This is a genomic window from Streptomyces brasiliensis, from assembly GCF_014647875.1.
GTDB lineage: Bacteria > Actinomycetota > Actinomycetes > Streptomycetales > Streptomycetaceae > Streptomyces > Streptomyces brasiliensis.
This window is the reverse complement of sequence record NZ_BMQA01000001.1, coordinates 283,910-398,073: the sequence shown is the minus strand read 5'-3', so window position 1 is coordinate 398,073 and position 114,164 is coordinate 283,910. Positions and strand designations below refer to the sequence as shown.

Genomic DNA, 114,164 nt, shown 5'->3' with positions numbered 1-114,164 from the left:
CGAAGCGGTCCTCCGGGTCCGCCCTCATCTCCAGGCGCGGTACGGCTCGTCGAGGAGCTGGAAGACCGGCTCGCCGCGCACCGGATCCTTCGCCGTGGACAGCCGCACGCGGTCTCCGCTGTGTATGCCGACGAGCGGACCCATCACCCGCCCCCGAACGACGAAGCCCTCCGCCATCTCCACCATCGAGACGTTGCGCGCGGCGGGGGTGTTGCGGTGGGCGATGGCCGAGTGGCGGACCGTACCCGTGCCCTCGCTGCGTTCGGTACGCAGGTCGCTGCCCTGGCACACCGGACACAGCAGCCGGTGGTACATGGCGGTGCCGCACCAGGTGCAGCGCTGGTACAGGAGAGCGTCCCTGAGCTCCGCGGACCCGGGGTCGAGGACGCCCGTCGCGGTGCCGGCCGCCTGATGCGCGGCGCTTCCTGAGTGGTACACGCTGGTCAACTCCCTGCGCTCGGCCGGAATCCCGTGTGCCCGGGCGAGCCGGGCACACCTGTGCCCGGTTCACCCGTGCCACCGTGCACAGCGACAGAGTATGGCACTCAGTGCCAAGCGTAAAGGCACTCCGTACCGCAAATCTGCGGCGAGGACGGGACCGCTCAGCCGCGCCCGAGCGCCGACTCGAGTTCCTGCACCACCCGCCACAGGGGTGCGTCGCGCCGGGACACGAGGACGACGACCTCGTCGGGCCGCGCGGACGGCCCGGGTCGCCCGTCCGGCCGCTTCTTCTGTTCCTCCGGGGCCGTCGGCGCCACCCCGTGGCCGTAGGTGGCCTGGACATACCCCAGGGCGTGGTCCACCGCGGCGCCGGCGTCGTCCTCGCAGTCCGAACGCAGCCAGGAGCGCAGGGCGTTGTTGTGCGCGGCGACCACCGCGGCCGCGATCACGTCGGCCCGCAGGGTTCCGTCGGGGCGGCCCGTGAAGCGCTCGCGCAGATACTCGGCGAGGGCGTGCTCGTACCGCCACACCACCGACAACTCGTAGGCGCGTAGCCCGGGGACCCTCTTGGTGAGCCGGTAGCGCTGGACGGAGAAGGCGGGGTTCTCGGCGTACATGCGCAGCACCAGACGCGCCGCGTCGCAGACCCGCCGCACCGGTTCGTGTTCGGCGCCGCCGGCCAGGAAGGCGGTCATGTCGGCCAGGCAGCGCTCGTGGTCGGGGAAGACCACGTCCTCCTTCGAGGGAAAGTAGCGGAAGAACGAACGCCGCCCGACGCCGGCGAGGGTCACGATGTCGTCGACCGTGGTCTGCTCGTACCCGCGTTCCAGGAACAACCGGAAGGCCGCCGCGACCAGGGCGTCCCGCATCGGGGGCTTCGCGACGGGTGCCGCGCTGCTGGAGCTCATGAACGCGAACGTAGCATTCGGCCAAGACGTATGGCACTCAGTGCAACGCGCCCAGGGACTGAGTTCCCCCGGGCGCGGTGATCCGTGACGGCCGTAGCCGGACCGGGTCAGGCCAGGGTCACCTCGACGGGCAGCCGCTTGATCCCGTTCACGAAGTTGGAGCGGACGCGCGGGACGTCGCCGGTGAGCCGGATGTCCGCGAGCCGCGGGATCAGCTCCTCGAACATGATGCGGATCTCGGTGCGGGCGAGCAGGTTGCCCAGGCACAGGTGCGGGCTGCCCTTGCCGAAGGTCACGTGGTCGTTGTCCTGCCGGGCCACGTCGAAGTCGTACGGATTACCGAAGACCTCCTCGTCGTGGTTGCCGGAGGCGTACCACATGACGACCTTGTCGCCCTCCTTGATCCGCTTGCCGCCGAGTTCGACGTCCCGCGTCGCGGTGCGCCGGAAGTGGTAGACGGGGGAGGCCCAGCGCAGGAACTCCTCCACGGCCGTGGGGATCAGGGACGGGTCCTCCTGGAGGCGGGCGAGCTGCTCGGGGTGCTGCAGGAGGGCCAGCATGGAGTGGCTGATGGTGTGCCGGGTGGTCTCGTTGCCGGCCACCACCAGCAGCAGGAAGTAGTTGTCGAAGTCCTGCCCGGACAGCGGGACTCCGTCGCGCGGAGTGGTGTTGACGAGCCTCGAGACCAGGTCCGTGCCGTCGCCGCCGCGCCGCTGCCGGGCCAGTTCGCGTCCGTAGGCGAAGACCTCGAGCGAGGCGGGGGAGCGGAACGGCAGGTCGCGGTACTGCTCGCTCTCCGCGCTGTGCAGCAGGACGTCGGCGTAGTCGGGGTCGGTGTTGCCGATGATGCGGTTGCCCCAGTCGATGAGCTGCTGGTTGTCCTCCGGTGGCACGTCCAGCAGCCGGGCCAGGACGTTGATGGGGAAGTCGGCGGAGACCTCCTTGACGAAGTCGAAGCTGCCCTTGGCGAGCGCCGCGTCCAGGGTGGTCGCGGTCAGGCCGCGCAGGAAGTCGGCGTAGCTGTTGATCACGCTCGCGCCGAACTGCCGCTGGATCAGGCTGCGCAGCGCGCGGTGCCGTACGCCGTCGAGTTCCAGGATGGACGCCCGCTTCTTGATCTGGTCGTCGTCGACCTCCTCGAGGTTGACGAACCGCGACGAGGTGAACGTCTCGGCGTCCCGGTCGACCCGGGCGATGTCGGCGTGCCGGGTCAGCGCCCAGAAACCGGAGTTGGGCGCCTCCTCCGGCTGCCAGTGCACCGGGTCCTCGTGGCGCAGGGTGTGGAACATCCGCCAGGGCGTCACCCCGTCGGTGAAGTTGTCGAGGTCGGCGAGGTCGACGTCCGCCAGGGGCAGCGGCTCGGCGGCGGCGGGGGTGAGGGTCTCGGTCATCGGTGGCTCCTCGGGGTCACAGGTGGTAGGCGTACTCGGTGAACTCCCAGTCGGTGACGTGCCGTTGGAAGCGTTCGACCTCGTTGCGCTTGTAGGTGAGGAAGGACGTGGTGAAGCCCTTGCCGAGGAGGCCGGCCAGGGCGGTGTCCGCCTCCAGCGCGTCCAGGGCCTCGGGCAGGGTCGCCGGCAGCCGGGCCGACTTCGTGGTGTCGTAGCCGTAGCCCTCCAGCGGGGCCGGCGGCTCCTCGCCGGCCAGCACACCCAGCAGGGCGGCGGCGGCCGTGGCGGCGATCGCGAGGTACGGGTTGGCGCTCGCGTCGCCCAGCCGCAGTTCGAGCCGGGCGCCCGATCCGCGCTCGGGCGGGATGCGGACCATGGCGCTGCGGTTGTCCAGGCCCCAGTCGATGAGCCAGGGGGCGAGGGTGTCCGGGCCGAAGCGCTTGTACGAGTTGACGGTCGGGTTGAGCAGCGCGGCGAGGGCCGGGGCGTGGGCGAGGACGCCGGCGACCGTGTGGCGCGCGGTGCCGGAGAGCCCGTACGCACCCGCCGGGTCGTCGAAGGCGTTGCGGCCCTCGGCGTCGTCGCAGGACAGATGGAGGTGGAAGCCCGAGCCGCCGGCGTCGTTGAACGGCTTCGCCATGAAGGTGGCGAGCCTGCCCTCCCGGCGGGCCAGCTCCTTGACCGCCGCCTTGAAGCGGAAGGAGCAGTCGGCGGCCGAGAGCGCCTCGGAGTGCGTCAGGTTGATCTCGAACTGCCCGCCGTCGAACTCGTGGTTCCCGCTGAGCACGCCTATGTCCAGACCGCGTACGGGGCGCAAGGTGCGCAGCAGGTGGTTGTCGGGGTCGGCGCGCAGTCCGGCGGTGTAGACGACGCCGGGGTCCCGCGCGTACCGCTGCCAGCCGCCGGCGGGATCCGGGGAGCACAGGTAGTACTCCAGCTCCGGCCCGACGACCGGCCGCAGTCCGTGTGCGTGGCAGCTGTCGAGCACCGTGCGCAGCAGGTCGCGGGGCGACTCGGGCGCGGGCGATCCGGTGGCCGGGTCGACCACTTCCGCGAGACAGCCGGCCACCCCCGGTTCCCAGGGCAGCGCGACGAGCGTGTCCAGGTCCGGCCGTACGACGACGTCGGGCAGCCCCGCGTCCAGGCCGCCGTCGACCGGGACCACATCACCCTGCGGGGTGGTGTGATAGACGGCCCGGCAGAAGGCGAGGCCGTGCTCCACGGCCCTGGGCAGCTCCTCGACCAGCACGTCACGTGCCCGGTCGGTGCCGATCAGATCGGGATAGGTCACCCGGACCACGTCGATGCCGTCGGCGGCGAGCCGGTCCATGTGGCGGCGGCGCCGTCATCAGCACGTTCCGCTGGTACGGGCAGCTCGCCGACAAGCTCACCGACGAGTCCCCCCACACCGCTCCCGACGCCCTCGCCCTCGTCACCCGCGAGCCCACCGGAGTCGTCGGAGCCGTCGTCCCCTGGAACTTTCCCCTCACCCTTGCGAGTTGGAAGGTCGCCCCGGCACTCGCCGCGGGCTGCACCGTCGTCCTGAAGCCGTCGGAGCTGTCCCCGCTGTCCGCCCTGCTGCTCGGCCGCATCGGGACCGAGGCCGGGCTGCCGCCGGGCGTGCTCAACGTCGTCGCCGGCGACGGCCCCACCGCCGGCCGCGCGCTCGGCCTGCACCCGGACGTCGACGTCCTCGCCTTCACCGGATCCACCGCCGTCGGCCGGCACTTCCTGCGCTACGCGGCCGACTCCAACCTCAAGCGGGTCTGGCTCGAACTCGGCGGCAAATCACCCAACCTCGTCCTGCCCGACGCCCCGGACCTCGACCGCGCCGCGGCCACCGCCGCCTGGGGGATCTTCTTCAACCAGGGGGAGATGTGCACCGCGCCCTCCCGGCTCCTCGTGCACTCCTCGATCGCCGAGCGCGTCACCGAGGCCGTCGTGCGCCGCGCCGAGGAACTGCGCGTCGGCGATCCGCTCGACCCGGCCACCGAGATGGGCGCGCTCGTCGGCGAGAACCATCTGAGCCGCGTCCTGGACCACGTCACCACCGCCCGCGACGAGGGCGCCCGGCTGCGCACCGGCGGCGCCCGCACCCTGACCGGGACCGGGGGCAGCTATCTGAGCCCCACCGTCCTCGACCGGGTGGCGCCCGGCATGCGGCTGGCCCGCGAGGAGGTCTTCGGCCCGGTGCTCTCCGTCCTCGCCTTCGACGACCTCGACGAGGCGGTCCGGCTCGCCAACGCCACCGAGTACGGCCTCGCCGCCGGACTGTGGACCTCCGACCTGTCCACAGCCCACCGCGTCTCCCGCGCGCTGAAGGCGGGCACGGTCTGGGTCAACTGCTACGAGGAGGGCGATCTGACCGTCCCCTTCGGCGGCATGAAGCAGTCCGGGAACGGCCGCGACAAGTCCGCCCACGCCCTCGAGAAGTACACCGAACTCAAGACGACCTGGATCCAGTTGTGACCCGCCCCCTGATCGCGATCCCCGCCCGGTTCTCCGCCACCGCCTCCGCCCTGCGGTACGCCGCCGAGGTCACCGCCCGCACGGTGACCGAGGCCGTGTGGCGGGCCGGCGGCGAACCCGTGAGCCTCCACCCCGCCGACACCGGGACGGCCGCCCGGCTCGACCGCTTCGACGGCGTCCTGCTCCCCGGCGGCGGCGACCTCGCCCCGCACCGCTACGGCGCCACGAGCACCCACTCCAGCGTCTACGACGTCGACGACCTGCAGGACACCTTCGACCTCGAGCTCGCCCGCCACGCCCTGGAGTCGGGCCTGCCCCTGCTGGCCGTGTGCCGTGGTCTCCAGACCGTCAACGTGGCCCTCGGAGGCAGCCTGGAGCAGGACATGGGCGGCCCCGAGCGGGAACACCGTCACCTGGTGCACCCGGTGCGGATCCGGCCGGGCACCCTGCTGGAGGAGGCCACCGGCGCCGAGAAGGCGGACGCCTCCTGCTACCACCACCAGCGCGTCGACCGCCTCGGCACCGGCCTGACCGTCACGGCCACCGCCGCCGACGGCACCGTGGAGGGAGTCGAACTCCCGGGAGCGCCCGGCTGGTTCACCGCCGTGCAGTGGCACCCCGAGGACACCGCCCACGAGGACCCCGCCCAACAGGGCCTGTTCGACGCCCTGGTGGCCGCCGCACGGACCCGCGCCGGCCGCCGTACCTGACCCGGGCCGCCGGGGTCAGCCCTTGGGCCGCCGCCCGCTGCGGCGCGGCGCGGGCGCGGCACCGTCCAGCAGACCCCGGCGGCGCTCCTCGCCGTGCTCCTCCACCTGGAGGACGACCCGCCGCAGCCTCTCCGCGAGGCTGCGGCACTCGGCGTCGCTGAGCCGTGCGGTCACGAACGCCTCCTCCTCGTTGAACTCAGGGAACACCCGCCGCATCAGCTCCTCGCCCTTGTCGGTGAGGCTCAGCAGGACCAGCCGGCCGTCGTCCGGATGCCCGGTCCGGCTCAGCAGCCCGCGCGACTCCAGCGTGCGCGCCACACCGGTGAGCGTGCCCTTGGAGATCCCGGCCTCCTCCGCCACGTGCCGGGTCTCCGACTCGCCCCACACCCACACCACCCACAGCACGACGAACGCCGTCCAGGTCAGGTCCGAGCCGCGCAGCACGGAGTTCTCCAGGTGCTGCCGGACCGCCGAGGCCGCCCGGTAGATGTTGGCCACGGCCGCCATCTGGTCCCGGCGGATCGGCACGCCGCCGAGCTTCGCCGAGACGAGCCGTTCGGCTTCGGTGATGGATCGCTGGCCGGGCACGGGCGCTCCTGGGGGTCGGTGAGCGGGACTCCTCGCCCGGGCTCGGGCCGAGGAGATCGTTCGGCCTCAAATTGTACGGAGGCCAGGGCCGGGGGCGGGAGTGACCGCTGCCGGACGTAACCTTTCCGCACCCCAGTCGCCAGAGGAGATCCGCATGCCCGCCGCCCGCCCCCGCGTCCTCTACGTCACCGACCTGGCGTACCCGGCTCGCGGGCGCCGGTACGGCGACGAGGACGTCTTCCTGACCTCCCGGCTGCGCGAGCACTTCGACCTCGCCCTGTGCCATCCGCTGGACGCGGCCGCGCTCATGGACGGCTTCGACGCCGTGGTCGTCCGCAACAGCGGACCCGTTCTCGGCTACCAGCAGGAGTACGAGGCCTTCCGCGCGCGTGCGATCGAGCGCGGGACCCGGGTGTACAACCCGCTCACCGGCAAGGCGGACATGGCCGGCAAGCAGTATCTGATCGATCTGAGCGCCGCCGGGTTCCCGGTCATACCCACCGTCGACCGGACAGAGGACCTGCACCTGCTCCCCGCGGCCGAACGCTACGTGGTCAAGCCCAAGCTGGGCGCGGACTCCCTCGGCCTGCGGATCCTGCCCGCGGACCGGCTCACCGGCCTGGCCGACGGCACCGTCCTCGTCCAGCCGCACATCGACTTCGCCTACGAGGTGTCCTTCTACTTCGTGGACGACGACTTCCAGTACGCCCTCAACACCCCCGACCCCGACCGGCGCTGGGAACTTCAGCCGTACGCGGCCACCGCCGCCGACCTGGAGTTCGCCCGCGCCTTCGTCGACTGGAACGGCCTCGGCCACGGCATCCAGCGCGTCGACGCCTGCCGCGCCCCCGACGGCCGGCTCCTGCTGGTCGAGTTGGAGGACCTCAACCCGTATCTCTCCCTGGACGCGCTGACCGACGGGGCACGGGACGCCTTCGTCGCAGCCCTGACCGGGTCCCTCGGCCGCTTCCTCGCAGCGGACCGGGACGGAGTGCGGGCGGGCTGAACCGACGGCCCCGTGCGGCCGTACCCCTTCCCGGGGAACGCGGAAGGGAGAGCAGCGTGTCGACACCGCCGGACCCGGAGCAGCCGCAGAGCGGTCCCGTCCTCGAACCCGTACGCGTCCTGCGCCCCCGCCGCTTCGACGCCCTCGCGGAACTGATGCGCGAGGTGCGGCAGGACGAGGAGGGCTACGAGACCTTCACGACCGCAGGGGATCCGGGTGACACCCCCGACGCCGAGGAACGGACGCGGGAGTTGCCGCGCGTGCCCGCCACCGGTGACGCGAGGTCCGACCCGCGCCGGGCCGCCGCTCCGGTGGCCGTGATCGCGGCCGCACTCGTCGGTTTCGGCTGCGCCCTGCTGCTGCCCGGCGGAGGCGACGCGGCCACCCCGGCCCGGCCGACGCCGTCCGCCACGGCCACCGCGGACCCCGACGGCCCCGGCACCCTCCGCGAGGGCGACACCGGCCCCGGGGTCGACGAACTTCAGCAGCGACTCCTGCGCATCCCGGACGTCTACCGGGACGGTCAGGTCGACGGGCGCTACGACACCGTCCTCACCGAGGCCGTCGCACGCTTCCAGCTCTGGTACGGCATCAGGGGCGACGAGGCCGGCGTCTACGGCAACGACACGCGCCGGGAGCTGGAGTCCCCCACGAGCCTCGGCACCGGCTGACCGGCGGGCGGATTCGAACGCCGGGCGCCTCCCGCGTCCCCGGACCGGTGCTGTCCGCCGTCTTCCTGCCGGCCCTCGTCCTCAGCGCGTGCTCGTACTGGTTCCACCGCCACGGCGACCGACCGGGCCGGCCCGGTTCAGCGGCCGGTGCCGTGTCCGGCCAGGGCCTCGGTGACGACGCGGACGCTGCGGGCGATGTGCTGGAGCTGCGTCAGCTCGGCCGCGTACAGCTTGATCGTGTGCTCGATGACCGACTCGGGCAGCCCCAGCACCGGCAGTTCGGCCCGCGCCGTGTGCAGGGCCGTCCGTGCCACCCGGACCTCGTGCTGGACCTGGATCTGCGCGTGCCGGGCGAGCAGCACCGGGTGGCGGATCAGCGCGGGGTAGCTGGCGTAGCGGGCCGGCACCAGTTCGCGCAGCCACCGGGTCGCCGAACGTTCCCAGTCGTAGCTGCCGGGCGTCTTGACCTGGCGGGGCCAGTCCGGGCTGAGGCGCGTGGTCGTCACTTGCATACTCATCGCTTCCGGTCGTGCGGCGTCGTGCGGGGTGGTCCGACGGGTGGAGGCGGCCCCGGCCTAGGGGATGACCGGGGCCGCGACGGGCGAATCGCGCAGGCGATGCCCGATCGAACACCCCCGGCGCCGACGCGGGTAGGAGACGGCGGCTGCGGGTGTCCGTTCAGGTGCCCCGGGCGTCGGGCGGCGCGGCGAGTGGGGCGTCGTGCGCATGGGCGGGCCGTCGGCCTTTCGGGGGCGGGTGCGAGGGGTGAGTCGGTGGATGCGGAACGTGCCCGGAGCAGGCCGGGTGTATCCGTGAGCAGTATTTATATATGCCGTCCGCTTGGCAAGATGTATGAAAAAATTCATGCGCGGTCTGTCATGAATGGACCCATGATCCCGGTCCGCACGAGGTGCGTCGGCCCTTCCCGGAGAACGTCAGTCCTTCAGGAAGAAGTGGTGCTGCTCGGCGACCTGCTCGTACTCCTCGAGCCGCGCCTGGGTGCGCTCGGGGTCGGCGTCGGTCATGGCCTGGAGCAGTGCCGCCGACATCAGACCGGGAGCGGCGTACGAGTCGAAGACCAGCCGGGAGCCGGTGCCGGTGGCGAACGTCTCGTCGGCCTCGTCGGCGAGCGGGCCGAGCGCCAGGTCGGTCACCAGCGCGACCCGCAGCCCCGCGCCGCGCGCGACCCGGATCGCGGTGAGCGTCTCCTGTGCGTGCCGCGGCATCCCGAACGCCAGCACCCAGGTGCCGCCGGCCTCGCGGGACTGCAGCAACGCGTCGTAGGCCACGGTGCCGCCCCGGGTCACCAGCCGGACGTCGGGGTGGATACGGCGGGCGGCGTAGGCGAAGTACTCGGCCAGCGACACGGAGATGCGCAGTCCGAGCACCGTCAGCGGGGCCGACAGGGACAACTCGCGGCCGATCCGGATGACCCGGTCGGGGTCGGCGAAGTCCCGGCGCAGGTTCTCGAGGTTCTGGATCTCGGCGTCGACGGCCGCCTGGAGTTCGTTCGCGCGGTTCACCTCGGCCGCCCCAGGGCCCCCGGCCAGAGTGCTGAGCGCGATCGCCTGGAGCCTCTCGCGCAGCGCGGGATAACCGCTGAAGCCGACGGCGGCGGCGAAACGGGTCACCGACGGCTGGCTCACGCCCACCCGCTCGGCGAGATCGGTGATCGACAGGAACGCCGCCTCGGTGATGTGCTCGATGAGGTACTGGGCGATCCGGCGCTGCCCGGGGGACAGACCGCGTCCGTCGAAGAGTTCTCTGAGCTGGGAGGTCGGCGCGGCCTCGGCTTCCGGCACGGTCTTGCCCGAGGTGATCGCGGATGCCTGAGCGCGTGCCTGCTGGGGCGATGGAACCGGTGCGCGTCCTTTGTCTCCCACGAAGACTCAACATAGCTCACGGACCGTGGTGACCAGGGGGTGTGTCAGCACCCCGGACCGCCTCCCTGACCGCGGTGACCAGCAGGTTCAGCGGCGGTAGAGGGTGATCGAACGGCCGACCTCGTCGATCGGACGGCTGCTGTCGATCAGTTCGGCCAGTCTGCCGCGCGCCTTGGCCACAGACGTGTCCGACACGACGAGCAGCCCGTGCACCTCGCTCACGGGCACCGTGCGTGGATCGCGCGCGTCGATGCCGTAGTACGACGGCACACCGCTGCCCTTGTAGACGAGCCAGATCCGCTCGCCCCGGTACCGGGACTTCAGCCGGTCGGCGAGGCGCCCCAGGTCCTGGCCCCAGTCCACGTTGGAGTCGTGCAGCCGCAGATGCGTCTTCGCCGGTCCGCCGAACGCCTCGTTGGAGTAGGGGAGATAGAAGGGGAACGTCCGCACCGAGCTGACGGCGACGAACAGCACCAGCGCCGCCGTCGCCACGGATGCCCACCGCCACCGCAGGGCCACGACACCGGCCGCTGCGACCGTCAGGAACATCGGCACGAACACGGCGTACCGCGTGCCGAAGTCCCGCGCGCCCTCCATCGCCACCGCCAGCAGCACGGCGGGCGGGAGCAGCACGTACGGCGCCGCCGGCCGCAGCCGCCGTACCGCCACGGCCGCGACCGCCCCCACCGCCCACAGCGCGAGCATGCCCAGCGGCGTCTTCACCAGCAGGGCCGCCGGGAGGTAGTACCAGCGCGAGCCGGTGTAGAGACGTCCGAACAGATAGCCCTGCCACGGGTGGTCCTCCAGTCCGAACTGGACGCGCATGCCGTCCCGGTACGCGTGCGGGAACGGCAGCAGCTCCACCAGACGCCCGCGCAGCCCCTGGACGACGGGCACGGCCTCGGCGGGCGTGAAGCGCAGCCGGGGATCGACCACGAGATACGACGCCCAGACGACGGCGACGGCGGCCACCGCCACCACGGCCGTCCCCGCGAGGCACAGAGCCAGGGTCCTGCGGCGATCACCCCGTCCCCGGGGACCGAGCGCGTGCCACGCGGACACCACGGCGAGCAGCATCAGCACCGGGAGCGCGGGCAGCGCGCTCATTTTGGTCGCCACCGCCGCTCCGACCGCCATACCGGCGAGCGGCAGGCACCGCCGGGGCCGGCGCCGCGCGCGCCACACCAGCCACACCGACGTGAGCACGAAACCGGCCGCCGGCACGTCCAGCGTGGCCAGCGAACCGTGCGCGACGACGTCGGGGGAGAAGGCGTACAGTGCGAGCGCCACCGCCCCGCCCACCGTACCGGCGATCTCGCGCGCGAACGCGAACACCACCAGCCCGAACAGCAGCGTCAGCACGATCACCGGCAGCCGGGCCCAGAGCATCAGCCGCCACGGGTCGTTGCCCGACTCGTACAGCAGATGCCGCCCCACCTCGCCCTGGTCACCGGCGTACGACGCGTCGTAGCGCGGGTCGGCCAGCGCCACCCCGGCCGCGACGACGAGCTTGCCGAGGGGTGGGTGCTCGGGGTTGTAGCGCAGCCGGTGCTCGTGCAGATAGTCGGTGGCCGTGGCCACGTAGACCGGTTCGTCGATGGTCGGGGTCTGCTCCACCGCCGTGGTCACCATGGCCACAGCCATCTGGGTCAGCAGCAGCGCCACGAGGACCGGTGCCGGCCACCGCCGCCGTCGCAGGACGGCGTACACGCGCGGACCGCCGGCCCCACGTGCCGCGGCCGTGTCGTCGTCGTGGACCTCGGGTTCGAGGACCGAGTGCAGTTCGCGCGCCATCATCCGCCCCGCGGCGCCGTCACCGCTTCACGAGTCGCACCGGCAGACCCTCCGCCGTACCCACGGATACGCAACGCGGCCCGTTCGAGTTCACCTCGGCACGGTCGAACCGGCCACGCACCTCGGTCACCCTGACCATGGACCGCGACCACCGGATTGAAGGGGCTGACCTCCCGTGTATCTTCCCTACCAGCGAGGCCCGTTGCACGACCTCCCGGACACGCCGGAGGCGTACGACGCCGTCCTCGCCGACGTCACGGAGCAGGCCCTGGCCCGGCTGACGCCCGAGGGCTGCCTCGAACACCCCGACGCCCGCCTCGACGTCGGCGACACCTCTCTCGGCGTGACCTCCCTGCTGGCGCTCGCCTGGCAGCGCGGCAAGGACCCGCGCCTGCCGGAGGCCGTGCGCCGCAGCCTCGCCTTCCATCTGCGCGAGCGTGTGTACACCGAGGACAACCCCGGCTACCCCAACCTCCGGATCCGCGACTCCGGCCTGCCGTACGCCCGTTACGTCCTGGAGGCGGGCGTGCACCCGGTCGGCGACTGGCCCAGCACGGTGTGGGCGCTGCTCCAGGCGGTCGATCTCCTCGACATGGCCGACGGGCTCCTCGACGGCGAACAGCGCGCCGAACTCGGCGTGCTGGCGCACGGCTACTGGCGCTGGCTGACCGAGGCCACCTTCTTCAATCCGCAGGACGCGGGCAACCAGGCCATCGGCTGTGTCGTCGGCGGCCTGATGCTGGCCCCTCATCTGCCCCCGGAGGAAGGCGACTCGGTGCGCGCACGGGCCCTCGCTCTGTACGCCGACGAGATCCGCGCCCGCCGGGCCCGGGACCGGGGCGCGCTGCTGCCGCCGGAGCACGGCGGGGCGTACGACAACAACTACGGCCCGATCTCCCTCTCCTTCCTCGCGCAGGCCCACCGCGTCAGCGGCGAGGAGGTCTTCGCCGAGGACGGCGACGCGCTGGCCCGCTACATCGACGCCCGGCTGACCGGCGGCGGCTTCGACCTCGGCGGCCCGCGCTACAGCGAGCAGCACTCCGGATTCGAGTCGGTCCTCGGGCTGCGCTGCTTCAGCGGCCGCATCGGCTCCGACCTGGGCCGCTACCGGGGCGACACCCGCTGGGCCCGGCACGCGGCCCGGGCGGACGGCGGCCTCGACGGGCACTTCGCCTGGATGCTGGTCTGGCAGATCCAGGACACCTCGCGCTGGCACCGCACCCCGTCACGGCCTCCCACCCGGCACCAACTCCGGTCCGCAACCGTGTCGGTGGCCTTCGACGACAGGATGACCCCGTCGCTCGTCGAGGCGGGCGGCACGTACCTCCTGCCGGCCGCCGTCAACCGACAGCACGGCTTCGGCCCGGTCCTCGACGGCTTCCTGTACTGCCGCCCGACGGGCCGAGTCCGGGTACGCGACCTGAACACCGCCGGCCTGTCGGCCAAGTTGGTCACGACACCGGTGGTCGGACGCGATCAAGTGCTGTGGCACGTACGGTCGTTGTACGTCACGGACGGCACGTGGCTGTGGCTGACGGTGGCCCTGGAACGGCTCGGCGGGGCGCCGTACCTGCTGGCCGGGCTGCCGTACGCCGAGGACGACGGCGACCGCGTGCGCAGGACGGCACGGGCCGAGGTGGTGTCCGCTGGCGGCCTGCGGCTGACGCATCCCGCCGTCGAAGACGCGGAACACTTCGACGCGCGTGCCGAAATCACACAGGAGCAGGCGGCGTTCGCGCTCGCCGCCGACCCGCGCGTCTTCGGCAACCCGGACGAGGGCTGGCGCCACCTCGTCAGCTCCACCGCCGTCGAGGCGGATCCGGTCCCGGAGGCCCCGGACGGGCTGCATGTGTTCGCCGTGCGGTACGGCCCCGGCGGCCCCTTCGCCCCGGCCTTCGACGAAAGTGAGGGAGGCCTGACCGTCTGTACCGAGGCGTTCACGGCCGTGATCGGAGAGGCTTCGGGTGACCGGTACGGCGAGCCCGAACTGACGCTGTCCGTCTGAGAATCACGAAGCCTTCGTCGTCTGCGTCCCCATCGGCTCGTACGGGGTGGGCAGCGCCGAGTCCGGGACGATCAGGCCGGCCCGGTCCCGGGTGGCCGCGATCAGGTCGGCGTTGCGCTGGTCGGTGCCCAGCACCCAGGCCACCGCCGACTCGTGGTCCTTGCCGAACTCCTCGTGCCGGGCCACGAGCCGGCGGATCCGCTCCGGCTCGTCGGTCTCGCAGAACCACACCTCGTCGAGCCGCGGCCGTACCCGCGCCCAGGAACCCGTCTGCAGCAGCAGGTAGTTGCCCTCGGTCACCACGAGCCGGATCTCCGGCGGCACCGGGATCGCCCCGGCGATCGGCTGTTCCAGCACCCGCTCGAAGCCGGGGGCGTACACCACCTCGTCGGTCTCCTCGCGCAGCCGGCCCAGCAGCGCCGCGTAGCCCGCCGCGTCGAAGGTGTCCGGGGCGCCCTTGCGGTCGCGGCGGCCGAGCCGGTCCAGTTCGACGTCGGCGAGATGGAAGCCGTCCATGGGGACGTGCGCGACCCACGGCGTACCGGAGCGGTTCAGCTCGCGCACCAGATGCGCGGCCAGTGTCGTCTTGCCCGCGCCGGGGCTGCCGGCGATCCCGAGGATCGCGCGCCGCCCGCCCTCGGTGAGGGAACGGGCGCGCAGGAGGAGGTCGTCGAAGGTCAGCGGCACACAGGAAAGTGTGACACCCAGCGACGACGGGTGTGATTTCGTCGAGAAATACGCCCGATGTGGCCCGCGCCACCCTCTGAAGCCCCGCCCGGTGGGGAACAGTGCGGGGTATGACAGAGCTCGGTCTGCCCGACGAAATCCTGGCCTGCCTCTTCGACCTGGACGGGGTCGTCACCAAGACGGCCGTCGTGCACGCCGCCGCGTGGAAGGACACGTTCGACGCGTTCCTGCGCGAACGGGACGGCGAGGACTATCGCCCGTTCGACGCCGCGCGCGACTACGACGAGTACGTCGACGGCCGCCCCCGCGCCGACGGCGTGCGCACCTTCCTCGCCTCCCGCGGCATCGAACTGCCCGAGGGGCAGCCCGACGACCCGCCGGACGCCGCGACCGTCCACGGCCTCGGCAACCGTAAGAACAACCTTCTCCTGGAGAAGATCCGCACCGGGGGCGTCGCACCGTACGAGGGCACGCTGCGTTACATCGAGGCCGTCCGCGCGCACGGTCTGCGGACCGCGATCGTCTCCTCCAGCGCCAACACCCGTGACGTGCTGCGCGCGATCGGAGCCGAGCACCTCTTCGACGTCAGGATCGACGGCGTGGTCGCCGCCGAACGCGGGCTGCCGGGCAAGCCGCACCCGGACACCTTCCTGGCCGCCGCCCGCGATCTCGGCGTACGGCCGGAGCAGGCCGCCGTGTTCGAGGACGCGCTGGCGGGAATGGACGCCGGGCGCTCCGGCGCTTTCGGATACGTCGTCGGCGTCGACCGCGCCGGACAGGGCGACGCCCTGTACGCGCACGGCGCCGACGTGGTCGTACGGGATCTCGCCGAACTGGGAGGCAAGGAGTGATCACCGACCGGTCGTACGCCGTGGAGCCGTGGGCCGTGCGGGAGACGGCACTCGACCTGGACGTCCTGGCCCAGAGCGAGTCCGTGTTCGCCCTGTCCAACGGGCACATCGGCTGGCGGGGCAACCTCGACGAGGGCGAACCCCACGGACTGCCCGGCAGTTACCTCAACGGCGTGCACGAACTGCACCCGCTGCCGTACGCCGAGGCGGGCTACGGCTATCCGGAGTCGGGCCAGACCGTCATCAACGTCACCAACGGCAAGATCCTGCGGCTGCTGGTCGACGACGAGCCGTTCGACCTGCGCTACGGCCGTCTCGTCTCCCATGAGCGGATCCTGGATCTGCGTCGCGGCGTCCTGGAACGGACGTGCGAATGGACCTCTCCGGCCGGCTCCACGGTCCGGGTGCGCTCGACCCGCCTCGTCTCGCTCACCCAGCGGGCCGTGGCAGCTGTGGCTTACGAGGTGGAGGCCGTCGGCCGGCGCACCCGGGTGGTGATCCAGTCGGAGCTGGTCGCCAACGAGCAGCTGCCGGAGCCGAACGGCGACCCGCGCGCGGCCGTGGCGCTCCAGTCACCGCTGGAGGCGGAGGAGCACTTCGCGTCCGGGCACCGGCTCCGGCTCGTGCACCGCACCCGGCGCAGCGGACTGCGCGTGGCCGTGGCCGCCGACCACGTGGTGGACGGGCCCGGGCGGACCACGACCCGCAGCGAGAGTTCCGCCGACGTGGCCCGGCTCACGGTCACCTCCGTCCTGGAGCCCGGACAGCGGCTGCGGGTGGAGAAGCTGGTCGCGCACGGCTGGTCCGGCACGCGCTCGCTGCCCGCGATGAGCGACCAGGTCGACGCGGCCCTCGCGGCCGCCGCGCACGACGGCTGGCAGGGCCTCCTCGACGAGCAGGGCGACTGTCTGGACGACTTCTGGACCCGCGCCGACGTCGAGGTGGACGGCGACGAGGAGATTCAGCAGGCGGTGCGCTTCGCTCTCTTCCACGTCCTGCAGGCCGGCGCCCGCGCCGAACGGCGGGCCATACCCGCCAAGGGCCTGACCGGCTCCGGCTACGACGGACACGCCTTCTGGGACACGGAGATGTTCGTGCTGCCCGTCCTGACCTACACCGCGCCCGAGGCCGTCGCCGAGGCACTGCGCTGGCGGCACAGCACCCTGCCGGCGGCCCAGGAGCGCGCGACCCAGCTCGGCCTGGGCGGCGCCGCGTTCCCCTGGCGGACCATCGAGGGCTCGGAGGGCTCGGCGTACTGGCCCGCGGGCACCGCCGCCTTCCATGTGAACGCCGACATAGCCGACGCCGTCGTGCGCTACGTCGCCGCCACCGGGGACGGGCACTTCGAGCGCGACACCGGTGTCGAACTGCTCGTGGAGACCGCCCGACTGTGGCGCTCGCTGGGCCATCACGACCAGCACGGCGCGTTCCACATCGACGGTGTCACCGGCCCGGACGAGTACAGCGCGGTCGCCGACGACAACACGTACACGAACCTGATGGCCCGCGCGAACCTGCTCGCCGCCGCCGGTGCCGTCGAACGCCACCCCGGCCAGGCAGCCCGGCTCGGTGTGGACGCGGAGGAGAGCGCCGCCTGGCGGGACGCGGCCGAGGCGATGCACCTGCCGTACAACCGCGAGCTCGGGGTGCACGAACAGCACGCCGGGTTCACCCGCTACCAGCCCTGGGACTTCGCGGGCACCCGCCCCGACCAGTACCCGCTGCTGCTGCACTTCCCCTACTTCGACCTCTACCGCAAGCAGGTCGTCAAACAGGCCGACCTCGTGCTGGCCATGTACACGTGCGGCGCGTTCTTCGACGAGGAGCACGTCGCCCGCAACTTCGCCTACTACGAGCCACTGACGGTGCGGGACTCCTCGCTGTCGGCGTGCTGCCAGGCGGTGATCGCCGCCCAGGCGGGCCATCTGCGGCTGGCCTACGCGTATGCGGCCGAGGCCGCCCTGATGGACCTTCAGGACCTGGAGCACAACACCCGCGACGGACTGCACATCGCGTCCCTCGCGGGTACCTGGATGGCGCTGGTGGCGGGCTTCGGCGGGATGCGCCGGCACGACGACGGCCTGCGGTTCGCGCCGCGGCTGCCGGAGCGCTTCAGCCGTCTCGCCTTCAGCCTGCAGCTCCTGGGCCGCCGGCTGCGCGTGGAGATCCACGCCGACAAGGCGGCGTACACGCTCCTGGACGGCCCGCCGCTCACGCTCCACCACCACGGGGAGCCGGTGACCGTGAGCACGGACGGCCCGGTCATCCGCACGGTGCCACCGCCGAAGCCGCGCCCCACCCCCGATCAGCCCCTGCACCGGGCACCGAACGGGGGCTGACGAGCGGTTGGGCCGCTACGTGTCCGAGCAGGCCCTGCACCGGGCACGTACCGGCGGTTACGCCGGCACGCCCCGGAACAGTTCTGCGCCGAGCACCGAACGGAGGCTGATCCGCGATTACGCCAGCACGCTTCCGAGAAGGCCGAACAGGTCGCCGGTGGCATCGACGGCGAGCAGGGCCGGGAGCGTGCCCAGGGCGAGGACGGCCGCGGCGGCGGACCACAGGCGCGGCGGCGGCGGCGTCTGCAGGGCCGCGATCCGGCGGGTGACTGCGCGGTCCGTGAAGTTCAGGGCACAGGCCGGCCGGGCGCGGCCCGCGGTGAGCGCGGCCCGGGCCAGGGCGCGGGCGGTGGTCCCGCGGTCGCCGACCGAGTCCGCGGCCTGCTCGTCGGCCCAGCGCTCCACCAGGAACGTCACGGCGGCGCGGACCGGACCGAGCAGCGGATTGGCCGCGGCCGCCAGAGTCGCCGCGGTCACCAGGATGCCGTGCCGGTGGGTCAGATGGGCCCGCTCGTGGGCGAACAGCACCCGGCGTTCCGGCGGTTCCAGCGCGGACAGCATCGCCGAGGTGACCAGGATCCGGCCCGGGCTGCCGGGGATCGCGAACGCCTGCGGCACCGGGGAGGCGGCGACGATCAGCTCGGTGTCCGCCGGATGCCCCGCGCACAGCCGGCGCAGCGCCCGCCGGGTGCCGCGCTCGGCGCGTACGGCCCGGTGCACGCGCCACATCACGACGGCCAGGGCCACGCCCGCCGCGATCCCGATGACCTCCGGTACCGGATCGGCCAACGGCCGTCCGTTCTCCCGCGCCTCGCGGACCACGGGCGGCGCGTCGCCGAGCAGGGCGGTGGCCAGCAGCACCAGTGACCACGTGGTGGCCGCCGCTGTGAGTACGGCGGCGGAGGTCAGCACGCGCGCGGCCAGCGCCGGTGCGACCCTCCTGCCGATCGCCGGACTGATCACCGGAAGCAGCAGCGACAGCAGCAGCGGCGTGTAGACGTCGAACCTCATAGGCCGCCCCTGCCCAGCAGATCGCGCAGCGCCCGCTCCTCCTCCGGACTGAGCCCGGAGACGAACTGCTGGAGGGCGGCGATCGGATCGGGGCCGCGGTCCAGCGCTTCGTGCATGGCCTCGGCGGTCAGCTCGGCCGCGTTCTTCGCGGGCCGGTACGCGCCGCGGCGCCCGTCCGCGTCGCGCAGCACAAGTCCCTTGTCGTACAGGCGCTTCAGGATGGTGTGCACCGTGTTGTAGGCGAGACCGCCGCCGATCTCCGCCTGGATCTCGGCCGGCGTCAGCGGACGCTCGGTCGCCCACAGCGAGGCCAGCACCTCGCTCTCCAGCTCCCCGGCGCTGCGCCGCTCCACCCTGCCGCGGGAATCCGTGCCAGCCATGAGGCAACCTTACAGCGCGTAGGGCCGTACGACGCGCGGAGGTGTCGGCACGGCAAATCTGGGCGAAATAGGCTAGTTTGACCGTGTTTTTTCCCGACTCCCACCCTCGGTACTACAGGCTGTAGGGTGTCCGAGACCCTACATGATGTAGGAGTGTGAGGGGGGTGCCGATGACGTCCCCGGCGCAGCTCGCCGTCGCCGTGGGCCGCAGACGGGCCTACTGGCACAGCGCGTTCTGCCTCGCCGTCCTGGTGTGCGCCGTGTATCTGGCCCTGCGGCACTGGCCCGCTGTGCACACCGGGGTCGTGCGGCTGGCCGTCGCCGACCAGGGCTGGCTCCTGGTGGCCGCCACGGCTGCCGTCGCGACCTGGATGTCCTCGGCGCTCGCCCAGCAGGGCGCGGTCGCCCGGCGGCTGCCCGGTACGCGTCTGGTGGCCGCCCAGTTCGCCGCCTCCGCCGCCAACCATCTGCTGCCCGCGGGAGTCGGCGCGGGCGCCGTCAACCTGCGGTTCCTGATGCGGTGCGGGCTGCCCGCCGGACGCTCCGCGAGCGCGCTCGCCGTCAAGGCCACGGCCGGCGCGCTCACGCGGTGCATGCTGATCGCCGCGCTCGCCCCGGCCTGCCCAGGACTGCTGCGTGTTCCGCACGTCCCGCCGGCCGCTCCCGTCGTCGTCCTCGCCGCAGCCGCGATGGTGGCCGTCGTGCTCAACAGCCGCCTGGGCCCCAGGTGCAGGCAGGCCGTGACCGCCGTGCTCGCCGACATCCGGGCCGTGCACACGAGCCCGCCGCGCACCGCGGCCCTGTGGGGCGGCTCGCTGGCCTTCGCCGCGCTGCACTCCCTGGTGCTGATCGCCGTCGCCCAGGCCGTCGAACTGCCCCTGCCCCCGGCCGAGGTGGCCCTGCTGTACCTCGCCGCCAGCAGCGCCGCCGCCCTGCTGCCCACCCCGGGCGGACTCGGCTCGCTCGACGCCGTCCTCGCCCTGGCCCTCACCGCCTCCGGGGCACCTGCCGCCCTGGCCGCCTCAGCCGTGCTCGGTTACCGGCTGCTGACCGTGTGGCTGCCGCTCGTCCCGGGACTGCTGGTGCTCGGAGTGCTGGTGCGGCGCAAGGCGGTGTGAGGCGGAGAGCGTCGCAAGGTCGTGGTCCCGTGCGTCGGAGAGCGTTTCCCGCGCGCCCGCTTCTGGTAGGAGTCGCTTCAGTGAAGGCTCGGACCGGAGCCGACAGCCCACCGACGCACGAGGGGGAGCGCCATGGCGGACAGCGACACCGGCGACGGCCGGCTCGGGGAGGAGTTCTTCACCCCGGGCTCATCGTCCTTCACCGACTTCCTGGCCGCGCACCGGCCCGGCCTGCTGCCGACCCGAAGCCCCTTGCCGCACGGCGTACCGGCCGACCCGGACCAGGTCCCGCACGGCACCACGGTCCTCGCCCTCGCCTACCGCGACGGCGTGCTGATCGCCGGCGACCGCCGGGCCACCATGGGCAATCTCATCGCCCAGCGCGACCTGGAGAAGGTGCACCCCGCGGACGACTACACAGCGGTGGCCTTCGCCGGTTCCGTGGGGCTCGCGATCGACATGGTGAAGCTCTACCAGGTCGAGCTGAAGCACTTCGAGAAGATCGAGGGCATCCCCATGACCCTCAACGCCAAGGCGACCCGGCTCGCCACGATGATCCGGCAGAACCTGGGCCAGGCCATGCAGGGCCTCGCCGTGGTCCCCCTGCTCGCGGGCTACGACCCCGCCGCGCCCGAAGGGGAGCGCGGCCGCATCTTCAGCTTCGACGTGGTCGGCGGGCTGTACGAGAAGGCGGAGTTCCACGCGGAGGGCTCCGGCTCCCCGTACGCCCGGGGCGCCCTGAAGAAGCTGTTCCGGCCCGGCATGTCCCGGCGCGAGGCCGCCCTGGCCGCGCTCCAGGCGCTGTACGACGCGGCCGACGACGACTCGGCCACCGGCGGCCCCGACGTGGGCCGCCGGATCTTCCCGATCGTCTCGGTCATCACCGGCGACGGCTTCGAACGCCTCCCCGAGACGGAGACGGCGGAGCTGAGCGGGGAGATGGTCGAGCAACGCCGGAGCCGCCCGGACGGGCCCCACGCCGCTCCGTGAGCCGGTGGGTCAGGCGTGATCCCGTCCGCCACGTGCTTCTTCGTCCACCGGAGCCCCGCCGGTGAGCAGCCGCGAGGGCAGCCACCACGCCGCCGCACACAGGCAGACGCCGAGCCAGCCGACGGCGAACAGCCAGCCGCCGATCACGTCGGTGAACCAGTGCACGCCGAGATAGACCCGGGTCAGTCCGACGAGCGCGCCCCAGCAGCCGACGGCGAGGCACAGCAGCCGTCCGCCGCGCGGGGCGCGCACGGTGATCGCGAGGATCACCAGGCCGGCCGTCAGTGCGGCCGTGGTGCTGTGGCCGGAGGGGAAGGACCAGCCCGAGGCATGCGTCTGCCAGCCGGACTCGGGCGGGCGGGCCCGTGCGACCAGTTCCATCACGCCGTACCGCACCCCCTGGCCCGCGCCGAGGCAGACGCCGCCCAGCAGCACGGCTGCCGCCCGCTCGCGCGGGGTCCGTCCCGCGACCAGGCCGGCGAGGACAACCAGCGCGTAGGGAACGATCCCCGTCCCGGTGGCGGTCAGGCCGCGGGCCACGGCCACCGCCAGGCTCGGGCGGTGGCCGGCCGACCAGGTCAACAGGCCGTCGTCCAGGTACAGCGGGGAGCCGTGCCCGCCGGCGACGACCAGGGCCAGCACCCCGAACGCCGTCCACGCGCCGAGGCCGACGCTGCCCGCCAGTTCGGCGACGCCCTTGCGGTTCATGACACCAGCAGCGGGCGCAGCCGGGTCGCGGCCAGTCGCCCGGCCAGGTCCCGCGGCCACCGGCGCAGCACCCGCATCGAGAGGAGGGCGACGAGGGCCCCGACGACGACGCCCGCCACGACGTCGTGCGGATAGTGGACGCCGATCCAGACGCGGGAGACCGACATCGCCGAGGCCGCCACGACGGCGACGGCGCCGAGCCGGCGGGAGACGAAGAACAGGGCCACCGCCGCCGCGGCCGCGACCGCCGCGTGATTGCTCGGGAAGGACCAGTCGCCCGGCGCCGGGCACGCCGCCAGCGTGCTCGCCCCGAGGCCGCGGCACGGCCGGTCCTCACGGACCAGCAGTTTCAGCCCGGCGTCGACGGCGAACGCCGCCACCACGGACAGCGGAACGGCCAGCGCCGTCAGGGCCGCCACCGGGCTCACCCGGCGCGCCCGCCACCAGCCCACGGTCATGAGCAGTGCGAACACGGCGAGTCCGTACGCCGACCAGACCGTCACCGAGTCGTCCAGCCAGTCGGGGGAGGAGTGCGCCAGTCGCACCACGTCCGTGTAGGCGGGTCCGTCGAGCGCCGCGGCCCGGAAGGCGAGGATCATCCGCGGGCCTCCTTGGCGGCCCGGCGGGAGCGCAGCACCTCGACGACCAGCGGCAGCAGCGACACGACCACGATGAGGACGATCACCGGCAGGAGGTACTTGTCGACGTTCGGGATCGACGCGCCCAGCGCGTACCCGGCGAGGGTCAGTCCGACGCTCCACACCAGGCCGCCGACCGCCTGCCACAGGGTGAACGTCCGCGCGGGTACGCCCAGCGCGCCGGCCATCGGGTTGAGCACCGTGCGGACCACCGGGACGAAGCGGGCCAGCACGATCGCCTTGGCGTACCCGTACCGCTCCAGCAGCACTTCGGCACGCTCGGCGCCCTCGTGCAGCCGGGCCGAGCGACTGCGGTTGAGCAGCGCGCCGCCCGCCTTGCGGCCCAGCAGATACCCGCACTGCGAGCCGGCGAGCGCGCCGACCGCGGCCGCGATCAGCAGCGGTGCCAGCGACAGACGCACACCCCCGGTGGCCGTGCCGGTGCACAGCAGTCCCGCCGTGAACAGCAGGGAGTCGCCGGGCAGGAAGAAACCGATCAGCAGCCCCGTCTCGGCGAACATCACCACACCGACGCCCAGCACGCCGAAGGCGGCCAGCAGCGAGTGGGCGTCCAGCACATTGACGGCGAGCTGCGACGCCAGGTGCAGGGGGGTGGTCATCGTCGCGCGCGCCCTTTCGTCCGGGTGTGCCGGGCCCACGGAACGGCACCCGACCCTCGACTACATAGGTGTAGACGGTCTACTGAACTGTAGACGATCGAGAGGGGTGCCGGGTTCCCCGTGTGAAACTGCCGCACCCCGGCTCGGGTTGCGCCGTCGTCGCCGTTTTTCCCGCCCATGGGCAAGGTCTGCACCCGCCTTTACCCGCCATTACTGCGATCGACTTGCAAGTGCGGAAAGATGGCGCGAGGCTGCCCGGTGCAGCCGCGCACGCGCCACCGCACGAGCGAAAGACCCTCACCATGACGGCCGCCCCTGACCCCACTCCGCCCCTCCCCGCCCGGGCCGAGGCCAAGCCCTCGGCCTGGCGCCGCGTCCGCGGCTCCATGACGCGGCAGGAGTGGGTCAGGGTCGGCGGCATGACCGCCTTCGTGCTGGCCCTGCACGTCATCGGCTGGTTCACCCTCGTGGCGATCGTCGCGCCGGAGCACTACAGCATCGGCACGAAGTCCTTCGGTGTCGGCATCGGCGTGACCGCCTACACGCTGGGCATGCGGCACGCCTTCGACGCGGACCACATCGCGGCCATCGACAACACCACGCGCAAACTGATGAGCGAGGGACGGCGGCCGCTCTCGGTCGGCTTCTGGTTCTCGCTCGGCCACTCCAGCATCGTCTTCGGGCTGGCGCTGCTGCTCTCCCTCGGCATGAGGACACTGGCCGGCCCGGTCCGCGACGACAACTCCCGGCTCCACGACGTCACCGGCGTCATCGGTACGACCGTCTCCGGGGCCTTCCTCTACGTCATCGCCGCGCTCAACCTGGTCATCCTGGCCGGCATCTGGAAGGTGTTCCGCCGGATGCGCGCCGGCCACTTCGACGAGGCCGCCCTCGAGGAGCAGCTCGACAACCGGGGCTTCATGAACCGCCTCCTCGGCCGCGTCATGAAGTCCATCACCAAGCCGTGGCAGATGTACCCGCTGGGCCTGCTCTTCGGCCTCGGTTTCGACACGGCGACGGAGATCGCCCTGCTGGTGCTCGCCGGCTCCGGTGCCGCCTCCGGCCTGCCCTGGTACGCGATCCTCTGCCTGCCCGTGCTGTTCGCCGCCGGCATGTCCCTCCTGGACACGATCGACGGCTCGTTCATGAACTTCGCCTACGGCTGGGCGTTCTCCAAGCCGGTCCGCAAGGTCTACTACAACCTCACGATCACCGGCCTGTCCGTCGCCGTCGCCCTGATCATCGGCACTGTCGAACTGCTCGGCCTCCTCGCCGACAAGCTCCGGCTGCACGGTCCTTTCTGGGACCGGGTGAGCGGTCTCGACCTCAACGTCGTCGGATTCGTCATCGTGGGTCTCTTCTTCGCCACCTGGATCGTGGCCCTGCTGGTGTGGAAGGTCGGCCGCATCGAGGAGAAGTGGACGGCGGGCCTCGCCGAGCCCGCCGAACAGCCGGCGGAGTGACCGGCCTCCTCACCCCCGCAGCCCCAGCTCCTTGCGCCACTTGACCATCTGCTTCTCCGGGTCCCCGGTGTACGACCACGGAGTCCGCGTCGCCCGGCGCCCCATCATCCGCAGCAGCGACGCCGCGATGTCCGCCGTACCCGCCAGACAGGCCGCGTGCGCGAGGTGGTTGAGGTCCCGCAGCTCACCGGGGGCCACGACCGCGTCGTCGCGGGCCGTGATCCAGCGGTGCCAGGTACGGCGTACGTCGCCCACGGCGCCGTCGTTGTCCCAGTGCTGGCCCAGCCCCATCGCGGAGTGCTGACCCTTCGCGCTGTCCAGGGCGTAGCGGTACTCCTCGACCCGGGCGTACTGCACGAGCACCGGAAGCCCACAGCCGGGCGGCGCGACACCGGCCGCGTCGCGCGCGAAGTCGTACATCAGGCCGTGGGTGCCGTGCCAGCGTGCGGAGTAGTAGTGCAGCACCTGGAGGTGGCCCTCCACGCTGTAGGCGTCGCGCCGGTGCAACTCGTCCCACCAGCGCGCCAGTTCCTGCCGCCGTACGCCCGACGGGTACAGCCGCGCCACCGAGATCAGGGAGATCCACGGTGTCGGGTCGTCCGGCCAGGCCTCCGTGGCCTGGAGGCAGGCGAGGACGGCGGCGTCGATACGGTCCCGGTCGATCGGCATGCCCCGGCCCGCGGCGATGGCCAGCGTGAAGGCCCGGGCCGTCTCGGTCGCCGCCCACAGCGCCAGGGCGTCGGCGCTGCGCGGCTCGGCGGCCAGCCAGGACTCCACCGTCGTACTGCGCGCGCAGGCCTGGGCCAGCGTCCGTACCCGGTGCCCCCGTGAGAGCCAGTCGGCACCGGTGGCCCGCAGCAGGTCCCGAAGGCCCTGCCAGCGGCCGATCACGATGTCGTGCCGGGCCGAGGTCAGGAGCGCGTCCCCGCAGTCGGGATCGAAGTCGGGGGCGAAGCGGTCTCGCGCCATCGGGGGGTCCCCTCGGATCAGAAGTCGGTGGGGAGGCCCTCGTGGACACGGGACTGCGCGGTTGCCAGGTCGTCGGGGACGTACGCCGTCTCGATCGTCCGGCTGGCGTCCAGTTTCGCCGGCCGGTAGTAGTCGCTGCCCTGCCGCCAGTACCAGAGCATCGGGACCAGTCCGACGGCCAGGCCGCCGATGCCGATCGTGACGGCGGCGGCGCTCAGCTCGCCCAGCGACTCGACGAAGGTCCAGAACATGAACGCGGCGCCGAACAGCGGCCAGACGCCGCCGAACAGGAAGTTCGCCGCCGACTTCAGCAGCATCTTGCGGTAGGCGACGACCACGGCCAGGCCCGCGAGGCCGTAGTAGACGGCGATCTGCAGCCCGATCGCGGAGATGGCGTCGGACAGGATGTCGCCCACCGTGCCCAGCGCGTTGGAGGCGATGAACATCACCAGCGCTACCGCGCCCACCACGGCGATGGCCACCCACGGAGTGTTCCAGGTGCGGTGCACCCGGCCCAGGGCGGACGGCATCGTACGGTCCCGGCCCATCGCGAACAGCGAGCGCGTGACCTGGATGAGCGTCGTCTCCAGAGTGGCGATGGTGGACAGCATCACGGCGACGATCAGCAGCTTGCCACCCCAGCCCGGCCAGACCTCCTCGCCCAGCACGGCCAGCATGTTGGCCTCGTTCGAGGAGATCTGCGACGACGTGAGGATGATGTTCACCGCGATCGTGAACGCCTCGAACAGCAGGAAGACGACGCCGATGCCGATCAGGCCCGCCAGCCCGGTCGTACGGCGGCTGTTGCGGGTCTCCTCACTGAGGTTGCTGGTGACGTCCCAACCCCAGTAGTAGAACGCGGCGATGAGCGCGCCCGAGGCGAATCCGGGCAGTCCGTCGAACTGGCCGAAGCCCAGCCACGACCAGTCGAACGCGTGGGCCCCTCCGCCGTGGACGACGGCCAGCGCCGCGAACAGCGCGAGTATCGCCAGCTCCACGCCGGACATCAGCAACTGCGCGCGCACCGTGAGCCGGGCGCCGCCGAGCACGACGCCCACCATGAGCAGGAACCACGCGGCTCCGACCACCGTCGACAGGGCGGTGTCGTCGGCGAGTTGCTCGTCGAACAGCGCGAGGGTCATCGACCCTGCGGGCAGGGAGCCCGCCACCATGAAGATGGTCGCCGACACCACCAGCGCCCAGCCGCTGATGAAGCCGAGGAACGGGTGCAGGGTGCGGCCCACCCATGAGTAGCTCGCGCCCGCGTTCACGTCGATCCGGCTCAGATAGCTGAACGCCAGCGCGATGCCCAGCATCGGAACCGCGCAGTACAACAGGGCCGCGGGACTGGCCAGTCCGACCGCGCCGACCAGGACCGCCGTGGCCGTGGCCAGCGAGTACGCCGGAGCGCTGCCCGCGACGGCCATGACCACGGTGTCGAACGTTCCCAGGGCATTGGCCTGCAGCCCTCGGCCCCTGCTGTTGCTCATGCGCGCGCTGCTTTCCGGTGGGGGGTTGTCGAACCGTCCCAACCCGGAGAGGGGTGGCCTTGGGTCAGGGGCCGGTGAGGAGAACAAAAGGGGTGGCAGACACCGTTCAGCCCTGTGTCGGCGGACGGTTACACCGAGTGTGGGTGTGATGATAGCGCCAGCCGTGACCTTGCAATGATGAACAACCGCTTATCCGAGGCGGTCTATCTGACGCAGTTTGTTGGTGGCGTCGAGGGCCGCGACCTTGTACGACTCGGCCAGCGTCGGGTAGTTGAAGACGGCGTCGACCAGATAGTCGACCGTGCCTCCGCAGCCCATCACCGACTGGCCGATGTGGATCAGCTCGGTCGCGCCGGTGCCGAAGCAGTGCACGCCGAGGAGTGTGCGGTCCTCGGGGGAGACCAGCAGCTTGAGCATGCCGTGGGAGTCGCCGATGATCTGACCCCGGGCCAGCTCCCGGTACCGGGCGATGCCGACCTCGAACGGCACACGGTCCTCAGTGAGTTGGTCCTCGGTCCGGCCGACGAAGCTGATCTCCGGAATGGTGTAGATGCCGATCGGCTGGAGGTTGTGCATCTGCCCGACGGGCTCCCCGCAGGCGTGGTACGCCGCCGCCCGGCCCTGTTCCATCGAGGTCGCGGCCAGCGCCGGGAAGCCGATGACGTCGCCGACGGCGTAGATGTGCGGGACCTCGGTCCGGTAGTGCTCGTCCACGGTGATCCGGCCGCGTCGGTCGGCGGTCAACCCGGCCTTGCCCAGGTCGAGTTCGTCGGTGAGGCCCTGCCGGCCGGCGGAGTACATCACCGTGTCCGCCGGTATCTTCTTGCCGCTCTCCAGGACGGTGAGCGTGCCGTTCTGATGGCGTTCGACGGCGGCGACGGTCTCCCCGAAGCGGAAGGTCACCGCGAGGTCGCGCAGGTGGTACTTGAGCGACTCGATGACCTCGACGTCGCACATGTCCAGCATCCCCGGACGCTTCTCGACGACCGTCACCTTGCTGCCCAGTGCGGCGAACATGGAGGCGTACTCCATGCCGATGACCCCGGCGCCGACGATCACCATGGAACGCGGCACGCGCTCCAGCGAGAGCACGTTGTCCGAGTCCATGATGGTCCGCCCGTCGAACTCCACGCTGTCCGGGCGGGCCGGTCGGGTGCCGGTGGCGATGACGATGTGCTCCGCGCTCAGCAGCCGTTCGTGGCCGGTGACTTCGCGCAGGGCGACGGTGTGCGGGTCGACGAAGCGGCCCGTACCGGCGTACAGGGACACGTGGTTGCGGGAGAGCTGGCTGCGGATGACGTCGACCTCGCGGCCGACCACGTGCTGGGTGCGCGCGGTCAGGTCGGCGACGGTGATGTCGTCCTTCAGGCGGTAGCTCTGCCCGTACAGGTCCCGCTGCGTGAGACCGGTGAGATAGAGCACCGCCTCGCGCAGCGTCTTGGACGGGATGGTGCCGGTGTGGATGGAGACCCCGCCGACCATGTCGGGGCGGTCGACGACGGCGACCCTGCGGCCGAGTTTGGCCGCGGCGATGGCGGCCTTCTGGCCGCCGGGTCCGGATCCGATGACAAGGATGTCGAAGTCGAAGTCAGGCATCCGCCGGAGTCTGTCAGGTCGTGCACGTCCTGGGAAAGGGCGACGTCGAAACCATCACAGGTGGTGCGCCACGGTGCGTGAGAATGCGTACGCGGACTGTGATCTCCGACGCGGACACCCGCCCCTCACCGGACGGCCGTCCGCGTCCCGGGACGGCTTACGGCAGCAGCCTCTCCACCGCCGAGGGGCCTTCCGACTCCAGCTTGCGGCGGGCCCACTCGAGGTTTGCCGGGGTGATGTCCCGGCCCGTGGCCATGACCAGGTCCTCCGGCGTGACGTCCTTGCCGGGGGCGGTGTGCAGCAGGGCGTCCGGAGTGAACTGGTCCTCGTCCCTCCCCGTCGACCGGGACGTTTCGGGTTGTGACGTCGACATGGTGTCTCCTCCTCGGGTCCGCGAGATCGCATCGGTACCCGTGCCGCGAGACCGGGGCACTCTCTCACCATTGCCCGCCGGAGCCCGCCCTGCATCCGGAGAGAGCTCCGGCCGTGCCGCAGCCCCGGCCCGCTCCTAAGCTGGAGGCAGCTCGCACGCCCGTACCGGGGAGGCTGCCAGGATGGCCGAGACACCGTTCCCTCAGGACATGCCCGGGCGTCCCCGGTACCTGCCGATCGCCGAGCACGGGCTGATCGGCGACCTGCGCAGTGTGGCCCTCGTCGGCAGCGACGGCACCATCGACTGGTACTGCTGCCCGTCCTTCGACGACCCCAGCGTCTTCGCCGCGATCCTGGACGCCGAGCGTGGCGGCCGCTTCGAGCTGTGCGCCGCCGTACCGGCCCGGACCAAGCAGTTCTACTTCCCCGACACCAACGTCCTGATCACCCGCTTCTTCACCGAGGACGGTGTCGGTGAGGTCCAGGACTTCATGCCCGTCTCCGGGGATCCCACGTCCCCGGAGGCCGGCCGCCACCGCCTGATCCGCCGCGTCCTGTGCGTCCGCGGAACCGTCCCGTTCCGCATCCTGGTCGCCCCGCGCTTCAACTACGGCGCCGACCCGCACATGCTCCGGCAGCTGGACGACATGATCGTCTTCGAGTCCGAGGAGCGCTCCCTCGCGCTCACCTCGACCGTGGCGCTGGAGTGCGACGGCCGGGACGCGTGCGCCGACTTCAAACTCACGGAGGGCGAGTCCGCGGTGTTCGCCCTCGACCAGCTGGACGAGACCGTGCTCCCGCGCGGCTGCCCGCACGCCGAGGCCGAGGCCGAGTTCGCCGCCACGGTCGGCTACTGGCGCCGCTGGCTGCGCCAGTCCCGCTACCGCGGCCGCTGGCGGGAGATGGTGCACCGCTCCGCGCTCACCCTCAAGCTGCTCACCTACGCACCGACCGGCGCCATCGTGGCCGCCCCGACCACCAGCCTCCCCGAACAGGTCGGTGGTGAACGCAACTGGGACTACCGCTATGTATGGGTCCGCGACGCCGCCTTCTGCGTCTATGCCCTGCTGCGCCTGGGCTTCACCCGCGAGGCCGCGGACTTCATGAAGTTCCTGAGCACCTACATCAGCCACGGCGACGGCTGCGGCACGGGCCCGCTGCAGATCATGTACGGCATCGACGGCCGCACCGACCTGCCCGAGCGCGAACTCGGCCACCTCGAGGGCCATCGCGGCTCGGCACCGGTCCGGGTCGGCAACGGCGCCGCCGGCCAGCTCCAGCTGGACATCTACGGCGCGCTCATCGACTCGATCTACCTCTATGACAAATGGGCCGAGCCGATCTCCAGCGACGAGTGGGACGATGTCTGCCACCTCGTCGAGTGGGTCATCTCGCACTGGGACCAGCCCGACGAGGGCGTCTGGGAGACCCGCGGCGGCCGCAAGCCCTTCCTCTACTCGCGTCTGATGTGCTGGGTGGCCATCGAGCGGGCCATCCGCCTCGCCAACCGCCGCGGCCTGCCCGCGGACCTGGGCTGCTGGCGCAGGACCCGCGACACCATCTACCGGCAGATCATGGAGCGCGGCTGGTCGCCCGCACGGGGCGCCTTCACCCAGTACGAGGGCAGCGACGTCCTCGACGCCGCCGTCCTGATGATGCCGCTGGCCAAGTTCATCGCGCCGACCGACCCCAAGTGGCTGTCCACGCTGGACGCCCTCACCGAGGACCTGGTCTCCGACTCGCTGGTCTACCGCTACGACCCGCAGGCCAGCCCCGACGGACTGCGCGGCGACGAGGGCACGTTCTCGATCTGCTCCTTCTGGTACGTCGAGGCGCTGGTGCGCGCCGGACGCGTGGAAGAGGCCCGGCTGGCCTTCGAGAAGATGCTCACCTACGCCAACCATCTCGGGCTGTACGCCGAGGAGATCAGCCGGACCGGTGAGCAACAGGGCAACTTCCCGCAGGCGTTCACTCACCTGTCCCTGATCAGCGCCGCCTACAACCTGGACCGCGCCCTCGGCTGACCGTCAGGCGAACCGGGAACTGGGCACCGGACCCGAGGAGTTGAGGCGCGCCCGGTCGCCGCGCAGCCAGCTGCCGCGCACGGCGCCCGCGAAGGCGGCGAACGTCTCGTCGGGGTCCGCCGGACCCTCCCCGTCGCCCTCGTCCGCGGCCGGGTCCGCCGCCGTGATCTCAGCGGCCAGTTCGGCCTCCGGGCGGTCGTCGGCCGGTGTCCGCTCGACACCGCCGTCGGCTCCCTGGCGCAGTCGCTCGCCCCACGGCGCCACCACCGACTGGTGGAGCAGGGCCACGCTGTCGGCGGTGACGACCGGGGTGTCGGTCCAGGAACTCGCGTGCTCGTGGAGCACCTGCCCCGGCACGCGTTCGAAGAGCTGCCCGAGGATCTCGGGGCCGCCGTCCTCACCGGCGACCTCGTTCAGGTCGTACGCCACTACGACGGTGTCCTCGCGTCCGGCCTCGAACGGCCCCGCCGGGACACCGAGCACGTCGGCCGCGGCCAGGCCTAGGATCCGGGAGCCGCGGTCGGGCAGCAGCGACACGGACCGCGGGCGCACCCCGGTGACCTCGAGGAGGGTGCGCAGCCGCAGCAGGCCGCGCAGGCACTGGTCGGGGGTGTCCTGCAGCCAGGCGTACCGGCCGGTCATCCCCGCGGCGAAGCCGTACGGGGACAGCGTGCCGAGGACCGTCCCGCCGATCACGAACTGCCAGCCGCGCAGATCGGTCAGGTCCAGCGCGGTCGCCCGCTGCACCGCGGCGGCGCGCTCCAGCGTCCGGGTCTGCCGGTCCCGGGCGTCCAGCCACACCGAGTCGTCCGGGTCCGGCAGCAGCGCGTGCTGGCGGCGGGCCAGCCCGAGGTCGCCCGCCATGATCGCGTTGAACACCAGGAGATATCGGTCCGGCCAGTCGGCGAAGCCGGCCTCGTGGCGGGCCAGTTCCTCGACCGCCTCGCGGTGACGGCCCGCACGCTCGTACGCCGAGACCAGCTCGCGCAGCACACGGAGGGAGTCGGGGTTGTGGCGCAGCACTTGGCGCAGCGGCGGGATCGCCAGATGGGGCAGTCCGCGCTCCACGCACGCGTACCCGAAGCCGAAGAGCGCCTGCGCCTGGTCGGGCCGCGCGGCCAGGGCCGCTGCGGCCTGTTCGAGGTCGTCGAAGCCCGCGGCCGCGGCGGCCCGGCCCACGACGAGGGCCACCTCGCCGGCCGGCGCGTCCTCCCCGGCCGCGCGGACCTGCCGCAGTGCCCCGGGCAGGTCACCGGAGTCCAGGCACTCCCAGGCCTTGAGCAGCTGGTGGGATTCGGGACGGGCGGGGCGGCGATTCCTGCGCGAGAACATGCCGTAAAGGATCAGCGATCCCGCGCGGCGCCCTCAACTCATTTCCGGCAGCGTCTGTTCAGCCCAGATGATCTTTCCGGCGGGGGTGTAACGGGTGCCCCAGCGGTCGGCGAGCTGTGCGACGAGGAACAGACCGCGCCCGCCCTCGTCCGTGCTCGCCGCGTGGCGCAGATGAGGGGAGGTGGTGCTGGCGTCGGAGACCTCGCAGATGAGGGCGCGGTCGAGCAGCAGCCGTACGCCGACCGGTGGACGGCCGTACCGGATGGCGTTGGTGACCAGCTCGCTCAGGATCAACTCCGTGGTGAACGTGAGCTCTTCCAGCCCCCATGCGGCCAACTGCCCTGTCACGGCTGCCCGTACGTCCGACACGGCCGCCGGATCGGAAGGCACCCGCCAGTCGGCGACCCGGTCGGCTCGGAGCGCGCGGGTGCGCGCGACGATCAGGGCCACGTCGTCGCTGGGGCGTGTGGGCAGCCGGTCGAGCACGGTCCGGCAGGTGTCCTCGGGCGAGTCGCCGGCCAGTTCCAGGGCGGAGCGCAGCAGTTCGAGCCCGACGTCGATGTCCCGCTCCCGGTCCTCCACGAGACCGTCCGTGTACAGGACGAGCCGGCCGCCCTCCGGCAGCTCGAGATCGGCCGTCTCGAAGGGCAGCCCGCCGAGGCCCAGCGGAGGCCCTGCGGGCACGTCGAGGAAGTCGACGGTGCCGTCCGGCCGGGCCAGCGCCGGCGGCGGATGGCCGGCCCGGGCCAGGGTGCAGCGGCGCGAGACCGGATCGTAGATCGCGTACAGACAGGTCGCGCCGGTGACCGCGGCTGCGCCGTCCGCGGGTGTCTCGTCCTGGTCGATCCGGGCCACCAACTCGTCGAGAAGACCGAGAAGTTCGTCGGGCGGCAGGTCCAGCGAGGAGAAGTTGTGCACAGCGGTGCGCAGTCGGCCCATCGTCGCAGCGGCGTGCAGGCCATGACCCACGACGTCCCCGACGACGAGGGCCACCCGTGCGCCGGACAGCGGCAGTACGTCGAACCAGTCGCCGCCCACCCCGGCCTGTGCGGGCAGATACCGGTAGGCGATCTCCAGGGCGCCCTGCGCGGGCAGCGTGCGCGGCAGGAGGCTGCGCTGGAGCGTCACCGCCATCCCGTGCTCGCGGGTGTAGCGGCGGGCGTTGTCGATGGAGACCGCGGCGCGCGCGACCAGCTCCTCGGCGAGGGCCAGTTCCTCCCGGTCGAACGGCTCGGGCTTCTGCGACCGCCAGAAGGTGGCCACGCCGAGGACCAGGCTGCCCGCCCGCAGCGGGACGGTGATCAAGGAGTGGATGCCGTACTCCACGACCTGCCCGGCGCGGTCCACATCATGCGCCGGCCGGCCCGGCGCCTCGCCCAGCCGCGGTTCGACGACCGCCCGGCCCGACAGAAGGCTCTGCGCCTGCGGCGAGGTGGCGACGAACGTGAGGCGCTCGCCCACCGGATGGAGCGGGGCGTCCTTGCGGATGCCGCTGAGGGCGGCCCGGCGCAGCGCGTCCCCCGGCCGCGGCTCCTCCCCGAGCAGCACGGCGTCGTACAGGTCCACGGTTGCGTAGTCCGCGAACCGCGGCACGGCCAGCTCCGCCAACTCCTCGGCGGTACGGGTCACGTCCAGGCTGGTGCCGATGCCGACTCCGGCGTCGTACAACATGTCGAGCCGTTCGCGGGCCACCTCCGCCCGGCCCGACAGAGCGCGCAGTTCCGTGGAGTCGCGCAGGGTGGTGACGCTGCCGGGCGGGCCGCCGCGCAGGTCGGTCGGCCGCTGGTTGATCGCCAGGAGGCGATCCTTGACCAGGTGCACCTCGTCCGTCGCGATGCGTCCCGAGGCCAGCAGCCCGGCGGTGTCGGCGTCGAGGCCGAGGTCGAGGACGGTCCGCCGTTCCGCGTCCTCGGGCAGGTCGAGCAGGCGGCGCGCCTCGTCGTTGGCGAGCAGCAGCCGGCCCTCGCCGCCGACGATGAGCACGCCCTCGCGGACGGAGTGCAGCACCGCGTCATGGTGCTCGTACATGCGCGTCATCTCGTGCGGGCCCAGACCGTGCGTCTGCCGCAGCAGGCGCCTGCTCACCAGTGCCGTGCCGCCGGTGGCCAGCGCGAGGGCCGCCGCGGCGGAGGCGAGCAGGAGCGGCAACTGCTGGTCGGCGGCGCCGCCCACGTGCTCGGTCGTGATGCCCGCCGACACCAGGCCCACCACGGACCCGTCGGGAGCCTTGACGGGCACGACCACCTGCACAAGCCGTCCGATGGTCCCGTTGATCTCCTCGGTGACGGTCCCTCCGGCCAGCGCGGGCGCGATGGTGCCGACGAAGTGCTTGCCGATGCGGTCCGGTTCGGGGTGGGTGTAGCGGATTCCGTCGGTGTTCATCACCACGATGAAGTCCACCCCGGTGGCCTTGCGGGCGGCCTCGGCCTTCGGCTGGAGGACCGCCGTCGGATCGGGGCTGCGCAGCGCGGCGACGGTGCCGGGCGCGTCGGCGAAGGAACCGGCGACGGCGAGGGAACGGTTGCGGGCTTCCAGACTGCTGTCGTGCCGGACCTGGAGCAGCTGCGCCACCACGGCCGACACCACGAGGAGCAGCACGATCGCGACCTGCAGCACGAACACCTGTCCGGCGACGCTGCGTCCGCTCAGTGCCGACCGCAGCCTGCCGGTCCGTGTGCGGTGCGGCCCGGATCCGTCGTGCGGCCGCGGGTCGAGCGGGGCGAACGGAATCCTGGGTCGACGAGGCGGCCGTGTCTCGAAACGGCCGGACAGTCGGACCATGTGCCATGTCTACACTGCCTGGCTCCGCGAGGCGAGAGGCGTCACGAGAGGCATCGGACGACGGCCCCCGAGCCGGTGTGCGGGGGTGGGGGCGGTAGTTCAGACGCCGGGTTCGTCCGTCGGCAGCGGACGTGCGGCACGCAGCGAACGCAGGGCGAGGAGCAGGACGCCGATGTCGTCCAGGTACACCGGATCGGGCAGCAGGTCGGCCGGCAGCACCAGATAGAGGACGGCGCCCCAGAACACCCAGCGCGGCCCGGTGGGCAGCCCCGCGCGCCGCAGGTGCTGCCGGGTGCGCACCAGCCGGACCAGCACGACGACGGCCACGGCGAGCAGAGCCGCCGCGAGCACAGCGGCGACGATCAGCACGGTCGTGGTGGTGTCCATCCGGTCTCCTCTCCTCTGCTCTGTCTCTTCCCGTCTCCTGCCGTTGCTATGGCCGGTCGGCCTCGTCGCCGGAGTCGTCCCCGTCCCGGGACGCATCATTACCGCTCGCCGGGCGGAGCCCTTTGGCGGTGCCCCTCAGCCGTCCGAAACCACGGGTCAGCTGCTGGAACGGCGAGCCGGCCCTGGTGCCGGGGCGCTCCCGGGGCCCGGGTACCGCGGCCGGTAGGTCACGGTAGGCGGCCAGCGCCTCCTGCGCCCGCTCGGCGGCCTCCCGGTACAGGTCGCGGGACCTGGTCATCGCCTCGAGCGCCTCGGAGTACATGGCCACCAGCCGGCGCGCGTGGGCCAGCTCTTCCTCGGGCGTCATCAGGGTCCAGTTCTCGCGCAGATCGGTCAGCGCCTCGGCCGCGCCCTGCGGCTGCGGCTTCGGCAGGGCGGTGAAGCGCCGTAGTACGTCGACGAGTTCGGCGGGCTCCGAGCCGTCGAGGAAGACGCTGCGCACGGCGAAATCACCGGCGTCGTAGCCCGGCGGTGCCGGGTCCGGAGGCAGCAGCACCGCCCCGCCGCGCGGCACCTCCACGCCGAGGTCGCGCAGCGCCCAGTTCACGGCGCGCAGTTGCTGCGGCGATGCCCGGTGCTCCACCACGCGGTGCCGCAGTCCCGGGGGCAGCAGACGCGCCAACGGCAGCCTGCCGCACTCGTCGGGGGTCATGGCCTCGTGCACGACCAACTGGACGGCCCACGACTCGCGGGCGGCGCTCTTGAGGACGCGACGCATCGCCTTGTCGTCGGTGGACAGCGCATTGACGTCCCTCAGGTGCAGGCCCGCGACGGCGTGATGGTGGTCCCATTCGGTGCCGTCGTCGGGCCAGAACATCGTGGCGGGCGAGGGCCAGCGCTCGTCCCAGGGGCGCTCCGCCTCCGCCACGAGCCGCCACTCCTGCCAGTGCTCCCGCTCCGGCGGCGGTACGAGCGTCAGCCGGGCCCGCACCGTCACCTCACCGACGGCGCGCCACCGTGCCTCGAAGACCAGCTCGGGGGAGTCCTCGGGCAGGGGTGGTTCGGTGAAGTCCGCCAGGACCCCGCTCGCCTTGAGCCTGCTGAGGTTCCGGCGGAGGACGTCCGCGGCGTCGGAACCGGTGTGGCGGCCGCGGGCCTGCCACACGGTGCCGGGAATCGTGGGGCGTTCTGAGGCGGAGTTCGACATGGGCCAATCTGCGGACGGAGGCGTGGTGCGCCTCCCAGTATCACCGCCCGCGCCGACTGCACGTCGTCCGGGGCGCGACGAACCCCCCGTACGGCCCGGCGCACACGGCGCACACGGGGTGTGTACTGCGCACTCCACGCGACCCCGCTTCACACATGCCGGTGATCTGTCGGGGCCACGACAATGGAGCGTCGAACGGGGCCCGCCCGCCATCCGCTTCGGGGCGGGCCCCGTTCACTCGTCGTACTGTGCCGCCGCGGCCAAGGGGGAGTCGCGGCCGGGAGGGACTTACGCCCCGCTCTCCCGCAGCATGTCCTCACGCTCGACGATCTTCACGCGCTCACGGCCCTGCGGCTCGCCCAGGGCCTTCTCGGCGGCGTCCAGGCGGTACCAGCCGTCCCACGTGGTGAAGCGGACGTCGCGCCCGGCGAGGAACGCGTCCACCGCCTCCGGCGCGGGCGAGTCCGGCGTGTGCAGCCGGCCGTTCGCGTGGTCGTCCAGGAGGTTGGCGACCGCCTCGTTGGCGTCGCCCTTCGTGTGACCGATCAGACCGACCGGGCCGCGCCGGATCCAGCCGGTGACGTACGTGGACTGCAGATGCGTGCCGCTCTCCTCGATGACGCGGCCGCCCTCGTCCGGGACGGTGCCGGAGTCGAGGTCCCACGGCAGCTTCGGCAGCTTCTCGGAGAGGTAGCCCACGGCCCGGTAGACCGCGGTGACGTCCCAGTCCTTGAAGGTCCCGGTGCCCTTGACGTTGCCGGTGCCGTCGAGTGCGGTGCGCTCGGTGCGCAGGCCCACCACCTTGCCGTCCTCGCCGAGGATCTCGGCGGGCGACTCGAAGAAGTGCAGGAACAGCTTGTGCGGCCGGTCGCCGACGTCGCGGATCGCCCAGTTCTCCAGAGTCTTGGCGACCATGTCGGCCTGCTTGTTGCCGCGCCGCGTCTCGATCGAGCCCTCGTCGTAGTCGATGTCCTCAGGGTCGACGACGACCTCGATGTTCGGGGAGTGGTCCAGCTCACGCAGCTCCATCGGGGAGAACTTCGCCTGCGCCGGGCCACGGCGGCCGAACACATGGACCTCGAGCGCCTTGTTCGCCTTCAGGCCGTCGTGGACGTTCGGCGGGATCTCCGTCGGCAGCAGCTCGTCCGCCGTCTTGGCCAGGACGCGGGCCACGTCGAGCGCGACGTTGCCGACGCCGAGCACGGCGACCTTCTCGGCCTCCAGCGGCCAGGTGCGCGGCACGTCCGGGTGACCGTCGTACCAGGACACGAAGTCGGCGGCGCCGTACGAGCCGTCCAGCTCGATGCCCGGTATGGACAGGTCCCGGTCGGCCATCGCACCGGTCGAGAAGATCACGGCGTCGTAGAAGGCGCGCAGGTCGTCGAGGCGGATGTCCTTCGGGTACTCGACGTTGCCGAACAGCCGGATCTGCGGCTTGTCGAGCACCTGGTGCAGCGCGTTGACGATGCCCTTGATGCGCGGGTGGTCGGGGGCGACGCCGTACCGGATCAGGCCGAAGGGGGCGGGCATCCGCTCGAAGAGGTCGATGGACACGCCGGGTTTGACGGCCGCATCGGACTTGAGCAGGGCGTCGGCGGCGTAGATCCCGGCGGGGCCGGCTCCGACGATGGCTACCCGCAGGGGGCGCGGCATGATCAGGTTCCCTTCGAGCGATGAAAGCGACTCGATCGGGAAGCCTAAGCTAAGGCAGCCCTAAGTAAGTACCAGGGTTCGGTCTATGAGCTCATAAAGCGATCTTATGGGCGGCTGGTGGCCAGGGCGGACCGGCTTCGCCCCCGGGTCCGGCGCCGGCTGCGACTGCGGCTTCGGGGAAGGCCGGCGGGGTCCGCCGGTCCTCCCCGCGCGTCTCATGCGGGCCGGATCACCCGGTGGATCGCCGACTCCCCTGCGCCGAAGATCGACTCTTCGCGGATGTACGACCCCGGGCCCGGCGCGTGGACCATCATGCCGTTGCCGACGTACAGGCCGACGTGGCTGTCGTTGTCGAAGAAGAAGACCAGGTCTCCGTGCCGGATGCCGGTGAGTGCGACCGGGGTGCCCGCGAACGCCTGCTCCCGCGCGGAACGTGGCAGGGCGACGCCGGCGGCCCTCCAGGCGGCCTGCGTGAGACTCGCGTAGTCGTACGCGTCGGGCCCGGTCGCACCCCACAGACACGGCCGGCCGATCTGGGCCCGCGCGAAGGCGACGGCTTTCCCGGCCTTGTCGGCGTGGACCGGCTCGGGGGTACTGCCGGTTCCGAGTGGCACGAAGCGTCCCGGGTCGATCGAGTGGTTGGGGTGGACGGGTGCGGGTGCGGGTGCGGTGACGGGAGCCACGTCGGGCGGGCCGGGTGCCACGAGCGGGATAACGGTGTCGAGTGGGTCGGCAGCCTCGAGCGGGATGGTCACGTCGAGCGGGTCGGGCGGGTCGGGCGGGCCGAGTGGGTCGGGTGCGGGCGGAGGCGTGGGGTCCGTCGAGGGTGCCGCGACTCCGAGTCCCACGGCCCAGGACGGGGGGCGCCACTCCTCCTGGGCCCCCTGCCGTGCCACGGTCTCCGTGGTGGACCGGGTGCCCGGCGCCGGCGCGGCCTCGATCGCCGTGATCGGCGCGGTCCGCTGTACGCCGTACCGGGACAGCAGCTCGCGGGCCGCCGTGAGTTTGCGCAGGTTCCGCTCCTTGGACGTGCCCGGCGAGGGGCGGCGTGGCGCGGTGGCGGGCGCTCGCCGCGCCCTGGGCGCCTCCGACTCCCGCCGCGGCGCGGGTACGGCGGGCAGCGCGGCGGCGGACCCCCCGGCCGGCTGCGTCGAAGGCCCCGCGGTCAGCTCGGCGATGGGACGGCGCGTCGGCTCCGGAAGGGAACCGCGCGTGAGCTCTCCGAGGGCGCGACCGGCCGGGGCACCGGTCGATCCGGCCGGAAGTTCGGGCAGCCGACGCCCGGTCGACTCCCGCCCGTCGCCCAGCACTTCTCGCTCGGCCGGAGCCTTGGGGCGCCTCTCGGCAGGCCGTTGCGGTTTGCGATCGGTGGGCAGTACGGCCGGCACCGTCGGGCCGAGCTTCGCCCGTGCCGCGTCGAACCACTGCCGGGTGACGTTGTCCAGGTCGGGATCGGTGTCCGCGGCGGGCCTCTTGCGCAATGGGACGCCGCGCCCCCGGGTGCCCGTCGTCATCGCGCGCGTCGCGTTGTAGTTCCCGGTGGCGTTCTCCGCCAGGTCGTAGAGGGCGTCGATCCGTTGTCGAACCTCGTCGCGGCTCTCCGGCGCCATGGGAGACGTACTCCTTCCGTACTCCGCCTACCGAGTTAGCTGTCGGGTTCGGGCGGTCGAATCCGGAAGGCGTGCCCTACGGCCCTTGCCCCGAAGGGAAGTCGGGCCGATTCACCCCATTGTCGGTTGGGTCCCCGGCTCCGGCCCCACGAAGGGCGCCGGACTCGGCGGAGGCCACGCGGCCCGGCGGGATTCGCCGGGGGGAGCCGTGCGGCCCGGGCGTCAACCTAGCCAACTTGTGTGCCCTGCGTGAAGGTTGAAGAGCGAAATGTCCGATACGTATTTATGATGTTCGCGTTGGAGTTCGGGAACGGACAGCACTTGGTGTCACTCACCGGGGCAATTCCCTTGAGAAGAAGGGAAGTTCACAGACGTACGGCGATCAGGGCCGTGTCGTCGGTCGCGCCCTCCGCCGGCAGGAGTTCCCGCAGGACCGTGTCGGCGAGCATGTCCAGGTCGGCGCGGCGGTGGCGGGCGAGGGAGGTGCCGAGGCGGGTGAGGCCGGTGTCGATGTCCTCACGGCGGCGCTCGATCAGGCCGTCCGTGTACAGAACCAGGGTCGCGCCGGACTCGAAGCCGGTCCGTGCCTGCGGTCGGGGCCCGGGTTCCGGGTGGGCGTCGAGCGGGGGATCGGTGGCGCGGTCGAGGAACTCCACATGGCCGTCGGCGTGCACGAGCGCCGGCGGGGGGTGCCCGGCGCTGCTGTAGGTGATGGTGTGGTCGTCGAAGTCGATGAAGGTCAGCACCGCCGTCGCCGACTCGGCGCCGTCGACGACGTGTGCGTACCGTCCCAGGGCGTCGAGCGCCTGGGCGGGCCCCGTGGCGACCCGGGACGCGGCGGTGAGCGCGCTGCGCAACTGCCCCATGACGCAGGCCGCTTCCAGGCCGTGCCCGACCACGTCGCCGACCGACACGCCGATGCGGTCGCCGCCGACGAGGTCCACGACGTCGTACCAGTCGCCGCACACGTGCAGCGAGCCGACCGCCGGCCGGTACCGCACCACGGCCCGGTGCTTCCCCGTCGGCCGGGGCGCGGGCAGCATCGCGTCCTGGAGCGCGAGCGCCACCTCCCGCTCGCGCGCATGGGCTCGCCGCAGCCGGTCGTTGATCTCCTGGAGTTCCTGCGCGCGCCGGTACAGTTCGGCTTCGAGCACCTGGGCCCGGTCCTCGTCGGTTCTCTCGCGGGCCCGGATGAGTTCGGTGACCTCCTCGACCCGGTGCACCAGCAGCACGACGCTGCCGTCCGGGCCCAGCACCGGCGCGTTGACCGGGCTCCAGTAGCGCTCCTCCCACTGCCCCGGCCGGCCGGGGATCAGCACGTCGTAGCGCTGCAGGGCCATCGTGTCCCGTTCGCCGGTGGCGAGCACCCGCCGAAGTGAGGCCTCCAGGTTGCGCATGCCGTTCGCGGTGGACTCGTTCGGGTTGTCCGGGAACATGTCGAACCAGTGCCGGCCGAGCATGTCCTCACGCTTGCGGCCCGACAGCCGCAGGAAGTCCTCGTTGGCGTCCGCGTACACCAGATCGGGCGTCAGCAGCGCCACCATGCCGGGCAGGGCCTGGAACACCGCCGCGTAGTCGATCTCCGGATCCGTCATGCCTCGCCGCCCAGTCGACCGCCGATCTCACACCAGTTTCCCACGAAATGACATATATGCAGGCGTTACAGAGTGAATTCGACCGACCGCATGTCGCAGTCAGGTCATGTTGGGCATGAGGCGGCCATGGATCCATGAGGCGGTTGAACACCCGGGTGTCCGGCTCCGTATGGGTGCGGGGGATTTCCATGCCGAGACGGCCTCGAGATGCAGGGGTGCTTCCGTGGGACGCAACAGACGCAGACGCCCGACAGGCGCACGACGCGCGACCTTCGCAGCGGTCGCCCTGATGCTGGGCGGAGGTGGTCTGATCGTGGCGAACGTCTACGCGTCCGCCACCGAAGGCGGTGGGGGTCAGGAGCCGGAGCAGAGCGCCGACGCCCAGGTCCTGGCCGCGGGGGCGGCCACGATCGACTGCCCGGACGTCGGTAGCGGCCTGACGGCGGTGCCGGACGGCGCGAAAGCGGACGTCGACCGTGAACTCGCCCTGCTGGACCAGCAGATCGCGGCGGCCTACCAGCAACTCCAGGACTCCACACGGGCCCAGCGGCAGGACCTCGGGTTCGCCGACAACTGCATCGTTGGTCCAGGGCGGGCTCGCACGTCGCTGACGGACGGGCACAGCCCAGCAGTCCGAGCCGGTCGCAGGCCTCGCGCAGCCGGCCGACGTCGGGGGAGAGTCCGGCGAGGACGGCTCGCGACCGGACGGGCACGAGCCACCGCCACCGCCCCGTGGACGCCGCCCGAATACCGGGCCCGAGCGCGTCCGAGGGGATGCCGAGCGCGGGGAGCACGAGAGCGGTCTCGGCCGCCGTGGGCTCCCGCAGACGCACCGGGCCGGGGTCGAAGACCGCCTCGGCCCGCTCGCCGCGACGGGTGCAGCGCCCGATGAACGCCCGCCCGCCGGCCCGCAGTTCGGCCTCGAACCGCTCGGTTCCGGCCCGCTCGGCGAGCACGGCCAGCGCGGCGACCGTGCCGTGGCCGCAGGCCGGCAGCTCACCGGCCGACGTGAAGAACCGCAGCGTCGCCCGCGTACGACCGCTGCCCGTCCCGTCGGCTCCGGCGAAGACGGCGTGCGAGGTGCCGAGCCGCGCAGGCAGGGCGCGCCGTTCGGCCTCGGTGAGCGGGACGTCGTCGAGCACCGCCGTGGGACTGCCGCCGCCGCCGTCGCGCAGACAGGCGTGGACGATCGTGACGGGGAGGGACCGGCCGGGCATCGGAGGCGGCGTCAGCCGAGGCGCGGGGCGCGCCGGGCCGGATCGTGTGCGCAGAGCGGCAGAGACATCGTCAGCCCCCCGTCGGTCCAGGCGGCCAATGTAACCGAGGGCGCCGACAACTCCGTACGAGACCGCCGTTTGCGGCCGGACGCCCCGTCACGGCAGGGTGCGTGCTGTGCCTACCTTGCTGATCGTCCACCACACGCCCTCTCCCAACTGCCAGGCGATGTTCGAGGCCGTCGTGTCCGGCGCCACCGCACCGGAGATCGAGGGCGTCCGGGTCGTACGGAGGGCGGCGCTGGCCGCGACCGCGCCGGACGTGCTCGACGCCGACGGCTATCTGCTCGGCGCCCCGGCGAACCTCGGCTACATGGCGGGTGCCCTCAAGCATTTCTTCGACCAGGTCTACTACCCCTGCCTGGACGAGACCCGGGGCAGGCCCTTCGGCTACTTCGTGCACGGCGGCAACGACGTCACCGGAGCGGTGCGGGGCATCGAGGCGATCACCACCGGCCTCGGCTGGCGCCGCGCGGCCGACGCCGTGACCGTGACGGGCGAGCCCGGCAAGGCCGACATCGAGGCGTGCTGGGAACTGGGCGCGACCCTCGCCGCGGGACTGATGGCCTGAGCGTCACGCACCGGCCGGTGCGTCGGGCAGCCGGTCGCCCTTGTCCGGATGGAGCCGGGTGAGAGGGGAGCGGCGCTGCTCTCCGCCGGCCAGGACGGGCACCGGGCGGGGCGATCCCGACGAACACCGCGCGGCGCTCCTCGGCGGGTGTCGGTGGGCCACCCGGGTGGTGCCCCGCGGCCGTCGCACCGCCCCGCCCCGGAGCCCGGGAATGGGGCCGCCCGGGGTGCGTTGGTAACCCGGCTGGGCGGCCCGGATGGTGAGAGCGGAGTGGCTCGTTGACGGTGGTTCATGTCGGGGCCGGGTGATCTCAGCTGATGGAGCGTTGGCTGCCCGGACCACGGCGGAAGGGCTTCCAGATGCGTTCTGCCCGCATTTTTCTGGCTTCGGCGGCCGTCACCGCCGCCCTCGCGTTCGCTGTTCCCTGGGCGTATGCCTCCGGAAGCGACGAAGGAGACCGCGGCGACGACTCCTCGTACAGCCGGGACGACTCCTCGTACAACAAGGATGATTCGTACAGCAGCGACCGCGGGGACAGCGGCGGCAACAGCAAGTACGACCCCGAGACGTACAAGGGCTCGGGCACGGGCCAGGGCTTCGGCTTCGGCAGCGGCCAGGGCTCGGGCACGGGCCAGGGCTTCGGCTTCGGCAGCGGCCAGGGCTCGGGCACGGGCCAGGGCTTCGGCTTCGGCAGCGGCCAGGGCTTCGGCAGCGGCCAGGGCTTCGGCTTCGGCAGCGGCCAGAGCTCCGGCGGCAGCGGTCAGGACTCGTGGGGCGGCGACGGCCGGGACGAGCCCAGCGGCGGCATCCACACGGGTGGCGGAGCGCTCGCCACGCCGGGTGTCAGCGCGGGCGGGCTCGCCATGCTGGCCTTCCTGGGCACCGGCGTCTACGCGCTGCGCCGCAAGAACGCCGCCGGGCCGGCCTCCTGACCGCCGGCCGACGCCCCGCAGGCACGGCCGCCGCCGCGCGCCGGGTCGGCGCCCGGCCTGCCGCACCCCGAAACCGCTGCGCTGCCCGCGACCGAGTGAGGTGGTGTTCCGATGGCAGCCCCTCCGTCGTCCCCGACCCCCGCCGCACCGGGCCAGCGCTCCGGCGGTCGCATGGTGATGTGGGGCATCGCCTTCCTGCTCGTGGCCGTCGGCATGATGGGTGGCAAGTCGCACGGCACCGCCGACACCACACGCGACGGGGGCTCCGCGGCCGTCGCGCACCCGGCCGGGAAGCATCTGGCCCGATCCAGCCCGACGCGCCTGCTCATCCCGAAGATCGACGTCGACGCCCCGTTCTCCGCCCTGCCCATCGAACAGAGCGGGCAGCTCCAGGCACCGCCCATGGACAACGTGAACCTCGTCGGCTGGTACGCGGAGGGCGCCTCCCCCGGAGAGGCCGGCACCGCGATCATCGCCGGGCACGTCGACACGACCACCTCTGCCGCCGTCTTCGCCAGGCTCGAGGAGCTGAAGCCGGGGGACCACTTCACCGTCGATCGGGCCGACGGCAAGAACGCCGAGTTCGTGGTGGACAGTTCCGAGACGTTCGAGAAGGACGACTTCCCCAGCCGCCGCGTGTACGCCGACACCCCTCGCGCCGAGGCACGCCTCATCACCTGCGCCGGTAACTACGACCACGAGGCCAAGGACTACACCGAGAACCTGGTGGTCTTCGCCCACCTGGTCTAGGACCCGGAACGGCGGAGTTGTCGGCAGTAGATTGTGGGCATGTATGCCATGCGAGTCTCCAGGCATGTACAGGCACCCGCCGCGACGGTCTACCGGGCGCTCGTCGACCCGGACGCCATCGCCGACTGGCGGGCGCCGGACGGGATGAGCGCGCACGTCCATGAATTCGACGCGCGCGAAGGCGGAGTGTTCCGGGTGTCCCTCGTCTACGACACGGCGGAAAGGGAGGGAAAGTCCGGCGGACACACGGACACCTACCGGGGGCGCTTCATCCGGCTGGTGCCGAACGAACTGGTCGTCGAGGAAATCGAGTTCGAGACGGACGACGACGCGTTGCGCGGCGCGATGACGATGACGACCACGCTCACCGAGACCGACGACGGCACCGACGTGCAGATGCTCCACGAGGGCGTTCCCGACGACGTCCCGCGCGCCGACAACGAACTGGGCACCCGGATGGCCCTCGACAACCTCGCCCGGCTGACCGAAAGGCGCACAGCGTCCGGCTGAAATCCGGCGCAACCATTTCCCAGTTTCTACGGCGGGTAAATTCCTGGAATTCCGTGCAACCGGCGTGCGGGGAAAGCGGTCTTCGATTCCGTGGACGCCTGGGAAAAGCCCGGCCGCCAGGGAAACGGGGAATGCACGACATGACCATGCGTCTGCACAGCCGCACGCTCCTGCTCACCGCCGCCGCCCTCACGGCGGCGCTCTCCCTCACCGCCGTCACCCCGGCCCTCGCCGGAACCGGCGCGGCCCGCGCCGCGGCGGCCCCCGCCGCCCAGGGCGACCCGCGCAGCGCCAACCAGCGCGTGGCCGACTTCTACGGCGCCTACATCGACTCCGTCTGGGGCAGCGAGGACCCGGCCGCGAGCGCCGACGCCAAGGCGCTGCGCTCCTTCTATCTCTCCGCCGCAGCGCAGAAGAAGGTCGCCGCGTACGAGGCGGCACAGCACGCCGACGGGATTCTCTTCGCGCAGAACGTGCCGGTGAAATGGTCGGTCGTCTACACCGGTTCGGGCGCCGGCCACGCCACCAACCGGGTCACGCTCACCTGGTCCGACGGCCCGGGTGCGCAGGTCACGCACATCGACGTCCAGTCCGACCTGAAGACCCTGAAGATCACGGATCTGAAGCAGGCCGACTGACCCCCGTGCGCCGACGCAGCCCGCCCGGCCGGGCCGGGCGGGCTGCGTCACTCAGGCGCGCCAGGCATCGGAGCACCGCCTGTCCGAGCGATCGGCGCGAGTCGTACGCCTTCGGCAGGCGCAAGCCGCGGGCGTGCGCCTCGGAGACCATCTTCTCGTCGGGGTGGAGGTGGAAGTTCGGGTCGCCCCGACCCGCTTGTCCGTACGGCGGACCTCCCGGGCGGCGGCAGTCCGGACGGGGACAGAGGTGTCCTCCCCCCGCCCGGCCGACCGCTACCCACGTGGCGGACCTCAGGCGTTGGGGTCGAAGGGGATGCCGGCGGGCTTCGACTGTGCCAGGTGGTACTGGAAGTCGCCGTCCTTGATCTTGATGGTCGCCGCTCCGAAGTCCGCGCCGAGCAGCTTGTCGCGGTACCCGGCCGGATAGCCGTTCCAGCCGACCAGACGCGGGTAGAACCAGCCGCCGGTCGCGTTCTCCGGCGGCTCGTCATTGGAGTTGGCGAAGCGGAAGCAGTGCGTCGAGACGCCGTCCTTGTGGTAGACGACCTTCGGATGGGTCCCGTCGAAGCGGATGCCCGAACGCCCGGCCACCTGGTAACCGCTGTGCTGCGACACCGAGACGTACCGGACCTCGTTGTTGTTGATCCACACCACGACGTGCTCCCAGTCGTGGGTGTGCCCGATGGCGGCGGGGCCGAGGGTCGCCTGGTCCTTCTCGAAGTAGCTGGCGTACATGACCGCGCACCAGCCGTTGTTGCACTTCTCGCGCGAGTACGTGTTGGCGTTGGCCAGCTGGGCGTAGTCGTGGCAGTGCCCGTTGACGTCGCCGCCGAGCTTCAGACCCGGGTTGATGGTGCCGTCGGAGCCGATCGCGGCCGTGGCGTAGCAGCCGTCGCCGTCGTAGTCGTAGGCCGGGGAGAAGCTCTGTTCCAGACCGTCGGCGTTCTGCGGCAACAGCTGCAGGACGTCGGCACTGGCGCTGGTCGGCAACGCGATCACGAGGGCGAATGCGCCGAGCGCGGCGGCCACGGCGGTCCGCAGGCGCCGTGAACGAGCGGGGCGGGAGAGGGAGTTCGGGGAGTGGGGTGTGGGGGGCACGGGAATGCGCACGGGGAGTCCTCACTGCCTTCTGGTGAGATAGGTCCAGACCATGGCAGGGGAGGAATGCTGTCGTCAACTGCCTTGAGATGACGAGTGGTTCAACACACCGATGCCGTCGACCCGGTGTCGGGCCGACGGCATCGAAAGGCCTGTGGCGGGATCAGACCGCCGGTGCCGGGTAGGTCGGGTACTCCACGCCCGAGACATGCTGGACGACGCGGACCACCTGGCAGGAGTAGCCGAACTCGTTGTCGTACCACAGGTAGAGGATCGCGTTGTCGCCCTCGACCTTGGTGGCGCCGGCGTCGACGATCGAGGCGTGGCGCGAGCCGATGAAGTCGTTGGAGACCGCGTCGGGCGCGCTGGTGAAGTCGATCTGGCGGCGCAGCGGCGAGGTCAGGGAGACCTCGCGGAGGTGTTCGAGGACGTCCTCGCGGGTGGTCTCGCGGGCGAGCTGGAGGTTCAGGATCGCGATCGAGACGTCCGGCACCGGGACCCGGATCGAGCTGCCGGTGATCCTCGCCTTGAGGTCGGGCAGCGCCTTGGCGACCGCGGAGGCGGCACCGGTCTCGGTGATGACCATGTTCAGCGGCGCCGAACGGCCACGGCGGTCGGACTTGTGGTAATTGTCCAGCAGGTTCTGGTCGTTGGTGAACGAGTGCACGGTCTCCACATGGCCGCGCAGCACGCCGTACTCGTCGTCCATCGCCTTCAGCGGTGGCACGATCGCGTTGGTCGTGCAGGACGCGCAGGACAGGATCCGCTCGTCCGGCTTCACCGTGTCGTGGTTCACGCCGTGCACGATGTTCGGCACGTCGCCCTTGCCCGGCGCGGTCAGGACGACCTTGTCGATACCGGGACGCAGATGCTTCGACAGGCCCTCGCGGTCACGCCACTTGCCCGTGTTGTCGATGAGGATGGCGTCCTTGATGCCGTACGCCGTGTAGTCCACCGACGTCGGGTCGTCGGCGTGGATCACCTTGATCTCGTTGCCGTTGGCGGTGATCGTGCTGTTCGCCTCGTCGACGGTGATCGTGCCCTGGAAGGGGCCGTGGATCGAGTCGCGGCGCAGCAGCGAGGCGCGCTTGACGAGATCCTCGGAGGCGCGCCCGCCGCCCCCGCGTACGACGATGGCCCGCAGTCGCAGCCCGTTGCCGGAGCCGGACTTCTCGATGAGCAGCCGGGCGACCAGGCGGCCGATGCGGCCGAAGCCGTACAGCACGACATCGCGGCCCTCGCCGTGTTCGATCTTGCCCGCGCCGGTTGCGCCGGCGACGGCCTCGGCGGTGAAGGCCTCGACCGTCAGACCGCGGTCGTCGGACTGGTACGTCGCGGCGAGCATGCCGATGTCGATCTGCGAGGGGCCCAGGTCCAGCGTGGTGAGCGCCCGCAGGAACGGCATCGTCTCGGTGACCGACAGCTCCTCACCGGCGATCTGCCGGGCGAAGCGATGGGTCTTGAGGATGCTGACCACCGACTTGTTCACCAAGGAGCGGCTGTGCAGCAGGACGGTAACGTCCCGCTCGCGATGCAGCTTCCCGATGATCGGGATCATCGACTCCGCGATCTCCTCGCGGTTCTTCCAGTTGGTGAACGAGTCCTCGTTGACAGTCACAGATCTATCTTTCGAGCTAGGCGGCGCTCATATGCTAACCCCACCGCACTTTGATCTTGCACGGGGTGCCAGGCAGCATGAGAGCGCCGGTCCGGAGCCATGGCTCCGGACCGGCGCACACACCGTCAGGCGATCAGATGTTGACGGACCGCATCCCGGCCTCGTCGTAGCGCTCCCCGGCGACCGGCGGGAGTTCGGCCTCGATGCGGGCCAGATCCTCCTTGGTCAGCTCGACGTCGACCGCGGCCGCGTTCTGCTCCAGGTAGGTGCGGCGCTTGGTGCCCGGGATCGGGACCAGGTCGTCGCCCTGGGCCAGCACCCACGCGATCGCCAGCTGGGCCGGGGTCACGCCCTTCTCGGCGGCGATCTCCTTGACCTTCGCCGCGAGCCGGAGGTTCACGTCGAGATTGTCGCCGGTGAACCGGGGGCCGCTGCGGCGGAAGTCGCCCTCGTCGAGATCCTCGGGCGAGGAGAACCGGCCGGCGAGGAAGCCGCGGCCGAGCGGTGAGTAGGGGACGAAACCGATGCCGAGCTCCCGGCACGTGGGCAGGACCCCGTTCTCCGGGTCCCGCGTCCACAGCGAGTACTCGGTCTGCACGGCCGTGACCGGGTGCACTGCGTCGGCACGGCGGATCGTCTCCGGCGCCGCCTCGCTCAGCCCGATGTGCCGCACCTTGCCCTCGGCGACCAGTTCCGCGAGCGCGCCCACCGTCTCCTCGATCGGCACCTTGGGGTCGACGCGGTGCTGGTAGTACAGGTCGATGTAATCGGTGCCGAGCCGCTCCAGCGAGCCGTGGACGGAGCTGCGTACGTGCTCGGCCGAGCCGTCCTGCGGGCCGATCGTGCTCATGTCGCCGGGCACGGCGTGGTCCATCCGGTAGTTGAACTTCGTCGCGATCACGTACTCGTCCCGGTGTCCCCGGATCGCCCGCCCGACGAGCGACTCATTGGTGAGCGGCCCGTACATCTGCGCGGTGTCCAGGAAGTTGATGCCCAGTTCGAGGGCGCGCTGGATCGTCGCGATGCTCTCGCCCTCGTCGGTGGAGCCGTAGAACGCGGACATGCCCATGCAGCCGAGGCCGAGGGCCGATACCCGCAGATCCCGCAGACTGCGCTGTTCCATGATGAGTTCCAGCCTTTCGTCGCCGCTGACCTCGCACGGCCTCCCTCCGTCCAGCCGCCGAATCCGCGCATCGGCATCCCGGGGGCTCGTGGGGCATGCCGAAGGACGCGGGCCGAACGGTCCGTACGACGGGTGGTGCCGCGTTCTGGACGCTAGGCGTTGAAGTGCTCTCGAAGTCAAGGCCGGCCGGCCCCGCGAGCTGCTCTGTCGCCCGTCCGGACGCTTCCGGGGTGCCCGGGGGCCGGGGTGCTGACGCAATGGGGAGACCAGCTGTGCACCCGGCCGGAGGACCCATGAGCGATCCGCACGAGCCCGGACCACCCGGCCCGGGCCCGCAGGGCGCGCCGGGGCCCGGCGGACCAGCGGAGCGTGCGACGTCCGGGCACGGCTCCATGGCGGTCCGGATCGCCCGCAGGACCGCCTCGGCCGTGCTCATCGTGCTCACCTGCGTCCTGGTGCCCGTCGCCCTGCTGGCGACCTGGGTGCACGACATCGCCCTCGACACGGACCGGTACGTCGCCACGGTCGCGCCGCTCGCCACCGAACCGGCGGTCCAGGACGCGGCGGTGCACCGGATCGCCGAGGCCGTCGACGTCCATGTGAACGGACAGCAGGCCGCCGCGGACATCGCCGCATGGCTGCAGAAGGAGGGGCTGCCGCCGCGCGCGGCCAACGCGCTGAAGAGTCTCGGCCCGCAGCTGGACGCCGCGGCCGACCAGGCCGTCACCAGGATCGCCACCCGGGTCGTGGACAGCGGCGTCTTCGACACGGTGTGGAAGGACGCCAACCGTCTCGCCCACAACGCCGTCGTGCACGCCCTCACCGGCAAGGGGCGCGGCGCCGTCGGGGTCTCCGACGGCACGGTCACCCTCGACCTGGGCACCGCCGTGGACCGGGTGAAACAGGAACTGGTCGACGCCGGGCTGACGCCGGCGGAGAAGATCCCGCAGGTCGACAAGCAGTTCGTGCTGTTCCAGTCCGACCAGCTCGCCAAGGCCCGCAAAGGCGCGCATCTGCTCGACGTCATCGGCAACTGGCTCCCCGCCGTCGTCGTGCTGATCGGCGCCGGCGGCGTGCTGCTGGCCCGGGGGCGACGGCGGGCCCTCGCGCGCACCGCCCTCGGAGCGGCCTTCGCCTGTCTGGTCGTGGCGATCGGGCTGGTCGTCGCCCGCCGCTACTACCTGGACCATCTCCCGCCCGAGGTGCAGTCGAAGGCGGCCGCGGCAGCGGTGTTCGACACACTGCTGCGGTTCCTGCGGGTCAGTCTGCGCACGGCGATCGTGCTCGGCGTGGTCGTCGCGCTCGGCGCCTACTTCATCGGTCCGGGGCGTCTGCCCGTGGCCGTCCGCGGCACCTCCGAACGCACGGCCGACGCCGCGGCCCGCTGGGCGGCCGGCCACCAGGTCCGCACCGGCCGGGTCGGCACCTGGGCGCAGACCTACCGCCGCGCGATCACCCTCGTCGTACTGCTGGTGGTGGCCCTGGTCTTCGCGCTGTGGAACCACCCGACGGTGCTGACGGTCCTGCTCCTCGTGCTGGTCCTGCTGGCCGTCCTCGCGGTGCTCGCCCTGCTCGCCGCCGGCGGCCGGGTCGGCCTCGGCGAGCGGCACACGCACGCCGCGGGCGAGGGCCGGCACTGATCAGCAGCAGCTGACCGCGACCCCCGCGTTCAGTGGCTGCTCGGTCCAGATCGTCTTCCCCTCCGGCGAGTACCGGGTACCCCAGGCCCGGGCCAGCTGCGCGGCGATGAACAGACCGCGTCCGCCCTCGTCGGCCGCGCGCGTGACGCAGATGCGGCGCGGCCGAGCCGCCGTCGAGCACCTCGCAGGTCAGGCTGCGGTCGAAGATGAGACGCAGCCGCAAGGGCGGGCAGCCGTACCGGATGGCGTTGGTCACCAGCTCGCTGACGATCAGTTCGGTGCTGAACGCGGTCTCCTCGTCCACCTGCCACGTGGTGAGCTGGTCGCGGGTACGGCGCCGGGCCTGAGCCACCGAGGTGGGGTCGGGAGTGAAGTACCACTCGACGCACCGGTTGTCGGGGAAGGAGTGCACCCGGGCGACGATCACCGCGGCGTCCCCGGCGGCCAGGCCGGGCGGCAGCGCGTACACGATGGCATCGCAGAGGTCCTGCAGCGGCCGGTCGGCGTACTCCGGTGACATCCGCAGCGGGCCGGGGACCTCGGCGAGATAGGCGGTCAGCAGCGGGTCGCTGGTGAAGACCAGCACGCTGCCGCCCGGCACCTGGAAGGAGACCGAGGCGAACGGCGCGTCCTCGTCCCCGCCCAGGCGCGGCCCGGACGGCGGTTCGGGGATGCCGACGGACCTGTCGGGCCGTATGACGAGGGGCGCCAGCTGCCCGGCTCCGGCCATCGAGCAGGTGCCGGTCAGCGGGTCGTGGACGGCGTACACGCAGTCCGCGGTGAGGAGTTGGCGGTGCAGTGGATCGCCCGCCGGCAGGGACGCCCGCTCGGTGGCGAGCTGGGCCGTCGTGTCGTGGAGCCGGGCGAGGAGTTCGTCGGGGGCGAGGTCGAACGCGGACAGCGAGCGGATGACCGTGCGCAACTGGCCCATGGTGGTCGCCGCATCGAGGCCCCGCCCGGACACGCTGCCCACGACCAGGGCGCTACGGGCGCTGGACAGCGCGATGGTGTCGTACCACGCCCCGGGATCGGCGCCGGTGACGGACAGGAAGGCGGTCTCCAGGGACGTGTGCGTCTCGGGCTTCCGGGGCAGCAACTGGCGCTGCACCGTGGATGCCACGGTGTGCTCACGGGTGAAACGCCGGGCGTTGTCCACGCACAGGGCCGTGTGGGCGGCCAGCTCGACGGCCAGCTCGAGGTCTCCCTCGTCGAAGGGCGGGGTGTCGCCCGTGCGGTAGAGGCTGACGAGCCCCACGACCGTGTCGCGCAGGGTGAGCGGCGCGGAGAGCAGGGTGTGGGCGTGTGCGTCGCGGATGGCGTGCGCGCGCGGCGGATCCACGTCGAACCAGGGGGCGTCCGGCTCCAGGTGCACGACCCGCGGGCACAGGTCGGCCATGGCCTGGGTGAAGGGCGTCGGCGCCGGCAGCCGGCGCACGTCACCCACCGGGTGCGCCCCCGGCGGCTGCCCACTCATGCTGCGGAACGCGGTGCGCATGAGCGGGGTGTCCGGGGGCAGCGGGGCGAGCGGCGGGTCGTCGCCGCGGAGGACGCCGTCCACCACTTCGACGACGGCGATGTCGGCGAACGCGGGGACCACGGCCGCGACGAGTTCCTCGCCGGTGACCGACGCGTCCAGCGAACGCCCCACCGTGCGCCGTACCGCGTCGAGGACCCGCACACGGCACCGGTTGCGCTCGCGCTCGGTGACATCGATGCCGGTGACAGCGACGCCCAGCGCCTCGCCGCGCGGGTTCTCCAGCCGCAGCGCCGTGATCTCGACGTGACGCAGATCGTCCACATCACCCTTCGCGTGGACCCGCAGGATGTGATCGCGCAGGGGCACGCCGGTGGTCAGCACCTCACGCAGGGTGGCCTCGATGTCCTCCCCGACGACGTCGTACACGTCCCTGATCGGCCGTCCGACCACCTCGTCCGGGGTGACGCCCCGCATGGCGGGCGTGGCGATGTTGGCCCGGACCACGTGCAGTTCCGTGTCGAGCAGATGCAGGCCGACCGGTGACTGGGTGAACAGCGCCTCCAGCATCGAGGCCGACCTCTCGTTCACCTGCCGCCCGGCTTCACCGTGCGCCACGGGAGCACCTCCGGGGCTTGTCTCCGGCCATGGACCGGCCGGTGCGCACAAGAATCGACTACCAGCGTGCCCCGGCCGGTGGAGCACCGCATTCCCACCGGGTCGGCGGGGATGCCGACGGTGAGGGGGGGCTCACGGCTCCGGCGAGGTGCCGGTGTCGCGCCCACCTGCCCGCCCGAGGCGGCCGGCGGGAAACCGGCTCACAGCTTCGGCGGGGTGGCAGCCGTGGCGGGGCTCTCCGGCCTCGCCGGGTCGGCCGGCCGCGGACGCGGTCACCCGGCCGCACCAGGGGGCCGGTGGGAGTGGTGGCCCCGCCCTCGCGGAAGCGCTCGGTGGAGGACGCGCTCAGCTGCCCCGCCGAGGGGGCCGACGGCAGTCGTGCCCACCTCGCTTCCGCCGACTCCCCTGGCGGGAGTCGCCGACCTTGGCGCGGAGGCCGCAGGTCGAGGCGCCCGCCCATCGCCTCGAACGAGCGTATGACGCGTCGGCGCGCACATGGCGGGAGGGGCTGCCAAACTGATCGAGGAGAGCGCCAGCCATGATCTGACGGACGGTGGCGATGAGCGCCATGGCCAATCAGCCCGGGGACGGCGCCGGGGCGGATTCCCGCGTCGATCCCCGTGGAGATCCGTTTCTCGGGACCCGGTTCGTCGCGCCCGTACGGCCCGCCACCTTTCTGCGGCGCGAACGCCTCGTCGAGCGACTGGACCAGGGCCTCACCACACCACTGACCTTGGTGGACGGACCGGCCGGAGCCGGTAAGACCCTCCTGGTCGCCGACTGGGCCGAGCGGCTCGGCCGGCCGGTCGCCTGGCTCACCGCGGAGGCCGCGGACCAGGCACCCGGCGTCTTCTGGGCTTACCTCCTCCAGGCCCTGCGCGCCGCAGGGACCCGGCTGTCACCCGGCATCGGCAGCCCCGCGCACGCCGGCAGCGTCGACCAGACCCTGCTGGCCCGGCTCGCCGCCGACCTCGGTGACATGGCCGCGCCCGCGATCCTCGTCCTCGACGAGTTCGAGCGGGTTCCCGCCCTGGAGGTCGCCGAACAGCTCGAGTTCGTCCTGCACCACGCCGGCCGCGGCATGCGCCTGATCCTCGTCACGCGCAGCGAACCCCTGCTGCCCCTGCACCGCTACCGCGCCGCCGGCACCGTCACCGAGATCCGCGGCGCGGAGCTGGCCTTCACCCCCGCCGAGGCGGCCGGTCTGCTCGACGTCCACGGCATGCGGCTCAGCGAGGACGCCGTGAGCGCGCTGGTACACCGTACCCAGGGCTGGGCCGCCGGCCTCAGGCTGTGCGCCCTGGCCGCGCAGCGCAGCGCGGACCCCGAGCGCTGTCTGAAGGAGTTCGAGGCCGGACAGAGCACCGTCGCCGACTATCTCCTCGCCGAGGTGCTGAAACGCCAGCCGGCCGAGACACAGGACCTGCTGTTGCGCGTGAGCGTCGTCGAACGCTTCCGGCCCGCCCTCGCCGACGCTCTGACCGGACGCACCGACGCCGAGGCCGTCCTGGCCCGGCTGCACCACGAGAACGCGTTCGTCGAACCCCTCGGCCACGACTGGTACCGGCTGCACCCCCTGTTCGCGGAGATCCTCCGGGCTCATCTGCGGGTGCGCCACCCCCGTTCGGAGACCGAGCTGCACCGGCGGGCCGCACGCTGGCTCGCCCACGGCGGATCGCTCGCCGAGACCCTCGCCCACGGATCCGCCGCGGGTGACTGGGAGTTCACCTCCCGCGCCCTGGTCGACGACCTGGCTATCGGCAGGCTCTTCACCGCCCTGCGCTCCGACTGCCCGGCCGAGCTGTTCGCCCGGATGACGCCCGAGGCCGACGGCCCGGCCGCGAGCATCGTCCGTGCGGCCCGCGCGCTCGCCGACGACGACCTCGAGCACGGCATCCTTCATCTGCGGCGGGCCCAGCAACTGCTGAGCGAGGACACCGCCGACCCGGTCGCCCGGCTGAGCTGTGCCCTCCTGGAGGCGCTCGTCGCCCGCCGCACCGGCTCCCCGGGCCGCGCCGAATGGGCCGCCTCGGTCGCCCGCGACCTGCAGGACGCCGTACCCGCCGAACGCCTCGACCGGCACCCCGAACTCCTCGCGCTCCTGCTCACCCACCTGGGCTCGACCCGCCTGTGGAGCGGGCACTCCGACGCGGCGCGCGCCGCGCTCACCGAGGCGGCCGGGTCCGCGGGCGGCGCCGCAACCGCCGTACCCCGCCAGGACGCCCTCGGCCACCTGGCCCTGCTCGACTATCTCGACGGCTGGATCGCCCGGGCGGAGCGCAGGGCGCACGCCGCGCTGCGCGAGGCCGAGCGGTACGGCGTGCCCGCGCACGCCCGCTCCGGGATCGGGCGGCTGGTGCTGGCGACCGTCGCCGTCGACCGCGACGAACTCGACGCCGCCCAGGCCCTGATCGACGAGGCCGACGCCGCCCGCAAGGGGGCCGACGACCCGGTGACGGCGGCGGGCCGCGCTCTCGCCGCCTCCCGGCTGCTGCTCGCCCGCGGCAGCACGCAGGCCGCCGTGGCCGCCGCCGAGCCACACGCCACCGCCGTCGTCGCCTCGCCCTGGGCCGAGGACCGGACGGTGCTGGTCACGGCCGCGGCCAGGCTGGCCGAAGGCGACGCGGAAGCCGCGGTGAAACTGCTGGAGCCCGCCATGGACCACCGCCCCGCCTGGACCGTCGAGGCCGCCCGCGCCCGACTTGCGGCCGGTGACGTCGACGAGGCGCACAACATCCTCGACGGCCTCCCGGCCACCGTTCCCGGGGGGCCCGCGCTGACCGTTCCGGTCACCCTGGTGCGCGCCGAGGTGGCCGACCGCGCGGGCGACCCCGCCACCGCCCGGCGGCTCGTCGCCCGGGCCCTGGCCGACGCGCGGCGGGACCGGCTGCGCCGGCCGTTCCTCGACGCGGGCCCGTGGATCCGCCCCCTGCTCGCCGCCGCCCCGGCCGACGAACCGGTCCGCGACTGGCTCGACACCCGCCCCCGTACGCCCGTACGCCGTGTCCGTGAGGACGACGGCGAGCTGCCTCCGGTCGTCGAGGAGGTGAGCCCGCGCGAACGCGACGTCCTGCGCCGCCTGGCCCTCCTGATGTCGACCGAGGAGATCGCGGCCGACCTGTACGTCTCCGTCAACACCGTGAAGACCCACCTCAAGAGCATCTACCGCAAGCTCTCGGTCAACCGGCGAGGCGACGCCGTGCGCCGGGCACGAGAACTCCGGCTGCTGTGACACGCCCCTCGGATCACCTGTGCCGGGTGAGGCCGGCCGGTCCCGTACGGCGGAGGATCACAGAGGAAGGGCGCGTTTCGCCCGCGCTCACGCCACCCGCGGGGAGAGCAGCTCATGCGGTACGAGATCCGCATCGACGGACATCTGTCCAAGACGCTCGCCGAGGCCTTTCCCGAACTCGACCACGTCGTCGTGTGCGACCAGACGCTCCTGTACGGCCCGGTCGTGGACGAGGCGCACCTGTACGGACTGCTGGCCAGGGTCCAGTCACTGGGCCTGCGGCTCCTGGAGATGCGCCGCGTGCCGGAGTGACCGACGGCGGTGCCGCTGACCGAGCTCCGCCTCCGGCGCGCTCCTCCGGCTCCGCCGCGCGCTCACGGGGACACCGCGGTGACCCGGCCCGTCCGTACGGCCTCCTGGAAGGCCGCGTGGTCCCGCTCGTTCCGGTCGGCGTACGCGTGCGCGAAGGTCACGAGCGCCCGGTCGAAACCGTCGCCACCCCCGAGATAGGCGCCGATGGCCACCGGGTCGCCGGATCGAGCGTGCGCCCTGGCAAGCCCGGCCCCGCACAGCTGGGCGAAGACGTTCAGCAGCCCCGGGCCCCAGGTCTCGGGACGCGCGATGTCCTTCCAGTCGTGCAGCTGGCGCACATAGAAGTCCCGGCCCCGGCCGTCCAGGCCCAGGACGTGCGTCCAGCCCAGGAAGATGTCGCCGGCGCTCTGGATCAGCCGCTGCCCCGCCACCACCCGACGCCCCTGGTTGTCGTAGCGGCCGCCGCCCGCGAACGGCGCAAGCACCGACTCCTGGGCCTCCTTGGCCTGCAGGATCAGGGGATCGTCGTCGTCCCGGCCCAGCAGCAGCACGATCCAGCAGCGGGTGCCCACGCTGCCCACGCCCACCACCTTGCGGGCCATGTCCACCAGCCGGAACTTCCCCAGCAGATGCCGCCGCTCCGACGACAGGCTGCGGGCGTAGCTCTCCAGGATCGACTGCAGTTCCTTCTCCGGCACGTCCCCCGCCAGATCGCGCAGCGGAGTGATCAGCGGCGGGTCCGGGGCGAACTGCCGCCCCTCGGGGGTGACGCGGGTGAGCTTCTCGAACGCCGGCATATGGGTGCGGGTGACGGCACGCACGCGTGCCTCCGCGGCCCGCCGCACCGCCTTCCTGCTCGGCGGCGAGTCGAGCAGGGTCTGGATCCGGTCCGCGTCGTCGCGCGCGTACCAGATGTCCAGGGTGCGCATGCCGGCGAACTCGCGGATGCGCTGCCGGTAGGCCCGTACACACTCCCGTACGGCCGTGTCCTGCTCCTGCACCGAGAAGCCGTTGGCGCGGCCCGCGATGACGAGACTGGCCGCCAGCCGCTTCACGTCCCACTCGAAGGGGCCGGGCAGGGTTTCGTCGAAGTCGTTGATGTCGAAGACGAGATGACGTTCCGGCGAGGCCAGGAGCCGGAAGTTCAGCAGATGCGCGTCCCCGCACAGCTGGACTCTCAGACCGGTGTCCGGCAGCGCCCCCAGGTCCCAGGCCATGACGGCTGCGGCGCCCCGGTAGAACCGGAACGGCGACTCCAGCATGCGGCCGTAGCGGATCGGCACCAGCTCGCGCACGCGGCGTGCCGACTGGGCCTGGACGACGTCGACCGGGTCGGGCCGTGACGTGTCCGGCGTGAACTCGGCGTGGGCCGAGCGCGGCAGCCGGGCACGGACCCGTCGGCCGGACTCCGCCCGTGCCGTGGGCGTCAGCGGCGGGGGACTCGTCGTGAGGCTGGTCATGGCCCGAACTCCTCCAACCGGGGCGTCGGTACGGCTCCGTAGCCCACATCACCTCCACCACGCCCGGGACGGCTCACCCGCGGCGGGTGAGCCACGCGCGGCCGAGGCGAGGGACGCTGAGGTCGGAGCGGTCCCTCCACACCGTGCTGTCGGGAGGCCGCACCCGACCCACCGTCGACCGGGCGAGGAGGAGCCATGACCGAATCGCCTCGTTCGAGTGTGGGTGCCGGGCCGGCACAGACCCCCGACGGCACGGTCCACCATGCGGAGCCCGACCCCGCGGAGCTGCTGGCCGCCGTCGGTGCCTCCTGGCTCTGGGCCCTGGGCTCCGCCCTCATCACGCTGGTCCCCGGCATCCTGATCCTGGTCTGGCCGCACGAGACCCTGCACGTCCTGGCCGTGATCATCGGCCTCTACCTGCTGCTGACCGGGGTGTTCCGGTTCGTCGCGGCCTTCGGCCGGCGTACGCACGGGGAGCGGTTCACCCGTGTTCTGCTCGCGCTGCTGTTCGTCCTCGCCGGTGTGCTGTGCCTGCGCAATCCGCTGCAGACCATCGCCGCCCTGTCGCTCATCGTCGGCGTGACCTGGCTCGTGTCCGGCATCCTCACCCTCTACACGGCCCTCTCCTTCGAGGACCTGCCGCACCGCGGTGTGGTCTTCGGCGCGGGCGCGCTCGGGGTCGTCGCCGGGATCGTCGTACTCGCCCTGCCGTCCGCGTCGGCCGTGGTCCTGACCCGGCTGCTCGGTCTGTGGCTGATCCTGCTCGCACTGATGGAACTGGTGCTGGCGCTGGCCCTGCGCGTCGCGATCCGCCGGGCCGGACAGCGGGACGGGGCGCTCACCCGCCCGGGGTGAGGCGGCCGGCCTCGCCGGCGCGGACCCTGAAGTGGGCATGGGCAGCCACCAGGGTGTCCACCCGGCACGGAGGAGGAGACAAGTGGCCGCGAACACGTACCTCGCGTACGACTATCCGCTGCTGAGCGCTTTCTGGACCATGCTGATCTTCTTCCTGTGGATCATGTGGTTCATCCTGCTCTTCCGGGTCGTCTTCGACATCTTCCGCGACGACTCACTCAGCGGCTGGGCCAAGGCGGCCTGGCTGCTCTTCGTGATCGTGGTGCCCTTCGTGGGCGTCCTCGCCTACGTCATCGCGCGCGGCCGGAGCATGGGGAGCCGTGAACTCGCCCGGGCACAGGCGCAGAGGGAGGAGTTCGACAAATACATCCGCGACACCGCCGCGCAGCAGGCCCCGCCCAGCAGCGTCGACCAGCTCGCCAAGCTCTCCGAGATCCGCGCCCGGGGTGACATCACCGAGGAGGAGTTCCAGCGGGCCAAGGAGAAGGTCCTGAGCTGAGGGACGGCGAGCACGGCCGCACAAGAGGAAGCGAGGCAGAGCCATGACCGTGTCACACCACCCGTACACCGGGACGAGGCCCGCCTGGGCCGAGGGCGTAACCGTCTTCGGTGCCGTCATGCTGCTGATCGCCGGGGTGCTCAGCATCTTCCGCGGCATCATGGCCATCGCCCACGACCAGGTCTTCGTCAACACCCCCAACTACGTCTTCAGGTTCGACCTGACCGGTTGGGGCTGGATCCACCTCGTCCTCGGCGTGATCGCCGTCGTGGTCAGCATCGGTCTGTTCCAGACGGCGACCTGGGCACGGCTCGCCGGCGTGGCTATCGCTGCGCTCGTCGTCATCGCGAACTTCCTGTCCCTTCCGTACTACCCGGTCTGGTCGATCGTGATGATCGCCTTCTCGGCCCTCGTGATCTGGGCCCTGTGCGTGATCAAGCGCGAGGACCTGATGGACGAGCACGTGCGCGCGGGCTGAACCGGGCAACGGCCTCCCCGGAACGGTCCTGGTGCTGTGACCGCGAAGGTTCACCGGCTCGCGACGCCCGGCACGGCACCTCGCGGCGTTGTCGCCTCACCCGAGTACATCCAGTACGCGGGTGACGCTTCGGCTTGCGATGCACCGCACCGGACCCCGCGAGCTTCCCGGCCACAGCACTAGAGGCGGCCGAGCCCGTCCCGGACCTTGCGGAGCAGGCCGAGGTCCGGTGCGGTGGGCGAGACCGGGTGCGGCGGACGGGCGGTGATCCGCCCGTCCTCCAGCAGGTCGCAGAGCAGTATGACGACCACGCTCATCGGCAGGTCGAGATGGGCCGCCAGCTCCGCGACCGCGATCGGGCGCGCGCACAGCTTCAGGATGCGGGCGTGCTCGGGCTGCGGCTGACCCGCGCGGGCGGGCGGCGGATCGACCGCGGTCACCGTCGTGATGAGGGTGAAGTCGGCGCGGCTGGGCCGGGTCCGTCCGCCGGTCAGCGTGAACGGCCGTACCAGACGGCCTGCCGCGTCGCCTCCGTCCACCTCACTCGCCGCGATCGGACGCGGCGGCGGCCGCACGCGGAGCCGCGCTCAGATGCTCGCCGATCTTCTTCACCAGCATGTTCATCTGGTACGCCACCACACCGACGTCCGCGCCCTGGCTCGTGAGGACGACGAGATGGGCGCCGGGCCCGGCCGACGTAAGGATCAGAAAGCCGTGGGCCATCTCGATCAGCGCCTGGCGCACCGGCCCGCCGCGGAAGTCCATGCTGACGCCCTTGCTCAGGCTCATCAGCCCGGAGGCGGTCGCCGCGAGACGTTCGGCGTCGTCGCGCAGGAAACCGGTGGACTTGCTGACGACGAGTCCGTCCTCCGACAGGACGACGGCGTGGTTCACCTCGGCGACCCGGTCGACGAGTCCGGTCAGCAGCTGGTCGAGCTGGGTGTGGGTGGCGGGCGTGGGGCGGGTCATGTCAGCGTCCTTCGTGAGCGGTCGGCGGGCGGAGTCGACTGGGTGGGGTCCCGCTCCTCGGGCGGGTTCCCGGAGCCGGGGCCGGACGGTGCCGTCGCGCCCGGCTCCTCGGGTGCGGTGGCCTCCTCCTGCTCGTACAGCGGAGCGGCGCCCTCGGCACGCGCCTTGAGCGTGCCGCGCTGGAAACCGGCCAGGGAGGAGGCGGCGTGTTCCGCCGTGAACGCGTCGAGCCGGTCCTCGTCGTCCGCGACGGGCGGGGCCTCCTCGCGCGGTTCGAGGACCAGGCTCGTCTGCCGTACCCGGCGCGGCAGGGGCGCGAGCCCGTCGGCCCCCCGGTCACCGTCCGGGTGCCGAGAGCCTGTGATCCGGGCCGGTGTGGCCGGCCGGGGCCGCGCTGCGACGGGCGGCTCGGTCTCGGCTCCGGCCTGCCGAGCCGGGCGGTCACCGGCGGGCTCGTCGGGAGCCGCTGCCGCCTCCGGCACGACGACCTCGTCCGGGATCAGCACGATCGCCGTGGTGCCGCCGTACGGCGACGGGCGCAGCGTGACGGTGATCCCGTGCCGGGTGGCGAGCCGGGCGATGACGAACATGCCGAGTCGCAGGTCGTCCGCGAGCCCCACCACGTCGAACTGCGGCGCTACCGCCAACTGGGCGTTGAGCGAGGCGTAGTCCCCCTCGGACATGCCGAGGCCGCGGTCCTCCACCTCGATGGCGAGCCCCTTGGCGACCAGCGCGGCCCGCACCCCGACCGGACTCGGCGCGGGGGAGTACGCGGTCGCGTTGTCGATCAGTTCCGCCAGCAGATGGATCACGTCGGCGACTGCGGGCGGGGCGAGGCTCACCTCCTCGTCCGTGTGCACGTCCACCCGCTGGTACTCGGCCACCTCGCCGACGGCGCTGCGCAGGATGTCGATCAGCGCGACCGGCTCGCTCCAGCTGCGCCCGGGCCGCTCCCCGCTGATGATCACGAGGTTCTCCTCGTAGCGACGCAACTGGCTTGCTGTGGAGTCGAGTTCGTACAGGCCCTGGAGTATCTCCGGGGCGTCGTGCTGCCGCTCCAGCGCGTCGAGCTTGCTGAGCTGGAGGTTGACCAGGTTCTGGCTCTGCCGGGCGATGCCCAGGATGACCTTCTGGAAACCGCGCCGGGTGTCGGCGAGTTCGACGGCGGTGTGCACGGCCGTGCGCTGCGCCGTGTTGAACGCCTGGGCCACCTGGCCGAGTTCGTCACTGCCGTAGTCCAGCGGCGGCGTCGCCAGCTCCACGTCGACCCGCTCGCCGCGGTCCAGGCGCGCGACCACGTCCGGCAGCCGCTCCTCGGCCAGCCCGAGTGTCGCCACCCTGAGCCCGCGCAGCCGCCGGGACAGGGAGCGGGTGATGCGCCAGGACATGCCCACGCACAGCAGCAGGGCGACGAATCCGCCGACGCTCAGGAACGCGGCCGTCGTCAGCAGCCCGTCGGCCTTGTCGGCGCTGCGGTCGAGGAGGCCGGCCGTCTGCTGCCGGATCAGATCGGAGTACCGGCCGCCGGCCTCGGCCAGCGCGGCGCCCCACTGCCGGCGTGCGTCCGGCAGCGCGATCGTGCCGCCCCCGTCGGCGCTCGCGCGGGCGGCCAGGATCCGGTCCTCGACGCTCTCCAGGGTCCGCCAGTCGCCGCTCTGCAGGATCCGTTCGGCCTCGGTCTTCGCGCTGCCGTTCAGTGAGGGGACGATCTGGTCCTCGACGAGCCACCGGCGCGCGTGGACCAGCTGCGAGAACGCGGTCCACTGCTTCTCGTCGAGGTGCCCGGACGACCAGGACAGGGTGAGCAGCGCATCCTCCTGCGAGACCTGCTCGGCCGCGTGCTCCAGGGCGACGAGCGGCCCGGCCTGGGAGGTCAGGTCGCCGTCGTCGACCTGGGACAGCTCCTGGAAGGCGTGGATCTGGTCGTCGATGATCGCCGTGTACTGGTCGACGACCTGCTGGGCGGTGATGTCGGTCGGATCGTCGACCTGGCCGCGGTAGTACTCCAGGCTGCTCACGGACGCCACGACCGAGTACATGCGGTCCTTGATGCGGTCGTGGGCGTTCTGGATGTCCTTCGTCCGCCCGACCAGTTTCGCGACCGCCTCGTCCGTTTTCCTGCGCTGCGCGTCCAGCGCCGCCCGGGAGCCGTGCGGGGAGGCCAGCCACGCGGCCGACAGACTGCGCTCCTGCTGCAGGGCGAGGGTGGCCTCGGTGCCCATGGCGCCGGTGGACCGGCTCAACTCGGTCTGCGGGCGCAGCCGCAGCCCCTCCGAGAACATCTGGGTCGTCGTCACGCCCCACATGGCGGCGAGCGTGACGCTCGGCACGAGAGCCAGCAGGATCAGGGAGAGACGTATGGAGCCGAGACGGCGCCGGGCACCTGTCCGTTCAGACATCGTCGTCCTTGGGGCGGTCAACGGGGGCGGGGTGGGGGAAGGGGGACGTGCGCGGCGGGTGACTGCGTGTCCGGTACGGCACCAGGCGTGCGCAGGATGCTATCCGTACAAGTGAGCCCATGTGGCGTCAGTGGTCGAATCTTCGGCGACAGGGTGACGCGAAGTGTCCGGTCACCGTGTGCCGTTGGCCGCGAAACGGGCGACGGCCGCCACGTTCGCCCTGGTCACGAACGCCGGACCGGTGAGCACCGGTGCCACACCGCCGCCGCCGGTGTTGCCGTTGGTCTTGTAGAGCCACGGCGCGTCCACGGCCAGATAGCCCTGCAGATACGGCTGTTGGTCGACGGCGAACTGGACGGCACCGCCCTGGACGGCCTTGACCAGGTCCTTGTTGAGGTCGAAGGTCGCGACCCGCGCCTCGGCGCCAGTGGTCTTGACCGCTTTCACCGCGGCGAGCGCGAACTGGGCGCCGTTCGTGACCACTTCGTCGACGCTCGGGTCCTGGCGAAGTTCGGTCGTGAGCGCCTGGTCCACGGCGTTCATGTCGGCGCCGTCCACGTAGAGCATGTCGGTCTTCCCGGCGAACGTCTTCTTCACCCCGGCGCAGCGCGCCTCGAGGGACACGTTGCCGCGTTCGTGGATGACGCACAGGGCGTGTCTGGCCTTCAGGTCGTCGAGCTTGTCGCCGACGGCGCGGCCCGCGACGCTCTCGTCCTGGCCGAAGTACTCGAGCGCTCCCTCCGACTGCCAGGCGTCCATACCGGAGTTGAGGGCGACCACCGGAATCCCCGCCGCCCGCGCCCGGCCCACCGGCCCGCGCATCGCGTCCGGCTTGGCCAGCGTCACCGCGATGCCGTCCGTCCTGGTGCGTATCGCGCTCCGCACCAACTCCGCCTGCCCGGCGGCGTCGGAGTCGCTCGCGTACGTCAACTCGACGCCGTCCTTGGCCGCGGCGGCCTCCGCGCCCCTGCGCACCAGGTCCCAGAAGGCGTCACCGCTGTTTCCGTGGCTGATCAGGGCTATTTTCAGACGCCCGGCGCCCGCCCGGTCCGCGTCCGGCTCGTCCTTGCCCGAGCCGGAACAGCCGGCCACGAGCAGACAGCCGGCGGCCGCCGCGGCGGTCAGGGCGGTGCCGCGCGCCGTTCTGGAGGAGACCGGACGTGGGGGAGTGTTCATGGGGGTGCGGCACCTCGCTGTGCGGCCGAGCATGAGAGGAAGGGAGGCCGGCTCGAGGTGCGTGCGCGCCGGCCGAGTGACTCTCCCGGCGGGAGCCAATCGTGTGTGACCGCGGGTAGTCAAGTGCGCAATGAGGGTAAGAGAGGTCTCGGAGCCGCATCGTGACGATCAGGAGTGCGGTCGGCATATGCGAACTCGGCTGCACCGTCATGGAGTTCTGCCGCACCGAGAACATCATTGCCACTGGATCCGCCGCCATGGGCGCCATCGCGTCACGCGTCTCACCGGCCAATGGCGCGACACTGAGTGACACCGATGCCGCCGCTTCGCCGCCGCGCGCGATCGACCGGCGACCTCCGTGGGTGCGACGTCGGGGGCGAGACGGTGAAACGAGACGGTGAAAGGCGTCGGCGACAACGCGCTGCGCGCGCTGCTCGATGCCCAGAGCCTAGAGCCCTGGGCCTGTCGGCCTTCATCGCTGTCAGGATCTGCGGCGGGCCTTCAGGTACGCCACCGGCGCGGGGGCGTCCGGCGCGGCCTCTCCGCCGCCGGACTCCGGCTGACAGGTGGGGCACAGTTCGTGTCGGTCGTCGAGGGTGACGACGGTTCCCCAGCCGAGGCAGTGCTCGCAGTCGCGGGCCAGACCGAGGTCGGGGTGGGGAGGCAGGAGGGGGCTGTGGTGGGCTCCGTGCGCCATAACGGGCTGCGGCTCCTCGAGGTGGCTGTCTGCGGTACCCCTATATTGTCCGATTTCTTTGCATTTATCAGTAACGGAGGTGGCTGGGTGCCGACCGAGCCCCCGCCCGTGCCCTCCGGACGATCAGCCGAGGTTGCCGAGACGGGCGTCCCGCCACAGGTCGACGCCGCCCTCGGTCGCGTACTTGTCGATCTCGGCCAGCTCCTCGTCGCTGAAGTCGGGATTCTCCAACGCCGCGACGTTCTGCTCCAGTTGCTCGACGCGCGACGCACCGATCACCAGCGAGGTGATCCGCCTGTCGCGCAGCGCCCACGCCAGCGCCATCTGGGCCAGGCCCTGCCCGCGCCGGGCCGCGATGTCGTTCAGGGCGCGCAGCCGCCGGATCATCTCGTCCGTCAGCCACGCGGTGTCGAGGCTGGTGCCCTTCGCCGCCCGCGAGTCCTGCGGCACGCCGTCGAGATAGCGGCCGGTGAGCATCCCCTGGGCGAGCGCCGTGAAGCCGATGATGCCGAAGCCCTCCTCCTGGGCGACGTCCAGCAGGCCCTCCGTCTCGATCCAGCGGTTGAGCATGTTGTACGACGGCTGGTGGATCAGCAGCGGCGTGCCCAGGTCCCGCAGGATGGCCACCGCCTCCCGGGTGCGCTCGGCGTCGTACGACGAGATCCCCACGTACAGCGCCTTGCCCTGGCGGACCGCCGTGTCGAGCGCGCCCATCGTCTCCTCCAGCGGCGTGCTCGCGTCGAGCCGGTGGGAGTAGAAGATGTCCACGTAGTCCAGGCCCATGCGGGACAGCGACTGGTCCAGCGAGGCGAGCACGTACTTGCGGGAGCCGCCGCCCTGCCCGTAGGGGCCGGGCCACATGTCCCAGCCGGCCTTGGTCGAGATCACCATCTCGTCCCGGTGGGGCGCCAGGTCCTGCTTCATCAGACGCCCGAAGTTGATCTCGGCCGAGCCGTAGGGCGGCCCGTAGTTGTTCGCCAGGTCGTGGTGGGTGATCCCGAGGTCGAAGGCGCGCAGCGCGATCTCCCGCTGCGTCTCGAACGGCCGGTCGTCGCCGAAGTTGTGCCAGTAGCCCAGGGACAGGACCGGGAGGTCGAGGCCTGATCGCCCGGTGCGCCGGTACCGCATGGTGCCGTCGTAACGCTCGGGGTCGGCGACATGGTTCATCGGGTCTACTCCGGGTGGGTGCAGCCAGGGAATGCCCCGTCGAATCCGGGCAACGCCCCTACCCTGCTCCTGAGTGATCCCGAAGTCCAACTGATCCTTTCCATGGGATTCAGCGGCGTCGTTTCTGAATGGCCGGGCGGCAGCCCGGGAGACCGGAGTAGCTGAACCTCCGCCCGCTGCGCCCTGGCCAGTACGCGCGCCTACTCCCGCCGTCAGACGCCACCGCGGCTCCCGCCCGGCACCGTGAGGAAGGTGAAACTCAGCCGCCCCGCACGCCGGGCCTCCCTCGTCGTCCACGTAGCCGCCTCCGCCTGCTGGCTCGGGCTCACGCTCGGGCTGCTCGCACTCGGGATCACCGCGACCACCACGGGCTCGGCGGTGACCGTGGAGGCATCGGTCCGGGCCATGAAGCTCTTCGCCGACTGGCTCCTGCTCCCCGTCGCGTTCCTCACGCTCGTCAGCGGTCTGGTGCTGTCCCTGGGTACCCACTGGGGGCTGGCGAGGCACCGGTGGGTCTGCGTCAAGTTCTGGCTGACGTCGGCCACGGCCGCGGCCACGGTTCTCGCGCTGCGTCCCGGCGTGAACTCCGCGGTCGCGGCCGTCGCCGCGGGCGGCCCCCTGCCGGACGCCGGCGACGTCCTGTTCGGGCCCGTGGTCTCCCTGTCCGCCTATGTCTTCATGACCGCGATCTCGGTCCTGAAGCCCTGGGGAACGACCCGGCGCGGCAGGCGACTGCGCGCGCCGGCCCGTGGCTCGCTGCCCGCGCAGCGCGTCCGTCAGGACGCCTGACCGGCTCGGTCGCGCAAGGGGGCGAACGCTCCGCCGGTGCCGAAGGCCAGCCCGGCGAAGCGTTCGCCGATACGGCGGTGGGTGGCCGCGTCCGGATGCAGCTCGTCGGGCAGCGGCAGCGCGGCGTAGTCGTCGGGGCCGTAGAGGTCGAGGCCGTCGAGCAGGTGCAGGTTCGGGTCCGCCGCCGCCCGCTGCTCCACGATCCGCGCCAGCTCCTGCCGGACGACACCGAGGGTCAGTTTGCCGCTCGCGCGCTCGGCGGGATCTCCCATGGCGCGGAACCGAAGCTGTCCGGAGCCCAGAGCGGCGGGGTCGAATGCGCTGGGGCCGGGGGTGTCCTCGTGGATCGGGCACAAGATCGGCGAGACCACCAGCAGCGGAGCGCTGGGGTGGCCCTCGCGGACGGTGTCGAGGAAGCCGTGGACGGCGGGACCGAAGGCGCGCAGCCGCATCAGGTCAGTGTTCACCAGATTGATGCCGATCTTGACGCTGATCAGGTCGGCGGGCGTGTCCCGCATCGCGCGGGCCGTGAAGGGGTCCAGCAGGGCGCTGCCGCCCAGGCCCAGATTGATCAGCTCCGCACCGCCGAGGGAGGCGGCGAGCGCGGGCCAGGTGGCCGTGGGGCTCGCGGCGTCGGAGCCGTGGCTGATCGAACTGCCGTGGTGCAGCCACACCGGACGGCCCTGCTCCGGTACGGGTTCGACGGGCGCGTCGGTGCGCAGGGCGACGACTTCGGTCGTCTCGTTGTGCGGCAGCCAGATCTCGACGTCCTTGACCGCGTCGGGCAGGCCCCCGAAGCGGACCGTGCCGGTCGGGCCGGGCCGGAACTCGCTGATTCCGGTGGTCATGTCGAGTGTCACGGTGTTGCCGCCGGTCACGGACGCCTGCCGGCTCAGGCGCCCGTCGACGAGCAGGTCGTACACGCCGTCGGGGCGCGGCGGCGCGCCCACGTAGGCCCGCTTGGTGGGCCGTGTCTCCAGTTCCACGACCGTGGCGCGGGTGCGGAACGCCAGCCGGACGCCGGAGGGCTGGGACTCGGCCATGGCGAGCTGGGCGTCGGCGCACTGGGCGCGGGCGCCTGCGGGCAGCCGGTGCGGCAGGACGCCGTCGGCAGTGCGCTCCAGGTCGAGCGCGCCGCGCAGCAGGCGTGCGGTGACGGGCGTGGTGATCAAGTCGTGGTCGGTGCTGTTCATGTCCTCAACCGGTCTATGGTTTGGGGGTGTTGGGGCAGCGGTCTGGGGGTGTTGGGGTCAGCGCTCGGGCCAGTTGCGCAGCAGGGCGTCGAGGGCGTCCAGGATCCGCGTCCAGGTCTCCTGGGTGTCGGGGGCGCTGTGGCTGAAGCCGCCGCCCAGCTCGAGGCTCACGTAGCCGTGGAAGACACTGCCGAGGAGACGGACCGCGTGGGTCTGGTCCGGCTCGGTCAGGTCGTAGCCGCGCAGGATCGCGCGGGTCATCTGCGCGTGCCGGCCGCCGGCGCTCGCCGCCGCCGCTGCCGGGTCCAGCCTGAACTGGGCCGCGGCGTAACGGCCGGGGTGCTCGCGCGCGTAGTCGCGGTACACGTCGGCCAGGGCGGTCAGCGCGTCCTTGCCGGCCCGTCCGGCCAGGGCCTCGGCGGCCCGGTCGGCGAGTTCCTCCAGGGCGAGCAGGGCGATCCGGGTCTTGAGATCGTGCGAGTTCCGCACGTGCGAGTAGAGACTCGCCACCTTGACGTCGAACCGCCTGGCCAGCGCCGAGACGGTCACCTGCTCGAAGCCGACCTCGTCGGCCAGCTCCGCTCCCGCCCTGGTCAGGCGATCCGCGGTCAGTCCTGCGCGTGCCATGGGCCTCCTCTCGTTCGGCAGAACAGATTATGCATTTGCCTAAAAGCTTTAGGCAAATTAGCGTGCACGTTATGAAGCCGCTGACCGAGCAAGAGATCCGTGCCGCGTTCGTGAACTGCACCAAGGGCGAGGCGAAGCGCCTGTTCGTCCCCCGTGACCTGGCCGACCGGCCCTGGGACGACCTGGACTTCCTGGGCTGGCGCGATCCCCAGGCTCCGGACCGTGCCTACCTCGTCACGGCGGGGGACGCCGGCGCACGAGGCGTCGTGCTGCGCTCCTCCGGTGCCGCCTCCTGGCAGACGCGCCGGAGCATGTGCTCGATGTGCCTGACCGTCCACACCGGCGGCGTCTCGCTGATGGTCGCGCCGAAGGCGGGCCGGGCCGGGCAGCAGGGCAACTCCGTGGGCGCCTACATGTGCAGCGACCTCGCCTGCTCACTGTATGTGCGCGGGAAGAAGGACGCGGATGTCGGTGCCCGGCTCCCCGAGTCGCTCACGCCGGCGGAGAAGATCCTGCGCACCGTGGCGAACGTCGACGCGTTCCTCGCCAAGGTCACAGCATGACCCGGGACCGCCCACCGCACCTCGGAGGGCCGGGCGGATACGGGGGTCGGAGCGTCGGGGACGGCAAGAACCCCAGCCCGCCGGAACGGGCTGGGGCCGAGCTGCGGGCGTCCCGAGGGGTCAGTCCCACAGCGAGTACGTCATCACCTGCTTGAACCCTTCCGGCCTGGCGCCGTGGAAGGTCAGGCTCATCCGCGTGAAGTGGTCCATCTGCGGGTTCTTCTCCCACGGCTTCGGGCCGTCGAGCCGCACGGTCACGTTGTACGGGTGGAACTTGCCTGCCGCGCAGTACGGCTTGCAGTCGTTCACCACGTTCACGCCCTCGGCGATCGCGGAGTTCTTACCCCACTGCGACCACTGCAGGCCGGTAAGGCGGCTGTTGCCGTCCGCGCAGGCGAGGATGAAGTCGTCCGGACGTACGGTCGAATGCCAGAAACAGTCGACCAGTACCGGTGTGGTCGACACCCTCTCCCGCGCGTCCGGAACCGACGCCGACGGGCCCGCGGAGGCCGTGGTCGTGACTCCCGCGAACAGCACGCCCGCCCAGATCATGATCGCCGTACACCGCACTGGTCTGCGCATATCCGCTCCCGCCGGCCTGACTGCACCCTGACGGCCTCGCGCCCTGAACGCGACGGCCTCTTTATCGACGCTACGACCGTCGCGGAAGAACCACCACTCGCACGGAGCAACGTGGGCGAACGTGGTGAAGGTCTTCCGGGGGGCCGCAGCGGGCGCGCCCGACGGGTCCGGTGCACAGGGCCGGACAGTACCGTGCACCCTTCGTCTCAGACGCGGCCAACACCCTTTTCGCGATGGGTAGTTCACGTTAGGTCCGGTAGCCGAGGATCGTCATCATGCCCGACTCCGAGTGGTACTGGTTGTGGCAGTGGAGCATCCACAGCCCGGGGTTGTCCGCGTCGAACTGAAGGTCGAGCTTGCGGTGGGGGTGCACGATGGTGGTGTCCTTGCGTGCACCCAGGCCGTCGAGGCCCAGAACGGCGAACGTGTGGCCGTGCAGATGCATGGGGTGCCACATGTCGGTGGCGTTGATGAGGGTGAGCCGGACGCGTTCGCCCGCGCGGATGGGGTGGCGCTGGGTCACCGAGTAGGCCTTGTGGTCGAAGCCCCAGTTGTAGTCCTTCATGTTCCCGGTGAGCTTGATGCGGATCTCACGGTCGGGTTTGCGCTCCGGCAGGGCCACGGACTCGTGCGGGCTCATGCGCCGGGCGGGTACGACCTCGCGGTCGAGTTCGGCCGGATACGCATCGGGTCGGATCACGGTCGGCTGGTTGCTGGTCCGCAGCACGGCAAGGGCCTTGGCCTGCTTGCCCTCGGCGAGTGCGACGAAGGGGAAGACGCCGTCCTTGGCGGTGACGAGGACGTCGTAGCGCTCCACCATGCCCAGCAGGAGCCCGTCGGTCTCCTTGTGCTCGACGGGATAGCCGTCGGTGTGCGTGACGGTCATGGTGTGGCCGCCCAGGGCGACCCGGAAGGCGGTATCGGAGCCCGCGTTGATGATGCGCAGCCGGATGCGGTCGCCTGGGCGGGCGCGGAAGACGGACGGACTGGCCGGTGGGCGTCCGTTGATGAGGTAGTACGGATAGTTCACGCTGCCGGCCTCGCTGCGCAGCATGCGGCTGCGCGAGCCGTGGAGGATGCGCGACGGACCGGCCCGCCGCGCGGAGGCGGAGGCCCGCGCGGACGCCGACGCATGCGCGTGCGGGCTCGCGGACCCGCCGTGGCCGGCGCCGGCGCCCCCGGGCCCCATGCCCATGCCGTCCATGGCCATGCCCTTGCCGTCCATGAGTTCTTCCAGGACATGGTCCGGCGTGGAGCCGTCCACGCCGTCGAGCCAGTCGTCGAGGACGATGACCCATTCCTTGTCGTAGGAGAGGGGCTCCTTGGGGTCGTCGACGATGAGGGGGGCGTACAGGCCGCGGTCGAACTGCATGCCCGAGTGGGAGTGCAGCAGATAGGTGCCGGGGTGACTGACGGTGAAGCGGTACCTGAAGTCCGTACCGGGCTGGATCGCCTCCTGGGTCAGTCCGGGCACGCCGTCCATGTCGCAGCGCATGCGGACGCCGTGGGAGTGCAGCGTGGTCTCGGCGTGCAGACGGTTGGCGAGGGTGAGACTCAGCACGTCGCCCGCGGTGACCCGGACCTGTGGGCCCGGCACGTTCTCGCCGTAGGCCCAGGTCCGTACTCTGCGTCCGTTCAGGTCCACGGTCGTCTCGGTGGCGGTCAGCTCGAACACGCGGACCGGGCCGGAGCCCCGTTTGCGCTCGGCGGCGTGAACCTCCGGACCGGATGGGGCCACATACCCCTTGGGACCCGGCGGGACGAAGCCGTGGGTGTCGGTGATGACCCCCGACCCTGGGCGGGGGCCCTGTTGTTGGTGGGAACCGGTTCCGGTGCAGGACGCCACGAGTCCCGAGCCGAGGGCCACGACCGAGGCGGAGAGCAAAGTACGCCGCGAAGGATTGTGCATGAATGAATAACACACGTTTTAAGCTGATATGTGCGGTATCTGAAGCGGCGCGTCTCGGGGTGTCGGGCCTGTGATGTCGCCCACCAGGGCGTGGCGGATCAGCCGTGCGACACGGTCAGCCCGTAGAAGGCCACACGGGCGCCCTTCGTCGTGCTGTCCGAGGCCGACTGGTTGTACGAGCCCGCCTTGAAGTACTGCTTGTAGGGGAAGAAGGACGACGGAATGGCGTAGTGCGTGGTGGTGCCGTTGACCGTGAGGTCGATGGTGTTCCCGCCCGAGATGGCGATGGTGTAGCTCCAGGTCCTGCCGACCGGGACGTGTCCCACCGGGTGCGTCGTCTGTCCGCCGGACGGGGAGTTCTCGGTGCCCAGGACGATGTCGCCGTTCGAGTGGTAGTACAGCTCGAGCAGTGGCTTGGTCGACGAGCCGCCGGAGCCGAGGTGGACCTGTCCGACGCAGACGTTCTTGGTCACGGAGACCACCCGCAGCGTCGCGCTCAACCGGTGCCGGCCGCTCAGTGACCAGTCCGCGGCGCCGCCATTGCGGTTCATCTCCCGCAGTTCGGAACGGGCGTAGCTGGAGTTCGGCGTGGTGACGCCCTTCTCGGGCGCCCAGAAGGTCATCGCGCCGTCGCGGGTGTCGGTGTAGAAGTACGAGTCCTGGTAGCCGTTCGCGCCCTGCAGCCGGGACGACGGGATGGTGGTCGGGGAGCCGGGCGATCCGACCGGTTCCTGGAGCTGCCAGACCGACAGGTCGAAGTTGCCGCCGGGCGCGACGTCCGGGTCCGCCGCGCCGGCACTGCCCGTACCGAGGGCGGTCACGCAGCCGACGAGGCCCGCGACGGTGGCGATCGCGAGAAGCCTGAAGCGAGTCATGCGGGGGGCCTTCCGCGGTTCGGGGGCGGTCAGGGCGTCTCGGTGAGCTGGAAGCTCTGGGCCGGGGAGCCGTCGCAGGTGCGCTGGGTCAGCTGGACGCTGTCGGCCGACGAGGCGCCCGCGGTGAGGCACTTGGCGCTGTGCCGGGCGACGAAGTGGTACCGCCCGCCCGTCTCGGCCACCGGCTGCCACTGCTGGTTCGTCCCGCCGCCGTACGCCCACAGCTGCAGCGGCGCGCCGTCGGCCGTGGAGCGGTCGGTGACGTCGACGACCTGCTGCGGGTTGTTCCGGGCGGCGATCCGGACGTAACCGCTGTCGGTGGAGCGGAACTGGAACTGCTGCGCGCCCGTGTTGTTGCACGTGTACTGCTGTACGGCGGTGCCGTTGGCCGTGGCGGCGGCGCGGGCGTCGGCGCAGGTGCCGTTCCCGGCGTTCCGGACCGCGTACCAAGCGGTCTCGGAGATGGGCCCGCCGGACGGCGGCTGGGTGCCGGTCGTGCCCCCGAGCCACTTGAGGCCGTCGAGGAGGAAGCGGTTCTGCGTGGCACTGGCGAAGGTGGACGACAGTGTGGTGCCGGTCGCGTAGTCCATCGCGTTGTGCCCGAAGTTCGCGTACAGCATGCGGTACTTGGTGTTCGTCCACAGGATCGGGTAGTAGCCGCTGTACCAGCTCTGATTCGGGTCGGTGCCCAGCGGGAAGCTGCCCGGGTCGACCGAGGCGAGGATCCTGATGTCGGGGTTCGTGCGCAGGTCGTTGGACCAGCTGTACCACTCGCTGACGGACGAGGTGAACGTCGCCGGGAGGTTCTGGGTCGAGGGGTGGGTGCGGTCCTCGACGCGCAGCACCGCCGTGGTGGGGCCCCAGGTGTTGGACTTGAAGTTGCCGCTGCCGAGGAACTGGTTGTGGTACCAGGGCCAGCCGCCGGCGTCGGTGGTGAAGGCCGAGACGTGGAAGCCCATCCAGGCCCCGCCGCCCCGCATGTACTGCTCGAACCCGGTCCGCTGGGCGGCCGTCTGCGGCAGGTCGTCGAGGAACAGCACGACCTGGTAGTCGTGTACGCCGCCGTTCGCGAGCAGGTCCCAGTCGTTGCTCGCGGTGTAGCTGAAGCCGTTCGCGGCCGCCTGCTGCGGGAACCACTCGTTCGCCTCGTGGACGAAGCTGATGTGCGCCGCGTCCCAGGTGCCGTTGTAGAGCGCCAGCACCTTGAACGGGACGGCGGCGCGACTCGTCGCCTGGGCGGGTGGAACCGCCAGACCCAGCAGCGCGGCCAGGAGCACCAGCAGGCGCAGGACGGTGCGGGCGGTTCCGGGCGGTCTGACACCGCCGGCGCGTGAGGTGGGGGGTGTTTCGGCCATGGAGAGCACAGCCTTTCGTGTGGGGCTGACGGTGGGGGTGGTGAAGGTGGCGACGTTCATGAATCTGAACTCTGGACGCATCCTTGTGTCGTCAGTGATCCGTGAACTTAAAGGTCTGAACCAGACACGTCAAGAGGGGACGCAGGGCGTGCCCGACGGAAATGCGGTGGCGGCCCGGTCGGACCCGGTGCTGGGATGGCGCGATGCTGCACGAGACGACGGTGACCGTGGACCGTGGGCAGTACCCGGACGCGGTGACTCCGTGGGAGCGGGAGACCTGGCGGAACGAGGCCCTGGACTGGGTGGCGGGCGAGTTGGCCGCGCGCGGGCTGCGCACGACCGGGACGCTGCGGGTACGGCTGCGCCCGTGGTCCGTTCTGGCGCGGGTGCCCGTAGAGGGCCGTGACACCGTGTGGTTCAAGGCGAATCCGCCCGCCAGCGCCTTCGAGGGCGCGCTGACCGCGGCCCTGGCCCGCTGGGTGCCCGAGAGCGTACTGGAACCCCTCGCGGTGGACGCCGGCCGCGGCTGGTCGCTGCTGCCCGACGGGGGCGAACTCTTCCGGGACGCGCTGCGGCGGGTGCCGGTCGACGTGGGGGAGTGGGAGGAACTCCTGCGTCAGTACGCGTGCGTGCAGCGGGCATTGGTGCCGCACACCCACGAGATCGAGGAACTCGGTGTGCCCACCGTACACACCCTCGCGCTCCCCGAGGCGTTCGATCGACTCGTGGAACGGAACACCGTGCTGCGGCCGGACGAGCGGGCGAAACTCGTCGCACTGAGGCCGCGTCTGGTCGACTGGTGCGCGGAACTCGCGGCCACGGGCGTGCCGGACACACTCGACCACGCGGACCTGCATGACGGGCAGTTGTTCCGGTCGGCGCCGGATCGGTTCGTCTTCTTCGACTGGGGGGACGCCGTCGTCTCCCACCCCTTCTGCAGCCTGCTGGTCCCCGCCCGACGGGCGTGTGAGCACTACGGCGACGAGGTGCTGCCCCGGCTGCGGGACGCCTACCTCGAGCCATGGACGGGCGAGGACCGCACGCGGGCGCAGCTGCGCCGTGCCGTGAGCCTGGCCTGGCGGCTCGGTGCGCTCGGCCGGGCGGCCTCTTGGGGCCGTCTGTTCCCGTCAGCCGCGGGTGCGGCGGGCGGCGATGTGGACGGCGCCGACTGGCTGCTGAGGCTCCTCACCGACCCGCCCCTGTGAGCGGTCGGCCCTGATTGTCAGTGGCGGATGCGACCCTGCACTGTATGGATGAGCAGGAGTTCATGCGCGGCCGGGTGTACGGGGCCGACCACGAGGACGCCGGTCCCCGCCCGGGCCACACCTACGTGGAGCTGGTCGGGGGCCCGCTGGACGGGCTGCTCCTGGACGTCACGGACCGGCCCGAGGGGGCGCCGGGCGAACAGGTGTCGCTCACGACGGAACTGGGCCGCTACGGGCCGGGCGGCAGGGCGCTCTACACGCCCCGCCGACCCGGCGACCGCCGCTACGACTGGTACGGAGACATACCCTGAGCGGCGATCCCCCCGTCTCTCAGCAGGCGCCCTCGTCCTGCCACGGACCCCACTCCGCGGCGCCGGGCACCTCGTTCTGGGTCCACCACTTGGCCTTCCAGTTGTGTTTGTTGTACGACACCTCGTCGCCGCCCACGTACACCGACGAGGAGTTCCACGCCGCCTTGCACGCCGTGCCCGACGGAGTCGGCGTCGGGGTGGGAGGCGGAGTGGAGGTCGGCGGGGTGACCCCGGCGAACTTCACCGAGTACTTGGCGAAGTCCCAGGAGTTCTGGGTCACGCTGGAACAGGTGCCGGACGTACGGCCGCCGTTGTCGGGCGGCGAGCACTGGCGGTCGCGGTTGAGGGACCAGAAGGTGAAGCGGTCCATGTTGTGGCCGGTGGCGTAGTCCAGGACGGTCTGGAAGTCGGCCTGGGTGAAGTACTCGCCGGTGTCGCTGCGGCCGTTCATCCCGGAGAAGCCCTCGTGGGCGTAGGCGGTCGCCTGGTCCCAGCCGAACGTGGACTGCAGGATCGAGTTGAAGCTGGTCAGCGCGCCGGTCTGGCTCGCGGCCCCGTTGAAGCCGCCGTCGAACGGCATGATGGAGAAGTTGTCGGGGGTGAACCCCTGTGACTTCGCCTCCAGCAGCATCTGCTTGCCGAACCAGCCCGTGCCGTCCGCCGTGCCCGCCGTGGTGACGGACACATAGAGCCCGGGGTTGTTCTGCTGGAGGATCTTCGCCGCGCCGATCTCGTTGTGGATCGCCGCCGTGTTCTCGTACTCCGGCTCCTCCAGGTCGAAGTCGATGGCGTGCAGGCCGTACTTGGTGATGACCTGCTGGTACGCCGCCGCCGTCGAGGCCGGGTCCGAGCACGCCTGGCCCAGCTTCGTGCCGCCGTACCCGCCGATGGAGACGGAGACGTCACCGCCCTTGGCGCGGATCGTGTTGATGACCGACTGCACGGCGGTGTCCGAGGAGACCGGTGCCGTACCGCCCCAAGTGGGCGAGCAGCCGCCGCCGTTGGAGGCCAGGATGAACGCGAGCTGGAACGCCTTGAGGCCGGTGGCGTCCATGATGGCGGCCGGGTCCGGCGGGTCGTTGTCCAGCGGCATCAGATACGGGGCGGCGGCGTACCACCGATTGCCCAGCGCGGTCGTGGCGCCCGAGGCGTTGCCCGCGACGAGCGCGGTCGTGCCCGCGGCGGCGAGGGTGACGGCCGCCGCCGCGCCCAGACATGCATGAAGACGTCGCACTGCCGGCCTCCAGATGGGGTGGGGAGTCGCCCCAGCCTCCGGGAGCTGTTGCGTGCACGTCAATAGATTGGTCTAGTCCAAATGACTCTTTGGACTAGACCATACGATTTCTTTGCCCGGGTCGAGGCCGGGCGAGGAGCGGGAATGCGGGGACGGGTGTCGCTGTTGTCGCATTCAGTGGCTGGCATGCGCAGAACAATCGTGGCGCGAGGGAAGGGCTGCCGGCCGCACCGAGCAAGAGGAGGACGGAGACGTGAAGGTCCGCAAGTCCCTGCGTTCGCTGAAGTCGGTGCCCGGCGCGCAGGTGGTGCGCCGCCGTGGCGTCACGTACGTGCTGAACAAGAAGAACCCGCGCTTCAAGGCCCGCCAGGGCTGATACGGAGCACGGTTGCACAACTGCGGCGAGGGAGGACGGGGCGCCGCCCCGTCCTCCCTCGCTGTTTCCGCGTCGCGCGGTCGCGTCAGACCGTGCCGCTCTCGTTGATCTTGACCGTCGCCTTGGGCCTGCCGCTCTGGCTGCCGAGGGTCTCGATCTTGTCGACGATCTCCTTGCCCTCCACGACCTCGCCGAAGACGACGTGCTTGCCGTCCAGCCAGTCGGTCACGATCGTGGTGATGAAGAACTGCGAGCCGTTGGTGTTCGGGCCCGCGTTCGCCATGCTCAGCAGGTACGGACGGTCGTGCTTCAGCTGGAAGTTCTCGTCTGCGAACTTCTCGCCGTAGATGCTCTTGCCGCCGGTGCCGTTACCTGCGGTGAAGTCGCCGCCCTGCAGCATGAACTGGGGGATGACCCGGTGGAAGGCGGAACCGGCGTACCCGTAACCGTGCTGGCCGGTGGCCAGCTCCCGGAAGTTCTTCGTGGTCCGGGGCACCACGTCGTCGAAGAGTCGGAACACGATACGGCCGGCCGGCTCGTCGTTGATGGTGATGTCGAAGTAGACGTTGTCGCTCATGCCGATCAACCTATCGCCTGTCGGCCGGACCCGCCGAAACCACCCCTTCCGGGCGGCCGGCGGACCGAACGACATCGCCCGGGTGAGGTACCCCGAGCGGGCCGGAACCACCCCCGGGACTGCGCGTGCGTGGCGACGACGTGCGCTTTGACGCCGTCGACGTTCAGGACCACGTACCCGAAGCCCTTGTCCGAGTACCGGACCCCGCGGCACGCGCCCTTGTGGAGGTGCTGCTCCTTGGGCACGATCGGCCACTTGTCGAGCACCGCGCCCCCGCCGTCCTCGGAGTGAGGGAGGAGCAGGCACCGCCGGTGGCGTCCCGGCCGGTCCTGCCGCGGCCGACCACGGGCATCCGGTACGGGTATTCGTCCGCCGGGATCCTCGCGCGGGCGGAAGTCCGGCTGGAAGGCGTCGCTGCAGGCCAGGTGCCGGAGTCGTTATGATCGGCCGAAGGCGGAATATGGGGGGTTTGTCACGAATGGGCGCCGCCCCGACGGAGTGATCGATGCCCCGCAAGCGCGCAGTGGACGACGGCGACGAGCTGCTGGCCAGACTCCGGTCGCTCACCGCCCAGGCACGCGAGCGCGCCGAGCTGCAGCGTTCCCAGGTCGAGCCGGCCGTCGCGCTGCAGCGCGGAATGCTCCCACGGCCTGCTCTTCCTCGTCCACCCGCTGCTGATCCGGGCGCCCTGCGCTTCCCGCTTGCGGGCAGCATGCTGTGTGCCCTGTTCGCGTCCGTGACCACCACGCCGGCCGCTGTGGAGCGCTTCGGTCCGTTCAAGGGGCTGACCGATGTCCAGGTGATGGTCAAGCTCCAGGCCTTCAACGGGACGATGGCCCTGACCGCCCTGCTCCTGGCGTCGGTGATCAACGAACAGCGCAACACCCGTATGTCCGTGGAGCAGGCCTGCCAGGAACTGGTCGAAGTGCTCGAACACCTCACGACGACCGACACGGAGACGCAACGGACTGACACCGCCGCGCTCGGCCTCAGGGCGCACTCGCGCGGCGGGTCCGTGTCGGGGAAAGATGAGACGTCGAGCGACGGATCAACCGATGTGGAGGAGCGGACCCATGCCGCACGAGCGAGCGGGCAGGCCGGCCGGGCCCGAGGACCTTGTCGACGTGGCCCGGCTGGTCACCGCGTACTACGCGCTGCACCCCGACCCCGCCGAGCCCGGACAGCGCGTGGCGTTCGGGACGTCGGGACACCGCGGATCGTCCCTGGCGACCGCGTTCAACGAGGACCACATCGCCGCTACCAGCCAGGCGATCTGCGAGTACCGCGCGGCGCAGGGCACCGACGGCCCCCTTTTCCTCGGCGCCGACACGCACGCGCTGTCGGAGCCCGCCAAGGTCACCGCCCTCGAGGTGTTCGCGGCCGGCGGCGTCACCGTGCTGATCGACAGCGCCGACGGCTACACCCCCACCCCGGCGGTCTCCCACGCGATCCTCACCCACAACCACGGCCGTATGTCCGGGCTCGCGGACGGCGTGGTCGTCACCCCCTCGCACAACCCGCCCGCCGACGGCGGCTTCAAGTACAACCCGCCGAGCGGCGGCCCGGCGGCCTCGGGCGCCACCTCCTGGATCCAGGACCGGGCCAACCAGATCATCGCGGGCGGCCTCAAGGACGTACGGCGCATCCCGTACGCCCGTGCGCTCGCGGCCCCGACCACCGGGCGGTACGACTTCCTCGGCACCTATGCCGACGACCTGCCGAGCGTCCTCGACCTCGACGCCGTGCGGGCGGCCGGGGTGCGTATCGGCGCCGATCCGCTCGGCGGGGCGTCCGTCGCCTACTGGGGCCGGATCGCCGAACGGCACGGCCTCGACCTCACGGTGGTCAACCCGCACACCGACCCCACCTGGCGGTTCATGACGCTCGACTGGGACGGCCAGATCCGTATGGACTGCTCGTCGCCGTACGCGATGGCCTCGCTCATCGAGCAGCGCGACCGGTTCGACCTCGCCACCGGCAACGACGCCGACGCCGACCGGCACGGCATCGTCACCCCGGACGCGGGCCTGATGAACCCCAACCACTACCTCGCCGTCGCCATCGACTACCTGTACAGCCACCGCGAGCAGTGGCCGGCCGGCGCGGGTGTCGGCAAGACCCTCGTCTCGTCCTCGATGATCGACCGCGTCGCCGCCGACCTCGGCCGTGAACTCGTCGAAGTGCCGGTCGGCTTCAAGTGGTTCGTGGACGGACTGTCCGACGGGGGCATCGGTTTCGGCGGCGAGGAGTCGGCCGGCGCGTCCTTCCTGCGCCGGGACGGCTCGGTGTGGACCACGGACAAGGACGGCATCCTGCTGGCCCTGCTCGCCTCCGAGATCACGGCGGTCACGGGGAAGACGCCGTCCGAGCACTACGCGGCACTGGCCGCACGCTTCGGCGAACCCGCCTACGCCCGTATCGACGCCCCCGCGTCCCGCGAGGAGAAGGCCCTGCTGGCGAAGCTCTCCCCGGCCCAGGTCAGTGCCGAGACCCTCGCCGGGGAGGAGGTCACCCGCGTCCTGACCGAGGCGCCGGGCAACGGCGCGGCGATCGGCGGCATCAAGGTGACCACCGCCAACGCCTGGTTCGCCGCCCGTCCTTCGGGTACCGAGGACGTGTACAAGATCTACGCCGAGTCGTTCCTCGGCCCCGACCACCTCGCCCGGGTGCAGGAGGAGGCCAAGGGTGTGGTCCTGGCGGCGCTCGGCGGCTGAGGCGCGGCGGCCGGGCCCCGGGGAGGAAGGGCCCGGCCGCAGTTCACAGGGCCGGCCGGTGTCAGCCCTGCGCGGTCGCCCTCGGCACGTTGTAGCCCTCCAGCCGGAGCTTCGGGCGGGAGGCGAGGGCCCCGGCCGGCCAGGACGCCGTCACGGTCCGCGACTCACCCGGCAGCAGCCACAGGTAGTTGTCGCTGTAGAGCGTGGGCAGCACCCGGTCTCCGGTCTTCGCGTCGAGGAGCGAGAGCCGCACCATCGCGGCGACCGACGAACCCCGGTTGGTGACCCGCGCGGTCAGCTCGTGCCGCGAACCCGTGCCGTCCGTGTCCGTGATGTCCACGGACACCCGGGTCTGCTGGGCCTTGTTCAGCGCCTGCATGGCGTACGGGTCGCGGTAGCGCCAGTACGTGTTCTCCGACAGCAGCGCGCCGCGTGCGTCGGTGAGCCGTAGCCGCAGGAGATGGAAGTCCGGCAGTGCGTCCGTCCAGCCCGCGGTGAACGCCTCCGTGGTCGCGGAGGGCGCGAGGTCGAGCTTCTGCCGCTGCTCCGGGGCGACTTGGCGCCCGGAGACGTCGTAGTACCGGGCGGAGACCGTGGCACCCGCGATCCGGTCCGGGGTGTGGTTGACCGCGATCACCCGGCCGTCCTCGGGCCCCGTCTGGACGTGGACCTGCTCGCCCGCCTTGCGGGCGCCGTAGTAGGCGCCGTTGACGTCGAAGTCGTAGTCGTACGTCTGCCACACCGTGCTGTACCAGGCGGGATGCGACATCCACAGCAGCAGCCCGCTCGCGTCCTGCCAGAGGCGGGCGTTCCACGCCTCGAACATGGCCCTGAAGTTCTCGTAGTTGACGAACTGCGCCTTGCGGGCGAAGTCGTCGAGGTCCTTCGAGGTGTCCAGGCGGGACTCGACGGCGGCACGGTAGTTCTGGGGGGCCTGGTTCCCGCGCGTGCTCCAGTCGTGGTAGTACCAGGCGCCGCCGATCGGCCACTCCGGCTCGTCGCCCACCATCCGGCGCAGCGTCTCCGCCGTCGACACCACCGGCATGCCGATCTCGGTGTGGAAGCCGAAGTTGCCGCTGCCGTACGTGGACGCGGAGAAGTAGCGGTCCGGCTCGACCCAGCCGTAGGGGCCGCCGCCGGAGACGATGCCGGCCGCCGAGTTGTTCTGGTACAGCAGGTCCGGCGCCTCCGCGCGGACGGCGGCGCGCATGCCGTCGTCCACCGGTCCAGGCGGGTTGCCCTCGTTGGCGCCGCACCAGACCACGATGCTCGGGTGACCGCGGTAACGGCGCACCGTGTCCTGCGCGATGCTCAGGAACGCCTCGTGGTCCGGCGGGTCCATCGCCCACGCGTTGGGGAAGTCGTTCCACACCAGGATGCCGTGCTCGTCGCAACTGGCGTAGAACTCCTAGCGGTTGATGGTTCCGAGCCAGTTGCGGATCATGGTGAAGTTCATGTCGCGGTGCATCCGCACGGCCGCGTCCATGCGCTCCGGTGACATCCGGCGCAGCAGTTCGTCCCAGCCCCAGTTGCCGCCCCGGCAGAACACCCGCACCCCGTTGACGCTGATCTTGAGCGGCACGGTCGAGTTGTCCACGGACTTCACGTCCGTCCAGTCGTCGCCGTTGTCGGAGACCTGGACGGTGAACGTCTTCGCGTACGCCTGCTCCCAGAGGATCACCACCCGGTCGAAGCGCGCCGACGAGCCCAGGTCGACCCGGATCCACTGGTCGTCCTCGTACGCCGACGTCCAGCGGGTGTTGGCGTTCCCGTCCACCGCGTCGGCGGCATGGCTGCCGTCCGCCTCCGACGACGCGTCCACCTGCTTGCGCAGCGCCAGATCGCTGCCGGGCGAGGCGCTGTCGACGACCGACAGGCTCCACATCGACGAGCCCCAACCGGTCGCCCGCGTACGGCACAGGACCCGCACCCAGCGCGCCGTCGCCGCGTCGAACTCCACGCTCTGCAGGCTCGCCGCGCCCGCCGTCCGGAACGGCAGCGGGGCGGCCGTGTTGTCGACCGAGGCCGCCTCGGTCCACTGGTTGCCGTCGGCCGAGACCTCGATCGCGAACGTCTTGGCGTACGCCTGCTCCCAGGTGATGACGACGCGGTCGAAGGAGAGCGCCGACTCCAGGTCGACCTGGATCCACTGGTCGTCCTCGAACGACGACGACCAGCGCGTCTTCGGGTCGCCGTCGGTGGCGTCGCCGGGCTGGTTCGCCGCGTCGTCCACCGAGGACGAGGTGGCCGTCCTGTGCAGGGCGAGGTCCGTGTCGGGCGCGGTGCTGTCGGCGACCGAGAGGCTCCACATCGACGAGCCCCAGCCAGTGGCCCGCGTCAGGCACCGCACTCGGACGTAACGGGCCTTGGTACGGGCGAAGTCGACGGTCTGGGCGTAGGCGTCGCTGCCGGACTGGAAGGTCAGGGGTACGTCGTACTCGTAGCCGAACTGCCGTATGCCGAACCGGGCCGTGCGCCGGTCACTCTCCGCGCCGCCGACCGAGGCGGTGAGCGTGAGATCGTGCAGATGCTGCTCGCCGTAGCCGTTGGGCCACCACAACTTCGGGTTCTTCACCCGGAGCTGGGAGTAGTCGGCGGGGGAGAGGACCACGTCGGCCGTCTCGCCGCCGGGCACGGTCACCGAGCGGCTCACCCGTACGCCGTCGAAGGCGGCGGTGACGGTGACGCGCCGGTCGTCGGCGTCGGCGTTGCGCACCGGGACCACGACGGTCAGCTCGGCCGTGCCGGTGTCCGGCAGGTCGGGCAGCCGGGTGTCGACCCGTGGGTCACCGAGGACCGCCGCGCCCGTCGAGCGCAGCCGGACGTGGTTCCAGATGCCGGCGGCCCGGTCCCGGACGGCCGGCATCCAGTCCCAGCCCGAAGCGGCAAGGTATGTGGGCGAGTTGCGGTTCATCATGTTCGCTCCGGCGTCCACGAACGCCAGACCCGCCGGGCCCTTGTCGGTGGGGCTGCCCGGGAACGGCATCGGGGTGATCTTCACCGCGAGCGCCTGCTCACCGTCCGCCAGCAGTTCGGTGACGTCGAGCGCGGTGCGCGCGTACGGGAAGGTGAGACCGCCCGCCTCACGGCCGTTGAGCCAGACGTCGGCGTGGTGGTTGACCCCGTCGAACTCCAGCCAGACATGGCGTCCGGCACCGGCGCGCAGGCCCTTCGGCAGCCGGAACTGCCGCCGGTACCACCAGGAGTGCCGGGACAGGGCCTCCGGCACATGGAGGTTGTTGAAGGCGGCGACCGGGTCCGGCAGGTGCCCCTGGTCCACGAGCGAGGTCAGGACCGTGCCGGGCACCGTGGCGGGCAGCCAACGGCTCGTGTCCACGGCAGGCTCGGACAGCGCGGAGCCGTCGCCGTCCGCCCAGTCGTCCATCGTCAGGTCCCAGCCGGACTCCAGCGGGACCGTGCCGTCGGCGGCCACGTGGAGCGCGGGGGCGTCGGTGTCGTGCGTGCCCCAGTCGGTCCAGCCCGTGGCGTGCGGGCGCGTGGTGGGCGAGGTGCCGTAGACCTGGAAGCCGTTGAGACCCAGCGGATTGGAGTTGGAGCGCTTGCGCACGGTCAGCCGCACCCAGCGGGCCGTTACGGCCTTCGGCGGCGTGATCTCGACGACCCCGCCCTTGCCCGAGTCGGTGGCGTACACGCTCGTCCAGGACGTGTTGTCGCGCGAGGTCTCCACGACGAAGTCGACCGCGCAACTGGACAGGACCTCCTGGCCGGTGGTGTTGTCGCGCGGGCTGCCGCTCGGCGAGTCGTGGAACGGCGGGTCGTCCGCGGTGGCCTCGAAGACCAGCCGCACCGACTCGACCTCGCACAGCGCCTGCAGGTCGACCGAAATCCACTGCGGATCACCGTCCGCCGCACGCCATCCCGTGCCGCGCACGCCGACCAGGCCGAGGCCGTCGACGGCGAACTCGGCCGGTGTGGGCGCGTAGTCGGTGGACGACACCGCGACCGGGCGGTACGCGGCGAGTTCGCCCCGCGACGGCTGCCGGGCCTGTCCGGAATCCGCCACGGCGGCCGGGCCCGGCAGTGTCATGCCGAGCCCGAAGCCCGCGAGAAGGGTGGAGCCGGCGGACAGCAGGGTCCGACGAGAGGGCTGAGAGGTCTGATCCGACATGAGCGGCGGGCTCCGATCAGGGAATGTGCATGAACGGGGGTGGCCTGGACCAAGGGGTGACAACGTTGCCAGGCCCCTTTGACAACGTTGCCGAACACTGCACCGCGCGGCCGGGACTGTCAAGGTCCCGGGAAGGAAGGGCAGGCTCTCTCAATAAATTAGGAATAATTCTTGACAGCGTTTCGGCCTCACGCCACAGTCTTCGCCGTGACGCCGTTGACGCCCGTCACCGGGTGGCCGCGTCATGTCTCCTCCTGCTTCCCAACCCTTCGGAGAGGCACGTGACTTCACTCCCACCCACCCGGAGCGCCCGGTCCCGCGCGCTCACCCGCGGTGCCGTCGCGACCGCGACCGCCGTGGTCCTGGCCGCGACGGCGGCCCCCGCCGCCACGGCCGCCCCCGCCGTGGACCAGGGGGCGCCCGACTTTTATGACAGCGGCCTCGCCTCCACGCCCTACATGGGCTGGAACACCTACTACGGCCTCGGTGCGCCCACCGAGAAGGAAGTGCGGTCCGTCGCGGACAAGCTCGTCAGCAGCGGTCTGCGCGACAGCGGATACGACATCGTGTGGCTCGACGGCGGCTGGCAGGCCGACAACCCCCGTGACGCACAGGGGCACTTGACGGCCAACCCGGACCGCTTCCCGTCCGGGATCCCGGCCCTCGTCTCCTATCTTCACCAGCGCGGTCTGCGGGCCGGCATCTACACCGACGCCGGCACCTACGACGGCGGCAAGAGCTGCGGCCTGGGCAGCCGCGGCCACTACACAGAGGACGCCCAGCAGTTCGCGGACTGGAAGATCGACGCGATCAAGGTCGACTTCCTGTGCGGCATCGGCGCCAAGCTCGATCCCGGCCCGGCGTTCAAGGAGTTCAGCGACGCGGTCGCCAAGTCCGGCCGCAAGATGCTGCTGAACCTGTGCAACCCGCTCACCGACGACTGGGGTCTGCCGCACACCCCCGAGCAGGACGCGCACAACACGTACGTCTACGCCCCGACGATCGCGGACTCCTGGCGCACCGGCACCGACATCGCCTGGGGCACCCCGAGCCCCGGCCAGTGGCCCAACGTGCTGCGGAACATGGACGCGAACGCCTGGAATCCCGAGGCGCAGGGTCCCGGCCACTACAACGACCCCGACTACCTCATCCCCACGCGCCCCATGGCCGACGGCACGCTGGAGCTGACGGAGGAGGAGTCGACCACCCAGTTCGTGATGTGGGCCGAGATGGCCTCCCCGCTCGTCCTCGGCTCCGACCCGCGCACCCTGTCCGACTCGATGCTGCGGACGCTGCGCAACCCCGAGATCATCGCCGTCGACCAGGACCCGCTCGCCGTGCAGGGCGTCCGGGTGGCCACCGACTCGGTGGGCGACGTCTACAGCAAAGTGCTCTCCGGGCACGGCAAGCGCGCGGTCGTCCTGCTCAACCGCTCGGACCAGGCGGTCGAGCGGACCGTGAACTTCTCGGACGTGGCCCTCGGCGGCGCCGTCAAGGTGCGTGACCTCAGGGCGCGCGCCGACCGCGGCACGCACACCGGGTCGTACACCGTCGACGTCCCGGCGCACGGCACCGCGTTCCTGAAGCTCACCGGCGAGGACGCCGTGCCCGGCGCCGACCTGCACGCGCCCACCTCGGCGAGCCCGGCGGTCGTCCGCGCCGGCGATGCGCTCACCACGTTCTTCCGCAGCCCCGGCGGCACCCTCGTGCAGCGCGCGGAGGACGGCGCCCGGACGCGGACGACGGACCTGGGCGGACCGGCGGGCGGGAAGATCCTCGGCCAGCCCGCGGCCTACGCCTCGGCCGGCGGCCGGATCGACGTCTTCGTGCGCGGCGCCGACTCGCGGGCGTACCGCCGGGTGTTCACGCACGGACGCTGGGGCGCCTGGCAGGACCTCGGCGGAAAGCTGACCGACGCCCCGTCGGTGGCCTTCACCGACCCCGCGCACTGGACTCTGTTCGCGCGTGGCGCGGACGGAAGCGTCGTGCAGCGCGGGCCGGTGTCCGGCTGGTCGTCGCTCGGCACGCCGGGGGAGCGCACGGTGTACGGCAGGCCGTCCGCCGTGGTCGACGCGCGGGGGCGGATCCATGTGGCCGTGCGCACCGCGGCCGACGACGTGTGGACGCGCTCGCGCGACACCTCCGGCCAGTGGTCGGAATGGAGTTCGCTCGGCGGGACCGTGAGCGGCAGCCCGACGCTGGTCGCCGTGGGCGACGCCGTGGTGCTGTACGCACGGGCCGGCGACTACACCCTCTGGCAGCAGCGCTACGAGAACGGTGCCTGGCAGTGGTGGAGCAAGCGGCAGGAGTTCCCCAGCGCCGCGTTCGACGGTGCGCTCGGGGCGGTGGCGGGTCCGGACGGCTCGGTCGACGCCGTGTACCGCGGGGTCGACGGCTCCGTGCACCTGACCCAGTTCAAATAAATTAGGAATTAATCTTGACGTGGTGATCGAGCCACGCGAACCTGGATCCGCCGCGAGCGGGGCCCCGGCCGTCAGGAGGGCCGGCCCCGCCATGCGGATCCACAGGGAGCACTCCATGACGAACCAACACCCCAGCCGTCGGCTGTTCCTCGCCGGCCTCGGTGCCGTCGGGACGACGGCACTGCTCAGCGGCTGTGTCACCGCCGGCTCCTCCTCCGGCAAGAGCTCCTCCGGGGGCGGCGCGGTGACCCTCCAGTCCAACCTCTCCGCCCCGCAGGCCAAGGCCGCGATGGAGGACGTGGTCGCCGCCTACGCCAAGAAGGGCTCCGGCAAGGCCAGCCTCAACACCGTGGCGGCCGAGACCTTCCGCACCCAGCTGCCCACCTACCTCACCTCCGCCAACCCGCCGGACGTGTACACCTGGTACCCCGGCTCGGTCGCGGACGCCTACGCGAAGAAGGACCTGCTGCTCGACCTCGGCGAGGTGTGGTCCTCGCCCGAGCTCAAGGGCTACTCCAAGGCGCTGAACACGCTGTGCACCGCGACCTCCGGCAAGAAGGTCTTCGTGCCCACCACCTACTACTGGTGGGGCATGTTCTACCGGAAGTCCAATTTCGCCAAGTGGGGCGTGCAGGAGCCCAAGAGCTGGGACGAGTTCCTCGACCTGTGCGACAAGCTGAAGTCCAAGGGCATCGCGCCGATCGGCCTCGGCGCCGGCGGCAACACCGCCTGGGTAGCGTCCGCCTGGTTCGACTATCTCGACATCCGGATCAACGGCGCCGTCTACCACCGTGAACTCCTCGCCGGGAAGCACCGGTTCGACGACCCCGAGGTGCGCAAGGTCTTCGACCGCTGGGCGGAGGTCCTGCCGTACGTCGACCCGAACGGCACCGCGGTCGCCTTCCAGGACGCCACCACCTCCCTGCTCAACGGCCGCAGCGGCATGATGCTCATCGGCACCTTCTTCGCCGACGCGGCACCGAAGAACGCCCTCGACGACATCGACTTCTTCCGCTTCCCGATCATCGACAGCAAGGTCCCGCTCGCCGAAGAGGCGCCCACGGACGGCTACTTCGCCAGCGCCCGCACCGGACGCCGCGACGAGGTCGTCGACCTGATGCGCTACCTCGCCACCGCGGAGGCCCAGGAGATCTACATCAAGGGCTCCTCCGGCACCGTCCTGCCCACGAACCCCGACGCCAAGGACGCCGGGACCCCGCTGGTGCAGAAGGGCCGCCAGCACATCGAGGAGGCCGCGGAGATCACCCAGTTCTTCAACCGCGACTCCAGCGACGCCCTCCAGCCCACCGCGGACACCGCCCTGACCAAGTTCATCGCCAAGCCCAAGAGCATCGGCTCCATCCTCACCGACTGGCAGCGCGACGCCGAGAAGATCTGGAACGCGTGACGTGGCCGTCCTGACCGCCCCCGAGCGCACCTCCCCGGCCCCGCCCTCGCCTCGCGGCGGGCGGGCCCGGGGGCCCCGGCGCACCCCGCCGATGGTGCTGGCCTTCCTCCTCGTCCCGCTGCTCGCCGAGGCGGTGTGGGTGTTCTGGCCCGCGCTGCAGGGTTTCTACCTCGCCTTCACCAGCTGGGACGGCGTCTCCGCGCCCCGCTTCGTCGGCCTCGGCAACTTCCGGGAGATGCTCCACGACGAGGTCTTCCGCACCGCGGCTGTCGACACCGTGCTGTGGCTCGTCCTGTTCGGCGGACTCTCGGCGGTCCTCGGGCTCGCCGCCGCGCTTCTCCTCCAGCAGGAGCGCCGGGGCGTCGGCTTCTACCGCGCGGCCCTGTTCCTGCCCGTCGTGTTCTCGCTCGTCGCCACCGCCCTCGTCTGGCAGGCCATCTACCAGCCCGACGGCGTCCTCAACCAACTCCTCCAGTCCTTCGGCCTCGGCAGCCTGCGCCACGCCTGGCTCGCCGATCAGGACACCGCCCTGTACGCGGTCATCGTGCCCGCGCTGTGGCGCCAGGTCGGCTATGTGATGGTCCTCTACCTCGCCGGCCTCAAGGGCATCGACCCCGCCCTGTACGAGGCCGCCAAGGTCGACGGCGCCGGACGCCGGCAGCGCTTCCGCTATGTGACGTTGCCCCAGCTGCGCAGCGTCAACGCGGTCGTCCTCTCGGTGATCATCATCGACTCGCTGCGCTCCTTCGACGTCGTGTGGTCCCTCACCCGGGGCGGCCCCTACCACTCGTCCGAACTGCTGAGCACCTACATGTACTCCACAGCTTTCCAGTCCCTGCGCCTGGGTTACGGCTCCGCGCTGGCCGTCGTCATCTTCGTGCTGGCCTTCGGCGTCATCGCCTCCTACCTCGTGCGCGCCTTCCGGGAGGCCGACTGATGGCCGCCTCCGCAAACTCCGCCGCCCTGCGCCGGCGCCGCACGGCGACGGCCGGCTTCCACCTCGGGGCGGGCGCCCTCGCCGTCCTGTGGCTGCTGCCCATCGCCCTGGTCCTGGTGACCAGCCTGCGCTCCTTCGACGACATCGCCGCCCACGGCCTGGGCAGCCGGCCCCGGTCCTTCACCCTGGACAACTTCCGGCAGGCCTGGGTCGACGGCGGCCAGCAGCGCGCCCTGATCAACAGCCTCCTCGTGACCGTGCCCTGCGTGGTGATCACGCTCGCCCTGGCCGCGATGGCCGCGTTCGCGCTCAGCCGCTACGAGATGCCCTTCCGGCGCTCCCTGCTGCTGCTCATGCTCGGCGGCAATCTGCTCCCCCCGCAGATCCTGCTCATCCCGGTGTCCAAGCTGAGCGAACTGATGGGCGTCTACGACACGTTGCCCGCGCTCATCGGCGTGCAGATCGGCTTCGGCGTCGGCTTCTACGTCTTCGTCCTGCACGGGTTCATGCGGGCCATCCCGGTGGAGATCCAGCAGGCCGCCGTCGTCGACGGCGCCGGGCCCTGGCAGATCTTCTGGCGGATCATCCTCCCGCTCACCCGCCCGGCCCTGGCCGCGCTCAGCGCGCTGTCCTTCACCTGGATCTTCAACGACCTGCTGTGGGCCATCACCGTGCTGCGCAGCGACACCAAGATGCCCATCACCGCCGCCCTCATCGGGCTCCAGGGACAATACGTCTCCATGTGGAACGTGATCGCCGCCGGGTCCGTCATCGCGGCGGCGCCCACGGTGGCCGTGTTCCTGCGCTTCCAGCGCCACTTCGTGGCCGGCCTCAACCTCGGAGCGGTCAAGTGACGCCGTACCAGCGCTGGACCCTGCGCACCGACGCCACCAGCTACACGGTACGACTGTCCGCCGACGGCCCCTGGGCCGAACTCGACGCCTGGGGACCCCACGGTGTCGAGACCGGACCGTCCGCACTGGACTGGTCGCACCGCACCCATTTCTTCACCCCCGCCGACGCCGCGCCGGCCGAATATCTGCCGTACGGGCTGCGCCCGTTCACCGGTGCCGACCTCGTGGCGTCCCGGCCGGGCGAGGAGCGGGGCGTGTGGTGGGAGTTCGCGGGCGCCGAGGAGGACGAGGGCGCTCTGCGGCTCGCGTTCACCGACGAGGTGCTCGGGCTGCGCACGGTCCTGTGCTACCGGACCGTGCCGGGCACCGATGTGATCCTGCGCTGGACCGAGTTCACCTCCTCGCGCGAACTGCGCCTGGAACGCCTCGACTCGGCCGCCGTCACCGTCCCGGTCACCGGCCCGGCTCGGCTGACGTACCTCACCGGCCAGTGGTCGCAGGAGTTCCAGCACACCCGACTCGACCTGTCCCGGGGCACGTTCAGCATGGGCAGCACACAGGGCGCCCCCGGTCACGCCTACGCGCCCTGGCTAGCCGTCCAGGACGGGGAGAACGGACCGGCGTACGGTGTCGCCCTCGAATGGCCCGGCAACTGGCACCTGACCGCGCAGGCCGAGCCGGGCGGGTTCGTCCGGGTCCGCGCCGGCCGGGTCCCGCACGAGGGAGCGGTGTACCTCACCCCGGGCGAGACCCTGACCACCCCGCGCCTGGCCTGCGCGTTCAGCGCGGAGGGACTCGACGGGCTGTCGCGGGTCTGGCACCGCTACGAGCGTCACCTCAGCGGCGAGCGGCTGCGCCGGCCCCGCAAGGTCCTCTACAACTCGTGGGAGGCCACCGCCTTCGACGTCGACGCCGCCGGGCAGCTGGAGCTGGCGAAGACCGCAGCGGACATCGGCGCCGAGCTGTTCGTCGTCGACGACGGCTGGTTCACCGGCCGCGCCGACGACACCGGCGGCCTCGGCGACTGGTACCCGGACCCGGCGGCCTTCCCGGACGGCTTCGGACGGTTCGTCGACGACGTGCGTGCCCTAGGGCTCGACTTCGGGCTCTGGATCGAACCGGAGGCCGTGAGCCCCGGCAGCGAGCTGTACGCCGAACACCCCGACTGGGTCTACCGGATCGAGGACCGGCCCGCCCGGCTGGTGCGCAACCAGCTCCTGCTCGACCTCGGACGCACCGACGTCCAGGACTTCGTCATCGGCACGCTCGACCGGCTGCTGACCGAGTACGACATCTCGTACCTCAAGTGGGACATGAACCGGCCGCCCACCGAACGCAGCCGCCCCGGCGCCGGACCCGCCGACCGTCTCGACCTCGACGCCCAGCACGTGGCCGGCTATCTGCACGTTCTCGACCACCTGCGCTCCGCCCACCCCCACGTCACCGTCGAGGGCTGCGCGGGCGGCGGCGCACGCGTCGACCACGCCACCCTGGCCCGCACCGACGTCCTGTGGCCCAGCGACAACACCGCGCCCCTGGACCGGCTCGCGATCCAGTACGGCTTCCTGCACGCCCACGCCCCGCACGTGATGAGCTCCTGGGTCACCGACGCCCCCGGCGTCTTCGACCCCCGCTCGCGCAGCCTCGCCTTCCGCTTCGTCAATGCCATGTGCGGCGTCCTCGGCATCGGCGCCGACCTGCGCCACTGGGACGCCGACCAGCGCGCCGAGGCCGCCCGCTGGATCGCCCGCTACAAGGACGTCCGGGACGTCGTCCACCTGGGTGAGGCCCGGCTGCTCGGCAGCCCGCGCGACGTCACCTGCGGTGTCCAGTACGACGGGGCCGACGGACGCACCGTCGTGGCCGCCCTGAGCACCGGACCGCTGGACGGCGCCCCGCTCGTCCCCGGCCGCCCGGCCCGGCTCAGGCTGCGCGGCCTCGATGCGGCCGCCACCTACCGGGACGCGGACTCGGGAGCCGCGTACAGCGGTGCCCATCTGCTCCACTACGGGCTGCCGTTCGCGTGGAGCGCCGCGCACGACGCGGAACTGGTGGTACTGACACGGGAGTAGACACCCGTCGACCGGCATATGTTCACCCCACACTCATTCAGCGCACCGAAGGAGCCGAACCACCCGATGGAACAGTCCCGCCGGTCCGGTGACCGCTTCACCGGCCGTACGGCCGTGGTCACCGGCGCCGCCTCCGGCATCGGAGCCGCCACCGCCGAACGCCTCGCCCGGGAGGGAGCCGCCGTCGTCCTCGCCGACGTCGCCGAGGAACGCGGCACGGCGGTCGCCGAGCGGATCGCCGAGGACGGCGGCCGGGCCCGCTTCGTCGCCGCCGACGTCTCGGCCGAGGGGGACTGGGCGCGCGTCGCGGACGCCGCACGCGCCTTCGGCCCCGTGGACCTGCTCGTCAGCAACGCCTTCGTCGTCGAGGTGACCCCGGCGCACGAACTGACCCTGGCCTCCTGGCGACGGCAGCTCGACGTCAACCTCACCGGTGCCTTCCTCGGTTTCAAGACCGTGCTGCCCGACCTGCGCGACCGCCGCGGAGCCGTCGTCCTCACCTCCTCCGTCCACGCACACAAGGGCATACCCGGACACCCCGCCTACGCGGCGTCCAAGGGCGCGCTGCTGTCCCTGTGCGGACAACTCGCGGTCGAGTACGGGCCCGAGGTGCGCGTCAACGCCGTCGTGCCCGGCCCGATCCTGACGGCCGCCTGGGACCGGGTGTCCGCCGAGGACCGGGAGCGCAGCGTCGCCGAGACCGCGGCCGGCCGCTTCGGCACCCCCGAGGAGGTGGCCGCCGCGATCGCCTTCCTCGGCTCCGACGAGGCTTCCTTCATCACCGGGTCGAGTCTCCTCGTGGACGGCGGCTGGAGCGTCGTGAAGGCCTCCGCATGACCCCCGCGTCCACCCCGCAGCAGAAAGGCAGTACGACATGACGCCCTACGCCCGCCGCGGCGTGCACGGTCAGACCGTGGAGGCACTCGCCCGTCGCATCCTGGGCGGCGAGATCCCCGAGGGGGCCACCCTGGACCTGGTCGCCCTGCAGAGCGAACTGGACGTCAGCCTCACCGCCCTGCGCGAGTCCCTGAAGGTCCTGGCCGCCAAGGGCATGGTCGACGCCCGTCAGAAGCGCGGCACCTTCGTCCGGGCCCGCGCGGACTGGAACCTGCTCGACGCCGACGTGCTGCGCTGGCAGTTCGAGAGCGACCGCACCACCGAGGCCGACCAGGCCCTGCTGCACAACCTCGCCGAGGTGCGCTCCATCATCGAGCCCGCCGCCGTACGCCTCGCCGCCGAGCGCCGCACCGACGACGACCTCACCGCCCTGGACGCCGCCCTCGACGCGATGGCCGAACCGGACGGCGACGCGGCCCACGCCGTCGAGGCCGACCTCGCCTTTCACCGCGCCCTGCTCGCCGCCACCCACAACGAACTCCTCGAACGCATGGAGATGGTGATCGAGACCGGCCTCGCCCACCGCGACCGCATCGTGCACAGCTCCCCGCACAGCGAGGACCCCGTACCCGCCCACCGCGCCGTCCTGGACGCCGTACGCGCCAAGGACCCGCGGGCCGCCGAGGCCGCCATGCGCGCCCTGCTCGACCAGGCCGGCCGCGACCTCGACCGGATCGGTGGGTCCGACGACACGGAAAGGCACCCCGGCCAGTGAAGATCACCCGCATCGAGACCTTCCTCGTGCCGCCGCGCTGGCTGTTCTGCCGCGTCGAGACCGACGACGGCGTGGTCGGCTGGGGCGAGCCCGTCGTCGAGGGCCGCGCCGAGGTGGTCCGCGCCGCCGTCGACGTCCTCGCCGACCACCTCATGGGCCAGGACCCGCTTCGCATCCAGGACCACTGGCAGGTGCTCACCAAGGGCGGCTTCTACCGCGGTGGACCGGTCCTCTCCAGCGCCGTCGCCGGCCTCGACCAGGCACTGTGGGACATCGCCGGGAAGACATACGGCGCTCCCGTGCACGCCCTGCTCGGCGGTCCCGTGCGCGACCGCGTCCGGGTCTATGCCTGGGTCGGCGGCGACGAACCCGCCGAGCTGACCGAGCAGATAGCCGCCCAGGTGGAGGCCGGATTCACCGCCGTGAAGATGAACGGCGCCGGCGCGACCTCGCCCATGGCCACCGCGGCCGAGACCGCCGCCGTCGTCGAGCGGGTGGCCGCCGCCCGCGAGGTGCTCGGCCCGGACCGGGACGTCGCCGTCGACTTCCACGGCCGCTTCACGGCCGCCAGCTCCCGCCGCGTCCTCGCCGAACTCGCCCCGCTCCACCCGCTGTTCGTGGAGGAGCCCGTCGTCCCCGAGCAGAGCCACCTGCTGCCCGGCCTGGTCGCCGCCAGTCCCGTCCCCCTCGCCACCGGCGAACGCCTCTACGGACGCGCCGAGTTCCTGCCCGTCCTCACCGCGGGCATCGCCGTCGCCCAGCCCGACCTCTCCCACGCGGGCGGCATCTCCGAGGTCCACCGCATCGCCTCGCTCGCCGAGACGTACGGCGCCCAGCTCGCCCCGCACTGCCCGCTCGGCCCCATCGCGCTCGCGGCCAGCCTCCAGGTCGCCTTCGCCACACCGAACTTCCTCATCCAGGAGCAGAGCCGGGGCATCCACTACAACAAGGACGGCGACCTGCTGTCGTACGTCGTCGACCCCGAGCCGTTCAGGTTCGTCGACGGCCACGCGCCGCGCGGCGACGCCCCGGGCCTCGGCGTGACCGTCGACGAGGCCGCCGTACGCGCCGCCGACCGCACCGGACATGCCTGGCGCAACCCGGTGTGGCGGCACTCCGACGGCTCCTTCGCGGAGTGGTGACGGTGTCCCTGGAGATCGTCACCGACCCGGCGCACGGCGGCCGTTGGACCTCGTTGCGCGCCGCGGACCGCCAATGGCTGTGGCACGGGACGGCGACCGGTCGAGCGAGCGTGTCGCCCGGGGACGCCTTCGTGGACGCGGGCGGTCTGGAGGAATGCGTTCCCACCGTACGCGGCACGCCCGACCACGGTGACGTCTGGTCTCGGGCCTGGAAGCGCGAGGGCGACACCGACACCGTGCACGCCGAGCGGTTCGCCCTGGCGCGGACGATCCGTACGACGGCGGAGGGTGCCGAGGCCGGTTACGTGCTCACGGCCGACCCCGGCTTCCGCTTCGTCTGGGCCGCCCACGCCCTGCTGGACCTGAGCCCGTCGGCGACCGTGCGCATACGGCCCGGTGCCCGCACCCGCCTCCACCCCGAGGCCGCACCGCTCCTCGACCTGCCCTGGCCGGCCGGCGCGCCCTGGGCCGAGGGCGACTGGCCCGCGCCTCTCGGCCTGCCGATGGACCGCTTCGGACCCGACGACGGCAGCGCGGTCGGCGCCGTCGTCGACGCCCCGGACTGCTGCGTCCACGACGGCGCGGACCGCCTCTCCTTCGCCCTGGAGGCCGACGGGCAGCCGCTGTCGACCGCCCTGTGGCGCAATCTCGGCGGCTTTCCCGCCGAAGACCCCTACCGCAGCACGGGAGTCGAGCCGATGCTCGGCCGCGCCTTCGACCTCGCCGACGCGGGACCCGAGGACGCCGCGAGCGTGCCCGCGTCCGGCGAGGTCCGCTGGCGGCTCACGCTCGCCGCCGACTGCCGCTGCGCCTGAACCCGAACCCGCCCGCCAGTACAAGGAGTTGTGTCCGTGGATCTGCAAGCCGCCCTGGCCGTCCACCGGTTGGTCGCCATCGTGCGCGGCGACGACCCCGAGGCCGCGCTGCGCACCGTACTCGTCCTCGCCGACGAGGGCATCGAGCTGATCGAGGTGTCCCTCAGCGGCCAGGACGCCCTGAGCGTCATCGAGCGCGCCCGCGAGGCCCTCGGCGCCGACCGGCACCTCGGCGCCGGCACCGTCCTGACCGCCGACGACGCCCGCGCCGCGCACCGGGCGGGCGCCGACTTCGCCGTCACCCCCGGCCTCGGGGAGGGTGTCGCCGAGGCCCGCGCCCTCGGGATGCCGGTCCTGGCCGGCGTCATGACCCCGACCGAAGTCATCGCCGCCCGTGCGCTGGGCGCCGAGGCGCTGAAGATATTCCCCGCCGCCCAGGCGGGCGGCCTCGACTACCTCAAGGCGCTCCAAGGGCCGTTCCCGCACGAGACGTTCGTCCCGGTGGGCGGCGTCGACGAGGCCGCCGCACGCGCCTATCTGGCCGCGGGAGCGCGCGCCGTCGGCATCGGCTCGCCGCTCGTCGGCGACGCGGCCCACGGCGGCAGCCTCTCCGCCCTCCGCGAGCGGGCCCGCGCCTTCCGTACCGCCGTACAGGAGGCCACTGCGTGATGGACGCCCCGGCCGCCACCCGCCCCGACCGCCTCGAACTCGGCGAAGGCATCCGCTTCACCGGCGGACGCCTGGTCCTCGTCGACATTCTGAAGGGACGTCTGCTCGCGGCCCCCGACGACCCCACCGCGCCCTTGGACACGCTCGCTCGGCTGCCCGTCCCCCTGGGCGCGGTGGCACCGGTGGCCGGCCGGCCCGGCAGCTGGATCGCGGCGGCGGGCACCGGCATCTGCCTGCTCACCTCCGACGGCACCCCGACCTGGCTGGCCCGGCCGGAGGCCGGCACCCGGCCGGCGATGCGCATGAACGACGGCACGGCCGACCCGTCCGGGAGGTTCTGGGCGGGCAGCATGTCGTACGACGCCGACGAGGACGCGGGTTCGCTGTTCCGCGTGGACCACGACGGCACGGTGGTGCGGGTGCTGGAGGACATCTCCGTTCCCAACGGGCCCGCGTTCTCCGCCGACGGACGGACCATGTACCTGGCCGACAGCGCGCGAGGTGTCGTCCGCCGTTACCCCGTCGATCCGGAGACGGGCTCACTCGGCACGCCGGACACGTTCGTCACGGTCGAGGACGGCAGCCCGGACGGGATGGCCGTCGACGGCGAGGGCGCGGTGTGGATCGCGGTCTGGGGGACGGGGACGGTACGCCGTCACCTGCCGGACGGCACGCTGGAGCGCACCGTGCGGCTGCCCGCGAGCCAGCCCGCCGGGGTCTGCCTCGAGGGCGACGTCCTGCACATCACCACGGCCACGGTGGGTCTCACGGCACCGGGACCGTACGACGGCGCCTTGTTCTCGGTCCGGGTGGGCGTGCCGGGGCCGGCGGCCGCGGAGTACCGGCCGGCGGTCGCGTCGATCGGGAGGCCGGCGTGAGCGCGTCGCGTTCCGCGGGCGATGGGGGAGAGCGGACGTCCGCGTCGCGTCCGGTGACCGGCGAGCCGGTCGGGGCCGCCGAGGCGACCGTGTCCTGGCCCCCCGCCGACGGCCCCGTGGTCTGCGTCGGCGAGACCATGGCCGCGCTCGCTCCCGAGCCGCCCGACTCCCTGGAGACGGGCGAGAGCCTGCGGGTGTCGGTAGCGGGCGCCGAGTCCAACGTGGCGATGTATCTCGCGGACCTGGGCCGGGCCGCCGTATGGCTGTCGGTGCTCGGCGACGACCCGTTCGGCCGCCGGGTGCGGGCCGCCGTCGCCGCGACAGGCGTCGACGTGTCGGGCGTACGGCACGATCCGGGCCGGCCCACGGGCCTGCTGATCAAGGACCCCGGCCCCACGGGCACCCGCGTCCACTACTACCGGCGCGGCTCGGCGGCCTCCGCCCTCGGCCCCGGCATCCTGGACGACCCGGCCGTCACCTCGGCGGCCGTCCTGCACCTCACGGGCGTGACGGCGGCCCTCTCCCCGTCCTGCCGTGAGCTGGTGGAGCGGGCGCTCGCGACCCCGCCGGGAGAGCGGTCGTACGCCGTGAGCTTCGACGTCAACCACCGCCCCGCGCTCTGGCCGGAGGGGACGGCCCCCGCCGTCCTGCGCGACGTGGCGGACCGGGCCGACATCACCTTCGTCGGTCTCGACGAGGCCCAGCGGCTGTGGGGCGACGAGCTGGACGCGGGCGGGGTGCGCAAGACGCTGCCCGGCCCGCGGCTGCTCGTCGTCAAGGACGGCGGACGGGCGGCCACCGTCTTCGGCGAGGCCGGAGAGGTCACCGTGCCCGCCCTGCGCACGGAGGTGGTGGAACCGGTCGGCGCGGGCGACGCGTTCGCGGCGGGCTTCCTGGCCGGGCTGCTCCGGGACGGCGATCTGCCCCGGGCCCTCCGCCTCGGCCACATCACGGCGGCGTCCGCGCTCAAGGTGACAGGAGACCACGGTCCCCTGCCGGACCCGGCCACGCTCGAACGGCTGCTGGGTCTCACGTCACGGGAGTGGGCCGAGCACGCCTGAGCAGGCCTCCCCTCGGCACGACGTCCGGCCCGGTCAGGAACGCGGCCCGGTGCCCCTGGGCGGCCGGGCCGTTGTCAATGTGATGTTCGCCGTCTTCAGCCGCTCCCGGTACACCCCTAACGTGGCCGCGTGGCAGGGCAGGGGCGCGGCCGACACGATGGTGTTCGTCGCCGGCAGGCTGAAGGGGTGGATGATGTTCCGCAAGGTGCTGGTCGCCAACCGTGGGGAGATTGCGATCCGGGCGTTCCGCGCCGGCTATGAGCTGGGCGCGCGCACGGTAGCCGTGTTCCCGCACGAGGACCGTAACTCCCTCCACCGGCTCAAGGCCGACGAGGCGTACGAGATCGGCGTCCCCGGGCATCCGGTGCGCGCCTATCTCTCCGTCGAGGAGATCGTGGGCGCGGCCCGGCGTGCGGGCGCGGACGCCGTGTATCCGGGGTACGGCTTCCTGTCCGAGAACCCGGAGCTGGCGCGGGCCTGCGAGCAGGCGGGCATCACGTTCGTGGGGCCGAGCGCGGAGACGCTGGAGCTGACCGGCAACAAGGCGCGGGCGGTGGCCGCCGCCCACGCCGCCGGTGTGCCCGTACTGGGCTCCTCCGCCCCTTCCACCGACGTCGACGAACTCGTCCGGGCCGCCGAGGGGATCGGCTTCCCGGTGTTCGTGAAGGCGGTCGCGGGCGGTGGCGGGCGCGGGATGCGGCGCGTGGAGGACCCGGCACAGCTGCGCGAGTCCATCGAGGCCGCCTCGCGCGAAGCCGCGTCCGCGTTCGGCGACTCCACCGTGTTCCTGGAGAAGGCGGTCGTCGACCCGCGCCACATCGAGGTGCAGATCCTCGCCGACGGGCAGGGTGACGTCATCCACCTGTACGAGCGCGACTGCTCGCTGCAGCGCCGCCACCAGAAGGTGATCGAGCTGGCGCCCGCGCCCGACCTCGACCCGGAGCTGCGGGAGAGGATCTGCGCGGACGCCGTGCGCTTCGCCCGCGAGATCGGCTACCGCAACGCGGGCACCGTGGAGTTCCTCGTCGACCGCGACGGCAACCACGTCTTCATCGAGATGAACCCGCGCATCCAGGTCGAGCACACGGTGACCGAGGAGGTCACCGACGTCGACCTGGTCCAGGCACAGCTGCGGATCGCGTCGGGGGAGTCGCTGGCCGACCTGGGCCTCGCGCAGGACACGATCACCCTGCACGGCGCCGCCCTCCAGTGCCGTATCACCACGGAGGACCCCGCCAACGGCTTCCGCCCGGACACCGGCCGGATCAGCGCCTACCGCTCACCGGGTGGCTCGGGCATCCGGCTCGACGGCGGAACCACCCACGCCGGCACGGAGATCAGCGCGCACTTCGACTCCATGCTGGTCAAACTCACCTGCCGGGGGCGGGACTTCAAGTCGGCGATCGGCCGCGCCCGGCGTGCCGTGGCCGAGTTCCGCATCCGGGGCGTGGCCACCAACATCCCCTTCCTGCAGGCCGTCCTGGACGACCCGGACTTCCAGGCCGGACGCGTCACGACGTCGTTCATCGAGCAGCGCCCCCATCTGCTCACCGCCCGCTCCTCGGCCGACCGCGGCACCAAGCTGCTCACCTACCTCGCCGACGTCACGGTCAACAGGCCGCACGGGGACCGCCCCCGACTGTCGTCCCCACTCACGAAGCTGCCCCGGCTCCCGGAGGGCGAGCTGCCCGCGGGCTCCCGGCAGCGGCTGATCGAACTCGGCCCCGAGGGCTTCGCCCGCCGGCTGCGCGAGTCGCCGCTCCTCGGCGTGACCGACACCACGTTCCGTGACGCCCACCAGTCGCTGCTCGCCACCCGGGTGCGCACCAAGGACCTGCTCGCCGTCGCTCCGGTGGTGGCGCGAACGCTGCCCGGTCTGCTGTCCCTGGAGTGCTGGGGCGGCGCCACCTACGACGTCGCTCTGCGCTTCCTCGCCGAGGACCCCTGGGAGCGGCTGGCCGCGCTGCGCGAGGCGGTGCCCAACATCTGCCTCCAGATGCTGCTGCGCGGCCGCAACACCGTGGGCTACACGCCGTATCCGACCGAGGTGACCGACGCGTTCGTGGAGGAGGCCGCCGCCACCGGCATCGACATCTTCCGCATCTTCGACGCGCTCAACGACGTCGGCCAGATGCGGCCCGCCATCGACGCCGTACGGCAGACGGGCACGGCGGTCGCGGAGGTCGCCCTGTGCTACACCTCCGATCTCTGCGACCCGTCGGAACGCCTCTACACGCTCGACTACTACCTGCGTCTGGCCGAGCAGATCGTCGAGGCGGGTGCCCACGTCCTGGCGGTCAAGGACATGGCAGGACTGCTGCGCGCCCCCGCCGCCGCGAAGCTGGTCGCGGCGCTGCGGCGGGAGTTCGGCCTGCCGGTGCATCTGCACACCCACGACACGACCGGCGGTCAGCTCGCCACGTACCTCGCGGCGGCGCAGGCGGGCGTGGACGCGGTGGACGGCGCGGTCGCGTCCATGGCCGGGACCACCTCGCAACCGTCGCTGTCGGCGATCCTGGCGGCCACCGACCACTCCGAACGGCCCACCGGCCTCGACCTCCAGGCCGTGGGCGACCTGGAGCCGTACTGGGAGAGCGTCCGCCGGATCTACGCGCCCTTCGAGGCGGGACTGGCCTCCCCGACCGGGCGCGTCTATCACCACGAGATCCCCGGCGGCCAGCTGTCCAACCTGCGCACCCAGGCCGTCGCGCTCGGCCTCGGCGATCGGTTCGAGGACATCGAGGCCATGTACGCCGCCGCCGACCGCATCCTGGGCCGCCTGGTGAAGGTCACGCCGTCCTCCAAGGTGGTCGGCGACCTCGCGTTGCACCTCGTGGGCGCAGGCGTGGACCCGGCGGACTTCGAGGCGACGCCCGAACGGTTCGACATCCCCGACTCCGTCATCGGCTTCCTGCGGGGCGAGTTGGGCACCCCGCCCGGCGGCTGGCCGGAGCCGTTCCGCACCAAGGCGCTCCAGGGCCGCGCCGAGGCCAGGCCGGCGCCGGAGCTGGCGGCCGAGGACCGTACGGGCCTGGAGAAGAAACGGCGCGCCACACTCAACCGGCTGCTGTTCCCCGGCCCGACCCGGGAGTTCGACACGCACCGCCAGACCTTCGGCGACACCAGCGTCCTCGACAGCAAGGACTTCTTCTACGGGCTGCGCCCCGGTGCCGAGTACGCCGTCGACCTCGAGCCGGGCGTACGGCTCCTGATCGAGCTCCAGGCCGTCGGCGACGCCGACGAACGCGGTATGCGCACGGTGATGGCCACCCTCAACGGCCAACTCCGCCCGATCCAGGTACGCGACCGCACCGCCGCCTCCGTCGTCCCCGTCACCGAGAAGGCCGACCGTTCCAACCCCGGTCATGTCGCGGCCCCGTTCGCCGGTGTGGTGACCCTCGTGGTTGCCGAGGACGACGACGTGCCGGCCGGCGCGACCGTGGCCACCATCGAGGCGATGAAGATGGAGGCAGCGATCACGGCCCCGAAGGCGGGCCGCGTCTCCCGCCTGGCCATCAACCGCATCCAGCAGGTGGAGGGCGGAGACCTGCTGATCGAACTGGCCTGATCCCTCGGTCGGACTCGCCTGAGTGCCGGACCCGTCCGCGCGGGTGCCGGTGGCGGGTGCGGTGGTGATCACCGCGCCCGGACCGGCGCCGGGAGGGACAGGGCGGCTGAGCCCGGCCGGACCGACGCCCGACCGGTTCACCGTCCCCGAGGGCGAACCGGGACCGACCGAGGCGGAGCGCGCGGTGGCGGCCGAGGGCGCTCGGCTCCTCGTGGCCCTGGGTGATGTCCGGTCCGACGGCCTGGGCCTGGCCTGCGTCGCCGGGACCGACGCCGAGGACGCATTACGGCGCCTGGGGGGCGACGTCGGCCCCGGCCGAGGAGCTGGGTCGGGCCGGTCAGCCGTCCGCCGCCTCGCTCAGCCGTCGGAGCAGGGCCGGCAGCGTGGCACGGTCCGGGCCCGGGAGAGCGGCGCAGCATGCGGCGAGCACCTTGTCGGCGATGCCGTGACCTGCCGTCAGGACCCGCTCGCCCTCGGGGCGTGAGGTGGTGTTCGATGCGGCGGCCGTGGCCCGGGCTGCGTTCGACTGGGAGGCGTCCCACGCGGGGTACCCGTGGGCCCGGGGCGCCGGCCGGGACTGGCTCGACCGGTTGGCGCGAGCCCTGGATCCTGTGCCGGCCCCGGCCGCCGCGTGAACGTCACCCAGGGCGCCGGAACAGCGCGGTCCAGAGGAACGGCTCACCGAAACAAAGGGAATTGGGAGACTCGTCGTTCATCCGCCGCAACTCGACCTCCTCGAGATCGGCGAAGATCCACCGCAGCGACTCCGGCGTGTAGGCGAGGCCACCCTGGAGGCCCGCGTGGCCATACAGCTCGGCGTCGGGCAGTTCGGAGCCCATCGCGCCCGCCGCGAAACAGGTGAGAACGAACAGGCCGCCGGGCGCGAGGAGTTCGTCGAGCAGGGCGAGATAGCTGACGCGACGGTGCGGTGGCAGATGGTGGAAGCAGCCGCTGTCGTGGACGAGGTCGTACGGACCGCGGAGCACCTTGCCCATGAGCGCGAAGGCGTCGCCGCGGTGGAAGCGGACGTCGGCGCCCGCCTCGGCCGCCCGCTCCCGGGCCCAGTCGACGGCCACGGGGGAGAGGTCGACGGCGTCCACCTCGAAGCCGAGCGAGGCGAGGTGGATCGCGTTGCGGCCGGGACCGCAGCCGAGGTCCAGCGCGCGCCCCGGCGCGATCAGACCGCGCTCCACCCAGGAGACGAGACTTTCGTCCGGCTTGGCCTCGAAGAACGGCACCGGCCTGCCACGGTCCGCGTAGAACCCGTCCCACCAGGAGGCCCCGTGGGCCGTCCATCGATCGGCTTTGGGCACGAACAGGCCGTCGAGGAGTCTGAGCACGTCCTCGACGGTGCGAATGTTCCGGTCCATCGAATCCCCTTTCCGTCGGGGGATGTTAGGCCTGGACGGGCCCGAGTTCCCAGGTCGGGCCGCATGTCCGGATGCCGTGCGCGGGGCCGTGCGGAGGCGGGGGAGCGGTGGCGGGCCGCGGGGTCCGAGGGTGGTGGGCAGGAGCGTGCATGGCCCCGCCCAGGCCCGTCGAGAAGGCCCTCCGCGCCGCGCCGGGCGGACTTTCCGATCGAGTTCTCCAGGGCCGTCATGGGGGCGCGTGTATGGGTGTGGGCCGCATCCGGCATCGTGAAGATCGTGAGTGAAGCGAGTCTGCTTGTTGGAGGAGTCCGGATGACCGGCAGCGAAGAACCCGTCCTGCTGCACACCGCGGGCCGTGCCGCGTACATCACCCTCAACCGGCCCCGGGCCCTGAACGCCCTGACGCACGAGATGGTGGCCCGCATCGACGAGGCGCTGACCGCCTGGGAAAGTGACCCGGCCGTCGAGACCGTCGTGCTGACGGGCGCGGGTGAGCGAGGCCTGTGCGCGGGCGGTGACATCCGTGCCGTCCATGACGACGCCCGCGACGGGGACGGCAGCGCGGCGGCGGCCTTCTGGCGTGACGAGTACCGGCTCAACGCGCGCATCGCCCGCTACCCGAAGCCGTACGTCGCCCTCATGGACGGCATCGTCATGGGCGGCGGTGTCGGACTCTCCGCACACGGCTCCGTCCGCGTCGCCACCGAGCGCTCCCGGATCGCGATGCCCGAGACCGGCATCGGTTTCGTCCCGGACGTCGGCGGCACCTACCTGCTCAGCCGCGCGCCCGGCGAACTCGGCACCCACCTCGCCCTGACCGGCGTCGCCGTAGGGGCCGCCGACGCGGTGCTGTGCGGACTGGCCGATCACTGCGTGCCCTCGGCGGCGCTGCCCGCGCTGCTGGCCGACCTGGCCGAGCGGCCCGCGGCCGAAGCACTCGCGCCCCGCCTCGTGCCGGCGCCGCCCGGAGAACTCGCCGAGTCGCGCCGCTGGATCGACGCCTGTTACTCCGCGGACACGGTCGAGGAGATCGTCGACCGGCTGGCGGCCTACGGCGACACGGCCGCGAAGGGTGCCGCCGAGACCCTGCACACCAAGTCGCCCACGGCGCTCAAGGTCACCCTGGCCGCGATGCGCAGGGCACGGCGGCTCGGGTCGCTGGAGGAAGTGCTGGACCAGGAGTACCGGGTGTCCTGCGCTGCCCTCACCACGCTCGACCTGGTGGAGGGCATCCGCGCCCAGGTCATCGACAAGGACCGCGCCCCGCGCTGGTCGCCGGCCACGGTCGGTGAGGTCACCGACCGGGACGTCGAGCGGTTCTTCGGGGATTACTGAGGCTTGGTTGAACAGTCCAGACTGATAAACCTACTGTTATTACTTGTGGAAGTGGAGAAAACCGCAGGTAGCACGACGACCGATCCGTCACGGAACACAGCACCGCTGGCCGCGGCCCTGCGCCTGGCCGTCGCACGGATCACCCGTCGGCTGCGGCAGGCGCACGCCGTCGGCGACGTGTCACTCTCCGGAGTCTCCGTGCTGGCCCGGCTCGCCGGCGGCCCGGACTCCCCGGGATCGCTCGCCGAACTGGAACGCGTCAGGCCGCAGGCGATGGCCAGCACCCTCGCCGGGCTCGAACAGCGCGGGCTGGTGCGCCGTACCCCCGACACCTCCGACGGGAGGCGGGCCATCGTGACGATCACCGACGACGGACGGACCGTACTGGAGGAACGCCGGTCCGAGTCCGTCACCCGTCTCACCCGGGCCCTCGAGGAGTTCACCCCCGAGGAGCGCGACATGCTCCGCGACGCCCTGCCCCTCCTCGACCGGCTGGCGGAACGACTGTGACCGGGCTCCCGCGCCTCACCCGACCCAAGGACTCGGCCCCGGGCCCCGGCTACAAGTGGGTCGCCCTGTCCAACACCACCCTGGGCGTCCTGATCGCCACGATGGACGCCTCCATCGTGATCATCTCGCTGCCGGCGATCTTCCGCGGGATCGGCCTAGACCCGCTCGCGGCGGGCAACATCGGCTATCTGCTGTGGATGATCCTGGGCTATCTGCTGGTGTCGGCGGTGCTGGTCGTCGCCCTCGGCCGGCTCGGCGACATGTTCGGCCGGGTCAAGATCTACAACCTCGGCTTCCTGATCTTCGCGATCGCCTCCGTGGCGCTGTCCCTCGACCCGTTCCGGGCCGGTGCCGGGGCGCTGTGGCTGATCCTGTGGCGCATCGTGCAGGCCTTCGGCGGCTCCATGCTCACCGCCAACTCGGCCGCCATCCTCACCGACGCGTTCCCCGCCCGGCAGCGCGGCATGGCCCTCGGCATCAACCAGATCACCGCGCTGGCCGGCCAGTTCCTCGGTCTGCTCGCCGGCGGTCTGCTCGCCGCGGTCGACTGGCGCGCCGTGTTCTGGGTGAGCGTCCCCGTCAGCATCACGGGCACCGTCTGGTCATATCTCAGCCTGCGCGAGACGGCGTCCGGCAAGCGTGGCCGGATCGACTGGTTCGGCAACGTCACCTTCGCCGCGGGTGCGGGCATTCTCCTCGCCGGCATCACCTACGGCATCCAGCCCTACGGCGGCAGCGCCACCGGATGGGGCAATCCCTGGGTGCTCACCGGCCTGTTCGGCGGGGCCTTCCTGCTGCTGGTCTTCTGCATCGTCGAGACCCGGATCGCCGAACCCATGTTCCGGCTCTCGCTGTTCCAGGTGCGGGCGTTCGCCGCGGGCAACCTGGCCGCGCTGCTGACCGCGATCGCGCGTGGCGGGCTGCAGTTCATGCTCATCATCTGGCTGCAGGGCATCTGGCTGCCGCTGCACGGCTACGACTTCGAGGACACTCCGCTGTGGGCGGGCATCTTCATGCTGCCGCTCACCCTCGGCTTCCTGATCGCGGGCCCCGTCTCCGGCTATCTGTCCGACCGGTTCGGCGCCCGCCTGTTCTCCACCACGGGACTGGTGGTGGTCGCGGGCTCCTTCCTCGGCCTGCTGGCCCTGCCCGTGAACTTCGACTACGGCATGTTCGCCGCCCTGTTGCTGCTCAACGGCCTCGGTCAGGGCATGTTCTCCGCGCCGAACACGTCGTCGATCATGGGCAGCGTCGCCCCCGAGTACCGGGGTGTGGCCTCCGGAATGCGCTCCACGTTCCAGAACTCGGGTACGGCCCTGTCCATCGGCGTGTTCTTCTCGCTGATGGTCTCGGGGCTGGCCACCTCGCTGCCGTCGGCACTCAGCGGTGGCCTCCAGGCCCACGGCGTTCCGGCGGCGACGGCGGAGCAGGCGGCGTCGCTGCCGCCGGTGAGCACGCTGTTCGCGACGTTCCTCGGCAACAACCCGATCAGCCATCTCCTCGGCTCCAGCGGCGCGCTCGACCAGCTCACCACGGCCCAGCGTGACGCGCTGACCGGCCACACGTTCTTCCCGCAGCTGGTCTCGGGACCCTTCCACCACGGGCTGACCATCGTCTTCGGCGTCGCCGCGGGCATGGCCCTGATCTCCGCGTTCGCTTCGGCCCTGCGCGGCCGTGACGCCTCCGCCACCGGACGCAAGGGCGCCGCGACGGCGACGGCGGGCGCGCCCACGCGGCGTGCCGCCGCCGACGAGGCGCGCCGCCCAGTCAAGTGACCGCAAACACACGTCTCCCGACCGCTTACCCGAAAGGACAGCCCCGTGGCGAACAGCGCCCTGCTCGTGATGGACGTCCAGCGTTCCATCGTCGACCGCTTCGAGGACGGCGGCGGGTACCTCCCGCGCCTGGGCGAGGCCGTCGACGCCGCCCGGACGGCCGGTCTGCCGGTGATCTACGTGGTCGTCGGTTTCCGTGCCGGTCATCCGGAGATCAGCGCCCGCAACAAGTCGTTCTCGGCCGCCGCCCGCTCCGGCGCCTTCACCGAGAGTGACCCGGGCAGCGAGATCCACCCCGAAGTGGCACCCCGGCCGGGCGACGTCGTCGTGACCAAGCGCCGCGTGAGCGCGTTCGCGGGCAGCGATCTCGATCTGGTGCTCAGGGCGGGCGAGATCGACAGTCTGGTCCTCGCCGGCATCGCCACCAGCGGTGTCGTGCTGTCCACCGTGCGCCAGGCCGCCGACCTCGACTTCGGCCTCACGGTCCTTGCCGACGGCTGCCTCGACGCCGACCTCGAGGTGCACCGGGTCCTCACCGAGAAGGTGTTCCCGCGCCAGGCGGAGGTGCTGTCCGTGGCGCAGTGGACGAAGAGCCTCGGCGCCTGACCGGAACGGGGCGATGTGTCCGCAGTCCGACCGCATGGACGGGTCGGACTGCGGGCACATCTTGTTTCACGCTACATCTAAGTGCATGATGCGGTTATGCATAAGCGGGTTATGGATCCGGTGGCTTCCGGGGTCTCGGCGGAGGATCTGATCCTCGCCACCGAGCAGATGGTGCGTTTCGTGCGCCGCAGTGCCACCACCGGCGGGCTCAGCACGGCCGCCTCCGCGACCCTGTCCCGGCTGTCCCGCGAAGGTCCGCTGCGGCTGACCGAACTGGCCCGCGCCGAGGGCGTCTCCCAGCCCAACATGACGCAACTCGTCACGCGCATGGAGCGCGCCGGGCTGGTGCGGCGCACCGCCGACCACACCGACGGCCGGGGCGTGCTGGTCGAGGCCACCGACCCGGGCGTCGAGGTGTTCCGGCGGCGGCGCGCCGAACGTGCCGCCGCGCTCGAGGAGTTGGTCGCGGAACTGGCCGAGCCGGAACAACGCGCGGTGCTGATCGCCCTGCCGGCGCTGGCCCGTGCCATCGAGGACCGCCAGGCCCGCTCCTGACCCTGTCCTGCTCCTCGCTGTCCCCACCCTTCAACGCTTTGGAAGAGAAGCGCACATGAGTGCTCCGCATGCACCGTCTGCCAGCCCGTTCCGGCAGCCCAAGGCCGTCTGGGCCGTCGCGTTCGCCTGTGTCATCTCGTTCATGGGCATCGGTCTGGTCGACCCGATCCTGCCCGCCCTGGCGTCGAGCCTGCACGCCTCGCCCAGCCAGGTCTCCCTGCTGTTCTCCAGCTATCTGATCGTGACCGCGGTCGCGATGCTGATCGTCGGCTGGTTCTCCAGCCGGTTCGGCGCCAAGCGGACCCTGGTCATAGGCCTGGCGGTCATCGTCGTGTTCGCGGCGCTGGCCGGTACGTCCGGCTCCATCGACGGCATCGTCGGCTTCCGCGCCGGCTGGGGGCTCGGCAACGCCTTGTTCATCGCGACCTCCCTCGCGGTGATCGTGGCCTCGGCCAGCGGCGGCTTCGGCGGAGCGATCATCCTGTACGAGACCGCGCTCGGCCTCGGCATCGCCGTGGGACCGCTGCTGGGCGGCGAGTTGGGCGCCATCAGCTGGCGCGGCCCGTTCTTCGGCGTCGCCGTCCTCATGGCCATCGCCCTGGTCGCCACCCTCGCCTTCGTGCCCTCCCTGCCCAGGCCGGCACGCGTCACCTCACCGCTCGCCCCGATCCGGGCGCTGCGCCACCGTGGGCTGCTGACCATGGGCATCATGGCGCTGCTGTACAACTGGGGCTTCTTCACGATGCTCGGCTACGCGCCGTACCCCATGGAGCTGAGCGCCCATCAACTCGGGCTCGTCTTCACCGGGTGGGGCCTGCTGGTGGCCGCCTTCAGCGTGTTCTTCGCCCCGCGCCTGCAGGCCCGGTTCGGCACCGCCCCGGTCCTGTACGCCAACCTCCTCGGTCTGGGTATCGTGATGGCGGTCATCGCCGCCGGGGTGAGCACCCCGACCGTGGTGATCGTGGCGGTCATCGTCAGCGGCGCGTTCATCGGCATCAACAACACCCTCACCACGCAGGCCGTCATGCTGGTCTCGCCGGTGGAACGGCCGGTGGCCTCCTCCGCGTACGGCTTCCTGCGCTTCATCGGCGGCGGTCTCGCGCCGTACGTCGCGGGCAAGCTCGCCGACGCCACCGACCTGAGAGTCCCCTTCTACCTCGGCGCAGCCACCTTCGTCCTCGCCATCCCGGTCCTGGCCAGCGGCCACCGGCTGCTCCGCCAGGCCGAACAGCACACCGGCGAGGGCGAGTCGGTCGCCCCGGCCCTCACCCGCGTCGGCCCGGCCCCGGCCGGCGACGCACCCGCGGTGATCGTCGCCGTCGGCGCCCACGACCGCGCCGCCGAGATCGTGGACGCCGCGGCCCGCATGGCCCGGGACACCAACAGCCCGCTGGAGGTCGTGCACGTGCAGCAGACCGCCGTGGTGGAGGAACAGGCCGTCGACACCGAGACGCACGACGAGGCACGCGCGGCGGTCACCGCCCACCTCGACCGGCTCGCCGCGCAGGGCGTCACCGCCACCGGTCAGATCCTCACCAGCGTCGGCGACCACGCCGCCGCCGGCCGCGTCCTGGCCCGGCACGCCGCCGACGTCCACGCCCGCGCCATCGCCGTCGGACGCTCGCCGCGCGGCCCCCTCACCCAGTTCGCGGACGGCAGCCTGACCAGTGCGCTCACCCACGCGGCCACCTGCACCGTCGTCCTCGTCGACCCCGGGACCGTACCGCGGCCGCTGACCTCGGCCACACTGGCGGAACTGCGCGGCAGCGCGAGCTGAGCAGGACGGCGAGAGGGCGGGCCCGGCCGGGCCCGCCCTCTCGCCGTGCGCCCCTGACCGGCGATCGCGGTTCCCGCGAAAGTGCAAGAGGCGGAGCACCGGAGTCCATGGCCGGGCGCACCACGTCAGGCCGGATCTCCGGGACGCCGGGCGAGGCCGGGACCTCGACCGTCAAGGTCACCGACCCCGCCGGCCCCGCCACGGCGCCGGCCTCCTTCGGCCGGACCGTCGCCCCGCTCCTCACCGGCGCGCACACCCTGACGGACTCCGGCCGGGCCCTCGACGTCCCCGACCACTCCACGTCCCCCGGCACCCCGCTCGACACCTGGACCCCGAACGGCGGCGCCAACCAGAGCCGGGAGTTCATCCGGCAGCCCGACGGCTCCTGCCCGATCAACGACGCCGAATCCCACCGGCGCATGGACGTCGACGGCGGCTTCACCTCGCCCACCGGCGTACGCCCCGGCCCGGTCCCTCCCGACCCGGCGGGGCCCCGGCATGATGGGCACATGGACCCGGTGCTCGCCCGACTTCCGCCCGCTTTCTGGTCCGTTCCGCACGTGGGTGCCCGGTTCCCGGGCTCGCGAGCGGTCGTCGACCGACCGGATCTCGACCTGGGCGCGAACTGCCAGGTGTTCGCCTACGCGGTGCTGCGGCACTTCGGCCTGGCCGTACCGGACCTGCGCTCGAGCGACCTGTGGGCGGACACCCGCGCCACGACCCGCGTCCGCACCGCCCGCCCGCTCGACCTGCTCCTGTTCAACGCCACCGACGACGCGTACGGCGGCCATGTCGGGGTCCAGGTGCACGGGGGACGCGTCCTGCACCTGTGCGCGGAGGTGGGACGCCCGGCGGTCTGGGATCCGGCCGACTTCGCGGTACGCGAGCGGTACCGGGTCTTGATCGGCGTCAAGCGGGTGGTCGGGGGCGGCGCGTACACGTAGCCGTGCGATGCCAGTACGTAGCGCCGATGTTCTGGGTACGCAGCATCGCCTGCCCGGGGCGAGAGCGAGCGACGTGCGTTCGAGGGGTCGTTGGGCGGTGTGATCCGGCGCGTGGGGGCGCCACCCGGAGCGTGGACGGCGCGTTGGGGTAGCCATGGCGTTGCTGCAGTGACGGTTCTGCGCAGGCGGGGCTTTGTGGGGCGCCGGTGATCGAATGCGCCTAGGAGAACGGGGTGTTGCGAAGTGTGGACGAGCGTCGGCGGCCCGGGAGCCGTAGCCGTGCCGGACCTGCTGGAGCCCGGCCCCGCCGGTCTGGTCGGCCGCGCCGCCGAGGAGACCTTGCTGCGGGACCTGTTGACCTCCTCTCGGCTGGTCACGGTGACCGGCGCCGCCGGAGTGGGCAAGAGCCGTATCGCCGCCACCGTCGCGGCCGGCCTGGACGACGGACCCTGGCGGCGGATCGTGCCCGTGCGCTGGCAGGGCAGGGGACTGGCGGAGCCGGGGGACCTCGCCGCCGAGACCGTGCGGGCACTGACCGGAAGACGCACGTGTCCGCGCAGGGTGGACGTGACGCGTGCGCTGCGCGACCTGCCCGGCCCGGACGTCCTGCTCTTCCTGGACGACGCCGACCCGGTCCACACGGAGTGCGTGGGGCTGGTGCAGCGTCTGCTGATGGCGGTGCCCGAGGCGCGGGTGCTGGTGACCTCGCGTCGCGCCCTCGGTCTCGGTGCCGAACGCGTGCTCCGGCTGGCGCCGTTGGACACAGGCGGACCGGACTCCGGCGGCGAGGGGGGCGTGCCGCCCGCCGTCGAGATGTTCATGCGGCTTGCCCGAGCCGCCGTGCCGGGGTTCCGGGCCGAGGGCGCCGACCTGCGCGCGGTCACGGACATCTGCCGGACGCTCGAAGGAGTTCCCCTCGCGATCGAACTGGCCGCCGGCCAGACCGTACGTCACCCGGTGACCGAACTCGCCGGCCTTCTCGAGCGGCACCAGTGCTGGCTCGGCAGCACAGGACCGGTGCTGCGGCGGCACCGGTCGCTGCGCGAAGCCGTAGGAGCCGGTTATGTGCTGTGCGAGCGTCCCGTACGCGTGGTGTGGGGACGCGCCAGCATCTTCGAGGGCTCCTTCTCCGAGTCGACGGCCGCGTTCCTGTGCGCCGGCGGGGGAGTGTCACCGGACCAAGTGCCCTCCTGCTTGGCTCGATTGGTGGCGGCCGGCGTGCTGAGACCGCTGGACGACCCGGGCGGGGTGCGCCGGGTCCGCTACCGGATGAGCCGCGCGGCCCGGGAGTTCGGGCTCGAACGGCTCGCCGGATCGGGCGAGTTCCCCGTGGCGGCCGAGCGGCGCGTGCTGCACTGCCGACGTGTGGCCGAGGTCGCCGAGAATCTGTGGGGCACCGGATGCCAGCGCCAGGCGGTCCACCTCGTCCGGGACGAACTCGACGATCTCGCGGCCATGATCCGCCACGCCCTCACCGAACCCGACCACGCCGAGGCGGCGTTGCGGTGCCTGGTCGACCTGTGGTTCTGGTGGGTGGCGTACGACAACGAGACGGAGGGCCGCGACCACCTCCTGCGCCTGCTTCCCCTGTGCGAGTCCGGCAGCCCCACGGCGGTGCGCGCGCTGTGGCTGGCGGCCTGGCTCACCGCGAGCGCCGATCCACGGGGCGCCCGCGTGCTCCTGGGCCGCGCCTGGCCCGCCGCCGTCCTGGCCGGGGACAACGCCACGATCGGCCGCATCGCCCACGTCCAGGGCGTGGTCGCGCTGTGCGAGTACGACGCCGAGACGGCCGCCGAGCACTTCCGGGAGGCCGCGGACACCACGCCGCTCCACGCCCCGGGCGGCCCCTCACCGGCCGTCAGCCAGGCGTCTCTCGCCATGGTCCAGGCGACCTTCGCACCACGCGCCGCCCGCCGCAGTGCCCGGCGCGCGATGACCCACCCGGGGACCCGCGACGACGCCTGGGCGTCGTTGCTCGCCCGCTATGCCCAGGCGTTCCTGGAACACCGCCGCGGCCACGGCGGCCGGGCCCGGCAGCGGGCCCACCGCGCCCTGGCAGACCTGGACCCCCGGCTCCCCGCGCCGCACGCGGCCGCCGGCCTGAACCAGCTGATCGCCGACATCGAGACCGGCACGCGGGGCGGACTGCACCTGCGGACCGTACCGCTGCCCCACCGCGGTGTCCGGATGCTCGACCCGGTGGCGGGCCCGGCGACCCGCTGACCGGCCACCCCGGC

General features: G+C 71.9%; 94 protein-coding genes, 5 pseudogenes and 1 riboswitch. Of the genes and pseudogenes, 51 read left to right on the top strand and 48 right to left on the bottom strand.

Annotation, left to right across the window (positions count from 1 at the left end):
• Positions 1 to 24: 24 nt before the first annotated feature.
• From IEZ19_RS01815 to IEZ19_RS01800, 4 genes are all read right to left on the bottom strand, one after another.
• Complete coding sequence (locus IEZ19_RS01815) at positions 25 to 438, bottom strand: Zn-ribbon domain-containing OB-fold protein (RefSeq protein WP_189309155.1); 414 nt, start codon at positions 436 to 438, stop codon at positions 25 to 27.
• 164 nt (positions 439 to 602) lie between these two features.
• Positions 603 to 1,349 carry a TetR family transcriptional regulator gene (locus tag IEZ19_RS01810; RefSeq protein WP_189309154.1) on the bottom strand — a complete coding sequence of 249 codons (747 nt, stop codon included), beginning with the start codon at positions 1,347 to 1,349 and terminating at the stop codon, positions 603 to 605.
• A 107-nt stretch (positions 1,350 to 1,456) separates the two neighbouring features.
• Positions 1,457 to 2,740, bottom strand: coding sequence for a cytochrome P450 (locus IEZ19_RS01805; RefSeq protein ID WP_189309153.1), 1,284 nt, complete (start codon positions 2,738 to 2,740; stop codon positions 1,457 to 1,459).
• Positions 2,741 to 2,756: 16 nt separating this feature from the next.
• Positions 2,757 to 4,070, bottom strand: coding sequence for a glutamine synthetase family protein (locus IEZ19_RS01800; RefSeq protein WP_189309152.1), 1,314 nt, complete (start codon positions 4,068 to 4,070; stop codon positions 2,757 to 2,759).
• On the opposite strand from IEZ19_RS01800, the gene IEZ19_RS01795 reads away from it, so the two are divergent.
• Together IEZ19_RS01795 and IEZ19_RS01790 are read left to right on the top strand one after the other, a co-directional pair.
• Positions 3,995 to 5,209 (top strand): aldehyde dehydrogenase family protein, encoded by a 1,215-nt coding sequence (locus IEZ19_RS01795; RefSeq protein ID WP_229839857.1) that lies wholly within the window; start codon positions 3,995 to 3,997, stop codon positions 5,207 to 5,209. The two genes, IEZ19_RS01800 and IEZ19_RS01795, sit on opposite strands and share 76 nt — an antisense overlap.
• Complete coding sequence (locus IEZ19_RS01790) at positions 5,206 to 5,919, top strand: gamma-glutamyl-gamma-aminobutyrate hydrolase family protein (RefSeq protein WP_189309151.1); 714 nt, start codon at positions 5,206 to 5,208, stop codon at positions 5,917 to 5,919. The genes IEZ19_RS01795 and IEZ19_RS01790 overlap by 4 nt, the downstream gene beginning before the upstream one ends.
• A 15-nt stretch (positions 5,920 to 5,934) precedes the next feature.
• Here IEZ19_RS01790 and IEZ19_RS01785 read toward each other — a convergent pair whose 3' ends face one another.
• Positions 5,935 to 6,507, bottom strand: a complete 573-nt coding sequence (locus IEZ19_RS01785) for a MarR family winged helix-turn-helix transcriptional regulator (RefSeq protein WP_189309150.1) — start codon at positions 6,505 to 6,507, stop codon at positions 5,935 to 5,937.
• A 154-nt stretch (positions 6,508 to 6,661) separates the two neighbouring features.
• Here IEZ19_RS01785 and IEZ19_RS01780 point away from each other — a divergent pair, with 154 nt between their 5' ends.
• Positions 6,662 to 7,513 carry an ATP-grasp domain-containing protein gene (locus IEZ19_RS01780; RefSeq protein ID WP_189309149.1) on the top strand — a complete coding sequence of 284 codons (852 nt, stop codon included), beginning with the start codon at positions 6,662 to 6,664 and terminating at the stop codon, positions 7,511 to 7,513.
• 56 nt (positions 7,514 to 7,569) lie between these two features.
• Entirely contained in the window at positions 7,570 to 8,184 is a 615-nt protein-coding gene (locus tag IEZ19_RS01775; RefSeq protein WP_189309148.1) for a peptidoglycan-binding domain-containing protein, read from the top strand.
• A gap of 137 nt (positions 8,185 to 8,321) precedes the next feature.
• Here the strand turns inward: IEZ19_RS01775 and IEZ19_RS01770 are convergent, their stop codons facing one another.
• The 3 genes from IEZ19_RS01770 to IEZ19_RS01760 form a co-directional block, all read right to left on the bottom strand.
• Positions 8,322 to 8,702, bottom strand: a complete 381-nt coding sequence (locus tag IEZ19_RS01770) for a hypothetical protein (protein ID WP_189309147.1) — start codon at positions 8,700 to 8,702, stop codon at positions 8,322 to 8,324.
• Between the two features lie 417 nt (positions 8,703 to 9,119).
• A complete protein-coding gene (locus IEZ19_RS01765) occupies positions 9,120 to 10,067 on the bottom strand; it encodes a MurR/RpiR family transcriptional regulator (protein WP_189309146.1) in 948 nt (315 codons plus the stop codon).
• 87 nt (positions 10,068 to 10,154) lie between these two features.
• Entirely contained in the window at positions 10,155 to 11,864 is a 1,710-nt protein-coding gene (locus tag IEZ19_RS01760) for a phospholipid carrier-dependent glycosyltransferase (protein ID WP_189309145.1), read from the bottom strand.
• A gap of 172 nt (positions 11,865 to 12,036) precedes the next feature.
• Here IEZ19_RS01760 and IEZ19_RS01755 point away from each other — a divergent pair, with 172 nt between their 5' ends.
• Positions 12,037 to 13,866, top strand: coding sequence for a hypothetical protein (locus IEZ19_RS01755; RefSeq protein WP_189309144.1), 1,830 nt, complete (start codon positions 12,037 to 12,039; stop codon positions 13,864 to 13,866).
• Between the two features lie 3 nt (positions 13,867 to 13,869).
• Here IEZ19_RS01755 and IEZ19_RS01750 read toward each other — a convergent pair whose 3' ends face one another.
• Positions 13,870 to 14,553: a nucleoside/nucleotide kinase family protein gene (locus IEZ19_RS01750; RefSeq protein ID WP_189309143.1), complete on the bottom strand. Its 684-nt coding sequence runs from the start codon at positions 14,551 to 14,553 to the stop codon at positions 13,870 to 13,872.
• Between the two features lie 110 nt (positions 14,554 to 14,663).
• Here IEZ19_RS01750 and IEZ19_RS01745 point away from each other — a divergent pair, with 110 nt between their 5' ends.
• Together IEZ19_RS01745 and IEZ19_RS01740 are read left to right on the top strand one after the other, a co-directional pair.
• Complete coding sequence (locus IEZ19_RS01745) at positions 14,664 to 15,404, top strand: HAD family hydrolase (RefSeq protein ID WP_189309142.1); 741 nt, start codon at positions 14,664 to 14,666, stop codon at positions 15,402 to 15,404.
• A complete protein-coding gene (locus IEZ19_RS01740; protein WP_189309141.1) occupies positions 15,401 to 17,743 on the top strand; it encodes a glycoside hydrolase family 65 protein in 2,343 nt (780 codons plus the stop codon). Before IEZ19_RS01745 ends, IEZ19_RS01740 begins: the two co-directional genes overlap by 4 nt.
• Positions 17,744 to 17,860: 117 nt before the next feature.
• Here IEZ19_RS01740 and IEZ19_RS01735 read toward each other — a convergent pair whose 3' ends face one another.
• Positions 17,861 to 18,754 (bottom strand): M56 family metallopeptidase, encoded by an 894-nt coding sequence (locus IEZ19_RS01735; protein WP_189309140.1) that lies wholly within the window; start codon positions 18,752 to 18,754, stop codon positions 17,861 to 17,863.
• Positions 18,751 to 19,134: a BlaI/MecI/CopY family transcriptional regulator gene (locus tag IEZ19_RS01730; protein ID WP_189309139.1), complete on the bottom strand. Its 384-nt coding sequence runs from the start codon at positions 19,132 to 19,134 to the stop codon at positions 18,751 to 18,753. Before IEZ19_RS01730 ends, IEZ19_RS01735 begins: the two co-directional genes overlap by 4 nt.
• 170 nt (positions 19,135 to 19,304) lie before the next feature.
• On the opposite strand from IEZ19_RS01730, the gene IEZ19_RS01725 reads away from it, so the two are divergent.
• Both IEZ19_RS01725 and prcB read left to right on the top strand, forming a co-directional pair.
• Complete coding sequence (locus IEZ19_RS01725; protein ID WP_189309138.1) at positions 19,305 to 20,252, top strand: lysylphosphatidylglycerol synthase domain-containing protein; 948 nt, start codon at positions 19,305 to 19,307, stop codon at positions 20,250 to 20,252.
• Positions 20,253 to 20,384: 132 nt separating this feature from the next.
• Positions 20,385 to 21,242 (top strand): proteasome subunit beta, encoded by an 858-nt coding sequence (prcB, locus tag IEZ19_RS01720; protein ID WP_189309137.1) that lies wholly within the window; start codon positions 20,385 to 20,387, stop codon positions 21,240 to 21,242.
• 9 nt (positions 21,243 to 21,251) lie between these two features.
• Here prcB and IEZ19_RS01715 read toward each other — a convergent pair whose 3' ends face one another.
• Genes IEZ19_RS01715 through IEZ19_RS01705 form a run of 3 tightly spaced genes read right to left on the bottom strand, consistent with a single transcriptional unit; the run spans position 21,252 to position 23,208 of the window.
• The gene (locus tag IEZ19_RS01715; protein ID WP_189309136.1) at positions 21,252 to 21,950 is read right to left on the bottom strand and encodes a phosphatase PAP2 family protein; all 699 of its coding nucleotides are present in this window, start codon (positions 21,948 to 21,950) and stop codon (positions 21,252 to 21,254) included.
• Positions 21,947 to 22,549 carry a phosphatase PAP2 family protein gene (locus IEZ19_RS01710; RefSeq protein ID WP_189309135.1) on the bottom strand — a complete coding sequence of 201 codons (603 nt, stop codon included), beginning with the start codon at positions 22,547 to 22,549 and terminating at the stop codon, positions 21,947 to 21,949. The genes IEZ19_RS01715 and IEZ19_RS01710 overlap by 4 nt, the downstream gene beginning before the upstream one ends.
• Positions 22,546 to 23,208: a DedA family protein gene (locus tag IEZ19_RS01705; RefSeq protein WP_189309134.1), complete on the bottom strand. Its 663-nt coding sequence runs from the start codon at positions 23,206 to 23,208 to the stop codon at positions 22,546 to 22,548. The genes IEZ19_RS01710 and IEZ19_RS01705 overlap by 4 nt, the downstream gene beginning before the upstream one ends.
• 302 nt (positions 23,209 to 23,510) lie before the next feature.
• On the opposite strand from IEZ19_RS01705, the gene nicT reads away from it, so the two are divergent.
• Complete coding sequence (gene nicT / locus IEZ19_RS01700; protein ID WP_189309133.1) at positions 23,511 to 24,671, top strand: Nickel transporter NicT; 1,161 nt, start codon at positions 23,511 to 23,513, stop codon at positions 24,669 to 24,671.
• 9 nt (positions 24,672 to 24,680) lie between these two features.
• Here the strand turns inward: nicT and IEZ19_RS01695 are convergent, their stop codons facing one another.
• From IEZ19_RS01695 to IEZ19_RS01680, 4 genes are all read right to left on the bottom strand, one after another.
• Positions 24,681 to 25,640 carry a hypothetical protein gene (locus tag IEZ19_RS01695; protein ID WP_189309132.1) on the bottom strand — a complete coding sequence of 320 codons (960 nt, stop codon included), beginning with the start codon at positions 25,638 to 25,640 and terminating at the stop codon, positions 24,681 to 24,683.
• 17 nt (positions 25,641 to 25,657) lie between these two features.
• A complete protein-coding gene (locus IEZ19_RS01690; protein ID WP_189309131.1) occupies positions 25,658 to 27,130 on the bottom strand; it encodes an APC family permease in 1,473 nt (490 codons plus the stop codon).
• A gap of 189 nt (positions 27,131 to 27,319) precedes the next feature.
• The gene (sthA, locus tag IEZ19_RS01685; protein WP_189309130.1) at positions 27,320 to 28,726 is read right to left on the bottom strand and encodes a Si-specific NAD(P)(+) transhydrogenase; all 1,407 of its coding nucleotides are present in this window, start codon (positions 28,724 to 28,726) and stop codon (positions 27,320 to 27,322) included.
• Between the two features lie 157 nt (positions 28,727 to 28,883).
• A complete protein-coding gene (locus IEZ19_RS01680; protein ID WP_189309129.1) occupies positions 28,884 to 29,099 on the bottom strand; it encodes a hypothetical protein in 216 nt (71 codons plus the stop codon).
• A gap of 181 nt (positions 29,100 to 29,280) precedes the next feature.
• Between IEZ19_RS01680 and IEZ19_RS01675 the strand changes: the two genes are divergently transcribed.
• Complete coding sequence (locus IEZ19_RS01675; RefSeq protein ID WP_229839856.1) at positions 29,281 to 31,122, top strand: glycoside hydrolase family 15 protein; 1,842 nt, start codon at positions 29,281 to 29,283, stop codon at positions 31,120 to 31,122.
• 3 nt (positions 31,123 to 31,125) lie between these two features.
• Here IEZ19_RS01675 and IEZ19_RS01670 read toward each other — a convergent pair whose 3' ends face one another.
• From IEZ19_RS01670 to IEZ19_RS52970, 8 genes are all read right to left on the bottom strand, one after another.
• Positions 31,126 to 32,454, bottom strand: coding sequence for a hypothetical protein (locus IEZ19_RS01670; protein ID WP_189309128.1), 1,329 nt, complete (start codon positions 32,452 to 32,454; stop codon positions 31,126 to 31,128).
• A gap of 33 nt (positions 32,455 to 32,487) precedes the next feature.
• On the bottom strand, positions 32,488 to 35,235 hold the full coding sequence (locus IEZ19_RS01665) for a SpoIIE family protein phosphatase (protein WP_189309127.1): 2,748 nt from the start codon (positions 35,233 to 35,235) through the stop codon (positions 32,488 to 32,490).
• A gap of 99 nt (positions 35,236 to 35,334) precedes the next feature.
• Entirely contained in the window at positions 35,335 to 35,622 is a 288-nt protein-coding gene (locus tag IEZ19_RS01660; RefSeq protein ID WP_189309126.1) for a DUF1232 domain-containing protein, read from the bottom strand.
• A 46-nt stretch (positions 35,623 to 35,668) separates the two neighbouring features.
• Positions 35,669 to 36,829, bottom strand: coding sequence for a hypothetical protein (locus IEZ19_RS01655; protein ID WP_189309125.1), 1,161 nt, complete (start codon positions 36,827 to 36,829; stop codon positions 35,669 to 35,671).
• Between the two features lie 288 nt (positions 36,830 to 37,117).
• Positions 37,118 to 38,482 (bottom strand): FAD-dependent oxidoreductase, encoded by a 1,365-nt coding sequence (locus IEZ19_RS01650; RefSeq protein ID WP_189309124.1) that lies wholly within the window; start codon positions 38,480 to 38,482, stop codon positions 37,118 to 37,120.
• A gap of 215 nt (positions 38,483 to 38,697) precedes the next feature.
• Positions 38,698 to 40,092, bottom strand: a complete 1,395-nt coding sequence (locus IEZ19_RS50335) for a C40 family peptidase (RefSeq protein ID WP_229839855.1) — start codon at positions 40,090 to 40,092, stop codon at positions 38,698 to 38,700.
• Positions 40,093 to 40,100: 8 nt separating this feature from the next.
• Positions 40,101 to 40,272, bottom strand: a riboswitch (cyclic di-AMP (ydaO/yuaA leader).
• A 185-nt stretch (positions 40,273 to 40,457) separates the two neighbouring features.
• Positions 40,458 to 41,687: a PP2C family protein-serine/threonine phosphatase gene (locus tag IEZ19_RS01640; RefSeq protein ID WP_189309123.1), complete on the bottom strand. Its 1,230-nt coding sequence runs from the start codon at positions 41,685 to 41,687 to the stop codon at positions 40,458 to 40,460.
• Between the two features lie 104 nt (positions 41,688 to 41,791).
• Complete coding sequence (locus IEZ19_RS52970) at positions 41,792 to 42,904, bottom strand: PhzF family phenazine biosynthesis protein (RefSeq protein WP_189309122.1); 1,113 nt, start codon at positions 42,902 to 42,904, stop codon at positions 41,792 to 41,794.
• 175 nt (positions 42,905 to 43,079) lie between these two features.
• Between IEZ19_RS52970 and IEZ19_RS01630 the strand changes: the two genes are divergently transcribed.
• The 5 genes from IEZ19_RS01630 to IEZ19_RS01610 all read left to right on the top strand — a co-directional run bounded on the left by IEZ19_RS01630 (position 43,080) and on the right by IEZ19_RS01610 (position 46,362).
• On the top strand, positions 43,080 to 43,532 hold the full coding sequence (locus IEZ19_RS01630) for a flavodoxin family protein (protein WP_189309121.1): 453 nt from the start codon (positions 43,080 to 43,082) through the stop codon (positions 43,530 to 43,532).
• 359 nt (positions 43,533 to 43,891) lie between these two features.
• Positions 43,892 to 44,464, top strand: a complete 573-nt coding sequence (locus IEZ19_RS01625) for a hypothetical protein (protein WP_189309120.1) — start codon at positions 43,892 to 43,894, stop codon at positions 44,462 to 44,464.
• 111 nt (positions 44,465 to 44,575) lie between these two features.
• A complete protein-coding gene (locus IEZ19_RS01620; RefSeq protein WP_189309119.1) occupies positions 44,576 to 45,214 on the top strand; it encodes a class F sortase in 639 nt (212 codons plus the stop codon).
• A 39-nt stretch (positions 45,215 to 45,253) separates the two neighbouring features.
• Complete coding sequence (locus IEZ19_RS01615; protein WP_189309118.1) at positions 45,254 to 45,724, top strand: SRPBCC domain-containing protein; 471 nt, start codon at positions 45,254 to 45,256, stop codon at positions 45,722 to 45,724.
• 140 nt (positions 45,725 to 45,864) lie between these two features.
• Positions 45,865 to 46,362 (top strand): hypothetical protein, encoded by a 498-nt coding sequence (locus tag IEZ19_RS01610; RefSeq protein ID WP_229839854.1) that lies wholly within the window; start codon positions 45,865 to 45,867, stop codon positions 46,360 to 46,362.
• Positions 46,363 to 46,653: 291 nt separating this feature from the next.
• Here IEZ19_RS01610 and IEZ19_RS01605 read toward each other — a convergent pair whose 3' ends face one another.
• From IEZ19_RS01605 to IEZ19_RS01595, 3 genes are all read right to left on the bottom strand, one after another.
• On the bottom strand, positions 46,654 to 47,466 hold the full coding sequence (locus tag IEZ19_RS01605; RefSeq protein WP_373296898.1) for an NPP1 family protein: 813 nt from the start codon (positions 47,464 to 47,466) through the stop codon (positions 46,654 to 46,656).
• Positions 47,467 to 47,623: 157 nt separating this feature from the next.
• Complete coding sequence (locus IEZ19_RS01600) at positions 47,624 to 49,078, bottom strand: glyceraldehyde-3-phosphate dehydrogenase (protein ID WP_189309116.1); 1,455 nt, start codon at positions 49,076 to 49,078, stop codon at positions 47,624 to 47,626.
• 133 nt (positions 49,079 to 49,211) lie between these two features.
• Positions 49,212 to 50,201 (bottom strand): aldo/keto reductase, encoded by a 990-nt coding sequence (locus IEZ19_RS01595; RefSeq protein ID WP_189309115.1) that lies wholly within the window; start codon positions 50,199 to 50,201, stop codon positions 49,212 to 49,214.
• Positions 50,202 to 50,494: 293 nt separating this feature from the next.
• Between IEZ19_RS01595 and IEZ19_RS01590 the strand changes: the two genes are divergently transcribed.
• A complete protein-coding gene (locus IEZ19_RS01590) occupies positions 50,495 to 51,841 on the top strand; it encodes a hypothetical protein (protein ID WP_229839853.1) in 1,347 nt (448 codons plus the stop codon).
• Positions 51,842 to 51,941: 100 nt separating this feature from the next.
• On the opposite strand, the pseudogene IEZ19_RS01585 reads toward IEZ19_RS01590, so the two are convergent.
• Positions 51,942 to 53,885, bottom strand: a pseudogene (locus IEZ19_RS01585) (SpoIIE family protein phosphatase); the annotation flags it as partial.
• 607 nt (positions 53,886 to 54,492) lie between these two features.
• On the opposite strand from IEZ19_RS01585, the gene IEZ19_RS01580 reads away from it, so the two are divergent.
• Positions 54,493 to 57,165 (top strand): winged helix-turn-helix domain-containing protein, encoded by a 2,673-nt coding sequence (locus IEZ19_RS01580; protein WP_189309114.1) that lies wholly within the window; start codon positions 54,493 to 54,495, stop codon positions 57,163 to 57,165.
• Between the two features lie 114 nt (positions 57,166 to 57,279).
• Positions 57,280 to 57,477 carry a DUF8691 family protein gene (locus tag IEZ19_RS01575; RefSeq protein WP_189309113.1) on the top strand — a complete coding sequence of 66 codons (198 nt, stop codon included), beginning with the start codon at positions 57,280 to 57,282 and terminating at the stop codon, positions 57,475 to 57,477.
• Positions 57,478 to 57,539: 62 nt separating this feature from the next.
• On the opposite strand, the gene IEZ19_RS01570 is transcribed toward IEZ19_RS01575, so the two are convergent.
• Positions 57,540 to 58,937: a DUF2252 domain-containing protein gene (locus IEZ19_RS01570; protein ID WP_189309112.1), complete on the bottom strand. Its 1,398-nt coding sequence runs from the start codon at positions 58,935 to 58,937 to the stop codon at positions 57,540 to 57,542.
• 195 nt (positions 58,938 to 59,132) lie between these two features.
• On the opposite strand from IEZ19_RS01570, the gene IEZ19_RS01565 reads away from it, so the two are divergent.
• The 3 genes from IEZ19_RS01565 (at position 59,133) to IEZ19_RS01555 (ending at position 60,769) form a co-directional block, all read left to right on the top strand.
• The gene (locus IEZ19_RS01565; RefSeq protein WP_189309111.1) at positions 59,133 to 59,792 is read left to right on the top strand and encodes an HdeD family acid-resistance protein; all 660 of its coding nucleotides are present in this window, start codon (positions 59,133 to 59,135) and stop codon (positions 59,790 to 59,792) included.
• A gap of 82 nt (positions 59,793 to 59,874) precedes the next feature.
• Complete coding sequence (locus IEZ19_RS01560; protein ID WP_189309110.1) at positions 59,875 to 60,291, top strand: SHOCT domain-containing protein; 417 nt, start codon at positions 59,875 to 59,877, stop codon at positions 60,289 to 60,291.
• Between the two features lie 43 nt (positions 60,292 to 60,334).
• Positions 60,335 to 60,769, top strand: coding sequence for a DUF7144 family membrane protein (locus IEZ19_RS01555; protein WP_189309109.1), 435 nt, complete (start codon positions 60,335 to 60,337; stop codon positions 60,767 to 60,769).
• Between the two features lie 179 nt (positions 60,770 to 60,948).
• Here the strand turns inward: IEZ19_RS01555 and IEZ19_RS01550 are convergent, their stop codons facing one another.
• The 6 genes from IEZ19_RS01550 to mgrA all read right to left on the bottom strand — a co-directional run bounded on the left by IEZ19_RS01550 (position 60,949) and on the right by mgrA (position 67,177).
• Positions 60,949 to 61,308: a DUF742 domain-containing protein gene (locus tag IEZ19_RS01550; RefSeq protein ID WP_189309108.1), complete on the bottom strand. Its 360-nt coding sequence runs from the start codon at positions 61,306 to 61,308 to the stop codon at positions 60,949 to 60,951.
• Position 61,309: 1 nt separating this feature from the next.
• A complete protein-coding gene (locus IEZ19_RS01545; RefSeq protein WP_189309107.1) occupies positions 61,310 to 61,738 on the bottom strand; it encodes a roadblock/LC7 domain-containing protein in 429 nt (142 codons plus the stop codon).
• On the bottom strand, positions 61,735 to 64,137 hold the full coding sequence (locus IEZ19_RS01540; RefSeq protein ID WP_189309106.1) for a sensor histidine kinase: 2,403 nt from the start codon (positions 64,135 to 64,137) through the stop codon (positions 61,735 to 61,737). The genes IEZ19_RS01545 and IEZ19_RS01540 overlap by 4 nt, the downstream gene beginning before the upstream one ends.
• A 171-nt stretch (positions 64,138 to 64,308) precedes the next feature.
• Entirely contained in the window at positions 64,309 to 65,313 is a 1,005-nt protein-coding gene (locus IEZ19_RS01535) for a substrate-binding domain-containing protein (protein ID WP_189309105.1), read from the bottom strand.
• Between the two features lie 481 nt (positions 65,314 to 65,794).
• Positions 65,795 to 66,010 (bottom strand): hypothetical protein, encoded by a 216-nt coding sequence (locus IEZ19_RS01530; protein ID WP_189309104.1) that lies wholly within the window; start codon positions 66,008 to 66,010, stop codon positions 65,795 to 65,797.
• Between the two features lie 123 nt (positions 66,011 to 66,133).
• Positions 66,134 to 67,177, bottom strand: coding sequence for an L-glyceraldehyde 3-phosphate reductase (gene mgrA / locus IEZ19_RS01525; protein WP_189309103.1), 1,044 nt, complete (start codon positions 67,175 to 67,177; stop codon positions 66,134 to 66,136).
• A gap of 252 nt (positions 67,178 to 67,429) precedes the next feature.
• On the opposite strand from mgrA, the gene IEZ19_RS01520 reads away from it, so the two are divergent.
• Complete coding sequence (locus IEZ19_RS01520) at positions 67,430 to 67,966, top strand: DUF2269 family protein (RefSeq protein WP_189309102.1); 537 nt, start codon at positions 67,430 to 67,432, stop codon at positions 67,964 to 67,966.
• Here the strand turns inward: IEZ19_RS01520 and IEZ19_RS01515 are convergent.
• Both IEZ19_RS01515 and IEZ19_RS01510 read right to left on the bottom strand, forming a co-directional pair.
• Positions 67,954 to 69,159: a GDSL-type esterase/lipase family protein gene (locus tag IEZ19_RS01515; RefSeq protein ID WP_189309101.1), complete on the bottom strand. Its 1,206-nt coding sequence runs from the start codon at positions 69,157 to 69,159 to the stop codon at positions 67,954 to 67,956. The two genes, IEZ19_RS01520 and IEZ19_RS01515, sit on opposite strands and share 13 nt — an antisense overlap.
• 57 nt (positions 69,160 to 69,216) lie before the next feature.
• Positions 69,217 to 69,786, bottom strand: coding sequence for a TetR/AcrR family transcriptional regulator (locus IEZ19_RS01510; RefSeq protein ID WP_189309100.1), 570 nt, complete (start codon positions 69,784 to 69,786; stop codon positions 69,217 to 69,219).
• 71 nt (positions 69,787 to 69,857) lie between these two features.
• Here IEZ19_RS01510 and IEZ19_RS01505 point away from each other — a divergent pair, with 71 nt between their 5' ends.
• Complete coding sequence (locus IEZ19_RS01505; RefSeq protein ID WP_189309099.1) at positions 69,858 to 70,349, top strand: FBP domain-containing protein; 492 nt, start codon at positions 69,858 to 69,860, stop codon at positions 70,347 to 70,349.
• A gap of 120 nt (positions 70,350 to 70,469) precedes the next feature.
• On the opposite strand, the gene IEZ19_RS01500 is transcribed toward IEZ19_RS01505, so the two are convergent.
• The 4 genes from IEZ19_RS01500 to IEZ19_RS01485 all read right to left on the bottom strand — a co-directional run bounded on the left by IEZ19_RS01500 (position 70,470) and on the right by IEZ19_RS01485 (position 75,070).
• Positions 70,470 to 70,931 (bottom strand): hypothetical protein, encoded by a 462-nt coding sequence (locus IEZ19_RS01500; protein ID WP_189309098.1) that lies wholly within the window; start codon positions 70,929 to 70,931, stop codon positions 70,470 to 70,472.
• Between the two features lie 247 nt (positions 70,932 to 71,178).
• The gene (locus tag IEZ19_RS01495) at positions 71,179 to 72,840 is read right to left on the bottom strand and encodes a multicopper oxidase family protein (protein ID WP_189309097.1); all 1,662 of its coding nucleotides are present in this window, start codon (positions 72,838 to 72,840) and stop codon (positions 71,179 to 71,181) included.
• Between the two features lie 98 nt (positions 72,841 to 72,938).
• Positions 72,939 to 73,715: a polysaccharide lyase family 7 protein gene (locus IEZ19_RS01490; RefSeq protein WP_189309096.1), complete on the bottom strand. Its 777-nt coding sequence runs from the start codon at positions 73,713 to 73,715 to the stop codon at positions 72,939 to 72,941.
• Positions 73,716 to 73,744: 29 nt separating this feature from the next.
• On the bottom strand, positions 73,745 to 75,070 hold the full coding sequence (locus tag IEZ19_RS01485; RefSeq protein ID WP_189309479.1) for a ThuA domain-containing protein: 1,326 nt from the start codon (positions 75,068 to 75,070) through the stop codon (positions 73,745 to 73,747).
• A gap of 203 nt (positions 75,071 to 75,273) precedes the next feature.
• On the opposite strand from IEZ19_RS01485, the gene IEZ19_RS01480 reads away from it, so the two are divergent.
• Positions 75,274 to 76,275 (top strand): aminoglycoside phosphotransferase family protein, encoded by a 1,002-nt coding sequence (locus tag IEZ19_RS01480; protein WP_189309095.1) that lies wholly within the window; start codon positions 75,274 to 75,276, stop codon positions 76,273 to 76,275.
• Positions 76,276 to 76,319: 44 nt separating this feature from the next.
• Positions 76,320 to 76,586, top strand: a complete 267-nt coding sequence (locus tag IEZ19_RS01475) for a hypothetical protein (protein WP_189309094.1) — start codon at positions 76,320 to 76,322, stop codon at positions 76,584 to 76,586.
• 19 nt (positions 76,587 to 76,605) lie between these two features.
• Here the strand turns inward: IEZ19_RS01475 and IEZ19_RS01470 are convergent, their stop codons facing one another.
• Positions 76,606 to 77,820: a chitinase gene (locus IEZ19_RS01470; protein ID WP_189309093.1), complete on the bottom strand. Its 1,215-nt coding sequence runs from the start codon at positions 77,818 to 77,820 to the stop codon at positions 76,606 to 76,608.
• A 253-nt stretch (positions 77,821 to 78,073) separates the two neighbouring features.
• Here IEZ19_RS01470 and ykgO point away from each other — a divergent pair, with 253 nt between their 5' ends.
• The gene (gene ykgO, locus IEZ19_RS01465) at positions 78,074 to 78,196 is read left to right on the top strand and encodes a type B 50S ribosomal protein L36 (RefSeq protein ID WP_189309092.1); all 123 of its coding nucleotides are present in this window, start codon (positions 78,074 to 78,076) and stop codon (positions 78,194 to 78,196) included.
• Positions 78,197 to 78,281: 85 nt separating this feature from the next.
• On the opposite strand, the gene IEZ19_RS01460 is transcribed toward ykgO, so the two are convergent.
• Positions 78,282 to 78,773, bottom strand: a complete 492-nt coding sequence (locus IEZ19_RS01460) for a peptidylprolyl isomerase (RefSeq protein ID WP_189309091.1) — start codon at positions 78,771 to 78,773, stop codon at positions 78,282 to 78,284.
• Between the two features lie 505 nt (positions 78,774 to 79,278).
• On the opposite strand from IEZ19_RS01460, the pseudogene IEZ19_RS50315 reads away from it, so the two are divergent.
• The 3 genes and pseudogenes from IEZ19_RS50315 to pgm form a co-directional block, all read left to right on the top strand.
• Positions 79,279 to 79,437, top strand: a pseudogene (locus IEZ19_RS50315) (serine/threonine-protein phosphatase); the annotation flags it as partial.
• Positions 79,424 to 79,740 (top strand): annotated as a pseudogene (locus tag IEZ19_RS01455) (MASE1 domain-containing protein); the annotation flags it as partial. The pseudogenes IEZ19_RS50315 and IEZ19_RS01455, both read left to right, overlap by 14 nt.
• Positions 79,741 to 79,846: 106 nt before the next feature.
• Complete coding sequence (pgm, locus tag IEZ19_RS01450) at positions 79,847 to 81,487, top strand: phosphoglucomutase (alpha-D-glucose-1,6-bisphosphate-dependent) (RefSeq protein ID WP_189309090.1); 1,641 nt, start codon at positions 79,847 to 79,849, stop codon at positions 81,485 to 81,487.
• Between the two features lie 61 nt (positions 81,488 to 81,548).
• Here pgm and IEZ19_RS01445 read toward each other — a convergent pair.
• Positions 81,549 to 85,616 (bottom strand): annotated as a pseudogene (locus IEZ19_RS01445) (discoidin domain-containing protein).
• Between the two features lie 281 nt (positions 85,617 to 85,897).
• On the opposite strand from IEZ19_RS01445, the gene IEZ19_RS01440 reads away from it, so the two are divergent.
• The 13 genes from IEZ19_RS01440 (at position 85,898) to IEZ19_RS01380 (ending at position 103,055) form a co-directional block, all read left to right on the top strand.
• On the top strand, positions 85,898 to 88,039 hold the full coding sequence (locus tag IEZ19_RS01440; protein WP_189309089.1) for a DUF8189 domain-containing protein: 2,142 nt from the start codon (positions 85,898 to 85,900) through the stop codon (positions 88,037 to 88,039).
• Positions 88,040 to 88,154: 115 nt separating this feature from the next.
• Complete coding sequence (locus tag IEZ19_RS01435) at positions 88,155 to 89,447, top strand: ABC transporter substrate-binding protein (RefSeq protein ID WP_189309088.1); 1,293 nt, start codon at positions 88,155 to 88,157, stop codon at positions 89,445 to 89,447.
• Position 89,448: 1 nt separating this feature from the next.
• Complete coding sequence (locus IEZ19_RS01430; protein ID WP_189309087.1) at positions 89,449 to 90,384, top strand: carbohydrate ABC transporter permease; 936 nt, start codon at positions 89,449 to 89,451, stop codon at positions 90,382 to 90,384.
• Positions 90,384 to 91,238 (top strand): carbohydrate ABC transporter permease, encoded by an 855-nt coding sequence (locus IEZ19_RS01425; protein WP_189309086.1) that lies wholly within the window; start codon positions 90,384 to 90,386, stop codon positions 91,236 to 91,238. Before IEZ19_RS01430 ends, IEZ19_RS01425 begins: the two co-directional genes overlap by 1 nt.
• Positions 91,235 to 93,310 (top strand): alpha-galactosidase, encoded by a 2,076-nt coding sequence (locus IEZ19_RS01420; RefSeq protein ID WP_189309085.1) that lies wholly within the window; start codon positions 91,235 to 91,237, stop codon positions 93,308 to 93,310. Before IEZ19_RS01425 ends, IEZ19_RS01420 begins: the two co-directional genes overlap by 4 nt.
• A gap of 66 nt (positions 93,311 to 93,376) precedes the next feature.
• Positions 93,377 to 94,147: an SDR family NAD(P)-dependent oxidoreductase gene (locus tag IEZ19_RS01415; RefSeq protein ID WP_189309084.1), complete on the top strand. Its 771-nt coding sequence runs from the start codon at positions 93,377 to 93,379 to the stop codon at positions 94,145 to 94,147.
• Positions 94,148 to 94,184: 37 nt separating this feature from the next.
• Positions 94,185 to 94,922: a FadR/GntR family transcriptional regulator gene (locus IEZ19_RS01410; protein ID WP_189309083.1), complete on the top strand. Its 738-nt coding sequence runs from the start codon at positions 94,185 to 94,187 to the stop codon at positions 94,920 to 94,922.
• Positions 94,919 to 96,064, top strand: coding sequence for a galactonate dehydratase (gene dgoD / locus IEZ19_RS01405; protein WP_189309082.1), 1,146 nt, complete (start codon positions 94,919 to 94,921; stop codon positions 96,062 to 96,064). The genes IEZ19_RS01410 and dgoD overlap by 4 nt, the downstream gene beginning before the upstream one ends.
• Positions 96,061 to 96,879 carry a hypothetical protein gene (locus tag IEZ19_RS01400; protein WP_189309081.1) on the top strand — a complete coding sequence of 273 codons (819 nt, stop codon included), beginning with the start codon at positions 96,061 to 96,063 and terminating at the stop codon, positions 96,877 to 96,879. The genes dgoD and IEZ19_RS01400 overlap by 4 nt, the downstream gene beginning before the upstream one ends.
• A 36-nt stretch (positions 96,880 to 96,915) precedes the next feature.
• Entirely contained in the window at positions 96,916 to 97,548 is a 633-nt protein-coding gene (locus IEZ19_RS01395; protein WP_189309080.1) for a bifunctional 4-hydroxy-2-oxoglutarate aldolase/2-dehydro-3-deoxy-phosphogluconate aldolase, read from the top strand.
• Complete coding sequence (locus IEZ19_RS01390; protein WP_189309478.1) at positions 97,548 to 98,426, top strand: SMP-30/gluconolactonase/LRE family protein; 879 nt, start codon at positions 97,548 to 97,550, stop codon at positions 98,424 to 98,426. Before IEZ19_RS01395 ends, IEZ19_RS01390 begins: the two co-directional genes overlap by 1 nt.
• Before the next feature lie 89 nt (positions 98,427 to 98,515).
• A complete protein-coding gene (locus IEZ19_RS01385; protein WP_268248607.1) occupies positions 98,516 to 99,487 on the top strand; it encodes a sugar kinase in 972 nt (323 codons plus the stop codon).
• A 193-nt stretch (positions 99,488 to 99,680) separates the two neighbouring features.
• Positions 99,681 to 103,055 (top strand): pyruvate carboxylase, encoded by a 3,375-nt coding sequence (locus IEZ19_RS01380; protein ID WP_189309476.1) that lies wholly within the window; start codon positions 99,681 to 99,683, stop codon positions 103,053 to 103,055.
• Positions 103,056 to 103,392: 337 nt separating this feature from the next.
• Here IEZ19_RS01380 and IEZ19_RS50310 read toward each other — a convergent pair.
• Together IEZ19_RS50310 and IEZ19_RS01370 are read right to left on the bottom strand one after the other, a co-directional pair.
• Positions 103,393 to 103,582, bottom strand: a pseudogene (locus IEZ19_RS50310) (winged helix DNA-binding protein); the annotation flags it as partial.
• Positions 103,583 to 103,693: 111 nt separating this feature from the next.
• Positions 103,694 to 104,425, bottom strand: coding sequence for a class I SAM-dependent methyltransferase (locus tag IEZ19_RS01370; RefSeq protein WP_189309078.1), 732 nt, complete (start codon positions 104,423 to 104,425; stop codon positions 103,694 to 103,696).
• Between the two features lie 312 nt (positions 104,426 to 104,737).
• Between IEZ19_RS01370 and IEZ19_RS01365 the strand changes: the two genes are divergently transcribed.
• The 8 genes from IEZ19_RS01365 (at position 104,738) to IEZ19_RS01330 (ending at position 114,150) form a co-directional block, all read left to right on the top strand.
• Positions 104,738 to 105,760, top strand: coding sequence for an enoyl-CoA hydratase/isomerase family protein (locus IEZ19_RS01365; RefSeq protein ID WP_189309077.1), 1,023 nt, complete (start codon positions 104,738 to 104,740; stop codon positions 105,758 to 105,760).
• 45 nt (positions 105,761 to 105,805) lie between these two features.
• Entirely contained in the window at positions 105,806 to 106,270 is a 465-nt protein-coding gene (locus IEZ19_RS01360) for a MarR family winged helix-turn-helix transcriptional regulator (protein ID WP_229839852.1), read from the top strand.
• Positions 106,271 to 106,371: 101 nt separating this feature from the next.
• Complete coding sequence (locus IEZ19_RS01355; RefSeq protein WP_229839890.1) at positions 106,372 to 108,045, top strand: MFS transporter; 1,674 nt, start codon at positions 106,372 to 106,374, stop codon at positions 108,043 to 108,045.
• 45 nt (positions 108,046 to 108,090) lie between these two features.
• Complete coding sequence (locus IEZ19_RS01350) at positions 108,091 to 108,651, top strand: cysteine hydrolase family protein (RefSeq protein ID WP_189309076.1); 561 nt, start codon at positions 108,091 to 108,093, stop codon at positions 108,649 to 108,651.
• A gap of 96 nt (positions 108,652 to 108,747) precedes the next feature.
• Positions 108,748 to 109,206, top strand: a complete 459-nt coding sequence (locus IEZ19_RS01345) for a MarR family winged helix-turn-helix transcriptional regulator (protein ID WP_189309075.1) — start codon at positions 108,748 to 108,750, stop codon at positions 109,204 to 109,206.
• Positions 109,207 to 109,261: 55 nt separating this feature from the next.
• Positions 109,262 to 110,983: an MFS transporter gene (locus tag IEZ19_RS01340; RefSeq protein WP_189309074.1), complete on the top strand. Its 1,722-nt coding sequence runs from the start codon at positions 109,262 to 109,264 to the stop codon at positions 110,981 to 110,983.
• A gap of 107 nt (positions 110,984 to 111,090) precedes the next feature.
• On the top strand, positions 111,091 to 111,927 hold the full coding sequence (locus IEZ19_RS53360; RefSeq protein ID WP_373296885.1) for an RICIN domain-containing protein: 837 nt from the start codon (positions 111,091 to 111,093) through the stop codon (positions 111,925 to 111,927).
• A 279-nt stretch (positions 111,928 to 112,206) separates the two neighbouring features.
• Positions 112,207 to 114,150, top strand: coding sequence for an ATP-binding protein (locus IEZ19_RS01330; RefSeq protein WP_229839851.1), 1,944 nt, complete (start codon positions 112,207 to 112,209; stop codon positions 114,148 to 114,150).
• The last annotated feature ends 14 nt before the right edge of the window (positions 114,151 to 114,164 follow it).

Coding starts and splice junctions, on each gene's coding strand:
- IEZ19_RS01565 (WP_189309111.1), top strand. CDS start 59,133: ATGACCGAATCGCCTCGTTCGAGTGTGGGTGCCGGGCCGGCACAGACC.
- IEZ19_RS01575 (WP_189309113.1), top strand. CDS start 57,280: ATGCGGTACGAGATCCGCATCGACGGACATCTGTCCAAGACGCTCGCC.
- IEZ19_RS01515 (WP_189309101.1), bottom strand. CDS start 69,159: ATGAACAGCACCGACCACGACTTGATCACCACGCCCGTCACCGCACGC.
- IEZ19_RS01590 (WP_229839853.1), top strand. CDS start 50,495: ATGAGCGATCCGCACGAGCCCGGACCACCCGGCCCGGGCCCGCAGGGC.
- IEZ19_RS01380 (WP_189309476.1), top strand. CDS start 99,681: ATGTTCCGCAAGGTGCTGGTCGCCAACCGTGGGGAGATTGCGATCCGG.
- IEZ19_RS01675 (WP_229839856.1), top strand. CDS start 29,281: ATGGCCGAGACACCGTTCCCTCAGGACATGCCCGGGCGTCCCCGGTAC.
- IEZ19_RS01770 (WP_189309147.1), bottom strand. CDS start 8,702: ATGAGTATGCAAGTGACGACCACGCGCCTCAGCCCGGACTGGCCCCGC.
- IEZ19_RS01695 (WP_189309132.1), bottom strand. CDS start 25,640: ATGGCGCGAGACCGCTTCGCCCCCGACTTCGATCCCGACTGCGGGGAC.
- IEZ19_RS01490 (WP_189309096.1), bottom strand. CDS start 73,715: ATGACTCGCTTCAGGCTTCTCGCGATCGCCACCGTCGCGGGCCTCGTC.
- IEZ19_RS01570 (WP_189309112.1), bottom strand. CDS start 58,937: ATGACCAGCCTCACGACGAGTCCCCCGCCGCTGACGCCCACGGCACGG.
- nicT (WP_189309133.1), top strand. CDS start 23,511: ATGACGGCCGCCCCTGACCCCACTCCGCCCCTCCCCGCCCGGGCCGAG.
- IEZ19_RS01760 (WP_189309145.1), bottom strand. CDS start 11,864: ATGATGGCGCGCGAACTGCACTCGGTCCTCGAACCCGAGGTCCACGAC.
- IEZ19_RS01805 (WP_189309153.1), bottom strand. CDS start 2,740: ATGACCGAGACCCTCACCCCCGCCGCCGCCGAGCCGCTGCCCCTGGCG.
- IEZ19_RS01485 (WP_189309479.1), bottom strand. CDS start 75,070: ATGGCCGAAACACCCCCCACCTCACGCGCCGGCGGTGTCAGACCGCCC.
- mgrA (WP_189309103.1), bottom strand. CDS start 67,177: ATGAACCATGTCGCCGACCCCGAGCGTTACGACGGCACCATGCGGTAC.
- IEZ19_RS01480 (WP_189309095.1), top strand. CDS start 75,274: ATGCTGCACGAGACGACGGTGACCGTGGACCGTGGGCAGTACCCGGAC.
- IEZ19_RS01710 (WP_189309135.1), bottom strand. CDS start 22,549: ATGATCCTCGCCTTCCGGGCCGCGGCGCTCGACGGACCCGCCTACACG.
- IEZ19_RS01745 (WP_189309142.1), top strand. CDS start 14,664: ATGACAGAGCTCGGTCTGCCCGACGAAATCCTGGCCTGCCTCTTCGAC.
- prcB (WP_189309137.1), top strand. CDS start 20,385: ATGGCGGACAGCGACACCGGCGACGGCCGGCTCGGGGAGGAGTTCTTC.
- IEZ19_RS01730 (WP_189309139.1), bottom strand. CDS start 19,134: ATGGCTGGCACGGATTCCCGCGGCAGGGTGGAGCGGCGCAGCGCCGGG.
- IEZ19_RS01435 (WP_189309088.1), top strand. CDS start 88,155: ATGACGAACCAACACCCCAGCCGTCGGCTGTTCCTCGCCGGCCTCGGT.
- IEZ19_RS01540 (WP_189309106.1), bottom strand. CDS start 64,137: ATGTCTGAACGGACAGGTGCCCGGCGCCGTCTCGGCTCCATACGTCTC.
- IEZ19_RS01530 (WP_189309104.1), bottom strand. CDS start 66,010: ATGGCGCACGGAGCCCACCACAGCCCCCTCCTGCCTCCCCACCCCGAC.
- IEZ19_RS01580 (WP_189309114.1), top strand. CDS start 54,493: ATGAGCGCCATGGCCAATCAGCCCGGGGACGGCGCCGGGGCGGATTCC.
- IEZ19_RS01690 (WP_189309131.1), bottom strand. CDS start 27,130: ATGAGCAACAGCAGGGGCCGAGGGCTGCAGGCCAATGCCCTGGGAACG.
- IEZ19_RS01680 (WP_189309129.1), bottom strand. CDS start 29,099: ATGTCGACGTCACAACCCGAAACGTCCCGGTCGACGGGGAGGGACGAG.
- IEZ19_RS01475 (WP_189309094.1), top strand. CDS start 76,320: ATGGATGAGCAGGAGTTCATGCGCGGCCGGGTGTACGGGGCCGACCAC.
- IEZ19_RS01625 (WP_189309120.1), top strand. CDS start 43,892: ATGCGTTCTGCCCGCATTTTTCTGGCTTCGGCGGCCGTCACCGCCGCC.
- IEZ19_RS01655 (WP_189309125.1), bottom strand. CDS start 36,829: ATGTCGAACTCCGCCTCAGAACGCCCCACGATTCCCGGCACCGTGTGG.
- IEZ19_RS01500 (WP_189309098.1), bottom strand. CDS start 70,931: ATGCGCAGACCAGTGCGGTGTACGGCGATCATGATCTGGGCGGGCGTG.
- pgm (WP_189309090.1), top strand. CDS start 79,847: ATGCCGCACGAGCGAGCGGGCAGGCCGGCCGGGCCCGAGGACCTTGTC.
- IEZ19_RS01425 (WP_189309086.1), top strand. CDS start 90,384: ATGGCCGCCTCCGCAAACTCCGCCGCCCTGCGCCGGCGCCGCACGGCG.
- IEZ19_RS01370 (WP_189309078.1), bottom strand. CDS start 104,425: ATGGACCGGAACATTCGCACCGTCGAGGACGTGCTCAGACTCCTCGAC.
- IEZ19_RS01355 (WP_229839890.1), top strand. CDS start 106,372: ATGGACGCCTCCATCGTGATCATCTCGCTGCCGGCGATCTTCCGCGGG.
- IEZ19_RS01415 (WP_189309084.1), top strand. CDS start 93,377: ATGGAACAGTCCCGCCGGTCCGGTGACCGCTTCACCGGCCGTACGGCC.
- IEZ19_RS01660 (WP_189309126.1), bottom strand. CDS start 35,622: ATGGACACCACCACGACCGTGCTGATCGTCGCCGCTGTGCTCGCGGCG.
- IEZ19_RS01495 (WP_189309097.1), bottom strand. CDS start 72,840: ATGCACAATCCTTCGCGGCGTACTTTGCTCTCCGCCTCGGTCGTGGCC.
- IEZ19_RS01670 (WP_189309128.1), bottom strand. CDS start 32,454: ATGTTCTCGCGCAGGAATCGCCGCCCCGCCCGTCCCGAATCCCACCAG.
- IEZ19_RS01610 (WP_229839854.1), top strand. CDS start 45,865: ATGACCATGCGTCTGCACAGCCGCACGCTCCTGCTCACCGCCGCCGCC.
- IEZ19_RS01725 (WP_189309138.1), top strand. CDS start 19,305: ATGACGTCCCCGGCGCAGCTCGCCGTCGCCGTGGGCCGCAGACGGGCC.
- IEZ19_RS01555 (WP_189309109.1), top strand. CDS start 60,335: ATGACCGTGTCACACCACCCGTACACCGGGACGAGGCCCGCCTGGGCC.
- IEZ19_RS01535 (WP_189309105.1), bottom strand. CDS start 65,313: ATGAACACTCCCCCACGTCCGGTCTCCTCCAGAACGGCGCGCGGCACC.
- IEZ19_RS01505 (WP_189309099.1), top strand. CDS start 69,858: ATGAAGCCGCTGACCGAGCAAGAGATCCGTGCCGCGTTCGTGAACTGC.
- IEZ19_RS01640 (WP_189309123.1), bottom strand. CDS start 41,687: ATGACGGATCCGGAGATCGACTACGCGGCGGTGTTCCAGGCCCTGCCC.
- IEZ19_RS01615 (WP_189309118.1), top strand. CDS start 45,254: ATGTATGCCATGCGAGTCTCCAGGCATGTACAGGCACCCGCCGCGACG.
- sthA (WP_189309130.1), bottom strand. CDS start 28,726: ATGCCTGACTTCGACTTCGACATCCTTGTCATCGGATCCGGACCCGGC.
- IEZ19_RS01665 (WP_189309127.1), bottom strand. CDS start 35,235: ATGGTCCGACTGTCCGGCCGTTTCGAGACACGGCCGCCTCGTCGACCC.
- IEZ19_RS01410 (WP_189309083.1), top strand. CDS start 94,185: ATGACGCCCTACGCCCGCCGCGGCGTGCACGGTCAGACCGTGGAGGCA.
- IEZ19_RS01650 (WP_189309124.1), bottom strand. CDS start 38,482: ATGCCGCGCCCCCTGCGGGTAGCCATCGTCGGAGCCGGCCCCGCCGGG.
- IEZ19_RS01365 (WP_189309077.1), top strand. CDS start 104,738: ATGACCGGCAGCGAAGAACCCGTCCTGCTGCACACCGCGGGCCGTGCC.
- IEZ19_RS01735 (WP_189309140.1), bottom strand. CDS start 18,754: ATGAGGTTCGACGTCTACACGCCGCTGCTGCTGTCGCTGCTGCTTCCG.
- IEZ19_RS50335 (WP_229839855.1), bottom strand. CDS start 40,092: ATGGCGCCGGAGAGCCGCGACGAGGTTCGACAACGGATCGACGCCCTC.
- IEZ19_RS01705 (WP_189309134.1), bottom strand. CDS start 23,208: ATGACCACCCCCCTGCACCTGGCGTCGCAGCTCGCCGTCAATGTGCTG.
- IEZ19_RS01800 (WP_189309152.1), bottom strand. CDS start 4,070: ATGGACCGGCTCGCCGCCGACGGCATCGACGTGGTCCGGGTGACCTAT.
- IEZ19_RS01390 (WP_189309478.1), top strand. CDS start 97,548: ATGGACGCCCCGGCCGCCACCCGCCCCGACCGCCTCGAACTCGGCGAA.
- IEZ19_RS01780 (WP_189309149.1), top strand. CDS start 6,662: ATGCCCGCCGCCCGCCCCCGCGTCCTCTACGTCACCGACCTGGCGTAC.
- IEZ19_RS01620 (WP_189309119.1), top strand. CDS start 44,576: ATGGCAGCCCCTCCGTCGTCCCCGACCCCCGCCGCACCGGGCCAGCGC.
- IEZ19_RS01460 (WP_189309091.1), bottom strand. CDS start 78,773: ATGAGCGACAACGTCTACTTCGACATCACCATCAACGACGAGCCGGCC.
- IEZ19_RS01810 (WP_189309154.1), bottom strand. CDS start 1,349: ATGAGCTCCAGCAGCGCGGCACCCGTCGCGAAGCCCCCGATGCGGGAC.
- IEZ19_RS01545 (WP_189309107.1), bottom strand. CDS start 61,738: ATGACCCGCCCCACGCCCGCCACCCACACCCAGCTCGACCAGCTGCTG.
- IEZ19_RS01715 (WP_189309136.1), bottom strand. CDS start 21,950: ATGAACCGCAAGGGCGTCGCCGAACTGGCGGGCAGCGTCGGCCTCGGC.
- IEZ19_RS01595 (WP_189309115.1), bottom strand. CDS start 50,201: ATGGAACAGCGCAGTCTGCGGGATCTGCGGGTATCGGCCCTCGGCCTC.
- IEZ19_RS52970 (WP_189309122.1), bottom strand. CDS start 42,904: ATGCCCGGCCGGTCCCTCCCCGTCACGATCGTCCACGCCTGTCTGCGC.
- IEZ19_RS01510 (WP_189309100.1), bottom strand. CDS start 69,786: ATGGCACGCGCAGGACTGACCGCGGATCGCCTGACCAGGGCGGGAGCG.
- IEZ19_RS01340 (WP_189309074.1), top strand. CDS start 109,262: ATGAGTGCTCCGCATGCACCGTCTGCCAGCCCGTTCCGGCAGCCCAAG.
- IEZ19_RS01345 (WP_189309075.1), top strand. CDS start 108,748: ATGCATAAGCGGGTTATGGATCCGGTGGCTTCCGGGGTCTCGGCGGAG.
- IEZ19_RS53360 (WP_373296885.1), top strand. CDS start 111,091: ATGGCCGGGCGCACCACGTCAGGCCGGATCTCCGGGACGCCGGGCGAG.